The 115,343-nt window shown below is 63.6% G+C and carries 94 protein-coding genes, 10 pseudogenes and 1 riboswitch (2 of these 105 cut by a window edge); of the genes and pseudogenes, 68 read left to right on the top strand and 36 right to left on the bottom strand.

Annotation, left to right across the window (positions count from 1 at the left end; translation table 11 throughout):
* The 5 genes from X742_RS154720 to X742_RS154735 all read left to right on the top strand — a co-directional run.
* On the top strand, positions 1-519 hold the 3' portion of the coding sequence (locus X742_RS154720) for an ABC transporter permease (RefSeq protein ID WP_032924130.1). 147 nt of this gene lie to the left of the window's left edge; 519 of the gene's 666 nt are visible here — the last part of the coding sequence; its start codon lies off the left edge, out of view; it ends in the stop codon at positions 517-519.
* Positions 519-1,475 carry an ABC transporter permease subunit gene (locus X742_RS1000000171515; protein WP_023772426.1) on the top strand — a complete coding sequence of 319 codons (957 nt, stop codon included), beginning with the start codon at positions 519-521 and terminating at the stop codon, positions 1,473-1,475. The genes X742_RS154720 and X742_RS1000000171515 overlap by 1 nt, the downstream gene beginning before the upstream one ends.
* A gap of 106 nt (positions 1,476-1,581) precedes the next feature.
* Positions 1,582-2,583 (top strand): Ldh family oxidoreductase, encoded by a 1,002-nt coding sequence (locus X742_RS154725; RefSeq protein ID WP_023772425.1) that lies wholly within the window; start codon positions 1,582-1,584, stop codon positions 2,581-2,583.
* 244 nt (positions 2,584-2,827) lie between these two features.
* Entirely contained in the window at positions 2,828-3,109 is a 282-nt protein-coding gene (locus tag X742_RS154730; RefSeq protein WP_023772424.1) for a hypothetical protein, read from the top strand.
* Between the two features lie 267 nt (positions 3,110-3,376).
* Entirely contained in the window at positions 3,377-4,354 is a 978-nt protein-coding gene (locus X742_RS154735) for a complex I NDUFA9 subunit family protein (RefSeq protein WP_023772423.1), read from the top strand.
* A 19-nt stretch (positions 4,355-4,373) separates the two neighbouring features.
* On the opposite strand, the gene X742_RS154740 is transcribed toward X742_RS154735, so the two are convergent.
* Positions 4,374-5,747 (bottom strand): cytochrome P450, encoded by a 1,374-nt coding sequence (locus tag X742_RS154740; protein WP_023772422.1) that lies wholly within the window; start codon positions 5,745-5,747, stop codon positions 4,374-4,376.
* A 212-nt stretch (positions 5,748-5,959) separates the two neighbouring features.
* On the opposite strand from X742_RS154740, the gene X742_RS154745 reads away from it, so the two are divergent.
* The 3 genes from X742_RS154745 (at position 5,960) to X742_RS154760 (ending at position 10,868) form a co-directional block, all read left to right on the top strand.
* Positions 5,960-6,529 carry an NADPH-dependent FMN reductase gene (locus X742_RS154745; RefSeq protein WP_023772421.1) on the top strand — a complete coding sequence of 190 codons (570 nt, stop codon included), beginning with the start codon at positions 5,960-5,962 and terminating at the stop codon, positions 6,527-6,529.
* 735 nt (positions 6,530-7,264) lie between these two features.
* Positions 7,265-9,736, top strand: coding sequence for a DNA topoisomerase (ATP-hydrolyzing) subunit B (gyrB, locus tag X742_RS154755; RefSeq protein ID WP_023772419.1), 2,472 nt, complete (start codon positions 7,265-7,267; stop codon positions 9,734-9,736).
* A 214-nt stretch (positions 9,737-9,950) separates the two neighbouring features.
* The gene (locus X742_RS154760) at positions 9,951-10,868 is read left to right on the top strand and encodes a membrane protein (RefSeq protein ID WP_023772417.1); all 918 of its coding nucleotides are present in this window, start codon (positions 9,951-9,953) and stop codon (positions 10,866-10,868) included.
* Positions 10,869-10,943: 75 nt separating this feature from the next.
* Here the strand turns inward: X742_RS154760 and X742_RS154765 are convergent, their stop codons facing one another.
* From X742_RS154765 to X742_RS154800, 9 genes are all read right to left on the bottom strand, one after another.
* Positions 10,944-12,341, bottom strand: a complete 1,398-nt coding sequence (locus X742_RS154765; protein WP_023772416.1) for an NAD(P)(+) transhydrogenase (Re/Si-specific) subunit beta — start codon at positions 12,339-12,341, stop codon at positions 10,944-10,946.
* 1 nt (position 12,342) lies between these two features.
* Positions 12,343-12,771 (bottom strand): NAD(P) transhydrogenase subunit alpha, encoded by a 429-nt coding sequence (locus tag X742_RS154770; RefSeq protein WP_023772415.1) that lies wholly within the window; start codon positions 12,769-12,771, stop codon positions 12,343-12,345.
* Positions 12,768-14,042 (bottom strand): Re/Si-specific NAD(P)(+) transhydrogenase subunit alpha, encoded by a 1,275-nt coding sequence (locus X742_RS154775; RefSeq protein ID WP_023772414.1) that lies wholly within the window; start codon positions 14,040-14,042, stop codon positions 12,768-12,770. Before X742_RS154775 ends, X742_RS154770 begins: the two co-directional genes overlap by 4 nt.
* Positions 14,043-14,129: 87 nt before the next feature.
* A complete protein-coding gene (locus tag X742_RS154780) occupies positions 14,130-14,354 on the bottom strand; it encodes an aa3-type cytochrome c oxidase subunit IV (protein ID WP_015314279.1) in 225 nt (74 codons plus the stop codon).
* Between the two features lie 163 nt (positions 14,355-14,517).
* Complete coding sequence (locus X742_RS1000000172430; protein WP_023772413.1) at positions 14,518-14,667, bottom strand: DUF3096 domain-containing protein; 150 nt, start codon at positions 14,665-14,667, stop codon at positions 14,518-14,520.
* Between the two features lie 1,378 nt (positions 14,668-16,045).
* A complete protein-coding gene (locus X742_RS154785) occupies positions 16,046-18,361 on the bottom strand; it encodes an EAL domain-containing protein (RefSeq protein WP_015314282.1) in 2,316 nt (771 codons plus the stop codon).
* Between the two features lie 137 nt (positions 18,362-18,498).
* Positions 18,499-21,993: an indolepyruvate ferredoxin oxidoreductase family protein gene (locus tag X742_RS154790; RefSeq protein ID WP_023772412.1), complete on the bottom strand. Its 3,495-nt coding sequence runs from the start codon at positions 21,991-21,993 to the stop codon at positions 18,499-18,501.
* 217 nt (positions 21,994-22,210) lie between these two features.
* Entirely contained in the window at positions 22,211-22,744 is a 534-nt protein-coding gene (locus X742_RS154795) for a hypothetical protein (RefSeq protein ID WP_023772411.1), read from the bottom strand.
* Entirely contained in the window at positions 22,737-23,345 is a 609-nt protein-coding gene (locus tag X742_RS154800; RefSeq protein WP_023772410.1) for a CGNR zinc finger domain-containing protein, read from the bottom strand. The genes X742_RS154795 and X742_RS154800 overlap by 8 nt, the downstream gene beginning before the upstream one ends.
* A gap of 143 nt (positions 23,346-23,488) precedes the next feature.
* Between X742_RS154800 and X742_RS154805 the strand changes: the two genes are divergently transcribed.
* The 4 genes and pseudogenes from X742_RS154805 (at position 23,489) to X742_RS154815 (ending at position 27,886) form a co-directional block, all read left to right on the top strand.
* Positions 23,489-24,394, top strand: a complete 906-nt coding sequence (locus tag X742_RS154805) for a branched-chain amino acid ABC transporter permease (protein ID WP_023772409.1) — start codon at positions 23,489-23,491, stop codon at positions 24,392-24,394.
* 182 nt (positions 24,395-24,576) lie between these two features.
* Positions 24,577-25,161: a TRAP transporter small permease subunit gene (locus tag X742_RS154810; RefSeq protein ID WP_023772408.1), complete on the top strand. Its 585-nt coding sequence runs from the start codon at positions 24,577-24,579 to the stop codon at positions 25,159-25,161.
* Positions 25,161-26,844: pseudogene (locus tag X742_RS01000000170135) on the top strand (TRAP transporter large permease subunit). Before X742_RS154810 ends, X742_RS01000000170135 begins: the two are co-directional and overlap by 1 nt.
* A 13-nt stretch (positions 26,845-26,857) precedes the next feature.
* Positions 26,858-27,886 (top strand): zinc-dependent alcohol dehydrogenase family protein, encoded by a 1,029-nt coding sequence (locus X742_RS154815; protein WP_023772407.1) that lies wholly within the window; start codon positions 26,858-26,860, stop codon positions 27,884-27,886.
* Positions 27,887-27,985: 99 nt separating this feature from the next.
* On the opposite strand, the gene X742_RS154820 is transcribed toward X742_RS154815, so the two are convergent.
* On the bottom strand, positions 27,986-29,095 hold the full coding sequence (locus X742_RS154820; protein WP_023772406.1) for a TRAP transporter substrate-binding protein: 1,110 nt from the start codon (positions 29,093-29,095) through the stop codon (positions 27,986-27,988).
* A gap of 245 nt (positions 29,096-29,340) precedes the next feature.
* On the opposite strand from X742_RS154820, the gene X742_RS154825 reads away from it, so the two are divergent.
* Entirely contained in the window at positions 29,341-30,132 is a 792-nt protein-coding gene (locus X742_RS154825; RefSeq protein WP_245275541.1) for a gamma-glutamyl-gamma-aminobutyrate hydrolase family protein, read from the top strand.
* Here X742_RS154825 and X742_RS154830 read toward each other — a convergent pair whose 3' ends face one another.
* The 5 genes from X742_RS154830 to X742_RS154850 form a co-directional block, all read right to left on the bottom strand.
* Positions 30,133-30,537 carry a hypothetical protein gene (locus X742_RS154830; protein WP_032922027.1) on the bottom strand — a complete coding sequence of 135 codons (405 nt, stop codon included), beginning with the start codon at positions 30,535-30,537 and terminating at the stop codon, positions 30,133-30,135. It lies immediately after the preceding gene.
* Between the two features lie 79 nt (positions 30,538-30,616).
* A complete protein-coding gene (locus X742_RS154835; protein ID WP_023772403.1) occupies positions 30,617-31,600 on the bottom strand; it encodes a 2-hydroxyacid dehydrogenase in 984 nt (327 codons plus the stop codon).
* Positions 31,601-31,742: 142 nt separating this feature from the next.
* The gene (locus tag X742_RS154840) at positions 31,743-32,765 is read right to left on the bottom strand and encodes a LacI family DNA-binding transcriptional regulator (protein WP_023772401.1); all 1,023 of its coding nucleotides are present in this window, start codon (positions 32,763-32,765) and stop codon (positions 31,743-31,745) included.
* Between the two features lie 67 nt (positions 32,766-32,832).
* Positions 32,833-33,717 (bottom strand): DMT family transporter, encoded by an 885-nt coding sequence (locus X742_RS154845; protein ID WP_032924836.1) that lies wholly within the window; start codon positions 33,715-33,717, stop codon positions 32,833-32,835.
* A 192-nt stretch (positions 33,718-33,909) separates the two neighbouring features.
* Positions 33,910-34,317 carry a DUF2000 family protein gene (locus tag X742_RS154850; protein ID WP_023772399.1) on the bottom strand — a complete coding sequence of 136 codons (408 nt, stop codon included), beginning with the start codon at positions 34,315-34,317 and terminating at the stop codon, positions 33,910-33,912.
* A gap of 52 nt (positions 34,318-34,369) precedes the next feature.
* Here X742_RS154850 and X742_RS154855 point away from each other — a divergent pair, with 52 nt between their 5' ends.
* Positions 34,370-35,239 (top strand): AraC family transcriptional regulator, encoded by an 870-nt coding sequence (locus X742_RS154855; RefSeq protein WP_023772398.1) that lies wholly within the window; start codon positions 34,370-34,372, stop codon positions 35,237-35,239.
* A 12-nt stretch (positions 35,240-35,251) separates the two neighbouring features.
* Here X742_RS154855 and X742_RS154860 read toward each other — a convergent pair whose 3' ends face one another.
* Positions 35,252-35,722, bottom strand: a complete 471-nt coding sequence (locus X742_RS154860; RefSeq protein WP_023772397.1) for a MarR family transcriptional regulator — start codon at positions 35,720-35,722, stop codon at positions 35,252-35,254.
* Between the two features lie 421 nt (positions 35,723-36,143).
* Between X742_RS154860 and X742_RS154865 the strand changes: the two genes are divergently transcribed.
* From X742_RS154865 to X742_RS154880, 4 genes are all read left to right on the top strand, one after another.
* Positions 36,144-37,196, top strand: a complete 1,053-nt coding sequence (locus X742_RS154865) for a GTP-binding protein (RefSeq protein ID WP_023772396.1) — start codon at positions 36,144-36,146, stop codon at positions 37,194-37,196.
* A 78-nt stretch (positions 37,197-37,274) separates the two neighbouring features.
* Positions 37,275-37,553 carry a DUF1778 domain-containing protein gene (locus X742_RS154870; protein WP_023772395.1) on the top strand — a complete coding sequence of 93 codons (279 nt, stop codon included), beginning with the start codon at positions 37,275-37,277 and terminating at the stop codon, positions 37,551-37,553.
* Positions 37,550-38,077, top strand: a complete 528-nt coding sequence (locus tag X742_RS154875) for an acetyltransferase (RefSeq protein WP_023772394.1) — start codon at positions 37,550-37,552, stop codon at positions 38,075-38,077. The genes X742_RS154870 and X742_RS154875 overlap by 4 nt, the downstream gene beginning before the upstream one ends.
* Before the next feature lie 96 nt (positions 38,078-38,173).
* Positions 38,174-39,148, top strand: coding sequence for a WD40 repeat domain-containing protein (locus X742_RS154880; RefSeq protein WP_023772393.1), 975 nt, complete (start codon positions 38,174-38,176; stop codon positions 39,146-39,148).
* A 14-nt stretch (positions 39,149-39,162) separates the two neighbouring features.
* On the opposite strand, the gene X742_RS154885 is transcribed toward X742_RS154880, so the two are convergent.
* Positions 39,163-39,615, bottom strand: a complete 453-nt coding sequence (locus tag X742_RS154885) for a hypothetical protein (RefSeq protein WP_023772392.1) — start codon at positions 39,613-39,615, stop codon at positions 39,163-39,165.
* A 157-nt stretch (positions 39,616-39,772) separates the two neighbouring features.
* Between X742_RS154885 and X742_RS154890 the strand changes: the two genes are divergently transcribed.
* The 4 genes and pseudogenes from X742_RS154890 (at position 39,773) to X742_RS154900 (ending at position 45,286) form a co-directional block, all read left to right on the top strand.
* Entirely contained in the window at positions 39,773-41,152 is a 1,380-nt protein-coding gene (locus X742_RS154890; RefSeq protein ID WP_023772391.1) for an aspartate aminotransferase family protein, read from the top strand.
* 31 nt (positions 41,153-41,183) lie between these two features.
* A pseudogene (locus X742_RS01000000170130) lies at positions 41,184-42,493 on the top strand (glutamine synthetase family protein).
* Positions 42,494-42,578: 85 nt separating this feature from the next.
* Positions 42,579-43,814, top strand: coding sequence for a putative DNA modification/repair radical SAM protein (locus tag X742_RS154895; RefSeq protein WP_023772390.1), 1,236 nt, complete (start codon positions 42,579-42,581; stop codon positions 43,812-43,814).
* A gap of 2 nt (positions 43,815-43,816) precedes the next feature.
* Positions 43,817-45,286, top strand: a complete 1,470-nt coding sequence (locus tag X742_RS154900; protein ID WP_023772389.1) for a UdgX family uracil-DNA binding protein — start codon at positions 43,817-43,819, stop codon at positions 45,284-45,286.
* Positions 45,287-45,295: 9 nt separating this feature from the next.
* On the opposite strand, the gene X742_RS154905 is transcribed toward X742_RS154900, so the two are convergent.
* From X742_RS154905 to X742_RS154920, 4 genes are all read right to left on the bottom strand, one after another.
* Positions 45,296-46,561, bottom strand: coding sequence for a glycerate kinase (locus X742_RS154905; protein ID WP_023772388.1), 1,266 nt, complete (start codon positions 46,559-46,561; stop codon positions 45,296-45,298).
* Positions 46,558-47,061: a heme-degrading domain-containing protein gene (locus X742_RS154910; RefSeq protein WP_023772387.1), complete on the bottom strand. Its 504-nt coding sequence runs from the start codon at positions 47,059-47,061 to the stop codon at positions 46,558-46,560. The genes X742_RS154905 and X742_RS154910 overlap by 4 nt, the downstream gene beginning before the upstream one ends.
* A 76-nt stretch (positions 47,062-47,137) precedes the next feature.
* Positions 47,138-48,451 (bottom strand): guanine deaminase, encoded by a 1,314-nt coding sequence (gene guaD, locus X742_RS154915; protein ID WP_023772386.1) that lies wholly within the window; start codon positions 48,449-48,451, stop codon positions 47,138-47,140.
* Between the two features lie 2 nt (positions 48,452-48,453).
* Positions 48,454-49,671, bottom strand: coding sequence for a urate hydroxylase PuuD (locus X742_RS154920; protein WP_023772385.1), 1,218 nt, complete (start codon positions 49,669-49,671; stop codon positions 48,454-48,456).
* Positions 49,672-49,803: 132 nt separating this feature from the next.
* Here X742_RS154920 and X742_RS154925 point away from each other — a divergent pair, with 132 nt between their 5' ends.
* The 3 genes from X742_RS154925 (at position 49,804) to X742_RS154935 (ending at position 52,781) form a co-directional block, all read left to right on the top strand.
* Positions 49,804-50,724 (top strand): LysR family transcriptional regulator, encoded by a 921-nt coding sequence (locus X742_RS154925; RefSeq protein WP_023772384.1) that lies wholly within the window; start codon positions 49,804-49,806, stop codon positions 50,722-50,724.
* 150 nt (positions 50,725-50,874) lie between these two features.
* Complete coding sequence (locus tag X742_RS154930) at positions 50,875-51,537, top strand: LLM class flavin-dependent oxidoreductase (protein WP_023772383.1); 663 nt, start codon at positions 50,875-50,877, stop codon at positions 51,535-51,537.
* Positions 51,534-52,781: an LLM class flavin-dependent oxidoreductase gene (locus X742_RS154935; RefSeq protein ID WP_023772382.1), complete on the top strand. Its 1,248-nt coding sequence runs from the start codon at positions 51,534-51,536 to the stop codon at positions 52,779-52,781. The genes X742_RS154930 and X742_RS154935 overlap by 4 nt, the downstream gene beginning before the upstream one ends.
* Here the strand turns inward: X742_RS154935 and xdhC are convergent.
* The 5 genes and pseudogenes from xdhC to uraH form a co-directional block, all read right to left on the bottom strand.
* Entirely contained in the window at positions 52,778-53,686 is a 909-nt protein-coding gene (xdhC, locus tag X742_RS154940) for a xanthine dehydrogenase accessory protein XdhC (protein WP_023772381.1), read from the bottom strand. The genes X742_RS154935 and xdhC overlap by 4 nt on opposite strands.
* 63 nt (positions 53,687-53,749) lie before the next feature.
* Positions 53,750-54,859 (bottom strand): annotated as a pseudogene (locus X742_RS0136975) (molybdopterin cofactor-binding domain-containing protein); the annotation flags it as partial.
* Positions 54,860-54,861: 2 nt separating this feature from the next.
* Positions 54,862-56,268: pseudogene (locus tag X742_RS0136970) on the bottom strand (molybdopterin cofactor-binding domain-containing protein); the annotation flags it as partial.
* Positions 56,268-57,749 (bottom strand): xanthine dehydrogenase small subunit, encoded by a 1,482-nt coding sequence (gene xdhA, locus X742_RS154945; protein ID WP_023772380.1) that lies wholly within the window; start codon positions 57,747-57,749, stop codon positions 56,268-56,270. The pseudogene X742_RS0136970 and the gene xdhA, both read right to left, overlap by 1 nt.
* 3 nt (positions 57,750-57,752) lie before the next feature.
* Positions 57,753-58,127, bottom strand: coding sequence for a hydroxyisourate hydrolase (gene uraH / locus X742_RS154950; protein WP_023772379.1), 375 nt, complete (start codon positions 58,125-58,127; stop codon positions 57,753-57,755).
* Between the two features lie 202 nt (positions 58,128-58,329).
* Between uraH and puuE the strand changes: the two genes are divergently transcribed.
* From puuE to X742_RS0136950, 16 genes and pseudogenes are all read left to right on the top strand, one after another.
* On the top strand, positions 58,330-59,748 hold the full coding sequence (puuE, locus tag X742_RS154955) for an allantoinase PuuE (protein ID WP_023772378.1): 1,419 nt from the start codon (positions 58,330-58,332) through the stop codon (positions 59,746-59,748).
* A 9-nt stretch (positions 59,749-59,757) separates the two neighbouring features.
* Positions 59,758-60,621: a bifunctional allantoicase/(S)-ureidoglycine aminohydrolase gene (locus X742_RS154960; protein WP_023772377.1), complete on the top strand. Its 864-nt coding sequence runs from the start codon at positions 59,758-59,760 to the stop codon at positions 60,619-60,621.
* Positions 60,618-61,121 (top strand): ureidoglycolate lyase, encoded by a 504-nt coding sequence (locus X742_RS154965; protein WP_023772376.1) that lies wholly within the window; start codon positions 60,618-60,620, stop codon positions 61,119-61,121. Before X742_RS154960 ends, X742_RS154965 begins: the two co-directional genes overlap by 4 nt.
* Positions 61,121-61,714 (top strand): nucleoside deaminase, encoded by a 594-nt coding sequence (locus X742_RS154970; RefSeq protein WP_023772375.1) that lies wholly within the window; start codon positions 61,121-61,123, stop codon positions 61,712-61,714. The genes X742_RS154965 and X742_RS154970 overlap by 1 nt, the downstream gene beginning before the upstream one ends.
* A 39-nt stretch (positions 61,715-61,753) precedes the next feature.
* A pseudogene (locus X742_RS0136965) lies at positions 61,754-61,942 on the top strand (type II toxin-antitoxin system MqsR family toxin); the annotation flags it as partial.
* Positions 61,943-62,071: 129 nt separating this feature from the next.
* Positions 62,072-62,383 carry a type II toxin-antitoxin system MqsA family antitoxin gene (locus X742_RS01000000170125; RefSeq protein WP_245275554.1) on the top strand — a complete coding sequence of 104 codons (312 nt, stop codon included), beginning with the start codon at positions 62,072-62,074 and terminating at the stop codon, positions 62,381-62,383.
* 79 nt (positions 62,384-62,462) lie between these two features.
* A complete protein-coding gene (locus tag X742_RS154975) occupies positions 62,463-64,448 on the top strand; it encodes a CocE/NonD family hydrolase (protein ID WP_023772374.1) in 1,986 nt (661 codons plus the stop codon).
* A gap of 154 nt (positions 64,449-64,602) precedes the next feature.
* Positions 64,603-66,189 carry an ABC transporter substrate-binding protein gene (locus tag X742_RS154980; RefSeq protein WP_023772373.1) on the top strand — a complete coding sequence of 529 codons (1,587 nt, stop codon included), beginning with the start codon at positions 64,603-64,605 and terminating at the stop codon, positions 66,187-66,189.
* A 16-nt stretch (positions 66,190-66,205) separates the two neighbouring features.
* Positions 66,206-67,165 carry an ABC transporter permease gene (locus X742_RS154985; RefSeq protein WP_023772372.1) on the top strand — a complete coding sequence of 320 codons (960 nt, stop codon included), beginning with the start codon at positions 66,206-66,208 and terminating at the stop codon, positions 67,163-67,165.
* Between the two features lie 10 nt (positions 67,166-67,175).
* Entirely contained in the window at positions 67,176-68,000 is an 825-nt protein-coding gene (locus X742_RS154990) for an ABC transporter permease (RefSeq protein ID WP_023772371.1), read from the top strand.
* The gene (locus X742_RS154995) at positions 68,000-69,655 is read left to right on the top strand and encodes an ABC transporter ATP-binding protein (protein WP_023772370.1); all 1,656 of its coding nucleotides are present in this window, start codon (positions 68,000-68,002) and stop codon (positions 69,653-69,655) included. Before X742_RS154990 ends, X742_RS154995 begins: the two co-directional genes overlap by 1 nt.
* Positions 69,656-69,663: 8 nt before the next feature.
* Positions 69,664-69,914 (top strand): annotated as a pseudogene (locus X742_RS1000000172425) (peptide ABC transporter substrate-binding protein); the annotation flags it as partial.
* A gap of 81 nt (positions 69,915-69,995) precedes the next feature.
* Positions 69,996-70,835, top strand: coding sequence for an alkaline phosphatase family protein (locus X742_RS155000; protein WP_031247942.1), 840 nt, complete (start codon positions 69,996-69,998; stop codon positions 70,833-70,835).
* A 181-nt stretch (positions 70,836-71,016) separates the two neighbouring features.
* Positions 71,017-71,583: a sigma-70 family RNA polymerase sigma factor gene (locus X742_RS155005; RefSeq protein ID WP_023772366.1), complete on the top strand. Its 567-nt coding sequence runs from the start codon at positions 71,017-71,019 to the stop codon at positions 71,581-71,583.
* Positions 71,580-72,321, top strand: a pseudogene (locus X742_RS01000000170120) (anti-sigma factor). The gene X742_RS155005 and the pseudogene X742_RS01000000170120 overlap by 4 nt, the downstream one beginning before the upstream one ends.
* Positions 72,322-72,767: 446 nt before the next feature.
* Positions 72,768-73,823 (top strand): S8 family serine peptidase, encoded by a 1,056-nt coding sequence (locus tag X742_RS0136950; RefSeq protein WP_245275540.1) that lies wholly within the window; start codon positions 72,768-72,770, stop codon positions 73,821-73,823.
* Here the strand turns inward: X742_RS0136950 and X742_RS01000000170115 are convergent.
* A pseudogene (locus X742_RS01000000170115) lies at positions 73,795-74,329 on the bottom strand (hypothetical protein). The gene X742_RS0136950 and the pseudogene X742_RS01000000170115 overlap by 29 nt on opposite strands.
* Before the next feature lie 247 nt (positions 74,330-74,576).
* Between X742_RS01000000170115 and X742_RS155010 the strand changes: the two are divergent.
* Entirely contained in the window at positions 74,577-75,497 is a 921-nt protein-coding gene (locus tag X742_RS155010) for a LysR family transcriptional regulator (RefSeq protein ID WP_023772364.1), read from the top strand.
* A 45-nt stretch (positions 75,498-75,542) separates the two neighbouring features.
* Here X742_RS155010 and X742_RS01000000170110 read toward each other — a convergent pair.
* Positions 75,543-76,639, bottom strand: a pseudogene (locus tag X742_RS01000000170110) (substrate-binding domain-containing protein).
* 363 nt (positions 76,640-77,002) lie between these two features.
* Here X742_RS01000000170110 and X742_RS155015 point away from each other — a divergent pair.
* The 5 genes from X742_RS155015 (at position 77,003) to ugpC (ending at position 83,699) form a co-directional block, all read left to right on the top strand.
* Positions 77,003-78,358: an ABC transporter substrate-binding protein gene (locus X742_RS155015; protein ID WP_023772363.1), complete on the top strand. Its 1,356-nt coding sequence runs from the start codon at positions 77,003-77,005 to the stop codon at positions 78,356-78,358.
* A gap of 173 nt (positions 78,359-78,531) precedes the next feature.
* Positions 78,532-79,545, top strand: a complete 1,014-nt coding sequence (locus X742_RS155020; protein ID WP_015314337.1) for a sugar ABC transporter permease — start codon at positions 78,532-78,534, stop codon at positions 79,543-79,545.
* 1 nt (position 79,546) lies between these two features.
* On the top strand, positions 79,547-80,701 hold the full coding sequence (locus tag X742_RS155025) for a carbohydrate ABC transporter permease (protein WP_023772362.1): 1,155 nt from the start codon (positions 79,547-79,549) through the stop codon (positions 80,699-80,701).
* Between the two features lie 4 nt (positions 80,702-80,705).
* A complete protein-coding gene (locus X742_RS155030; protein ID WP_031247939.1) occupies positions 80,706-82,370 on the top strand; it encodes an alpha-glucosidase in 1,665 nt (554 codons plus the stop codon).
* A 216-nt stretch (positions 82,371-82,586) separates the two neighbouring features.
* A complete protein-coding gene (ugpC, locus tag X742_RS155035; RefSeq protein WP_023772360.1) occupies positions 82,587-83,699 on the top strand; it encodes a sn-glycerol-3-phosphate ABC transporter ATP-binding protein UgpC in 1,113 nt (370 codons plus the stop codon).
* 78 nt (positions 83,700-83,777) lie between these two features.
* On the opposite strand, the gene X742_RS155040 is transcribed toward ugpC, so the two are convergent.
* The 3 genes from X742_RS155040 to X742_RS155050 all read right to left on the bottom strand — a co-directional run bounded on the left by X742_RS155040 (position 83,778) and on the right by X742_RS155050 (position 84,572).
* Positions 83,778-84,026 carry a DUF680 domain-containing protein gene (locus X742_RS155040; protein WP_023772359.1) on the bottom strand — a complete coding sequence of 83 codons (249 nt, stop codon included), beginning with the start codon at positions 84,024-84,026 and terminating at the stop codon, positions 83,778-83,780.
* A gap of 70 nt (positions 84,027-84,096) precedes the next feature.
* The gene (locus X742_RS155045; protein ID WP_023772358.1) at positions 84,097-84,303 is read right to left on the bottom strand and encodes a DUF680 domain-containing protein; all 207 of its coding nucleotides are present in this window, start codon (positions 84,301-84,303) and stop codon (positions 84,097-84,099) included.
* 68 nt (positions 84,304-84,371) lie between these two features.
* Complete coding sequence (locus X742_RS155050) at positions 84,372-84,572, bottom strand: DUF680 domain-containing protein (protein WP_023772357.1); 201 nt, start codon at positions 84,570-84,572, stop codon at positions 84,372-84,374.
* Positions 84,573-85,065: 493 nt separating this feature from the next.
* A riboswitch (cobalamin riboswitch) is annotated at positions 85,066-85,268 on the top strand.
* Positions 85,269-85,380: 112 nt separating this feature from the next.
* On the opposite strand from X742_RS155050, the gene X742_RS155055 reads away from it, so the two are divergent.
* From X742_RS155055 to X742_RS155085, 7 genes are all read left to right on the top strand, one after another.
* Positions 85,381-86,628 carry an aromatic ring-hydroxylating dioxygenase subunit alpha gene (locus tag X742_RS155055; protein ID WP_023772356.1) on the top strand — a complete coding sequence of 416 codons (1,248 nt, stop codon included), beginning with the start codon at positions 85,381-85,383 and terminating at the stop codon, positions 86,626-86,628.
* Between the two features lie 77 nt (positions 86,629-86,705).
* Positions 86,706-87,806, top strand: coding sequence for a hybrid-cluster NAD(P)-dependent oxidoreductase (locus X742_RS155060; protein WP_023772355.1), 1,101 nt, complete (start codon positions 86,706-86,708; stop codon positions 87,804-87,806).
* 141 nt (positions 87,807-87,947) lie between these two features.
* On the top strand, positions 87,948-88,379 hold the full coding sequence (locus X742_RS155065) for a PqqD family peptide modification chaperone (RefSeq protein WP_023772354.1): 432 nt from the start codon (positions 87,948-87,950) through the stop codon (positions 88,377-88,379).
* Between the two features lie 32 nt (positions 88,380-88,411).
* A complete protein-coding gene (locus X742_RS155070; protein WP_023772353.1) occupies positions 88,412-89,458 on the top strand; it encodes a hypothetical protein in 1,047 nt (348 codons plus the stop codon).
* On the top strand, positions 89,455-90,207 hold the full coding sequence (locus X742_RS155075; protein WP_023772352.1) for a glycosyltransferase family A protein: 753 nt from the start codon (positions 89,455-89,457) through the stop codon (positions 90,205-90,207). Before X742_RS155070 ends, X742_RS155075 begins: the two co-directional genes overlap by 4 nt.
* Position 90,208: 1 nt before the next feature.
* Positions 90,209-90,886 (top strand): glycosyltransferase family A protein, encoded by a 678-nt coding sequence (locus tag X742_RS155080; protein WP_023772351.1) that lies wholly within the window; start codon positions 90,209-90,211, stop codon positions 90,884-90,886.
* Positions 90,886-92,370, top strand: a complete 1,485-nt coding sequence (locus tag X742_RS155085) for a nucleotidyltransferase family protein (RefSeq protein ID WP_023772350.1) — start codon at positions 90,886-90,888, stop codon at positions 92,368-92,370. The genes X742_RS155080 and X742_RS155085 overlap by 1 nt, the downstream gene beginning before the upstream one ends.
* A 59-nt stretch (positions 92,371-92,429) precedes the next feature.
* Here the strand turns inward: X742_RS155085 and X742_RS155090 are convergent, their stop codons facing one another.
* From X742_RS155090 to X742_RS155100, 3 genes are all read right to left on the bottom strand, one after another.
* Positions 92,430-93,059 carry an alpha-ketoglutarate-dependent dioxygenase AlkB gene (locus tag X742_RS155090; RefSeq protein WP_023772349.1) on the bottom strand — a complete coding sequence of 210 codons (630 nt, stop codon included), beginning with the start codon at positions 93,057-93,059 and terminating at the stop codon, positions 92,430-92,432.
* 473 nt (positions 93,060-93,532) lie between these two features.
* Positions 93,533-93,970: an alternative ribosome rescue aminoacyl-tRNA hydrolase ArfB gene (gene arfB, locus X742_RS155095; protein ID WP_023772347.1), complete on the bottom strand. Its 438-nt coding sequence runs from the start codon at positions 93,968-93,970 to the stop codon at positions 93,533-93,535.
* Positions 93,971-94,055: 85 nt separating this feature from the next.
* Positions 94,056-95,666 carry a phosphoenolpyruvate carboxykinase gene (locus X742_RS155100; protein WP_023772346.1) on the bottom strand — a complete coding sequence of 537 codons (1,611 nt, stop codon included), beginning with the start codon at positions 95,664-95,666 and terminating at the stop codon, positions 94,056-94,058.
* 343 nt (positions 95,667-96,009) lie between these two features.
* Here X742_RS155100 and X742_RS155105 point away from each other — a divergent pair, with 343 nt between their 5' ends.
* The 14 genes and pseudogenes from X742_RS155105 to X742_RS0136935 all read left to right on the top strand — a co-directional run.
* Positions 96,010-96,711 carry a response regulator transcription factor gene (locus X742_RS155105; RefSeq protein WP_010912942.1) on the top strand — a complete coding sequence of 234 codons (702 nt, stop codon included), beginning with the start codon at positions 96,010-96,012 and terminating at the stop codon, positions 96,709-96,711.
* Between the two features lie 83 nt (positions 96,712-96,794).
* Positions 96,795-98,579, top strand: a complete 1,785-nt coding sequence (locus tag X742_RS155110) for a sensor histidine kinase (protein ID WP_023772345.1) — start codon at positions 96,795-96,797, stop codon at positions 98,577-98,579.
* A 24-nt stretch (positions 98,580-98,603) separates the two neighbouring features.
* A complete protein-coding gene (locus X742_RS155115) occupies positions 98,604-99,050 on the top strand; it encodes an HPr kinase (protein WP_023772344.1) in 447 nt (148 codons plus the stop codon).
* Between the two features lie 164 nt (positions 99,051-99,214).
* Positions 99,215-99,616, top strand: a complete 402-nt coding sequence (locus X742_RS155120) for a PTS sugar transporter subunit IIA (RefSeq protein ID WP_010912939.1) — start codon at positions 99,215-99,217, stop codon at positions 99,614-99,616.
* Positions 99,613-99,909 (top strand): HPr family phosphocarrier protein, encoded by a 297-nt coding sequence (locus X742_RS155125; RefSeq protein ID WP_015314359.1) that lies wholly within the window; start codon positions 99,613-99,615, stop codon positions 99,907-99,909. The genes X742_RS155120 and X742_RS155125 overlap by 4 nt, the downstream gene beginning before the upstream one ends.
* Positions 99,910-100,100: 191 nt before the next feature.
* The gene (ahcY, locus tag X742_RS155130; protein ID WP_015314360.1) at positions 100,101-101,501 is read left to right on the top strand and encodes an adenosylhomocysteinase; all 1,401 of its coding nucleotides are present in this window, start codon (positions 100,101-100,103) and stop codon (positions 101,499-101,501) included.
* A gap of 187 nt (positions 101,502-101,688) precedes the next feature.
* Complete coding sequence (locus X742_RS155135) at positions 101,689-104,232, top strand: PAS domain-containing sensor histidine kinase (protein ID WP_023772342.1); 2,544 nt, start codon at positions 101,689-101,691, stop codon at positions 104,230-104,232.
* Between the two features lie 8 nt (positions 104,233-104,240).
* Positions 104,241-105,752: a tRNA (adenosine(37)-N6)-threonylcarbamoyltransferase complex ATPase subunit type 1 TsaE gene (gene tsaE / locus X742_RS155140; RefSeq protein ID WP_023772341.1), complete on the top strand. Its 1,512-nt coding sequence runs from the start codon at positions 104,241-104,243 to the stop codon at positions 105,750-105,752.
* A complete protein-coding gene (locus tag X742_RS155145; protein WP_023772340.1) occupies positions 105,749-106,477 on the top strand; it encodes a nucleotidyltransferase family protein in 729 nt (242 codons plus the stop codon). The genes tsaE and X742_RS155145 overlap by 4 nt, the downstream gene beginning before the upstream one ends.
* The gene (gene addB / locus X742_RS155150) at positions 106,474-109,608 is read left to right on the top strand and encodes a double-strand break repair protein AddB (protein WP_023772339.1); all 3,135 of its coding nucleotides are present in this window, start codon (positions 106,474-106,476) and stop codon (positions 109,606-109,608) included. Before X742_RS155145 ends, addB begins: the two co-directional genes overlap by 4 nt.
* Positions 109,605-113,111 carry a double-strand break repair helicase AddA gene (gene addA, locus X742_RS155155; protein ID WP_023772338.1) on the top strand — a complete coding sequence of 1,169 codons (3,507 nt, stop codon included), beginning with the start codon at positions 109,605-109,607 and terminating at the stop codon, positions 113,109-113,111. The genes addB and addA overlap by 4 nt, the downstream gene beginning before the upstream one ends.
* Before the next feature lie 74 nt (positions 113,112-113,185).
* Positions 113,186-113,509 carry a thioredoxin gene (gene trxA, locus X742_RS155160; protein ID WP_015314366.1) on the top strand — a complete coding sequence of 108 codons (324 nt, stop codon included), beginning with the start codon at positions 113,186-113,188 and terminating at the stop codon, positions 113,507-113,509.
* Positions 113,510-113,641: 132 nt separating this feature from the next.
* Complete coding sequence (locus X742_RS155165) at positions 113,642-113,914, top strand: hypothetical protein (RefSeq protein ID WP_023772337.1); 273 nt, start codon at positions 113,642-113,644, stop codon at positions 113,912-113,914.
* Positions 113,881-114,066 (top strand): annotated as a pseudogene (locus X742_RS0136935) (cupin); the annotation flags it as partial. The gene X742_RS155165 and the pseudogene X742_RS0136935, both read left to right, overlap by 34 nt.
* Before the next feature lie 223 nt (positions 114,067-114,289).
* Here the strand turns inward: X742_RS0136935 and X742_RS155170 are convergent.
* Positions 114,290-115,343 carry the 3' portion of a folylpolyglutamate synthase/dihydrofolate synthase family protein gene (locus tag X742_RS155170; RefSeq protein WP_023772335.1) on the bottom strand. The gene runs 272 nt beyond the window's last position, so the window shows 1,054 of its 1,326 coding nt (coding positions 273-1,326); its start codon lies off the right edge, out of view; its stop codon occupies positions 114,290-114,292.

Below are 115,343 nucleotides of genomic sequence, written 5' to 3'. Positions count from 1 at the left end.
GTGCCGGAACTGGTGCTGATCCTGCTGCTCTACTATGCCGGCACAGACCTGATAAACCAGGTGCTGACCGCGATGGGTTACCAGCGTGTCGACATCAGCGGGCTGGTGGCCGGCATCGCCGTGCTCGGCTTCGTCCAGGGCGCCTATTCGACGGAAGTCATCCGCGGCGCGATCCTCGCCATCCCGCAGGGCCAGATCGAAGCCGCCCGCGCCTTCGGCATGTCTCCCGGCCTTCTGTTGCGGCGCATCACGCTGCCGGCGATGCTGCCTTTCGCCATTCCGGGCCTCGCCAATCTGTGGTTGATCGCCACCAAGGACACCGCGCTGCTTGCCGTCGTCGGCTTCTTCGAATTGACGCTGGCGACACGACAGGCGGCGGGCGTCACCAAGGCCTATCTGGTCTTCTTCCTCGCCGCCGGCGTGCTCTATCTCTGCGTGACACTGATTTCGAACCTCCTGCTTGGCCGCGCCGAGAAATGGGCGCGGCGCGGCATGCCTTCCCTCAAGGAGGCACGCTGATGACCAGCGAAACCGTCATCATCGACACGGCGGCGCGCGCTTCGCTCTGGCTGCAGCCGCATCGCATCGTGCTGATCCTGATCGCGCTTGGGCTGGTGGCGTCGGCCGCCTTCTTCATGCGCTGGGACTGGCTGCCGCAATATTGGGAAATGGGCCTGATGGGGATCTGGCGTGCCCTGTGGATCCTGGCCGTCACCTGTACGCTCGGCTTCATGATCGCCGTGCCCGTCGGGCTGGCGCAGGCGGCCGGCTCGATCTGGGTCGCGGCGCCTGCGAAAGTCTTCTGCACCATCATCCGCGGCACGCCGCTGCTTCTGCAGCTATGGCTGCTCTATTACGGGCTGGGCTCGCTGTTCCCGCAATATCCATGGATCCGCGAATCCTGGATGTGGCCTTATCTCAGGCAGGCCTGGCCATATGGCGTGCTGGCGCTGACCTTGTCCTTCGCCGGCTACGAGGGCGAAGTGATGCGCGGCGCCTTTGCCGGCGTGCCCAAGGGGCAGTTGGNATATCCATGGATCCGCGAATCCTGGATGTGGCCTTATCTCAGGCAGGCCTGGCCATATGGCGTGCTGGCGCTTACCTTGTCCTTCGCCGGCTACGAGGGCGAAGTGATGCGCGGCGCCTTTGCCGGCGTGCCCAAGGGGCAGTTGGAAGCCGCCCGCGCCTTCGGCATGAGCCGCTGGAAGATCTTCCGCCGCATCTGGCTGCCGCAAGCCTTCTACCGGGCGCTGCCGACACTGACCGGCGAGACCGTGCTGCAGCTGAAATCGACGCCGCTGGTGGCGACCATCAGCGTGATAGACATCTTCGCCGTCTCGTCCAAGGTGCGGCAGGACACCTATCTCACCTACGAGCCCTTGCTGCTCCTGGCGTTGATCTATATGGCGATCACCGGCATTCTGGTCTTCGCCTTCAGCCGGATCGAGGCACGAATCCCGGTCAAGATCGGTTAGGTTCTAGTGAGTGGTGAGTAGGGATTGGTGAGTAGGAAGTGGCTGCCGCGCACTCCACAACTCACCACTCACTAACCCCTACTCACTCCTACTAAGGGCAATCGCCATGCAACTCAGTCTCGACCAGGCAAAAGGGCTGTGCCGGATGGCGGCACTTGGCGCCGGCGCCAACGAGGAAGCGGCGCAATCGCTCACCGCCTCGATCATCGCGGCCGAGGCAGAGGGACTTGCAGCGGTCGGGCTCACGCATTTCATCGACTATCTCGAAGCGCTCGAGGCCGGGCGCATCGACGGCAATGCCGATCCAGTGATCACCCGGCCGGCGTTGGCCATCTATCTCTCGGATGCGCGCGGCGGGCTGGCGCATACCGGCTTCGACCGCACCATCGACGACCTCGCCAAAGCGGCAAGACTGTTCGGCGTCGCCATCTTCTCGCAGAAGAACGCCTACACCTGCGGGGCGCTCGGCTACTTCACCGGCCGGCTGGCCGCGCAGGGGCTGGTGTCCTTCGCCGCCACCAATGGTCCGGCTGTCCTGGCCGGCTCAGGCTCGGTCAAGCCGGTCTACTGCACCAATCCGATGTCGTTCGCCGCCCCCGCCGCCGACGGCGCGCCGCTGGTGATCGACCAGTCGTCGAGCGCCACCGCCTTCGTCAACATCCGCAAGGCCGCCGAGGACGGCAAGAAGATCCCCGAAGGCTGGGCGCTGGACGCCAGCGGCAACCCGACCACCGATCCGGCGGCGGCCATGAAGGGCGCCATGCTCGCCTTCGGCGGCCAGCGCGGCGCCAACATCGCGCTGATGGTCGAAGTGCTGGCGGCCGGCCTGTCGGGCGCCAACTGGTCACTCGACGCGCCATGGTTCAGCGGCGGCCCGGACAGCCCCGGGACCGGCCTGTTCGTCCTTGCCGTCGAGCCCAAGCTGCTCGACCCGGGTTTCGAGCAGCGCATGAAAGACCAGCTCGACCGGCTGCGGCGCCGCTTCGGCGTTCATGTGCCCGGCCGCGGCCGCGCCGAAGCGGCCGAAAAGGCTCAGGCGCGCGGAATCACCGCGCCCAAGGAAGTGATCCAGCGCATCTCCGAATTCGCCGCACGCTACTCGGCCTGATTATTTTGCTTTCTTTTCAGTTAGTTAATTGGCCGGCCCCCGCCTGTAGCGCGGTTGTGCGCGTTCTTTTCGCGTGCGTTCTGAACCTTTTTGAGCGCCCGGGCGACCAACGTTTGTCCAGGGCAAGATGAGCTTGCCCGATCCAGACCGGGGAACAGCAAAATCAAATCGAAAGTCTGCTCCGCGTGAAAGGCATGACCCTTCGCGTCCCGGAAAACCCAACCTCAAGTCAAAGGAAATTGTCATGACCAACACCAAGACCACCATGCTGACCGCCGTCCTCCTGCTCGGTTCCTTCATGGGCGCCACGCAGGCGGCCAATTTGAAAGCCGCACCGGTCAAGCCCGCCAACCCGGGCGTCATTACCGCGCCGAGCGGCGGCGCCACCGAGGACCACTACTGCAAGAACGGCCATGCGAAATTCGCCAACTGCAGCGCCGATTTCGTCGCCGCCTGCAAGAAGGTTGGTGGCACCATGTCGGATGTTCAGGGCTGGGGTGGGCGTACTTGCTTCACGCCCTCCTGATGCCGTCTCAGGTCAGGCCGCTCGTCGGCCCCTGACACCTCATGATGTCATCCGGGAAACCCCGCTTCGGCGGGGTTTTCTGCGTTTGTCGCTCGCTGGGCCGAGACATGATCGATGCACTTGTCGCAGGAATACCGCGTCATACTTTTTCTTGGATTCGCGCAAAAAACAAGGATGACGCGACGACGCGTCACCCTTTGCCTTTGGCGCAAAACGGACTATGAAACGGCTCAGCCAAGCCATCTGGAACGCGCGCCGGAGCCCGCCATGACCGAAATCCTGCAGACCCCAAAGCTCGTCGTCGTCTTTGGCGGGTCCGGCTTTGTCGGCCGTCATGTCGTGCGGGCTTTGGCCAAGCGCGGTTATCGCATCAGGGTCGCCTGCCGGCGGCCCGATCTTGCTGGCCATTTGCAGCCGCTCGGCAATGTCGGCCAGATCCAGCCGGTGCAGGCCAATGTGCGCGTGCGCTGGTCGGTCGACCGTGCCGTGCAAGGTGCCGACCATGTCGTCAATCTCGTCGCCGTCCTGCATGAGAGCGGCCGGCAGAAATTCTCCGCCGTGCACGAATTCGGTGCTCGCGCCATCGCCGAGGCGGCGCGCTCCGTCGGCGCCGGGCTCACCCATATTTCAGCGCTCGGCGCCGATCCGGATTCCGAATCGGATTATGCGCGCACCAAGGCGCTCGGTGAAAAGGCCGTGCTGGAGACGATCGCCGATGCCGTGATCTTGCGGCCGTCGATCAATTTCGGGCCGGAGGACAGCTTCTTCAACCGGTTCGCCAATATGGCGCGTTATTCGCCGGTGCTGCCGCTGATCGGCGGGGGCCACACCAAGTTCCAGCCGGTCTATGTCGGTGACGTGGCGGAGGCTGTCGCGCGTTCGGTCGACGGCAAGATCGATCGCGGCCAGGTTTACGAGCTCGGCGGCCCCAACGTGCTCACTTTCAAGGAGTGCATGCAGGAACTGCTCACCGTCATCGAGCGCAAGCGCCTGCTGGTGCCGGTGCCGTGGTGGGTGGCAAACATCCAGGCCTCGATCCTCGGCCTGTTGCCCAATCCGCTGCTGACCAAGGACCAGGTGCTGCAGTTGCGCGAGCACAACATTGTTTCAGAGGATGCCACCAAGGCCAACCGGACACTGGCGGGGCTCGGCATCCAGCCGCAGTCGATCGCGACGATCCTGCCGAGCTACCTCTGGCGCTTCCGCGCCGCCGGCCAGTTCCAGCAGCGTAAGCCCGCGGTATAATCTCCAGACGCGTCGGCCCTCAGCGAGGGCGAGGCGTGACCCGCATCGGCAGACCGCCTTGCGGCTGCGTGGTCAATTTCTGCACCGGCCAGGGTTTCGTTTCAGCGGTCGCGTCGAAGCGGAAGCGTGACAAGAGGATGGCGAGCGCGATGATCGCCTCTTGCATGGCGAAGCTGGCGCCGATGCAGACGCGCGGACCGGCGCCGAAGGGCAAATATTGGAAGCGGTCGATCTTTTCACGGTTTCCCGGATGGAAGCGTTCGGGCAGGAAGGCGTCGGGCCGATCCCACAGCTTCCTGTGGCGGTGAACGACCCACGGCATCACCAGCACGGCGGCGTGCTTGGGGATATAAAGATCCTTCCACATTTCCGGTTCGATCGGCTCGCGATTGATCGACGGCGCCGGCGGGTAGAGCCGAAGCGCCTCGTCGAAGGCGGCTCGTGTCAGCGGCATGGCGTCGAGCCAATTCGTTGGATCGGGCTCGCGCGCCAGCACCCGGTCGATCTCCTGTTCGATCCGGTCGCGCTCCCAGGGCGATTCGGCCAGGCAATAGAGCGTCCAGCCAAGCGCGCGCGCCGTGGTCTCGTGGCCGGCGCCGATGAAGGTGATGATATTGTCCTCGACTTCCGGGCGCGTCAGTCCGTCGGGGCCTTCGGCCTTGAGCAGCAGCGTCAGGAAATCCTGCGGCACGGCATCGGGGTCGCGCCTCAACTTCTCTTCGCGCATCTTGACCGTGTCGGTCACGATCTTGCGGAAATAGGCCATGGTCTTGCGGCCGCGGATACGGGTCAGCCGGGGCAGCCAGTCGGGCGCGCGCAGCAGGTCGAGCGGATCCACGCGGCCCATGGTTTCGAACAGGCGGTCGATCTCGTTGGCGAAACTGCCGGGCTCACCCGCGATCTCGCCGGAAAACAGCGTCTCGGCGAGGATGTCATAGGTGAGCAGCGTCATGTCATGGGCGATATCGGACGTACCGCCGGCCTCGTAACGGGTGACGAACTCCAGCGTCCGTTTCAGCATCGGCTGGGCAAAGCCGAAAATGTGGCGCGGCGTGAACACCGGCGCCATCGCCTTGCGCGACCGCTTCCACACCTCGCCCTCGGCCGTCAGCAGGCCGTCGCGCAGAATCGGCCTCAAGATTTTCTGGCGGACCGTCGCCATCTTGTAGTTCTTGGCGTTGTCGACAAGCACATGGCGGATCAGGCCCGGATCATTGGCGATGACCAGCGGCCCACCAGCGCCCTTGGCAGAAATCCAAGGTTCGTTGTAGGTCGGCTCGCCCCAGAGTTCGAGCGGGTTGCGATAGACGATGCGGATCATCTCCAGCGTCGAAGGCGGCGACGTGCGCGGCTTCGGGGCGGGAGGAACGAATGGGGCGGGCTGCGTGTCCATGAAGTGCTCCGCTGTTCCTATCAATGTAGTGGCTGGCACCTCGGGCGTCCATGTGACCGAACGGCAAACCGGACCCATGACGGCGGGAACGCCAGGGCGGACGGTCTGTTCATTCAATCGTGACCATTCCGTCAGGGGTCCAACCTTGCCCGCAGGAACCCTCTGCCGTAGTGACGGTCACCAAACTATACCACCCGGCAAAGGAGCCCGTCTTGAAGCACAAGCTGAGCATCATCATCGGCAGCACGCGGCCCGGCCGCGCCGGCCCGGTTTTTGCCGAATGGCTGGAGACGTTCGCGCGCGAGCATGGAAAATTCGAGCCTGTGCTGACCGACATCGCCGAGTTCAACCTGCCGGTCTTGGACGAACCGCATCATCCAAGGCTCGGCAATTATCAGAACGACCACACCAAAGCTTGGTCGAAGACGATGGATGCCGCCGACGCCTTCGTCTTCGTGGCGCCGGAATACAATTACTTCGCCGCACCCGCGATCATCAACGCGATCGACTATCTCGCCCGCGAATGGAAATACAAGCCCGCTGCGATCTTCAGTTATGGCGGTGTCTCCGGCGGCTTGCGCGCGGCGCAGGCGCTGAAGCCGCTGCTGACCTCGGTCGGGATCATGCCCATCCCGGAAGGTGTCGCGCTGCCGCTGTACCAGAAACTGCTCGACGAGAACGGAGCCTTCGATGCCAGCGAGCAAGTGCGGGGCGGAGCCAAGACCATGCTGGACGAACTGTTGCGCTGGAGCGAGGCGTTGAAACCGATGCGCGCTGCCTGAGAGAGCCGCTCTCAGCGGCTTGCTTGCGCTATAGGCCGAGGCGGTCGATTTCGACGAGGTGTCGCGCTAGGCCCTGAAGGTGAATTTCCTCGACCGAACGCTGTCGCAGGCCGCGACGCTGTTCCTGTCGGCGGGCGCGGCACGCGCCGACCTCAACTATGCGGCGGCCATCAAGGGCTATGAAACCGTGCTGTCGCTGTANGAGCTCGGTCTGCCCTACACGACGGTCGGCAATGTCGAGGCGGCCGGCCGGGCCTTCACGGCCCTGTTGGCCAACCTCGAACAGCGGTCGCGTCAGGAAACCGATGCCAGCGTCAAACGCGATCTCGCCATCAGCCATATCAAGCTCGCCAACATAAAGATGGTGCAAGGCGACCTGCCGACCTCGTTCGACAACTATGAGACGGCCAGGAGCATGCTGCAGGAGCTGACCACAAGCGTATATGGCCAAGGATCCGAAGGCGGTTCTGACCAAGGCGCTGAACCAGACGCTCGAGCTCGACCGTACGGGCCGGCTGGCGCCCAGGGACAAAACTACCGTCAAATATTTGCGCGGCCTTCTGGCTAAATTCAACGCCCGAAAAAAATAGCCGGCTGCCGGCTCGGCATTTACGCCGGAAATGCCTGCAAACCTTGGAAAAACCGCCTTTAGCGCCTATATCTACACCATATCAGAGGCGCGATTCGGGGCCGATTTTTCGCGCTGTAGAAGCGGCATCTAGACAACAGGTTTTCATGAGCGATCAGACCGAGAACACAAACGGCGCTGAAGCCGAATACGGCGCCGATTCCATCAAGGTTTTGAAGGGGTTGGACGCCGTCCGCAAGCGGCCGGGCATGTATATCGGCGATACCGATGACGGCTCGGGCCTGCATCACATGGTCTACGAAGTGGTCGACAACGCCATCGACGAGGCGCTGGCTGGCCATGCCGACCTGGTTTCGGTGACACTCAATCCCGACGGTTCGGTAACCGTTATCGACAATGGCCGCGGCATTCCAACCGACATTCACCCCAGCGAAGGCATTTCGGCGGCCGAAGTGATCATGACGCAGCTGCATGCCGGCGGAAAGTTCGACCAGAACTCCTACAAGGTGTCTGGCGGTCTGCATGGCGTCGGCGTCTCGGTGGTCAACGCGCTGTCGGCTTGGCTGAAGCTCAAGATCCGCCGCAACGGCCAGGTCTTCGAGATGAGCTTTACCCACGGCAATGCCGATGCGCCGCTGAAGGCGATCGGCAGCTACGAGCAGGACAAGCGCCCGGGCACCAATGAGGGCCGCAGCGGCACCGAGGTGACCTTCTTTCCGTCGTCCGAGACCTTTACCATGGTCGAATTCGATTTCGGCACGCTGGAGCACCGGCTGCGCGAACTCGCCTTCCTGAACTCCGGTGTTCGCATCGTTCTGACAGACGCCCGTCATGCCGACGTCGTGAAGCATGAACTGCACTATGACGGCGGCCTGGAAGAGTTCGTCAAATATCTCGACCGGGTCAAGAAACCGCTGATCGGGAAGCCCATCTCCATCAGGGCCGAGCGTGACGGCATCACCGTGGAAGTGGCGATGTGGTGGAACGACAGTTACCACGAGAATGTGCTTGCATTCACCAACAACATCCCGCAGCGCGATGGCGGCACCCATCTGGCCGGTTTTCGCGGCGCACTGACCCGCCAGATCACCGGCTATGGCGAATCTTCGGGCCTGACCAAGAAGGAAAAGGTCTCGCTGATCGGCGACGATTGCCGCGAAGGCCTGACGGCGGTGCTGTCGGTCAAGGTTCCCGACCCGAAATTCTCGTCGCAGACCAAGGACAAGCTGGTCTCGTCGGAAGTTCGTCCCGTGGTCGAGGGGCTAGTCAACGAAGCGCTCGGCACGTGGCTCGAAGAGCATCCGACCGAGGGCAAGGTGGTCGTCGACAAGGTGATCCAGGCCGCGGCGGCGCGGGAAGCCGCGCGCAAGGCTCGCGACATCACCCGCAAGACCTCGCTCGGCGTCACCTCGCTGCCCGGCAAGCTGGCCGATTGCCAGGAACGCGACCCGGCGAAGTCCGAAATCTTCATCGTCGAGGGTGACTCGGCCGGCGGCTCCGCCAAGGGCGGCCGTTCGCGCCAAAACCAGGCAATCCTTCCCCTGCGCGGCAAGATCCTCAACGTCGAGCGGGCCCGCTTCGACCGCATGCTCTCATCCGACATGATCGGCACGCTGATCACCGCGCTCGGCACCTCGATCGGCAAGGACGAATTCAACGCCGACAAACTGCGCTACCACAAGATCATCCTGATGACCGACGCCGACGTCGACGGCGCCCATATCAGGACCTTGCTGCTCACCTTCTTCTTCCGGCAGATGCCGGAGCTGATCGAGCGCGGCCACCTCTACATCGCCCAGCCGCCGCTCTACAAGGTGACGCGCGGCAAGAGCTCGCAATACATCAAGAATGAGAGCGCCTTCGAAGAATTCCTGATCGATTCGGGGTTGGAGGAAGCGTCCCTTACGCTCGGCTCAGAGGAAGTGCGGACCGGACAGGATCTGCACGGCGCCGTCGCCGATGCGCTTGCCGTGCGCCAGCTCATCAACGGCCTGCACACGCGCTATAACCGCGACGTCGTCGAGCAGGCGGCGATCGCCGGCGGGCTCAATCCCGAAATCTTCGCCGATCTTGGCCGCGCCAACGCGATGGCCGAGCGCGTCGCGCAACGCCTCGACATCATTGCCGAGGACACCGAGCGCGGCTGGACCGGCCGCATGTCGACCTCGAATGAGGGCATCGGCGGCTATGTCTTCGAACGCACCGTGCGCAGCGTCAAGGAATACGCCCATCTCGACATGGCGCTGATCAATTCCGCCGACGCACGCCAGCTCGATCGATACGCGCAGCGCCTCAGCGAAGTCTACGGGGCGCCGCCGGTGCTGCGCCGCAAGGAGGTGTCCGAGACAGTCTCGGGACCGCTGGCGCTGCTCAACGCGGTCTTCGCGACCGGCCGCAAGGGGCTGACCATGCAGCGCTACAAAGGTCTCGGCGAGATGAATGCCGAGCAGCTCTGGGAAACCACACTCGACCCGAATGTGCGTTCGCTGTTGCAGGTCAAGGTCAACGATGCGACCGATGCCGACAGCCTGTTCTCGCGGCTGATGGGTGACGAGGTGGAGCCGCGGCGCGAATTCATCCAGGACAACGCACTGTCGGTCGCCAACCTGGATATTTGAGGTTTCGTCCAGCCTTTTAACAGATTGGCATGGCTCGTGCGCGCGCCAATAATGAGGATGCGCCGGAACAGAAGGCCTTTGAAGACATTGTGACAGTGTCCATCACAATTTCTTGCAGGAGGCTTTCATGGGACGCGGCATTCTACTCTGGTTGCTCGGCATTCCGATTCCGATCATCATCCTCATCATGCTGTTCGTACGGTAGGGGGCGTCGATGCAGTCCACCCTATCGGCTGTCGACGTATCCGCTTCCACGGAATCGTCCTCCACCGCCGTCAGTTGGGGACCGATCATCGCCGGCGCTTTCGCGGCCTCGACGTTGACGTTCATCCTCATGTTGCTCGGCTCAGGCCTTGGGCTCAGCATGGTTTCACCATGGTCGGGGTCTGGCGCGTCGATCACCACCTTCGCGGTTTCCACCGCCGTCTGGCTGGTGATCGTGCAGTGGCTGTCCGCCGGTGTAGGCGGCTACCTTGCGGGCCGGTTGAGGACCAAATGGGTCGGCATCCACACCGATGAAGTCTATTTCCGTGACACCGCGCACGGGTTTCTCGCCTGGGCGCTAGCCACCTTGCTGGTCGCCGGCGTGCTTGGCTCGGCGCTTTCCGCCGCGATTGGTTCAGGTGTACAGGCCGCGTCCACCGTGGCCTCGGGAGCCGCCATGGGCGCGTCGGCCGGGGCCTCGGCGAATGCCAGCGGTGCATCGACCGACAATGCGACCTCCTATCTGGTGGATTCCCTGTTCCGCCCGGCCGATCCGGCCAAGCTCGCCGCCGCCAATCCTGCTGACGAAGCCGCGGCGGCCGGGCAGGCCTCGCGGATCCTGATCGCCGGCGCCGTCGCCGGCGACGTCTCGGCGGAAGACAAGACCTATCTTGCGCAATTGGTCGCCGCACGCACCGGCCTTTCCGAGGCTGATGCCAAGACGCGTGTCGACACGGTGCTGGCGAAGGCGCAGGACGCAAAGGTCAAGGCGAAGCAGGCGGCCGACACGGCCAGGAAAGCAAGCGCCACTTTCGCTCTTCTCGGCGCCTTGTCGCTGGTTATCGGCGCCTTCATCGCCAGTGCGGCCGCGGCGCTCGGCGGCAGGCAGCGCGATGACGAGGAAGCGGTGTTCCTGACCAACGGCTGAAGGCAGCATCACGCCAAAATTATAGAGCCCGGCATCGCGCCGGGCTCTTTCTATTCGACGGTCAAGATCGGCCAGTCAGTGATCCATTGCCTTGACGATTTCCTCGGTCATCTTCTTGGCGTCGCCGAGCAGCATCATGGTGCCGTCCTTGTAGAACAGCGTGTTGTCGATGCCGGCATAGCCGGAGCCGAGCGAGCGCTTGACGAACAGACAGGTGCGGGCCTTGTCGACGTCGAGGATCGGCATGCCGTAGATGGGCGACGACTTGTCGTCGCGCGCGGAAGGGTTGGTGACGTCGTTGGCGCCGATGACGTACGCGACGTCGGCCTGGGCAAACTCTGAGTTGATGTCCTCGAGCTCGAACACTTCGTCGTAAGGCACGTTGGCTTCGGCGAGCAGCACATTCATGTGGCCGGGCATGCGGCCGGCGACGGGATGGATGGCGTATTTGACGTCGACGCCATTGGCCTTGAGCTTGTCGGCCATTTCACGCAGCGCGTGCTGCGCCTGGGCGACCGCCATGCCGTAACCCGGTACGATGATGACCTTCTGCGCGTTCATCATCAGGTAGGCGGCATCATCGGCCGAACCTTGCTTGACGGTGCGCTCGATGCCGTCATCAGCCGCAGCGGCGGTCTCGCCGCCGAAGCCGCCGAGGATGACGGAGATGAAGCTCCGGTTCATGCCCTTGCACATGATGTAGGACAGGATCGCGCCCGACGAGCCTACCAGCGCGCCGGTGATGATCAGCGCAAGATTGCCGAGCGTGAAGCCAAGGGCGGCGGCCGCCCAACCGGAATAGGAATTCAGCATCGACACGACGACCGGCATGTCGGCGCCACCGATCGGGATGATCAGGAGCACGCCGAGCACCAGCGAGGCGGCAACGATCAGCCAGAACACCAGTTTCGATTCCGTGGTGACCAGCAGGACGATCAGTACGATCAGCGCCACGCCAAGCGCAGCGTTGATGACGTGACGGCCGCCGATCATGATCGGCTTGCCCGACATGCGACCGTCGAGCTTCAGGAAGGCAATGACCGAGCCGGTGAAGGTGATGGCGCCGATGGCGACGCCGAGGCTCATCTCGACCAGTGCCTGGGCATGGATGTCGCCATCCGTGCCGATGCCGAAGCTTTCAGGCGCATAGATGGCCGCGGCCGCCACCATGACGGCGGCAAGGCCGACTAGGCTATGGAAGGCGGCGACCAGCTGCGGCATCGAGGTCATGGCAATGCGGCGGGCGGTGACGGCGCCGATGCCGCCGCCGATGGCGAGGCCAAGCACGATCAGACCGAAACGGCCGGCGGACGGGGTTGCCAGCGCCAGCGTGGTGGCAATGGCGATGCCCATGCCGATCATGCCGTAGAGATTGCCCTGCCGGCTGGTGGTCGGATGCGAGAGGCCGCGCAACGCCATGATGAACAGGACGCCGGATACCAGATAGAGGAAGGAGGCGAGATTGACGGTCACGTCACTTGTCCTTCTTCTTGTACATGGCCAGCATGCGCTGGGTGACGAGGAAACCGCCGAAGATGTTGACCGAGACCAGCATCAGCGCGACGAAACCGAAGCCGGCGGCGACGCCGGAGGCCGCGATGCCGACGGCGAGCAGCGCACCGACCACGATGACCGAGGAGATGGCGTTGGTGACGGCCATCAGCGGCGTGTGCAATGCCGGGGTAACCGACCAGACGACGTAATAGCCGACGAAGATCGCCAGGATGAAGATGGCGAAACGGAAGACGAAGGGATCGATGGCCCCGCCCGACAGCGCGTGCGCGGCATCACCGGCCGCCTCGGCACCGCCTGGGGCATTGCCCAGGTTCTCCACCGCGAGCCGAACGGCAGCGCTTGCCTGGTCGAGCTGATCCAAGGCTTTCTGCAAGGTCTGGTCCATCACGCGGTCCCTTTCGGCTTCGGCGAGAGTGACTTGGATGCGGCTGTCTTCCCGGGCGCGACCTTCCTGGGCGCGGCCGTGGCGTCGGCGACCATGGTCGTGGCCGGGATCGCGGCCGGCTCGACATAAGGCTGCTGGTCGGCCTTGGCGAAGGCGGGATGGACCACCTTGCCGCCATCAGTCAGCATGGTTGCCTTGACCAGATCGTCCTCGCGATTGATGGCAAGCGTCTTGGTCGTCTTGTCGACGAGCGTCTCGACGAAGGCGAACAGGTTCCTGGCATAAAGCAGCGAGGCGGATGCCGCGATGCGACCTGGCACGTTGAGATGACCGACGATCTTCACGTTGCTGGCCGTGGTGACTATCTTGCCGGCCTCGGCGCCCTCGACATTGCCGCCACGCTCGACGGCGAGGTCGATGATCACCGAACCCGGCTTCATCGAGGCGACCATCGCCGCCGACACCAGCTTCGGCGCCGGCCGGCCGGGGATCAGCGCCGTGGTGATGACGATGTCCTGCTTGGCGATGTGTTCGGCGGTGAGCGCCGCCTGCTTGGCCTGATACTCCTTCGACATTTCCTTGGCGTAGCCGCCGGCCGTCTCGGCGGCCTTGAACTCCTCGTCCTCGACCGCGAGGAACTTCGCGCCGAGCGAGGCGACCTGTTCCTTGGCGGCGGGCCGAACGTCAGTGGCGGTGACGACCGCGCCGAGACGGCGCGCGGTGGCGATCGCCTGCAGGCCAGCGACGCCGACGCCCATGATGAAGACCTTCGCCGCCGGCACCGTGCCAGCAGCCGTCATCATCATCGGCAGCGCCCGGTCGTATTCGGCGGCTCCGTCGATCACCGCCTGGTAGCCGGCAAGATTGGCCTGGCTGGACAGGACGTCCATCGATTGCGCGCGGGTGATGCGCGGCATCAACTCCATCGAGAAGGCGGTGACGCCGGCTTTGGCCAAGGCCGCGAGAGCCGCATCGTTGCCGTAGGGATCCATGATGGCGATCACCGCGGCGCCAGACTTGTAACTCTTCAGCTCGGCATCCGTCGGCCGGCGAACCTTCAGCACGACATCGGCCTTGGCGACGTCCGAGGCCTTGCCGACGACAGCACCTGTCTTGGCAAACTCTTCGTCGAGGATACGCGAGCGTGTGCCGGCACCGGCTTCGACGACCACGTCGAAACCGAGCGCCGTCAGCCGCTTAACCGTATCGGGCGAAGCCGCGACACGCGGCTCGTTCGCGTCAAGCTCACGAGGGATGAAAACCGTCTGTCCCACCGCATGATCCTTTCGGCCGGAACCTGTCTGCGCGAAGTCTCGTCCGGGATATCCGGCGACATCAACCGCAAGAGGGTTTTGGAATGTCTATCGCAGAATGAAGGCGCCTACTGCCAGAATAAGCACGAACAGGATCAGCGCAGAGAAGAAGCCGCCCGCGAAGAAGCCGAAAGCCATCGCCAGGAGAAGCGCGCCGCAGAAGAGCGAGCCATATTTGGCCAGCGCCAGGAAGCCCGCATAGGTGCGGTCATGCTCGGCATAGTCCATCTTCGCGCCCAGTTCTACAGGACCGCTCGGCGTGTGCTCAGCCATAGGAATACCCCTTCGAAGACATCTTTCAGGCACATACCGAAAAGCTGGGCGCAGGGCAATGGCGCTATTGCCGCATCGCAGCCGACAACTCCCTCAAGGGAAAATTGAAACTGGCGGTCGATGCCCGCGGGGATGGCTTTTGCGCGAGGCCCTGCCCAGCGTCTCAGCCAACAAGGTGAGGAAAAAGCCCGAGCAGCCCAACCACAATCAGATAGAGCGCGACGATGTAGTTCAGGAGCCGCGGCATGATCAGGATCAGCACGCCGGCGATCAGCGAAATCAGCGGTGTGAGCGCGAGCGAGTGGATGGTCATGACCGTATTCCTTCCCACGAACAATGCGACAGGAGCCCGGGGCGAAATGCCCGTTGGGCAGGATCGCGGCGATACTCGATGGCGATGCCGCTCCCTATAACGGCGAAGCCGCGGGAAGGTTCAGATACAAGGACGACGCCCGTTCAAGCAGCATCGCGATAGTATTTCGCCGTCGGCACTATGGACAGCGGCGTCAGCCGGTTGATGGCCGGATTGGCGAACATCATCCGCTGTTCCACGGCTGTCGAGTTAAAGAACGGGAACCGTTCGAGTGTCTGGCGCAAGTTTTCGCCGCAGGGGATTTCGAACAGAGCGATCGGCGCAAGGACACCCGGGAACACCTTGCCCTCTGTCCTCTGAATGGCATGGAAGATACGAGCATAGTAAGCGGAATNGCAAGGACACCCGGGAACACCTTGCCCTCTGTCCTCTGAATGGCATGGAAGATACGAGCATAGTAAGCGGAATGCTCGATCTTGATCGGTGTAAGCACTGCAGTGAGACCAAAGTAAGAGGCGGCCACCATGCCAAGCCGGAGCGTCAGAAAAGGGAGAACTCCGGGCGCGGGCGCACTGTCGGCATCGGTTGCGAAGCGAGTCCCGTCGATGAACGTCTCTCCGCGGGCAAGCCGCTCGGCCAATATTTCCGGATAGGCGTCGACGGACGGTGAATAAGGGTGCTCTCGGGAAATGTAGTGGAGCCGTAACGTGCTGACCAGGTGTCCATCGAAATAGACGCCGAACCGATAGGAATTCGGCAGATTATCCCAGCGATCCTCGAACATCCCGCTGGCGATCGGGCCGCACATGCCCGATTGCAGGTAGGATTGATAGCGAAGGCGGTAGATCGCCTCCAGGTCCTCGCCTCCAGTGATGAGACGGTAGTCGACATGCTCCAGCAATTGCATGATCGACTGGTTCAGCGCCGACCCAGCATTGGAGCTAGCGCCAGCCCGCGCATCGTTTCTCGCAGCATCCATTCTCAAGTCCTCGTATCCGCCGGTAGACAGGCTATGCGAGTTGAAATGAGACACAAGCCGAAAATCGGACCCAACTGGTTTACCACTTGTTAACCTTAACAGCCGGAGATCCTTGGCTGCGGGGTGGTTGCTGAAGGAGCAGCCTGGACGTTCTAATCCAAGCCTTCCATTCCTATGAAGGGCGCTGCAAAGTTGGGCGCGAAAAGCACTGGAGCGTTCCGCTTTGACAGATGCACCGAGCCGGTCAAACCTTTTCGCTTCTTCAAAATCGGACCAAAACTACTGCGCGCTTTGCTTGGATTTTTTCGCGGCCGATAGAATATTCCGGCCCGCACCCGCGACACGATCCACGCAACGCGCTTATCAACTTCGGAGTGGCAAGAGATATACGATGAAAAGCTAGCCGACTGTGCGCTTGGCGGCGAGACGCAAATCCGCGGCAAACGGCCAGGTGACGTTCGACATCGTTTCGATGCCCGACGCGCTGAGCGCAGCGCCGAACAGGAAGCCTTGGACAAGATCCGGCTTCACCGAATGCATGAGGACCTTAAGCTGCTCGAATGTTTCCACGCCTTCGATGGTGACGGTGAGCCCCAGGACACGGGTCAGGTCGACGACGCCCTTCAACAGCTCGAGCGAGCGCGGGTTGTGGGTGACGTCCATCACGAACGACCGGTCGATCTTGATCTTGTCGAGCGGAAGCTTGTGGAGATAGCTCAGGCTTGAATAGCCGGTGCCGAAATCGTCGAGGGCGATGCGGACGCCAAGCTGCTTCAGTTCCTCGATATACTGGCGGGTCAGGGATTTGTCGTCGAGCAGCGCGGTTTCCGTGACTTCGATCTCCAGGCGGCTAGCGTCGAGGCCGGAGTTCGCCAACGCATCGCGCACCTTTTGGATGACGTCGCGGCTGCGGAAATCCCTTGCCGAGAGATTGACCGAGACGCTGGTCTGGTCAGGCCATTTGGCGCATTCGGTGCAAGCTGCATGCAGCACAAAGGTGCTGATCTCGGAAATGATGCCCATCTCCTCGGCCAGCGGAATGAAGATCCCGGGCGAAATCGGTCCGAGATCGGGATGGTCCCAACGGCAGAGCGCCTCGCAGCTGGCGATGCGCATGGTATTCATCGCCACGATCGGCTGGTAGACGACCCGCAGTTCCCTGCCTTCCACGGCGCTGCGCAGATCCGCCTTCATCAGCTGGCGATTGCGGAAAGCGGCATCCATCGCCGCCTCGAACAGCCGCCAACCGTTCTTGCCGAGTTCCTTGGCCTTGTAGAGCGCCAGGTCCGCCTTGACGATCATGGCGTCAACATCGGTTCCGCCGACCTTGGACAGCACCGCGCCGGCGCTGGCCTGAATCCGCAACCCGTGGCCCGCCACGTCGACTTCTCCCTGCAACTCGGCGAAAATCTGGTCGAGCAGGCTCTCCAGATGGCTTTCGTCATCGATGCGGTCGAAGAACAGCATGAACTCGTCGCCTCCGAAGCGGCTGACGGTGAGGCCCTGCCCGGCGATGGCCGCCAGCCGGTCCGCCACGGCGTAGATCAGCCCGTCGCCGACGGGATGGCCGAGCGTGTCGTTGACGCTCTTGAAATCGTCGAGGTCGATCACGGCGAGACCGCACAGGCGATCCCGGTCGCCGGAGGCCATCAGTTCGCCGACGAGTTCGTGGAAATAGGCGCGGTTGGGAAGGCCGGTGAGATTATCGTAGCGCGCCATGAAACGGATCTTTTCCTCCGCCTCAACGCGTGCCGTGACATCCTCGAAGGTGATCACGCCGAGTTCCTGGCTGCCTTCGCGCGCGGAGAATTCGTAATGCTGGCCGTTGGCGAGCGAAACAAGCACCTTGCGGTCCCTGCCCTCGCGCAACGCGCGCGTCAGCTGCGCCTCGACGTAGCGGCAGTCCTTCGGCGCCAACATTCCGCCGGCGACGCCGCGCATCAGAAGGCCGTGGATGGAGCGCCCGAGCAGCGCGTCGGCCGATTTCAGCGACATCAGGTGGGCGGCCTCTGCGTTGGCGACCGCGACGCGCCCATCAGGGCCAAGCATGACCAGGCCGTGCGACATGGTGTTGAGCGCGCGGTCGAACTTGCGCGTTATGCTTTTCGCCTGCTTGTGGCCGATGACCGCCGAAAACAGTACATTGCGAACATGGTCGGCGCTGTTGATGGTAATAAACGTCATCGGGAAGATCATTAGACCGAGGACCACGGACGGTGCATCCAGACGCAGCAGCAGCGCTAGCGCCGCCGGACCGATGAAGGTTACCGAAAAAATCCGCACCATGCGCGGAGACCCGTAATTGCGGGCGACAACCGTGACCAGGGTCGCCAGGGTCAGCGACATTGCCGCCAGTTCGGCGAATGGGTCGGGATACACATAGATCGACACGAAGCACAGCGCACCCAATCCGAGGCCCTGCAAGCAGCCCTTGAGGATGTAACTGCGCTCCAATCGGTGTGCGTGTTCGACATCGGCAATCACGCCGCCCGTCTTCAGGAAGCTGCGGATACCGAAATAACGCAGAAGGCTGATCGGCAGCAGAATAAAAGAAAAGGCCAGAAACAACGGATTTTGCGTGCGCAGATAGATCATGAATCCAAGGATCCAGTAGCACGCGCCACCGATCACCAACATGTGCGCGTTGTCGAACAACGACCGCACAAATTGGATATAGACATCCGCGGGGATGCTTTCGGTCTTTGTTTTGCCCATATGATCGGCCCAACGCTAAGCCTTGTCATGCCACAACCGCCTTAAGAAAGGCTTAGACAGAGGGCTTAAGCTATGGCTTCGGCCCGCCCGCCGCGACGAGAGGAAGCTGCGGCAGGCTTCGGGCCCGGGTGGGGAAATCACTCAGCTGCACTGAGAACCGGTACCGGCATGGTTTGGGTCAGTCGCTGGAGCAGTCTGGAGCGCTCGCCCGCCGCCTTTTCGGCGCTTGCCTGCCGGACATGGCCATAGCCGCGGATCAGCCCCGGGACCGAGACCAGGGCTGCCGCGGCCTCGATCTTGCCCGGCGCCAGCAAGCTGGCCACGAGCTGTAGATCGGCCTCGTACTGCGCCAGCAATTGCCGCTCCATGCGCCGCTCGGCGGTATAGCCGAACAGGTCGAAAGCCGTGCCGCGCAGGCCCTTCATCGCGGCCAGCAGGCGAAAGCCTTTCATCATCCAAGGGCCGAAGCTCGATTTCCTCGGTTTGCCGTCATTGCCGCGACGTCCCATGATCGGCGGGGCGAGATGGAATTCAAGTTTCTCGTAGCTCTGGAACTGCTTGCCAAGCTCGGCGGTGAAGGAGCCGTCGGTATAGAGCCGCGCAACCTCGTATTCGTCTTTGATCGCCATCAGCTTGAACAGGCTTTTGGCGGCGGCTTCGGTCACGTCGGTGGAACCCGGCACGGCCTTCGTTTCTGACGCTTGCAGCGTCGATATCCTGTCGGCGTAGCGCTTGGCGTAAGCAGCGTTCTGATAGGCCGTGAGGAACGCAACGCGGCGGGCGATGATATCGTCCAGTGTCTCGGCGACCGGACCGGCCTGTCCGGCCTTGTCGCCGAGGGTTGGGGACGGCTGGGCGATGAGGCCGCGTACGAAATCCGGCTGATGCGCGGCGCGGCGGCCCCAGCGGAAAGCAGCGATGTTCATCGCCACCGCTTCGCCGTTCAATTCGATTGCCTTTTCGACGGCTTCGGCCGAGAGCGGCAGACCGCCGTACTGGAAGGCAAAGCCGAGCATGAACATGTTGGCGCCCAGCGAATTGCCGAACAGGGCTGTGGCGGTGCGGGTGGCGTCGAAGAAATGCGCCTTGTCGTCACCGGCCGCTGAGCGGATAGCCTTCTTCAGGCGCTCGATCGGCAGCGAGAAATCGGACGATCGGGCAAATTCGCCTGGCATGATCTCGGCGGTGTTGGCGAGGAATATCGTATGCCCCTCTCGCACCGCCGTCAGCACCTTCTTGGCGCCCGACACGACGAGATCGCAGCCGAGCACGAGGTCGGCCTTCCCCGCCGAAACGCGGATGGCATTAATGTCTTCGGGTGTGCGGGCGATGCGGACATGGGTGAACACCGAGCCGCCCTTCTGGGCGAGGCCGGCCATGTCGATCATGCCGCAGCCCTTGTTCTCGAGATGCGCCGCCATGCCGAGCACGGCACCGACGGTGACGACGCCGGTGCCGCCTACGCCGTCGATAATCGCCGCCCAGCCCTCGACGCCGAGCGGGAATTCGGCTGGCATCGGCACGCCTTCAAGCGGGTCGGTCCCGCCAGCCAGGCCCTCGGCCTTGCGGATCTTGGCACCGTGCACGGTGACGAAGGACGGGCAGAAGCCGTTGACGCAGGAGAAATCCTTGTTGCAGCTCGACTGGTCGATCTTGCGCTTGCGGCCGAATTCGGTCTCGACCGGCTGGATCGAGACGCAGTTCGACTGGACGCCGCAATCGCCGCAGCCTTCGCAGACCAGCTCGTTGATGAAGACGCGCTTGTCGGGATCGGGAAAGGTGCCGCGCTTGCGACGACGGCGCTTTTCGGCGGCGCAGGTCTGGTCGTAGAGCAGGATCGATACGCCCTTGACGTCGCGCAGCTCGCGCTGGACGAGGTCGAGGTCGTCGCGGTGGTGGATAGTGGCGCCGGCCGGGAATTCAACCTTCCCGGCATATTTGTCGGGTTCGTCGGTGACGATGGCGATGCGGTCGACGCCCTCTGCCCGCACCTGCCTGGCTATCATGTCCACCGTCAGCCCGCCCTCATGCGGCTGGCCGCCAGTCATGGCGACGGCGTCGTTGTAGAGGATCTTGTAGGTGATGTTGGCCTCGCTCGACAGGGCGAAGCGGATCGCCAGCGTGCCGGAATGGTTGTAGGTGCCGTCGCCGAGATTCTGGAAGATGTGGTCGCGCCTGGAGAACGGCGCCTGGCCGACCCATTGCGCTCCCTCGCCGCCCATGGCGGTAAAGCCAACTGTGTTACGATCCATCCACAGCGCCATGAAGTGGCAGCCGATGCCGGCGGCGGCGATCGAGCCGTCCGGCACCTTGGTCGAGGAATTGTGCGGACAGCCCGAACAGAAGAAGGGTGTGCGCGAGCCGATGTCGGAGGCATCGGCCAGCATCGCCTGGAACTGGCGTAGCTTGGCTACCCTGGCCGAAATTTCTTCGGACGGGCCGATGGTCTTCAGGATCCTCTCGCCGAGCGCAATGGCGATCTCGTTGGGGTCGAGCGCCCCCTTGGCTGGAAACAGCCAGTCGCCGCGCTCGTCCTTCTTGCCGACGATGACCGGCTGCGAGGCCGTGCCGTAAAGGCTTTCGCGCAGTTGCACCTCGATCAGCGAGCGTTTCTCCTCGACGACAACGATGGTGTCGAGACCGTGGGCGAAGTCGGCGATGTGCTGCAGGTCGAGCGGCCAGGGGCAGCCGACCTTGAACAGCCGCACGCCGATGCGGTTGGCGGCCGCCTCGTCGACGCCGATATCCTCCAGCGCCTGGCGGACGTCGAGATAGCTCTTGCCCAGCGTGATGATGCCGAGTTTCGGATTGCGGCCGCCCGAATAGACGATCCTGTTCAGCCCATTGGCATGGATGAAGGCGGAGGCCGCGGCACGCTTGTGCTCATACAGCCGTTCTTCCTGGCCGAGCATGTCGATCTCGTGGCGGATGTTGAGGCCGCCCGGCGGCATATCGAAATCCGGGACGACGATGTTCAACCGTTCGAGCGAGGCATCGACCGAAGCCGTCGATTCGATGTTGTCCTTGACGCATTTGATCGCCGCCCAGGTGCCGGCGAAGCGCGACATGGCAAAGCCGTACAGGCCGTAGTCGATGATCTCCTGGACACCGGCCGGATTGAGGATCGGAACCATGGTGTCGACGAAGAGGAATTCGGTGGCGTGCGCATTGGTCGAGGATTCGGCCATGTGGTCGTCGCCCATGAGCGCAAGGACGCCGCCATGTCTGGACGAGCCGGCGAGATTGGCGTGGCGGAACACGTCGCCCGAACGATCGACGCCCGGCCCCTTGCCGTACCAGACCGAAAAAACGCCATCATGGGTGCCCTCGCCCAGCAGTTCCGTCTGCTGCGAGCCCCAGCAGGCGGTGGCGGCCAGCTCTTCGTTGAGGCCGGGCTGGAAAACGATGTCGGCCCCGGCGAGCTGCTTTTTCGCCTTCCACAGCTGCATGTCGAGACCGCCGAGCGGCGACCCGCGATAGCCGGAGACGAAGCCTGCCGTGTTCAGGCCGGCGCGGCGGTCCCGCTCGCGCTGCATCAGGAGCATGCGGATGACCGCCTGCGCGCCGGACAGGAAGATGCGCTCCTTTCCAAGATCGAACTTGTCGTCGAGCGCGACATCATGCAGCGTCATCAGGCATTTCCTCTGCGAAGGCCGCGCGGGGCAGCAGCCAACGTCGGGATCGGATGACGCATCCTTTCTTCCCTTGCAAGGCAGGTCAAACAAAATCGAAAGGACCGGCGAAGGCGCGACAAACAGTTCGGCGGGCGCTGGACCACGCGTGAAACGGTGCGCCGACAGCGCGATGGCGCACGAAATTTCCAGCCGAACTCGATGCCGTCGGAAGGTGTCAGCCGGCTTTCGAGCAGTCCGGCTTCGGCTCGCCCGGGAGCTTGCCGTCGGGATGGCCGACAAGGGCGGGATTGGCCGTGTAGAGCTGGTCGATGACCAGCGGCCGATCGGGCAGGATGGACTGGTCTTCCGTCGACATCAGCGTGGTGTCGAGGGTCTGCATGACCGCGCCGTCGGCGCCCTTGATGCTGATGGCGATGGCATAGGGCTTGTTCTTGACGACGCAGGTCAGCGCCGGGCTTTCCAGGCTGACCTTGTCGAGCTTTGGCCAGATCTTCTGCTCGACCACGATGGGATCACCACCGGCGGGGTTCTGGAAGCTGGCAACCGCCACCTGACCCTCGCCCATCGGCCGCAAGGGCCTCAGCGTCACGACATAGGTCGCCCTGGCGAGGCGGTAGTTGAAGACGAATATCTTGCCGGAAACTTCGAACAGCTTGCCTTCACCGCCGGTATCCCGGCAAGCGCCAAGCGTCATCGCTGCAATCAGTGCCGCGCCAACAACCGTCGAGCGGGAAAGAACTCTAGGCATTCCTGACCTCATTGGCCGCCATGCGGCGGCGATAGTGACGGCTTGCCTTTTGCCTGTTGCCGCACACCGCCATGTCGCACCAAAGGCGGCTGGAATTGCGGCTTCTGTCGACGAACAGCCAGGTGCAATTGGGACAGATCCTGAGCCTCGCTATGGTGTCGTCACGCAGCAGGGAAAGCGCCGAAACCGCCAGTGCCGCCTCGAAGGCGATCGGCGTCGCCGGATCGCCGAACGGCCGTCCCCGCGCCCCGATCTCGGTCTCGCCGGCGGCCAGGCCGTCGGCGCAGGACCGCAGGAATTCCGGCAGATCGGCGGTGGCGACCGCGCCTTTCGACACAGCGCCTCGAAACAGCCTATCAGTCGTCTCGCGGATCGACAGCACGACGGGCGCGATTGCCGCCGGCGAGGGCACCGCCAGCCGCCTGTCGCCAAGCTCGGCGGCGCGAAAGCCGCTGGCCGCGTCGGCGAAGCGGGCGATTTCGGCCGGATCGTCGAAGCGGTCGAACGTGCGCTCCGGATCGCCTCGCAGCACGACGGTGTTCGCCGTGTCGAGCGCGAGCAGACCGCCGGTGAAGCGGTGAGGAGTCCAGGCGACTGTCATTTCCGAAAATCTAACCGATAAATCGCGTTTGACAAGTTAGATTCGACGATGCAAAGCTCGGATGCGCAGGGGTATTGTCGCCTTGTCCGCTCCGCGCCTGTCCTATTTCCCTCTTGGGCGGGATGCTTCTGGTGTAGTCGAGCATGTTTTACTTCTTCCAGCAGGTGCTGAACGGGCTGCATTCGGGTGCGCTCTATGCGCTGCTCGCCTTCGGCTATGTGCTGACCAACGGCATTCTGCACCGCACCAACCTCGCCTTCGGGGCGCTGTTTGCCTTTTGCGGCCAGGCAATGATCCTGAGCGTCGCCTTCGGCTACCAGGTGCTGTGGCTGACGCTGCTGGCTTCGGTGCTGTTCGGCGTCCTCGCGGCGTTCCTCTATGCGGCGCTCATCAGCCATGTCCTGTCGCGCGGCGTCTTCGAGCCGTTGGCCGACCGATCGCCCAACGCCATCGTGGTGACGACACTTGGCATCCTGCTCGTCCTGTCGGAAGCAAGCCGCATCGCCGCCGACACGCATGATCTATGGCTGCCGCCGATGCTGGCCGAGCCCGTCGTTTTCGCCGAAGGTTCCGGATTCAAGGCGACGCTGACGCTGATCCAGGTGCTCGACTGCGCCGTGGTCGTGGCGGCGGTTGCCCTCGCCACCTGGGCATTTGCCCGCTCAAACTTCGGCCGGTGCTGGCGCGCCGTCTCCGACGACCCCAGGGCCGCCGCGCTGTGCGGCGTCGACGTGCGCGGCGTGTTCCGGCGTGCCGTACTGTTTGGCGGCTTCTGCGCCGCGCTGGCCGGGGTCATGGCCAGCCTCTACTACGGCAATGTCAGCTTCGGTTCCGGCCTTGTCTACGGTCTGAAGATCCTGTTCGTGACGGCCGTCGGCGGTTATCTCTCGCCGCCAAAGGCGGCGCTGGGCGCGGCCGTTTTCGGCATGGCCGAATCACTGTGGGCCGGCTATTTCCCAGTCGAATGGCGAGATGCCTGGATGTATCTGTTCCTGGTTGCCATGCTTATCCTGATCGGCGCCGGTCGCGACACCGGCAAGGTCGTCTGATCCCGTCAGACTTTGGTTGCATGACGTTTCGTCAGGCCGCGGTTTTCCAGGGTACCGCGCGCGCCAAATGGCCTGCATCCTTCCTCCCCGTGTTGACCAACCGGACCACGCACTGCATACGGTTGGGCCAGGCGGCGCGACGAAGAAGGGCGATCGCGCGTCACCGCATCAGGGAGGAATGCATGGCAGGGCTTCTCGCTCTATCCAGAACGATCGATCGTATGAACGAGTTCATCGGCAAATCGGTATCCTGGCTGATCCTGCTGGCGATCCTGGTGAGTGCGGCCAACGCTGTCATCCGAAAAGTGTTCGACACCTCGTCCAACGCCTGGCTGGAGCTGCAATGGTACCTTTTCGGCGCCGCCTTCATGCTGGCCGCCGCCTACACGTTGAAACAGAGCGAGCATATCCGCATCGACATCGTCTACGGCCTGTTTTCACGCCGCGCGCAGCACTGGATCGACCTCTTCGGCCACGTCTTTTTCCTGATGCCGTTCGTGACGCTGATGGTGTTCTATTTCGTGCCCTACGTGTCGCTGTCCTTTCACAGCGGCGAGATGTCGACCAACGCCGGCGGCCTGATCGTGTGGCCGGCCAAGGCGATCCTGCTGGTCGGCTTTTTCCTGCTCGCGCTGCAGGGCATTTCCGAGATCATCAAGAAGATCGCCATCATGCGCGGCGTCATTGAGGATCCCAACCCATTCATTTCCGTGCACGAACAGGCTGAACTCGAAGCCAAGGCGCTTGCCAAAGAGGTGCGTTCGTGATGGAATTCATCGCCCAGAACATGGCGCCGATCATGTTCGCCTCGCTGATCCTGTTCATGCTGATCGGCTATCCCGTCGCCTTTTCGCTCGCCGCCAACGGNGTGCTTTTGACGCCCTATTCGGGCGGCGCGATCAATCTCGCCTGGCCGCTGCTCTATGCGCTGCCTGACAATTTCTACGGCAGCCGGGTGATGTCGAACGACACGCTGCTGGCGATTCCGTTCTTCACCTTCATGGGCATCGTGCTCGAACGATCGGGGATGGCCGAAGACCTGCTCGACACGATCGGCCAGTTGTTCGGACCCGTCCGAGGCGGCCTCGCCTACGCGGTGATCTTCGTCGGCGCACTGCTGGCGGCGACCACAGGCGTGGTGGCGGCGTCCGTCATCGCCATGGGGCTGATCTCGCTGCCAATCATGCTGCGCTACGGTTACGACCGCCGGGTGGCATCCGGCGTCATCGCTGCCTCGGGCACGCTCGCCCAGATCATTCCGCCGTCGCTGGTGCTGATCGTTCTCGCCGACCAGCTCGGCCGCTCTGTCGGCGACATGTATGCCGGCGCCCTGATCCCCGGCCTGGTGCTGACCGGCCTATACACACTTTACATCGTGATCATGTCGATCGTCCGACCAAAGTCGATGCCGGCCCTGCCGCTCGAGGCGCGGACGCTCGGCCATGGCGTGGTGTCGTTGCTGATCGCGTTGATAGCGGCCATTGCGATCGCCTATGCCGCCTACCGTTACCTAGTGCCCGCTCATGGCGACAATGCCGATATTCTCGGCGCGACGGTCGGCGTCATCTTCATCTACATCGTAGCGATCCTCGACCGCAGCCTGAACATCAACATGATGTCGCGGTTGGCGCAGCAAGTCGTGATCGTGCTGATCCCGCCGCTGGCGCTGATCTTCCTGGTGCTCGGCACTATCTTCCTCGGCATAGCCACCCCAACCGAGGGCGGCGCGATGGGCGCGGTCGGCGCGCTGGCGATGGCGGCAATGAAGGGCCGGCTGTCGATGGATGTGATCAAGCAGGCGCTGGCCTCGACGACGCGGCTGTCGTCCTTCGTGCTGTTCATCNGGCGGCGAAGTCGGCTTCCTGATCGGCGTCAACATCCTGGTCTTCTTCCTCGCCTTCTTTCTCGATTTCTTCGAACTGGCCTTCATCATCGTGCCGCTACTGGCGCCGGCGGCCGACAAGCTCGGCATCGACCTGATCTGGTTCGGCGTGCTCCTGGGCGTCAACATGCAGACCAGCTTCATGCATCCGCCATTCGGCTTCGCGCTGTTCTACCTGCGCTCGGTCGCCTCCCGCGTGCCCTATCTCGATCGCCTGACCGGCAAGCAGATCGCGCCGGTGACAACGGGCCAGATCTATTGGGGCGCGGTGCCGTTCGTCTGCATCCAGGTGATCATGATCGGCCTGACCATCGCCTTCCCGCAGATGGTGATGCGCTACAAGGGCACGGCCGTCGATTCCGGCACGATCGACTACACGGTTCCCGAGGTGCCCAGCCTGTCGCCGCTCGGCGCGCCGGAAGGTGGCGGCGCGCCTGCCAATAGCGGCGCCGCAACGACGGCACCCGGCACGCCCGATCTGTCGCAGCCGCCGAATTTCGGCGATGCGCCGCCGGCCAAGCCGGCTGCACCCGCGCCGGACCTGTCGCAACCGCCGAGCTTCAATTGATGGAGATGATGCCATGAAAGCCGTGCGGTTGGAGGCAGTAGGCAGCATCTCGTTGCGCGAGATCGCCAAGCCGGTCCCTGGCCCGGACGACCTCCTGGTGCGGATCGAGGCATGCGGTGTCTGCGGCACCGACCGGCATCTTTTCCACGGCGAGTTCCCCTGCAGGCCGCCAGTGACACCCGGGCACGAATTCTCCGGCATCGTCGAGGAAGTCGGCACCGCCGTCTCCGGCTTTGCCGTCGGCGACCGCGTCACCGGCGATCCCAACATCGCCTGCGGGCGCTGCGGCCAATGCCATGCCGGCCGCGTCAATTTATGCAGCAATCTCACCGCCATCGGCATCCACCGCGACGGCGGCTTTGCCGACTATGTGGTGATGCCGCGGAAACAGGCCTTTGTCCTTCCCGCGGATCTGAAGCCAACACATGGTGCTTTCTGCGAGCCGCTCGGCTGCTGCCTGCACGGTGTCGACCTTGCCGAGGTCAGGCCCGGCAGCTCGGTGGTCGTGCTCGGCGGCGGCGTCATTGGCCTGCTTACAGTTCAACTGGCGCGGCTGGCCGGGGCCACCACCATCATCCTGTCGACACGGCAAGCCTCGCGGCGCGCTCTTGCCAGGGAACTCGGTGCGACGGCTTCGGTCGATCCCACCGCCACCGATGTGATCGACGCCATCACCAGTCCGGCCGGACTGATGCCTGGCGGCGCCGACGTGGTGTTCGAATGCGCTGGAGTGCGCGAGACCGTCGAGCAGTCGATGCGGCTGGCAAGGGCGGGCGGCACCGTCGTCATCGTCGGCGTGACGCCGCAAGGCATGAAGGCGGAATTCGAGCCCTTCGACCTGTTGTTCCGCGAACTCAAGGTAGTGGGCTCATTCCTCAATCCCTACACGCATCGCCGCGCCGCCGAGCTTATCGCGGCGGGCGTGATCGAGATCGATCGGCTGATCTCCAGGCAAGTCACGCTTGAGGAGGCGCCAGGGGTGATCGCCAATCCGCCGGCTCCGGGTGAAGTGAAGGTGCTGGTGGTGCCAGCCATGGGCTGAGGTTCAGGCTTCGGGCATTTGGCAATTGCCTTCGCGTCGAGCAAAAAAAGCCCCGGAAAACAAAGTACCCCGGGGCTTCGAAAAGCAAAGCGCGATCGCCTACAGCTTGCCGTTGCGCTGCTGGACCATCATGAAGGTGTCGTAATTGTATTCGGCCACCTGCGCCCAGAGATAGTGCTCCTTGCGGAAGCCCTTGATCGATTCCCAGATCTTCTTGAACGGCGCGTTCGAGGTTTCCATCTCGGCGTAGACCTCGTTGGCCTTCTCGAAGCAGGCGCCCATGATCTCTTGGCTGAATGGGCGCAGTTTGGCGCCGCCGGCCACCAGCCGCTTCACCGCCGGAGGGTTCACATAGTCATATTTCTGCAGCATGTTGGCGTCCGCGGCCTGGGCGCACGTGCGCAGCAGCGACTTGTAGGTCGGCGAAAGCTCGTCGTATTTCGCCTTGTTGAACATCAGGTGGACGGTCGGGCCGCCTTCCCACCAGCCGGGGTAGTAATAATAGGGCGCGACCTTGTAGAAACCGAGCTTCTCGTCGTCATAGGGGCCGACCCATTCGGCGGCGTCGATGGTGCCCTTTTCCAGCGCCGGGTAGATGTCGCCGCCGGCGATCTGCTGCGGCACGACGCCGAGCTTCTGCACCACTTTGCCGGCAAAGCCGCCGATGCGCATCTTGAGGCCGGAGAGGTCGGCGACGGTATTGATCTCCTTGCGGAACCAGCCACCCATCTGCACGCCGGTGTTGCCGCCCGGCAGGCCGAACAGACCTTGCGTGGCAAGGAACTCATTGAACAGGTCGATGCCGCCGCCGTGGTAGTGCCATGCATTCATGCCGCGCGCGTTGAGCGAAAACGGCACCGCCGCACCCAGCGCCCATGTCGGGTCCTTGCCCCAGTAATAATATGCCACCGTGTGGCAGGCCTCGACCGTGCCGGCCGTGGTGGCGTCGGCGGCCTGCAGGCCGGGAACGAGCTCGCCGGCGGCAAAGACCTGGATCTGGAAATTGCCGTCGGTGGCTTCCGACAGCATCTTGGAGAACACTTCGGCCCCGCCATAGATGGTGTCGAGCGACTTCGGGAAGGACGACGCCAATCGCCACGTCACCTTGGGGTTGGACTGGGCGATTGCCGGTGCGGCGAGCGTGGCCGCCGCCGCGGCTGCGCCGACGCCGGTGACGCCGGCCTTGCGGATAAATGAACGACGATCCATGCAGTTCCTCCCTTTTGGACCAACAAACCGACGCTCGGGGAATCCTCGGGCTCCGCATCGGTTCGCCGAAACAATACACGGGCAAGGAGTCGAGTCCAGCACGGCGGCCGGATTTGGTGTCAAAGCCATGCGACCCTGCAACTATAGTCTAAACAGGCGGTTTCGTGGCCCATGCGACACGCTGAGACTTGGCTGGAAAAACACCATGGGATCGCTTATTTTAAAGGCAGGACATCCCTTGCCAGATGGAAGACAGACACAAAATGCAGCAGCCGCTCGTCGCCATATCGACCGACGTCCGTCAATTCGACAACTACACCTGGCATGCCGCCCCCCAACAATATCTGGAAGCAGCAATCGTAGGTGCCGGCGTTTTCCCACTGCTCGTGCCCTCGTTCGGCGACCGGCTGGACTTCGACGAGCTTCTGTCGTCGGTCGACGGCGTCATGCTGACGGGCTCGAAGTCCAACGTCGACCCCTCGCTCTATGGCGGCGATCCCAGCGAAGCGAACGGGCCCTATGACACCGCGCGCGACTCCACGACCCTGCCGCTGATCCGCAAGGCGATCGAGCGCGGCGTGCCGCTGCTTGCCATCTGCCGCGGCATCCAGGAATTGAACGTGGCGCTCGGCGGCACACTGGGCACCGAGATCCAGGAGCGCGAGGGGTCGCTGGACCACCGTGCGGCGGTGAGCGACAAACAGGATGAGCGCTTCGCCATCCACCAGACCATTTCGATCAAGCCAGGCAGTTGCCTGGCCGGCGTGTTCGGCGCCGGCGACATCAAGGTCAATTCCTTGCATCGCCAGGCGATCGACCGGCTGGGATCGAAGCTCGAGATCGAGGCTGTCGCGACCGACGGCACGGTCGAAGCGGTTTCGGTCAAGGGTGCCCGCGCCTTCGCCCTCGGCGTCCAGTGGCATCCCGAATACTGGGTCAAGTCGGACAGCAATTCCGCCAAGATTTTTCGCGCTTTCGGCGACGCGGTGCGCCTGCATGCCGCCGCGAAAGCCGGCGCACGGGCGGCGGCGGAGTAGTCAGTCTCGGTGTTTCAAGCCACCGCCTGATGCCAGCGACAGCAACGGTAGGACCGGCGCGTAGGATTCGTAGCCATCGCCATCAGCCACGGCAAAGGTGACGATCGGATCGGTGCCGTTGGCGCTGAATGCGACGGTTCCGTCGCTTTGCTCGCGCCAGAATTTCGCCCGCTCGAGGCCCGGCAGGAGCCGTCGGCAATTCGGCGCCACCGTCAGCAGCGACAGGCCATCCGAGACCGTGGCGCCGCGCGTGATCGCGCAGGCGCCCTCATCGCCATTGGCGACCAGCCTGTAGGTATTTGAAGGGGTGGCCTCATTCGCAGCGCTTGCCCCGCTGCCGTCATGAAGCAATTGAATGCCGCCCAATAGCGCGGCGGCGGCGATCAAGGCGGAAAGCGTTTTCATCATTCTTCATCCGGCACACAGGATGAATAATGATTTCAGAGGGTTAATCCGACGTTAATAATTATGGCAGCGCCACCGCTCAAGGGCGAGCCTTCACATGCGCCGTCTCCGGCACTGGTGTCAGCGGCCTGCGGTCGCTGAACCACGACACCAGATTGTCGACGCACAGATCGGCCATGGCGCGGCGTGTGTGCTCAGAGGCCGAGCCGACATGCGGCAACAGAGAGGCGTTTGGTAAGTCGAGCAACGCCTTGGGGACATTTGGCTCGTCGGCGAAGACATCGAGGCCTGCGGCGGCGATGGTGCCGTCGGCGAGAGCGGCCGCAAGCGCCGCCTCGTCAACGGTGCTGCCGCGGCCGATGTTGACGAAGACGCCGTTCGCGCCGAGCGCCGACAGGATCTCGGCATTGACCGCTTTCTGTGTCGAAGCACCGCCAGGCGCCACCGAAATCAGCGTGTCGACTGCCTCGGCCAAGCCCTTCAGCGTGTCATGGTACTGGAAGGACAAGCCTTCGACCCGGCGTCGGTTGTGATAAGCGATCGGCAGGCCGAAGGCCTCCAGCCGCCTGGCAATGGCCTGCCCGATGCGGCCCATGCCGAAAATACCGACGCGGCGCGCGCGCAAGGTCAGCCGGCTCAGCGGATAGTTGCCCTTCTTCGCCCAGCTGCCGTCACGCAACCAGGTCTCGGCACGCGGCAGGTCGCGCACCGTGTTGATCAGCAGCCCGATGGCGGTGTCGGCGACCTCTTCGGTCAGGACGTCGGGTGTGTTGGTGACCATGATGTTCTTCGCCCGGGCATGGCCGACATCGACCGAATCATAGCCGACGCCGAAAGAGGCGATGAGTTCTAGGTTCGGTAATGCATCCATCATCGCCGCACCAATCCCGGCAAACGAAGCGATGCCACGCACCGTGCGGCGCATCTCCTCGGTGACCAGCGCCGGATCGGCGCGCTCGATGCCGACGCGCCTGAATGTCCGCTCGATCCGCCCGACGGCGTGATCGTTGAAATCCGCCGGCACCAGAATGGCAACGGCTTCCAATTGTTCGGCCTTGGTCATGCACGCTCCACCGGNGTGACCAGCGCCGGATCGGCGCGCTCGATGCCGACGCGCCTGAATGTCCGCTCGATCCGCCCGACGGCGTGGTCGTTGAAATCCGCCGGCACCAGAATGGCAACGGCTTCCAATTGTTCGGCCTTGGTCATGCACGCTCCACCGGCTTGCCGGTCGACTGGCGCACGTGCAGTTCCGGCTTGATCAATTCTTGCGAGGGCCGCACCGTCTGTCCGTTGAGCTTGTCGAGCAGTGCGCTGGCGGCGCGGCGGCCGACCTCGCGCTGGCCATTCCAGACGGTGGTCAGCGCCGGCGTGGCGATAGCCGCCTCCTCGAGGTCATCATAGCCGGTAACGGAGATGTCGACGCCCGGCACAAGGCCGGCACGCGCAATGCCGTTCATTAGGCCGATGGCGACGAGGTCGTTCCAGCAGCAAGCGGCGGTCGGTCTGTCCTTCAGCGCCAGAAACTGCCCAGCGGCCTCGAAGCCAGCCTGCTTGGTGCGCGGGCCCGATATGCGCCAGGACGGTCTGACCTCCAGCCCGGCCGCCTCCATGGCGTTGACATAGCCCTGGTAGCGATCGCGGCCGGTCGAGGTCTGGTCGGTGCCGCCGATCATGGCGATGCGCTTGTGGCCGAGCGAGATCAGATGATTGGTGGCGAGGCCCGTGCCATAGGCATCGTCGCCGCGAAACACCGGTACGTCGGCCCCCTCGACGGTGCGTGCGATCAGCACCGCCGGCAGCCCATTCTCCTCGGCCATGACGATATCGGACGCCGGCGTGCCGATGGCCGGCGACATGATGACGCCATCGGCGCCGAGCTGCAGCAATGTATCGATGAAGGTGCGCTGCTTTTCGAGCTGATCGTAGTGATTGGACAGGATGAAGGTCTGCCGGCTGCGGTCGAGCTCACTCTCGATCGAGCGCAGAATCTCGGCGAAGAACGGGTTCATGATATCATGGACGACGACACCGACAATGCCCGAGCGCGAAGTGCGCAGGCTGGCGGCGCGGCGGTTGTAGATATAGCCGATGGCGCGCGCATGTTCCTTGATGCGGTCGCGTGTCGAGCCGGCAACCAGCGGGCTGTCGCGCAGTGCCAAGGACACGGTGGCCGTGGACACGCCGAGCGCATCCGCGATCGTCGACAGCTTGATCTTCTGTGCCAGCCTTCCGCTCCCCGTCGCCTTTTTTAAACTGTTTAAGGGCGGCCTTATGCCATCGATCCGGGCCAAATCAAAGTTTTTTTGCCAGCGCCTCGGCCTCCACATCCGAAGCCGCGCGGCTGCGCAGCCTGAGCCGATGTTCGCGATGGACGATGTAGAGGCCGCTGGCGACGATGATGGCGGCGCCGACCAACGTCCAGCGGTCGGGGAACTGCTTGAAGACAAGCCAGCCCGAAATGATCATCCACACCATTTGCGAATAGGGATATGGCGCGAGCGCCGTGGTGGTCGCCAGCCGATAGGCCTGGACCAGCAGCCAATGGCCGACACCGCCGAACACGCCAAGCATGAGCAGCACGAACCAGTGCCAGCCATCATGCGGCAGCGAAAAAGAAAACGGCAGCAGGGGCAACAGCAGGACCGTCGGCGCCAGGGCCGAGAACAGGATCAGGCTCTCGGGAGTCTCGTTCGCCGACATGCGGCGCGTCATGATGACATAGAAGCAGTTCGATAGCATCGAGCCGAGCGCGAAGAGATGTCCGATGCCGAAAACGCCGACACCGGGCCGCGTGATGATCAGGACCCCGGCGAAAGCGGCCAGGATCGCCAGCCAGCGCCGCCAGCCGGCCCATTCGCCGAGCAGCGGTCCGGCAAGGGCGGTGATCACCATCGGCCCGAAGAAATAGATGGACGTCGTCTCGGCCAGTTGCAGGGAGCGCAGCGCCAGGACATTGAACATGGTCGAGCCGAACAGGAATGCGCCGCGCATCACATGCGCCGGCAGGTTGCCCGGTCGAAATCGCATCGGTTCGCGCCAGCCACGCAGCAGCGCTCCAACGAGCACGACATGCACGGCAAAGCGTACCCAGGCGACGATCAGGACGGAGACGCCGGCCAGGACGAGATATTTGCTGCTGGTGTCGAGGAAGGTGAAGAAGACATAGGTGGTCAGCATGCACAGGATCGCCACCGGGGGCGTCGCGCTTTCGACATATCTTTGGGAAGGATTCACGTGCAGGCCGGGGAAAAGCTGGGCTGGACCCCAACTTTGCGGGAATTGCGGCTTGCCCGCAAGCCAATTGTCGCCCGCAGCCGCGCCTAAGCTCGCTGGTACAACAACAGCCGCCGCCAGGCTTAGTTCCGGGCGCTACGTATGCATGCGGGCGCCCTTGGTTATCTTGTCGACCACCTTCTTCTCGGCTCGCAGCGCCATGCCGACCACCTTGGCATCTTCGGGCGCGAATTCGGCAAAGACGGCGCGGTTGGCTGCATCGAAGCCGGTCGAGAACATCTCCTCGACATAGAGCGAGGTAGTGACGCCGCGTTCCAGCGCACGCCGATGGATCGCACTTATCGTTGCCTGGTCGGCCGAGAGCACGATGACCGGCTGGATCGACAAGGGATTGTAGAGGTTGCCTGCGCGATCGCGATAGGGTTCGCCGATGATGTCGGGGGATTGCGCGACGATGCCGCTGGTCAGGAAGGCGGTGACGTTGAGTTTCTGCCAGACGGCCAGGTCTTGCCGCAGCACGATTGCAAATTTCGTATCGAACATGAGAAAGTGAGCCATTCAAAGTTAGGCCCCTGTAGCGGGGCTGAAGGAGACGATGTCGTTCGATCTAGACCGCCAGGCCTTCGAGGGTCTTGGACGTTTGTGCGCCGATGCCGCTGAAAACTGCATCATCTCCGCTCCCGATCCCGCGGGGATGGAACGCATCGAGGCGCGGTTTCACGGCAGCGCCTTCGATCCGCACCGCCACGACACCTACGCGATCGGGGTGACGCTGCGCGGCGTGCAGACCTTCCGCTATCGCGGCGCGGCACGGCTGAGCCTGCCCGGCCAGGTCATCGTGCTGCATCCGGACGAGTTGCACGATGGCGGCGCGGGCACGGAAGAAGGCCTGCGCTACAGGATGCTCTATCTGGAGCCGCCACTGATGCTCGGCTGTCTCGGCGGCACGGCGCTGCCCTTCGTCAGGGAGGGCGTGGTGACAGACGAGGCCTTCTGCGCGACGCTGCTGTCGGCGCTCGGGCCATTGGAGCAGGAACTCGACGAGCTGTTCGTCGACGACTTCCTGGCGCGGCTGATGCAAAGTCTGAACCGGCATGCCGGCAAGCCGGCAAAGCCAATAGCCGAGACGGCGTGGCGAGCGGCGACGCTGGCGGGTGAGTATCTCACGGAAAACCTCGACCGGCCGGTGCGTTCGGGTGAGTTGGAAGCCGTCACGGGTCTCGACCGCTATGCCCTGTCGAGACATTTCCGCGCGGCCTTCTCGACCAGCCCGCATCGCTTCCTGGTAATGCGCCGGCTTCAGCGGGCGCGCAGGATGATCGCCGCCGGCGCGTCCCTGGCACAGATCGCGATCGAGGCCGGCTTCAGCGACCAGAGCCACTTCAACAGGCAATTCAAGAAAGCGTTCGGCATGACGCCGGGCCGTTGGTCGTCCTTGATCCACGGAAATGCCGTGGCAGCCTGACGGCCGGAGAGATCAGTCGTCCGTCTCGGCGTCGTCGTCGATCAGCACCAGCTCCTCGTTGGAGAGGTTGGCCTCGATGCGGGCGAGCAGCTTGAACAGCGCCTTCTGGTCCTTCTTGTCGAGGCCCCTGAGCGCCTGCTTCTCTGTCTTCTTCACTGACTTCTCGATGGCGCGGATGGTTTCACGGCCGGTATCGGTGAGGAAGATATGGGCCTGGCGGGCATCGGAGTCCGACGCGCGTTTCTCCAGAAAACCCTGTGCCTGCAGCCGGTTGATGGTCTTGGTGATGGTCGGCGGACGCACGCCGAGGCGACCGGCGAGATTGCCCGGCGTCTGGCCGTCCTCACGGTCCAGCGCCAGCATGATCTGGTCCTGGCCGGCGTAAAAGCCATGCGCCAGGAGCCGTGCCGCCAGGGCGGTCCTTGCCAGCCTTGCCGCTGAATGCAGCCGGCTCATCGTTGCAGTCTTGTCCGCCTTGGCCATGGTCATCCCTCTTCGGCCGGGCCGGTGCGCACAGCATAGACGCAGCCGGCCGGTTGGCAATCGACGATCGAAAAAGATTCCGGCATCCGAAACAGCTTTGCCGGCAAGCATTCGCGGCGTCCGCCGTGGTGATGCCAGATGTTTATTTCAGTTAGATGACAAACGACTTTCGCGTGAAGGGAATTCGGAGCGCCACTGCGTGAATGCGATTTGACGACCGGGCAGCTCTCGCACCAGGCCCTTGCTCTTCCACGCGGGGGGCGGCGGCGGCTTTCCGCGGCCATGATGTCGGGACGATCCCGGTCGGCAGCTTTGGCCCATGGTTTTGCCCCGTGCAAAAGCCCGGCGCACATCCTATATGGAACCGACAATCCCTTTTTCGCGGCCTGAATTTCAGGGCCTAGTCATTTCGAGGCAAGCCATGAGCGAAGCGCAGACACAGATCCCCGTAACCGTCCTCACCGGCTATCTCGGCGCCGGCAAGACGACGCTGCTCAACCGCATCCTGTCGGAAAACCACGGCAGGCGTTACGCCGTCATAGTCAACGAATTCGGCGAGATCGGCATCGACAACGACCTGATCGTGGAATCCGACGAGGAGATCTACGAGATGAACAATGGCTGCGTCTGTTGCACGGTGCGCGGCGACCTGATCCGCGTCGTCGAGGGCTTGATGCGGCGGCCCGGCCGCTTCGACGCCATCGTCGTCGAGACCACCGGGCTGGCCGATCCGGTGCCGGTGGCGCAGACCTTCTTCATGGACGACGACGTGCGCTCCAAGACCAAGCTCGATGCCGTGGTGGCCCTGGTCGACGCCAAGCACCTGCCGCTCAGGCTCAAGGATTCCAAGGAAGCCGAGGACCAGATCGCCTTCGCCGACGTCGTCGTGCTCAACAAGACCGACCTCGTCACCCCGGAAGAACTCGCCAAGGTCGAGGCGACGATCCGCGCGATCAACCCGGCCGCCAAGATTCACCGCACGACGCGCGCCGGCGTGGCGCTGTCGGAAGTGCTCGACCGTGGCGCCTTCGACCTGTCCAGGGCGCTGGAGAACGATCCGCATTTCCTCGAAGCGCATGATGAACATGATCACCATGATCATGATCATCACGACCATGATCATCACGACCACGATGGGCACGACCACCACCATCACACTCATCCGTCCGACATCCATGACGTGACGGTGCAGTCGGTGTCGCTGCGCGGCGGCGAGATGGACCCGAAGAAATTCTTCCCGTGGATCGAGAAGGTCACCCAGATGGAAGGCCCCAACATCCTGCGGCTGAAAGGCATCATCGCGCTCAAGGGCGATGACGAGCGCTATGTCATCCAGGGCGTGCACATGATCATCGAGGGCGACCACCAGCGCGCCTGGAAGGACGGCGAAAGGCATGAGAGCCGGCTGGTCTTCATCGGCCGCGAGCTCGACGCCGAGCGGCTGAAGAAGAGTTTTGACGCCTGCCAGGTCTAGGTTTAGCCACACGATTCAAAGGGCTTGAATTGTGCGATACGTACACATATCATGTGTACGTATCGATGAGGAACGGCCATGCCCAGACCTGCAGATAACAAGACCGAGCGCTATCAAATCCGCATTCCCCCTGCGGAGAAGGCGATGATCGCGCGCGCCGCTGCCCTCTCGCACAAAGACATGGCAGACTTTATCCTCGATAAGATCGTGCCTGCGGCGCAGGCGGTGATTGATGCAGCTGAAGTGACGAAGGTGTCCGACCGCGACTTTAAGCGCATCCTGGACCTGCTGGAACACCCGCCAAAACCCAACGCCAGGCTCAAGGCGGCGATTGCGGCCTTGCCGGACACTCTGTGACGCTTCCGTCCTGGCACGAGGAGCCAATAGCAAAACGCCACGATCGAGCGTCCTTCGATTGTGGCGACTTGCAGATGAACGAATTTCTGCGGCGGTTCGCGCGACAGAGCCATGATCAGAATGCGGCCAAGACCTTCTGCGCGATCGGCGATACAGCTTCGGGACGTGTACTCGGTTTTTATACGATCGCGCCGTCCGCCGTCGCTCATGAAGCCGTTCCCGCAGCCCTGACGAGAGGCTTGGCACGACACGAAGTTTCCGGCTTCAAGCTTGCCCGTCTTGCCACCGATCGCACGGTCGCCGGGCAAGGCCTTGGAGGTCAGTTGCTTGCCGCGGCAGCATTGCGCTGCCTGCGGCTTGCGGGAGAAGGGGGCGGCATTCTGCTCATCATCGAGGCCAAGAGCGAGCGGGCGGCAAAGTGGTATGCAAGCTTCGGCGCCGAGCGTCTCACAGGATCGGATTTGACTCTGGTGATGCCGTTGGCAGCATTCGCTGCGGATCTACGAGCCAAGGGGCTGCTTTGACGTCTGCCCCTTCATCACTTGCCAATCCCGATGGTTGTCGGAACCGCAAACGTCGAGTAAGCCGCCCTCTGCACTTTCATTGAACAAAGATAGCCCATGCCCACAGTTGCCCCGCTTGATCTCGAAGGCCATTGCGTCGCCGCCGTCTTCCTTGGCCACGTGCCGCATTTTGCGCTGGCTGACGGTGCTGTCCATCGGCTCGACAATGGCCACAAGACGGTGCAGGCCAATGACGGGCTGCTTGCCGCCTTCCATGACGCGGCCAATGACCGGCTGATCACCGGTGGCGAGGACGGCAAGGTTTTTGCCGTGAAAGCCGGCGGCGAGACCCAAGAGGTGGCGAACGCCGGGAAAAAATGGATCACCAGCGTCGCCGCCGGGCCGCAAGGCGCCATCGCGTATGCCACGGGCAAGACCGCCTTCGTGCGCTTCACCGACGGCAAGACCAGGGAATTTGCGCATCCGCGCTCGGTCGAGGGGCTGGCCTTCTCGCCCAAGGGCATGCGCTTCGGCGTCGCCCGTTACAATGGCGCGACGCTGCATTTCCCCGCCGCCGAGGGCAAGCCGGTGGAACTGGAATGGGCGGGCGCGCACACCGGCATCACCTTCTCGCCGGACGGCGCCTTTCTGGTCACCACCATGCAGGAAAACGCCCTGCATGGCTGGAAGCTGTCCGACGGCAAGCACATGCGCATGAGCGGCTATCCCGGCAAGGTCAAAAGCCTGTCATGGAGCGTGAAAGGCAAGTGGCTGGCCAGTTCGGGCGCGCCGGCGGCGATCGTCTGGCCGTTTTCGGGCAAGGACGGCCCGATGGGCAAGGCGCCGCTGGAACTTGGCACGCGCGGCAATGCCATGGTGACGGCGGTCGCCTGCCATCCGAGCCAGGACGTCGTCGCAGTCGGTTACGACGACGGCATGGTGATGGCCGTGCGCTTTTCCGACGCCAAGGAGGTGCTTTTGCGGCGACCAGGCAAGGGCGCCATCACCGCGATGATGTGGGACAGGGAAGAACGCCGCGTCGCCTTCGGCAGCGCCGCCGGCGATTGCGGCGTCATCGACATCATGGCCTAGCGGGGAATGGCCGATCACTCGGCGCCGCAGGAGACCTTGCCGGTCAGATCGATGGGCTTGCCATCGCTGTTCTTGTCGGCCGTGCTGTCATAGACAGCGAGCTTGTAATCCCCGTCATAGACGCCCTCGTCACTGGCCCTGGTCAGGACCGTCAATTCGACCGAACTGTAGGTCTTGGCGACCTCCTGCTCGTGGTAGATGTTCAGCCGCAGTTCCTTGTCGTCGAGCCAGTACTGGGTGAGGTTGGCATCCTCGAACACCGTCTTGTGCAATGGATCGCCGGCGGGCCTCGCCTTGATTTCGAGGTCGCCGCGGAAATTGAACGTCGGGCCGCCCATGCCCGTGGTGACGCCGGCATCGACCTGGAATTTGGCCTGCGGATCATCGACGGTGCACCAGATACCGCCGGTCGCGAACGCCGTGCCGGCGGACAGGAAGAGCATCGTCACGCAGATCATCGTCCGCATTCTTCCCCCCGCTCGTCGTTGCCCACAGCATTGGCGCCGACTTCGCCAGCGGGGTCAAGTGCCGCCGCTGGCGGCTGAGCCAATGCAGAAAGGACGCACGGCCAATTGCCGTTGCCAAGGTGGATTGGCTAAGAGCAACGAGCCAGAGGGATTTTTCATGCACGGCAACGACAGTTCAAAGACCATCGGCGGGATCAGCCCCGACCGCATCGCGCGATTGCGGGAGATGGAAGGGGCAGCCTTCCGCGAGGCGCGGCCGAGATCGCAAGCCAAGATCGGCAACGGCCTGCCCGGCTTCTTCGGCGGCGTGCCGATGCACTGGATGAATGATTGGCCGACACCGTTTCCGATCCTGGTCGACAGCGCCCGAGGCGCCACGATCACCGACATCGACGGCAACAAGCTCGACGATTTCTGCCTCGGCGACACCGGTTCGATGTTCGGCCACTCGCCTCCGCCGGTGGCGCGCGCCATTCGCCGCCAGGCCGGACGCGGCCTGACCTATATGCTGCCTTCCGAGGATGCGCTGGCCATCGGGCCGCTGCTGCAGCAGCGCTTCGGCCTGCCGTTCTGGCAGATCGCGACCACGGCGACCGACGCCAATCGCTTTGCGCTGCGCGTCGCCCGCGCCGTTACCTCCAGGGAAAAGATCCTGGTCTTCAACGGCTGCTATCACGGCTCGGTGGACGAGACGATGGTGCGGCTGATCGACGGCAAGCCCGTCAACCGGCCGGGACTGGCGGGCGAATTCCGCGACCTGACCCGCACGGCCAAGGTCATTGAGTTCAACGATGTCGCCGCTCTCGAGGCCGCATTGAAGGACAGGGACGTCGCCTGCGTCATCGCCGAACCGGTGCTGACCAATTCCTGCATGGTGCTGGCCGACCCCGGCTACCATGAGGCGCTGCGAAAGCTGACACGTGAAGCCGCCACCCTGCTCTTGATCGACGAGACGCATACGATCTCGACCGGCCCCGGCGGTTACACCGGTAAATATGGGCTGGAGCCCGACTTGTTCGTGCTGGGCAAGCCGATTGCCGGCGGCGTGCCGGCGAGCGTCTGGGGCATGAGCGAGGAGGTCGCCTCGCGCTATGCCGACTACAACAGGACGAAAGAGCCGGGATATTCCGGCATGGGGACGACGCTGTCGGCCAACCCGCTGCAGTTCGCCGCCATGCGCGCCACGCTCGAGCAGGTGATGACGCAAGAGAATTACGACCGCATGGATCATCTGGCGCGGCGGCTCGATGCCGGACTGACCGGCGTGATCGATCGTTACAATCTGCCCTGGCATGTCTCCCGCGTCGGGGCACGCGTCGAGTTCATCTGCGCGCCCGGCCCGCTGCGCAATGGTGCCGAGGCGGAAGTTGCGCATGCGCCGGAACTGGAGGCTGCCATCCATGTCGCGCTGGTTAATCGCGGCGTGCTGATCGCACCGTTCCACAACATGATGCTGATCTCGCCGGCAACGTCAGGCACCCAGGTCAACCGCCTGATCACCGCGTTTGGCGCGGTTGCGGCAAAGCTTGCGGCGTGAGACAAGCGCTCAAGCCAATCCGAGTGCGATCATGACCTCACCTTCGGGCTCGACGCCCACCGAGGCGCAAGCCTTCCTCGACGCCCATCCCGAGATCGAGGCCTTCGATATCGTGCTGACCGACGCCAATGGTGTGGGGCGCGGCAAGATCGTGCGCCGGCATGAGCTGAAAAGCATTTTCGAGGGCGGCCGGCATATGCCGATCTCGATTCTGGGCCTCGACATCACCGGCGAGGATGTACACGAAACCGGGCTGATCTGGGACAGCGGCGACGGCGATCTGAGGGCCTGGCCGATTCCGGGCACGCTGGTGCCGCTTTACGGCACGAAGCCACCGCGCGGCCAACTGCTGATGACGATGTACCATCTCGACGGCCAGCCAATGTCTTCGGACCCGCGGCTGGCGCTGGCCCGGCAGGTCGACATATTGGCCGCCAAGGGGCTCTATCCCGCTGGNTCGATGGACGCGTCTCGGGCAAGACCGAAGTTTATTCAGTCGACCATCTGCACGGCATGGAGCCGTTGTTCTCAGACATCTACGCCGCCGCCAAGGCGCAAGGCATTCCGGCCGAGACGGTGATTTCCGAATATGCGCCCGGCCAGTACGAACTGACGCTGAATTACCGCAAGAACGTGATGCGGGCGGCCGACGATCTGGTCATGCTGAAGCGGCTGGTGCGGGCGCAGGCGCGCCGCCATGGTGTTACCGCCTGCTTCATGGCCAAGCCGATCGAGAAATATGCCGGTTCNGGTATGCATTTCCATGTCTCGCTGCAGGACAAGGTCGGCCGAAACGTCTTTGCGGAAGCCGCCGGCGAGAGCTGGTCGCTGCCGCTGCTGCGTGGCCTCGGTGGGCTGATCCAGACAATGGCGGAATCAATGCTGGTGTTTGCGCCGCATGCCAATTCCTGGCGGCGCTTCGTCTCGCAATCCTATGCGCCGGTGGCCCCGAGCTGGGGCGTCAACAACCGCTCGGTGGCGTTGCGCGTGCCAGCGGGCGATGCGAAGAACCGGCGCATCGAGCATCGTCCATCAGGTGTCGACGCCAATCCGTATCTGATTGCCGCGACGGTGCTTGCCGGCATCGTCAAAGGCCTCGACGAAGGGCTCGATCCTGGCCCCGAAACGACCGGCAATGGCTATGAAGCGGCCGTCACCCGCACGACCATGCCGGCCGATTGGCGGGCCGCCATCGAAGCGGCCAGGGCGTCGAGCTTCCTGAAGGGCGCGCTCGGCGATGACCTGCACCGCACCTTTGTGGCGATTAAGCAGTCCGAGTACCTGCGCGTGGCGCGCACAGTGAACGAGCTGGACTATCATCTTTATCTGCACGAGGTCTGATGCCTGAGACCGGCGGCGATCACTTTTTTCGCCGTCACCATCAAAAGATATGGCGCATTGGCCTTCCAGAACATATCATGAACGGATGAGCGCACTCCCTGTTCGTGAGAAACTGGCGATACTGTCCGACGCCGCCAAATACGACGCCTCCTGCGCCTCATCGGGCGCGGCGAAAAAGGATTCTTTGAAATCCGGCGGCATCGGCTCCACCGAAGGCATGGGCATCTGCCATTCCTACGCGCCGGACGGCCGCTGCATTTCGCTGTTGAAAATCCTGCTTACCAATTTCTGCATCTACGACTGCAGCTATTGCATCAACCGCTCGTCCTCGAATGTCCGGCGCGCCCGCTTCGGCATCGACGAGGTGGTGAAGCTGACCATGGATTTCTACCGGCGCAACTATATCGAAGGACTTTTCCTGTCCTCGGGCGTCATCCGTTCGCCTGACGAAACCATGGGCGAGATGGTCGAGGTGGCGCGGCGGCTGCGGCTGGAAGAAAAATTCTCCGGCTATATCCATCTCAAAACCATCCCCGAGAGTTCGGCGGAGCTGATCGAGAAGGCCGGGCTCTATGCCGACCGCTTGTCGATCAATGTCGAGTTGCCCACCGACGAGGGCGTGAAGAAACTGGCGCCGGAGAAGAGGCCGGAGACAATCCGGCTTTCGATGGCCAATTTGCGTCGGAAAATGGAGGAGAAAGCCGAGCCGACATTGCGGACCAAAAAACGCGAACGATTCGCGCCGGGCGGCCAGTCGACGCAGATGATCATCGGCGCGGACAAGACCACCGACGACGGCATCCTGCATGCTAGCGCCCGGCTTTATGGCAGCTACCATTTACGGCGCGTCTATTACTCGGCCTTCAGTCCGATCCCCGATTCCTCGTCATCGCTGCCGTTGCGGAAGCCGCCGTTGATGCGCGAACACCGGCTCTACCAGGCCGATTGGCTGATGCGCTTCTACGGATTTTCGCAGCCTGAAATTTTGGCCGGCAGCAGCGATGGCATGCTTGATCTCGCTATCGATCCGAAACTTGCCTGGGCGCTGCGCAACCGGGGACGCTTCCCCGTCGACGTAAACCGCGCCGACCGCGAAGCGCTGCTGCGCGTGCCTGGCCTGGGAACCAAGGTTGTCGCGAAAATTCTCGAAACCCGCCGCTACCGGCGATTGCGGCTCGAGGATGTCGGCCGGCTCTGCCATTCGATCGCCAAGCTCAGGCCCTTCATCATCGCCGAAGGCTGGTCGCCAGGCGCGCTCACGGACAAGGCCGCACTGCGCGGCAAGATCGTGCAATCCTGCGAACAACTAGCGCTGTTTTGACGATGCGGCCGGCCGAATTCGACCTCACCCGCCACACCGTCTGGCTTGAAAGCCAGACCGACTTCGCCGGCTGGCGCGACGCGGCTCGGCGGCTGGCGTTAAATGAGGTCAGACCCGAGGACGTCAGCTGGCGTGTCGTAGCCGGTCTCGACCGGCCGCCAAGCGACTTGCCTGACGTGCCGCAAGGCGCTGAGCTCATTGTGCCGCGCGATTTCATCGGCCACGCCGAGACCGCCTTCTGCCATTCCGATCCCGGACGTTTCGCCTTTCTCTACAGGCTGCTGTGGCGGTTGCGCATCGAGCCCAAATTGCTGGCGATCGCATCGGATCCCGACACCAAACGGCTTGAAACCATGGAAANGGCGGTGCGGCGCGACAGCCACAAAATGCATGCCTTCGTCCGCTTCCGGAAGATCGGCGTCGGCGAGGATGAGCGCTATGTCGCCTGGTTCGAACCCGACCATTTCATCGTCGAGCGCAATGCGGATTTCTTCGTCAGGCGTTTTACCGGCATGCGCTGGACGATCCTGACGCCTTACGCGTCCGCCGATTGGGATGGCGAGAGGCTGGCAATCGGGCCCGGCGCGGCCAAGGGGGATGCGCCAGACAAGGACGATACCGAGACGCTGTGGAGGACTTATTTCGAGAACATCTTCAATCCGGCACGCCTCAAGGTGAAGGCCATGCAAAAGGAGATGCCGAAAAAATATTGGCGGAACCTTCCCGAGGCCTCGCTCATTCCTGACTTGATCGCGGGAGCGGACAAGGCCGCCAGGGATATGATTGCGAAGATACCGACGACGCCCGCGCCGCACCACGCCAAAGTGCAGGCGAGGCACTGGCCGAAGCATCAACCAGCCGAAACGCCTGATGACGGTGACGCGCACACGGTTTCCGAATTGCGCGAGGCCGCCAAGGGATGCCGCCGCTGTCCGCTTTGGCGCGATGCGACGCAGACCGTATTCGGCGAGGGGCCTGACAACGCCAAGGTGATTTTCGTCGGCGAACAGCCGGGCGACCAGGAAGACCTCGCCGGCCAGCCGTTCGTCGGCCCGGCGGGCAAGGTCTTTGATGCCATATTGGACGATGCCGGGGTCGACCGGCTGAAAGTCTACGTGACCAACGCGGTCAAGCATTTCAAATTCGAACCGCGCGGAAAACGCCGAATCCACTCCAAGCCGAATGTCGGCGAGGTCCAAGCCTGCCGCTGGTGGCTCGACCACGAGTTTGAACTGATCAAGCCGAACCTCGCGGTGGCGCTCGGCGCCACGGCGGCACTATCCCTGCTTGGCAAGGCGATCCCGGTGACCAAGATGCGGGGCCAGGTGATCGAACGCGAGGATGGCTTGCGTGTCTTTCTCACCATCCACCCCTCCTTCATCCTGCGCATTCGGGATCACGCCGACAAAGAAGCCGAACGCGAGCGGTTTTTTCAGGACATGAAGCAGGTAAAGAAGCTCATGGCAGCTTGATTTACCGGTTTAGCGAACGAGAATTGCTCGGAGATCATTCACGTTCGTGCCGGTCGGGCCGGGCACGAAGAGATCGCCGACGGCATTGAAGGCCGTCCATGCGTTGTTGCCGGCCAGCATCGCCTTGGCATCCACACCTGCCGCGCGCATGCGCGAAACGCTCGAACCATCGGCGAAGGCGCCGGCATTGTTTTCCGAACCGTCGATGCCGTCGGTATCTGCGGCAAGGGCGTGAATGCCTTCGACGCCGTTGATGCCGATGGCGAAGGCAAGCAGGAATTCCGAATTGCGGCCACCCTTGCCTTTGGCCCTCAGCGTCACGGTGGTCTCCCCGCCCGAGAGGACCAGAACCGGCTTTTGAAAGGGCCGGTTGCGCGTCGCCATTTCGCGGGCGATTGCCGCGTGGACGCCGCCGACCTCGCGTGCTTCGCCTTCGATGGCATCGGAAAGAATGACGGCTTCGATGCCTTGCCGCCTCGCTTCCACCGCTGCCGCTTCCAGCGACACGCCAGCTGATGCGATCAGATGCACCTCGTTGCGCGCAAAGCGCTGATCGTCAGGATCGGGTGCGTCAGCCGCCGGCGACTGGATATGCGCCATGACCACGTCCGGCAGCTTCATGCCATAGGCTGTTATCGAAGCCAGGGCATTCTCACGGCCGCCAACATCGGGAACGGTTGGGCCGGACGCCACAAGGGCCGGATTGTCGCCGGGTATGTCGGAGACCACCAACGATACCACCTTGGCCGGCCAGGCCGCTGCAGCCAGCCGGCCGCCTTTGATGGTGGAGAGGTGCTTTCGGATGGTATTCATCGCCGCGATCGGCGCGCCGGAGGCGAGCAGCGCCTCGTTGACGGCGATCTCGTCGGCCAGTGTCAGGCCGGCGGCCGGAGACGGCAGCAGCGCCGAACCGCCGCCGGAAATCAGCGCCACGACCAGATCGTCCGCTGTCAGCCCTTGCACTTTTTCCAGCAGGCGCCGCGAGGCCTTGAGCCCGGCGGCGTCCGGCACCGGGTGCGCGGCTTCGATGATCTCGATGCGCTCGCATTTGGCGCCATAGCCGTAGCGGGTGACGACCAGGCCCTCGATCGTGCCCTCCCAGATCTTCTCGAATGCCGCCGCCATCTGCGCCGAGCCCTTGCCGGCACCGATGACGATGGTGCGGCCCTTCGGCTTTGCCGGCAAATGATGCCTGATGGTTCTCTCGGGATCGGCGGCCGCGACCGCCGCGTTGAAGATATCGGTGAGAAAGGACTTGGGGTCGAGCACGGTCATTCGGCCTCTGAAGGCAATGCCAGCCCGAGCCTATCGATGTCCAGGTGATCGCACAGCGCATCGACCACTACGCCATGATCCTGCCGCTCCGGCAGGCCGGACACCGCGATCACACCGATGACACCGGCGCCCTTGACCGTGACCGGGAAGCCGCCGCCGGCCAGCACATAGTCAGCAATATCCAGCCCCTCGCCGATCTTGAAGGTGCGGTCGGGGCGCTGCTGCTCCAGCACCAGCCGGTAAGTGCTTCCGAGATAGCGCTTCACGACATTGATCTTGCGCCGCGCCCAGTCGGGGTTGGAAGCATTCGAACCAGGCATCGCCGCATAGAACAGGGGCCGGTCCCATAGCCTGATATCGACTATGATCGGCAGGTTCTCGGCTGTTGCACGACCACGGATGGCCGAACCGATCTCGAAGGCGACAGCCTCGTCGAAGGCCGTGAAGACAAGCGTCTCTTCCTGTCTCTTGATCAGAGCGATGTCGTCAGCAACGGCCATGTCGTTCCCCTGTCAACTTCGCCGCACGCTTTGACCGATGGCTGCCGCCGGGTCAAGCAGGGAACACGCCGCTGCGCTAAATTGCGATGTCGCTCTTGGCAGGCCGCCCCGCGACATACACCTCGCGCACGGCGCGGTCGTCTCCAAGCGTCTGCAGCAGGAACAGTTCCTGCGCCAGCGTCTCGACCGTTTCCATCCTAAGCCGCATCGCTGGCGTCGCCCTGGCATCGAGCACGACGATGTCTGCATCGGTGCCATCCTCCAGCGTCCCGATCCTGTCCACTACCGACAGCGCCTCGGCGTTGCCGCGCGTGATCTGCCAGAAGGACTGGAATGGGTTGAGCTTCTCGCCATTGAGTGCGATGACCTTGTAACCCTCGTCCATGGTACGCAGCATCGAATAGTTGGTGCCGCCGCCGACATCGGTGGCGGCCGCGATGCGCAATGGTTTGTCGCGGCGGCGAAAGCGCTGATAGTCGAACAGGCCGGAGCCGAGGAACAGGTTGGAGGTCGGGCAGAATACCGCCACCGAACCGCTGTCCGACAGCGCGTCCGCCTCACGCTCCGACAAATGGATGCAATGGCCGAACAGGCTCTTTTTGCCAAGCAGCCCGTAATGTTCGTAAACATCGGTGTAGTCGCGCGACCAGGGGTAGAGCTGTTGCGTGAAGGCGATCTCGGCGTGGTTTTCCGACAGATGCGTCTGCATGTGCAGGTCGGGATGTTCGCGGCACAGCGCGCCGGCCATCTCCATCTGCTCCGGTGAGGAGGTGATGGCGAAGCGTGGCGTGATGGCATAAAGCTGGCGGCCCTTGCCGTGCCACTCGGCGATCAGCGCCTTGGTGTCGTCATAGCCGGATTGCGGCGTGTCGAGCACGCCTTCGGGCGCATTGCGGTCCATCATTACCTTGCCAGCGATGTTGAGCATGTCGCGCGCGTGCGACTCGGCGAAGAACGCTTCCGCCGACGCCTTGTGCACCGAACAGTAGGCGGCGACCGTCGTGGTGCCATGGCGTACCGTCTCATCAAGGAACAGGCGCGCGACCCGGCGGCCATGCTGCGCGTTGGCGAATTTTGTTTCCTCGGGAAAGGTGTAGGTGTTCAGCCAGTCGAGCAGTTCGGCGCCATAGGAAGCGATGATCTGCATCTGCGGGAAATGCACATGGGCATCGATGAAGCCCGGCAGCAGCAGATGCGGCCGGTGATCGATCTTTTTTGTCCACTCGTCCGCCTGTTTCTCGACATCGGGGTAGGCGCCCGATGCAACGATCCCGCCGTGGGTTATCAGCAGGCCGCCATCTTCCTCGTAGCGCCAGGCGGAGTGGTCGTCGATGGTTTGCGGCCAGCGCACGAAGAACAGCGTGCGGCCGCGCAGAAGTGTCGAGGTCATGCTTATTTCCCCGCGCCTTCGAACCAGGCGACCAGCAGCGCCCGCTCCTTGTCGGTGATCTCTGTGACATTGGCGGGCGGCATGGCGTGGCTGCGGCCGGCCTGAAGGTAGATCTCGCGGGCATGATCGGCAATGCCCGCGTCCGTATCCAGCATCACCCCCTTGGGCGCGTGGTAGATACCGTCGTAGACCGGCTCCGCGGCATGGCACATCGAGCAGCGGCCGAGCACGGTGTCGCGCACCGCCGGGAAATGCGCCGAGGCGATATAGACTTGCGCCGAGGCGGAGGCCTTGGGTTCACCGGTCAGCACCTTCGGCACGGTCGACAGCCAGATGATGATGAGGAACAGGACAAAGGCACCCAGCCAGGTCCAGTGCGGGTTGCCGGCACGTTTGTGCACGCTGTTGAAATAGTGGCGGATCAAGACACCGATGATGAACACCAGCGAAGCGATGACCCAGTTGAACTGCGTTCCGAAAGCCAGCGGATAGTGGTTCGACAGCATCAGGAACAGCACGGGCAGCGTCAGATAGTTGTTGTGGAGCGACCGCTGCTTGGCGATCTTGCCGTACTTCGGATCCGGCTTGCGTCCTGCGATGAGGTCGGCGACGACGATCTTCTGGTTCGGAATGATGATCATGAAGACATTGGCCGACATGATCGTCGCGGTGATGGCGCCAAGATGCAGGAAGGCGGCGCGGCCGGTGAACAGATGCGTCAGCCCCCAGGCTATGAACACCAGCACGCAATAGAGCACCAGCATCAGGCCGGTGTCGCTTTTGCCGAGCGGCGAGCGGCACAGGAGATCATAGACCACCCAGCCGACGCCGATCGTCGCCATCGACAGCAGGATGCCTATTGGCACCGACATCGGCAGCACATTGGGATCGATCAGGAACAGGTCGGCTCCGGCGTAATAAACCACGCACAGCATGGCGAAACCTGACAGCCAGGTGGCGTAGGATTCCCACTTGAACCAGGTCAGATGCTCGGGCATCTCGGCCGGCGCCACCAGATATTTCTGGATGTGATAGAAGCCACCGCCATGCACCTGCCATTCCTCGCCGAAGGCGCCGACGGGCATGCCTGGTCGCTGGCGCAGGCCCAGATCGAGCGCGACGAAATAGAAGGACGAGCCGATCCAGGCTATGCCGGTGACGACGTGCAGCCAGCGCACGGCGAAGCTCAGCCAATCCCAGAAAATCGCGAAATCCATCATTGAAGTCGTCCCTGCCGATGACGCGACTTTAAGGTGTGGCGCGTAAACGGAAAGAGGCGAGGTGTGCGATGACTTTCAAAAAAAATTGGAAAATACTAGGCTGATCGCCGCAAACCGGCGAAGGTGCTCCGCATGGCCTATCTCGACAACATCGCCGTCTTCGTCCGCGTCGTCGAGCTCGGCAATCTGTCGGCGGCCGGGCGCGACATGCGCATTTCGCCGGCGGTCGCCTCCAATCGTATCAAGGAACTGGAGAAGCATCTCGGCGTCCGGCTGTTCAACCGCACGACGCGGCAGTTGATGCCGACCGAACACGGCACCGTGTTCTACTCGGGCGCCAAGCAGGTTCTCGAGGCGATCACCGAAGCGGAGGCGGCTGTCTCGGCGCTGTCGGGCCAGCCGCGCGGCACCATCAAGGTGACGGCGCCGCTCGGGCTCGGGCGCCGGCTGGTGGCCTCGGGCATTCCCGATTTTCACGACAAATACCCTGATATCGAGGTGCGGCTCAGGCTCTCGGACCACAATGTCGACATCATGAAAGAAGGCATCGACGTCGCCTTCCGGCTCGGCATCATCGAGGACTCCAGCCTTCGGATGCGCGGCATCATGGAATGCGAACGTGTGCTGGTCGCCGCACCCAAATATCTTGAGGCGCGCGGCGAGCCCATGGATCCGCAGGAATTGATCGCCAGAAAACATGACTGCCTGATGCTGCGCTATTCCGGCGCACGCGAATATGTCTGGACCTTGCAAACGCCGGCCGGCCAGCAAAAATTCGAAGTGCACGGGCCCTACGACACCGATGACGGCGACGTGCTGACCGGTTGGGCTCTGTCGGGACGCGGTATCATCAACAAGCCGCGCTTCGAGGTCGAGCCGTTCATCCGCGACCGGCGGCTGAAGGTCATTCTCGCCAGCACTCCGCCTACGCCGGTGCAATTCGCCGCCGTATATCCGCACAAGAAGCTGCAGGACCCCAAGGTGCGCCTGCTGCTCGACTTCATGGCGGAGCGCTGCCAGCGGCTGATCAAGGACATCCTGGCCGGCAAGTGACGGGCTCCTGGCCCATCGCATCCGGTTGCCTTGCCCGAAAGCCGGCCTAGGTTGGAGCCGGATGGCTGTGCGATGTCGCTGGCAGCCAGATAGGCCGCAAGATGCATNTTTCCCTACACGACGCTCTTCCGATCTGGCTGGAATGCGACCATGACGCAAGCGCCAGACGAAGCGGACAATTTCAGCCGACCGGAAGAGTTCTCCGATGACGATTTTCGCCGCCGCGCCGAGGAATATATCGCCGTCGTCCGGCGCTTGTGGAACGGCTGGGATTCGGACGCGCTCCTGTTCGACAAGAGCGGCGGCCGCTTCCACGACCCCGAAAAGATGCACCTGCTCGACCACAAGGGCGAATTCTTTTCCGTGCGCGGCCCGCTGAACGTCGCGCGCTCGCCGCAGCACACGCCGGTGCTGGTGCTGTCCGGCCTGTCGGAGGCCGACTTCGACATCGCCGCCCGCACCGCGGACGTCATAGTATGCGACGAATGGCCGGCGGCAGAGAGTAAGGCACGCTATGACGACTTCCGGCGCCGCGTTTCCATGTGCGGGAGCGAACCAGATACCTTGAAGGTGCTGACCTGCATATTGCTTCCCAGCGAAGGCATCACCGGGCTGGCCGACAGGCTGGAGAAACAATTTCGGGCGAAAAGCTGTGATGGGTTCAACATCGTGATGTCACCGGAGCCTGCGGTGCTCGATGATTTCGTCCATCGCGTTTTGCCGGAACTGCGGCGACGCGGCCTGTTTCGAGAGAACCATGTCGGAACAACCCTGCGCGCGCATCTCGGCCTTGCCAGCGGAGGTGACCGATGAGCGCGCGCATGAAGCTCGGCGCCTTCCTGTGGGCGACGGGCCATCACATCGCCGCCTGGCGCCATCCCAAGACGCATGTGACCGCTGGCATCGACATCGATCACTACATCGCACTGGCGCGCACGGCGGAAGCCGCCAAGTTCGACATGATCTTCTGCGAGGACGCCGCCGGCCTGCGCGAAGCCGATGTCGGCATCGCCAGCCAGACGTCGCGCTCGATCGGCTTCGAGCCGATCAGCCTGCTTTCGGCGCTGGCCGTCCAGACCAGCCGCATCGGCCTCGTGTCCACGGCATCGACCAGCTACAACGAGCCTTACGGCCTGGCGCGGACCTTCCTGTCGCTCGACCATCTGAGCGGCGGCCGGGCGGGCTGGAATCTGGTCACGTCGGCCAGCTCGATCGAAGCCGCCAATTTCGGTGCGACGGGCCTCAAGCCTCACGCCGACCGCTATGAGCGGGCGCGTGAGTTCGCCGAGGTTGTCACCGGGCTGTGGCACGGCAAGGTATCAGGCCATGTCGGCCAGAGTTTTTCGGTGCGCGACCCGCTCGACCTGCCGCCTTCGCCACAGGGCGCGCCTGTCATGGTCCAGGCCGGCGCCTCGGATGTCGGCCGTGATCTTGCCGCCCGCACCGCCGACGTGGTGTTTACGGCCGCACAGACCTTCGAGGAGGCGAAGGCCTTCTACGACGACCTCAAGGGGCGCATGGCGGCCCATGGGCGCGAGCCCGACGACATCAAGATCATGCCCGGCGTCGCGCCCGTGGTGGCGGAGACCGAGGCCGAAGCGCGCGAGAAATTCGAGGAATTGCAGGAATTGATCCCGGACGACGTCGGCGTAGCGCTGCTGTCCAGCTATCTCAGCATCTCCGACCTCTGGCGCTATCCGATCGACGGACCGCTGCCCGAACTGCCCGAGAGCGAGGGCATGAAAAGCCGCCAGGCCCTGGTCGTCGAGCAATCGCGCCGCGACGGTCTTTCCATTCGTCAGCTTGCGCGGCATTTCGCCGGGGCGCGCGGGCATTGGCGCATCGTCGGGACAGCGACCCAGGTCGCGGACGAGTTGCAGGCGCGGTTCGAAGGCGGTGCCGCCGACGGTTTCAACGTCATGCCGGCTTATTTCCCTGGCGAGCTCGATGCCTTTGCCACGCTGGTGGTGCCGGAACTGCAGCGGCGTGGCCTGTTCCGCATGGAGTATGAAGGCACCACGCTGCGTGCGCATCTGGGCCTGAAGCGACCGAGCTAGCCGGCCATCGCGTTGCCCTGCGGAGCGTGATGCACTGAGTTCGAGGCCGCGTTATGAACAATTAGCGCCGTCATGATCTCGGCGGCCGCCAGTGCGGCAATAACGGGCGGGCGCTTGTCCCTGATGGCGGCGCCGCCGATCGGCGAGACGAGGCGGGCGAATTCAGCGTCCGCGCCGTCCGCCGATTTCAGGAACCAGTTTCTGAATGTCGCCTTCTTGGTCTTCGAGCCGATCATGCCGACATAGGCCGCGTCACCGCGTTTAAGCGCCTCCGCGACGATCAGGAAATCGAGCGCGTGGTCATGGGTGAGGATGGCGAAGGCGGTGCCGGCCGGGGCGGCGCGCACCTCGGCTTCCGGCATCGGCGTCAGCCGCGTCTCGATTGTTTCCGGCATGCCTTCCAGCGCCTCCGCCCGCGTCTCGATGACGACACAGTGTACGGGAAGAAGCGCTACCGTGGACGCGAGCGCCTGGCCGACATGGCCGCCGCCGAAGATATAGACATGCGGCAGCTGCGCCTCCTCGGCTTCCGCCGCCGCAACCAGTTCGGCGGCCAGCGCCGCATTGACCAGCCGGATCAGCACCTCGACCCGTCCGCCACAGCACTGGCCAATTTCGGGGCCGAGCGGGACGTCAAGCGAGGCGCAGACTTCGTCGGCCTTGATGCGGGACGTGGACCGCAGGCGGTTCGATCCACCCGATGGCGCCACCATCCGCCGCGCCTTGTCGATGGCCATGTATTCGAGCTGACCCCCGCCGATCGTGCCAAAGATCTCCGCCGACGAAACAAGCATGAAGGCGCCCTTCTCGCGCGGCGTCGAGCCTTTGGTACCGGCCACTTCGACCAGGGCAAGTCGCGCGGCGCTGCCGAGAAAGGTTTTCAGGCTTTGCACGTTCGAGTTCATGGTTCACGGTTCCCAGATGCAAAATATAGGCTTTTTCGGCTGGGATTGCACGTTTGCCGACCTTCAGGTGACAGCCTTGGCCTCTTTCTTGAGCCGCTCGATCGCCATCAGCACGCGTTCGGGTGTGGCCGGCGCGTCGAGACGCGGGCAGATCTTGTGGTCGGCGACGCTGGCAACGGCATCCGACAACGCGTGCAGCACCGCCATGCCATGCGGCAGCGGCGGCTCGCCGACCGCCTTGGAGCGATGGATGGTCGGCTCATAGGCCTGCGACCAGTCGGTCAGCGCGACGTTGAAGACCTTCGGCCGATCCGAGGCCAGCGGGATCTTGTAGGTCGAGGGCGCATGGGTGCGCAGCCGGCCCTTGTCGTCCCACCACAGTTCCTCGGTGGTCAGCCAGCCCATGCCCTGGATGAAGCCGCCCTCGACCTGGCCGAGGTCGATGGCCCGGTTCAGCGAACGGCCACAGTCGTGCAGGATATCAGCGCGCTCGACGACATACTCGCCGGTCAACGCGTCGACCGACACTTCGGCGCAGGCCGCGCCATAGGCGTAGTAGTAGAAGGCGTGGCCTTGGCCCTTGCCGCGGTCCCAGTGAATCTTCGGCGTCTTGTAGAAGCCGGCGGCCGAGAGCTGCACACGCGCGATATAGGCCTGCTTGACCAAATCGTTGAAGCTGACTTCCTGGTTGCCGACGCGCACCCGGTTGGGCAGGAACACCACTTGGTCGACAGGAATCTGGTATCTCTCGGCGGCGAAGTCGGTCAGCCGCTGGCGGATCTGGCGCGCCGCGTTCTGCGCCGCCATGCCGTTGAGGTCGGCGCCCGAGGACGCCGCCGTCGGCGCGGTGTTGGGCACCTTGGCGGTGGTGGTGGCGGTGATCTTCACGCGGTCGAGGTCGATCTGGAACTCCTCGGCCACGACCTGTGCCACCTTGAGGTGCAGGCCCTGCCCCATTTCGGTGCCGCCATGGTTCATGTGCACCGAACCGTCGGCATAGACATGGACCAGCGCCCCGGCCTGGTTGGACTCGGTCTTGGTGAAGGAGATGCCAAACTTGACGGGCGTCAGCGCCAGGCCGCGCTTGACGAAGCGGCTGTTGGCGTTGAACGCGGAAATCTCGCGACGGCGGCGCGCATAGCTGGCGCTCTCTTCCAGTTCCGCCACGATGCGCNCTGGTTGGACTCGGTCTTGGTGAAGGAGATGCCAAACTTGACGGGCGTCAGCGCCAGGCCGCGCTTGACGAATCGGCTGTGGGCGTTGAACGCGGAAATCTCGCGACGGCGGCGCGCATAGCTGGCGCTCTCTTCCAGTTCCGCCACGATGCGCTGGATGATGCAGTCCTCGACCTTCTGGTGATAGGGCGTGACGCAGCGTGCGCCGATCGCCTCCATCGGGTCGTAGAAATTCAGCTTGCGGATCTCGAGCGAATCCTTGCCGACGGCGAAGGCGACCTCGTCGATGACCCGCTCGGCGCCGATCATGCCTTGCGGGCCACCGAAGCCGCGGAAGGCGGTGTTGGAGACGGTGTTGGTGTAGAGCGGCGCCGACTTGGCCAACACCGCGGGATAGAAATACGCGTTGTCGCAGTGGAACAGCGCGCGGTCGCCGACCGGGCCGGACAGGTCGGCGGAAAAGCCGCAGCGCAAGGCATAGGTGAAGTCGACGCCGAGGATGTTGCCCTCGTCGTCGAAGCCGACTTCATAGTCGATGGCGAAATCGTGCCGCTTGCCGGTGGCGGTCATGTCCTCGTCGCGGTCGAGCCGGACCTTGACCGCCCGCTTCAGCTTCTTGGCGGCGATGGCGGCGATCGCGGCGCACTGGTTGGCCTGCGTTTCCTTGCCGCCGAAGCCGCCGCCCATGCGGCGCACCTCCACCGTCACCGCGTTGCTCGGCACGCCGAGCGTGTGGGCGACCAGATGCTGCGTCTCGCTCGGCCCTTGCGTCGAACAGTAGACGGTCACCTCGTCGTCCTCGCCGGGGATGGCGAGCGACACTTGGCCTTCGAGGTAGAAATGGTCCTGGCCGCCAAGCCACATGCGGTTCTTGATGCGGCGGGGGGCGGCCTCGATTGCGGCGGCCGCATCGCCACGCTTCAGGATCAGCGGCGTGGTGACCTGTTTGTCCTTGGCCGGATCGAGGTCCCAAATGTCGATGACGGCGGGAAGCTCGTCATACTCGATCCCAGCCAGGCGCACGGCGCGCCGCGCCGCCTCGCGCGTCTCGGCAACGACCGCGAAGATCGGCTGGCCGAAGAACTGCACCTTGCCTTCCGCCAGCACCGGATCGTCATGCATGTTGCTGGGCGAAATATCGTTCTCGCCCGGCACGTCGGCATAGGTCAGCACGTCGACGACGCCAGGGGCCGCGCGCACCGTCGAGAGATCGACGCTCTTCAGGACGCCATGCGCCACCTTGGACAGGCCAAGACCGACATGCAGCGTGCCGGCCGGCTCCGGCATGTCGTCGATATAGATGGCACCGCCGCTGACATGCTTGTGGGCGGAATCGTGCCGCTGGTCGGTGGCGACGCCGCCGACGATCTTCTCGGCCTTGAGGTTTGATGGTGCGTGCTTGTTCATCAGGCCGCCTCGCTGCGTGAGACCTGGAACGGCGCCTTGGTGCCGGTGGTTTCCACGTAAAAGCGCAACAGAAGGTTCTTCGCCGCCAATGCTCGGTATTCAGCGGTTGCGCGCATATCGGTCAGCGGGGTGAAATCGCTGGCATAGCAGGCCATAGCCGCTTCTACCGTCACTTCGTTCCAGGCCTTGCCGAGCAGCGCCTTCTCGACAGAGGACGCCCGCTTCGGCGTTGCCGCCATGCCGCCATAGGCGATGCGGATATCGGCTACCGTGCCGTCCTTGGCCAAGGCCAGATAAAAGGCGCCAAGGGTCGCGGTGATGTCCTCGTCGCGGCGTTTGGTGACCTTGTAGACGGCGAACTTTGTCCCCTTTGCCGGCACCGGCACATGCACGGCCTCGACGAACTCGCCTGGCTGGCGGTCCTGCTTGCCATAGGCGATGAAGAAATCCTGCAACGGGATCATGCGCCGTGTCTTGCCCCTGCGCAATGTCAGCCGTGCACCGAGCGCGATGAACGGTGGCGGCGTGTCGCCGATCGGCGAGCCATTGGCGACGTTGCCGCCGATCGTGCCCATGTTGCGGACCTGTTCGCCGCCTATGCGGTCGAACAACGGCCCCAATGCCGGGATGCGTTTCGACAGCGTCGAAAAGGCTTCGGTGTAGGTGACGCCGGCGCCAATCGATATGACCCCATTGTCTTCCGTGACGGTGCAAAGCCCGGGCAGATTGCCGATGAAGATCGCCGGCGAGATATCCCGCATCTGCTTGGTCACCCACAGGCCAACGTCGGTCGCACCCGCGACGACGGTGGCGGTCGGTTGTTTTTCGAAGACAGTCGCGAAATCGTCGGCGTCGGCCGGCACAACCAGCCGCGTCCCGCCGGCGCCGATCTCGACCCTGGCGCCGTCGCGCAATGCCTGTAGCCGTGTGGTGACTTCCCGGCGCTCCGCCGCCAAGGGGTCCTTCGCCACCTTGCCGTAGCTCGATATGGCGTGCGCGGCGCGCATGATCGCCTCATAGCCGGTGCAGCGGCAAAGATTGCCTTGCAAGGCTTTTTCGATGGCCGCGTCCGAAGGGTCCGGTGACTTCATCCACAAGCCGTAGAGCGACATGACGAAACCCGGCGTGCAGAAGCCGCATTGCGAGCCATGGAAATCGACCATAGCCTGCTGGACAGGATGCAACTGGGCTGCTTCGCCGCGCAGGTGCTCGACCGTCACGACATGGGTGCCGTCGAGCGAGCCGAGAAAGCGAATGCAGGCATTGACGCTTTCATAGACCAGTCCGGTGGCCGAAAGTCTGCCGATGAGCACCGTGCAGGCGCCGCAATCGCCCTCGGCGCAGCCTTCCTTGGTGCCGCGCAGCGAACGGTCGAGCCGCAGCCAGTCGAGCAGGGTCGCGTCAGGCGCCACGGATGACAGCGCGACATCCCTGCCATTCAGAATGAAGCGGATTTCGTTACGGATATTGACCTTGGCCATGCCTCAGCTCCCCCTGTAGGTGGAATAGCCGTAAGGCGAGATCAGCAATGGTACATGATAGTGCAGCGCCTGCGCCATGCCGAAGCGGATCGGCACGCTATCGAGGAAGGCCGGCTCGGGCAGCTTCGTTCCTTGGCCGCGCAGATAGTCGCCGGCCGCGAACACCAGTTCGTATTCGCCGGTGCGGAAGTCGGCACCGGCCAGCAGCGGCGCATCGCAGCGGCCGTCGGCATTGGTGACGACCGTCTTCAAAAGCGTGCGGGCCAAACCCTCGAGGCGGTAGAGCGCGATGGAGAGCCCCGCCGCCGGCCTGCCGGTCGCGGTATCCAGGACATGGGTCGTCAGACGCCCGCCATCGGTTTTCGATGTCTCTGCCATTGGCCGCCTCCCATTTTCCAATACGAACAAATTGGCCGGTACAATCGAACACTACTGATGAATTGTGCGCCAATTAAAGGCGATGCATAAGTCCCGGTCGAGCGGAGTGCGACAAAAACACTTTCAAAAATTTTGAGGGGAATGCGAGAAGCACCCTTTCGATATCCTGATCATACTTCCGGTGATGCCGGGCGGAGGGACGATGCGTTACACCAGGGACATGCGGGGCTACGGAGCCAATCCGCCGGATCCGAAATGGCCTGGCGGCGCGCATGTCGCCGTGCAGTTCGTCGTCAACTACGAAGAGGGCGGCGAGAACTGCGTGCTCCACGGCGACAAGGCTTCTGAAGCCTTCCTGTCCGAGATCGTCGGCGCGGCGCCCTGGGTGGGCCAGCGCCACTGGAACATGGAATCGATCTACGAGTATGGGGCGCGGGCCGGCTTCTGGCGGCTGCTGCGCCTGTTCAGCGACGAGCAAGTGCCCGTCACCTGCTATGGCGTCGCCACGGCGCTCGCGCGCTCACCCGACCAGGTCACGGCGATGCAGGAAGCCGGCTGGGAAATCGCCTCGCACGGGTTGAGATGGATCGACTACCGCGACCACGATGCCGAGGACGAGCGCCGCGACCTCGAAGCGGCGATCAAGCTGCACTACGAGGTGACCGGCCAGCGCCCGACAGGCTGGTATACGGGCCGAACGTCGATCAACACGGTGCGGCTGGTGGCAGAGGAAGGCGGCTTCGACTACGTCTCGGACACCTATGACGACGAACTGCCCTACTGGTTCGAGCATGAGGACGGCACGCAGCTCATCATCCCCTACACGCTCGACGCCAACGACATGCGCTTTGCCACACCGCAAGGCTTCAACTCGGGCGACCAGTTCTTTGCTTATTTGAAGGACAGTTTCGATACGCTCTATGCCGAGGGCAAGGCCGGCCGGCCGCGCATGATGAACATCGGCCTGCATTGCCGCCTGGTCGGGCGGCCGGGCCGGGTGGCGGCGCTTAAACGCTTCGTCGATTATGTCAAATCACACGACAAGGTCTGGCTGGCACGGCGCATCGACATCGCCAGGCACTGGCAGGAAAACCACCCCTATCAGCCGGCCGCCCTGCGCCCCTCGAAGATGGAATTCGAGACGTTCGTTCACGCCTTCGGCGGCGTTTTCGAACATTCGCCCTGGATCGCCGAGCGGGCCTACGAGCTGGAGCTCGGCCCAGCGCACGACACGGCGGGCGGCCTCCACAATGCGCTTTGCCGCATCTTCCGTTCCGCCAGCGAGACCGAACGGCTCGGCGTGCTCAACGCCCATCCCGACCTCGCCGGCAAGCTGGCCAAGGCCAAGCGACTGACGGCGGAATCGACCAGGGAACAGGCTTCCGCCGGTCTCGACGCGCTGACCGACAAGGAACGCGAACTGTTTTCCAAGCTCAACGCGGCCTACGTCACCACCTTCGGCTTTCCGTTCATCATCGCGGTGAAAGGCAAGACAAAAGAGGAAATCCTCGCCGAATTCGAAGCCCGCATCGGCAACAGCCGCGGCGTCGAATTCGAAACCGCATGCAAACAGGTCGAGCGCATCGCACTGCTGCGCCTCAAGGACATGCTTCCACAATAGGTTTGAAAAATGGATACGATCAGGATGCCCGAGCGCACCTATTATGCCCCAAAGGGCGGCCATTCCGGCCAGAGCGAACTTCTGACCGGCCGCGCCGTCTTCACCGAGGCCTATGCGGTCATCCCCAAGGGCGTGATGCAGGATATCGTCACCAGCGCCCTGCCGTTCTGGGACGAGACGCGTGTCTGGATCCTGTCGCGGCCGCTGTCCGGCTTCGCCGAGACGTTTTCGCAATACATCGTAGAGGTCGCGCCCGGCGGCGGTAGCGAGCGGCCGGAGCCCGATGCCGGCGCCGAAGGCGCCCTGTTCGTGGTCGAGGGCGAACTCACGGTTCTGCTCGACGGCATGAAACATGTGTTGCGCCCCGGCGGTTTTGCCTTCCTGCCGCCGGCCAGCGGCTGGACAGTCCGCAACCAAGGCAAGGCGGCTGTCCGCTTCCACTGGATACGCAAGGCTTATGAGGTCGTCGATGGCCTCGAGATTCCCAAGGCCTTCTTCACCAACGAACAGGAGATCGCGCCGACGCCGATGCCCGGCACAGAGGGCCGCTGGGCAACGACGCGGTTCGTCGATCCCGCCGATCTGCGCCACGACATGCACATGACCATCGTCACGCTTGAGCCTGGCGCAGTCATTCCTTTCGCCGAAACGCATGTCATGGAGCATGGGCTCTATGTGCTCGAAGGCAAGGCTGTCTATCGGCTCAACCAGGACTGGGTCGAGGTCGAGGCCGGCGACTATATGTGGCTGCGTGCCTTCTGCCCGCAGGCCTGCTATGCCGGCGGCCCCGGCAAATTCCGCTATCTGCTCTACAAGGACGTCAACCGGCACGCCAAGCTCGGCGGGGCCGGCATCGCGAAGCGGACGTCATGAGCCGCATTGTCGCGCGGACGTTGACCCGTGAGGCCTTCGCCGAATTCGGCGATGTCATCGACATGGGCGGAGACAACCACTATCCGATCAATGGCGGCAAGGCCGAGCGCTACCATGACCTCGCCACCGCGCAAGCCACGGGGCCGAATGCGCGCGTGCTGATCTCGATGGTGCGCGGCACGCCCTATGACATGCCGCTGAAGCTGACCATGGTGGAGCGCCACCCCTTGGGCAGCCAGGCTTTCATACCGCTGTCGCCGCGTCCGTTCCTGGTCGTCGTCTGCCCTGACGGCAGGGACGGACCTGGCGAGCCGCATGCCTTCGTCACCGCACCGGGGCAAGGCATCAACTATTTCCGCAATCTCTGGCACGGCGTGCTGACGCCGCTCGGAGAGCCTCAAGACTTTTTGATCGTCGACCGTGGCGGCGACGGCTCCAACCTCGAGGAATTCCACTTCTCGCACGCCTACGAAATCCATCTCCCCAACGAGAACTCGTGATGACCGACATTTCGCTGATCGATCGCCTGCTCGAGGTCATCGAGCACGACATCGTGCCGAAGACGGCAGAAGGCGTCGCCCACGGCAACAAGCTGTTCGGCGCGGCGATCCTGCGCAAGGATACCCATTCGCTGGTACTGGCCGAGACCAACAACGAGATGGAAAACCCGCTTTGGCATGGCGAGGTGCACTGCCTGAAGCGCTTTTACGAGATGCCCAGGGCCGAGCGCATCGACACCAAGGACGCCATCTTTCTCGCCACACACGAGCCATGCTCGCTCTGCCTGTCGGCGATCACCTGGGCCGGCTTCGACAATTTCTACTATTTGTTCAGCCACGAGGATTCGCGCGACAGTTTTGCCATCCCGCATGATCTCAAAATTCTGAAAGAGGTCTTCACCCTCGATCCCGGCGGCTACAATGCCGAGAATGCCTATTGGAAAAGTTTTTCGATCCGCGGGTTGGTGAGGGCGCTGCCCGGGGCCGAACGCCAGCGGCTGGAGGAGCGGATCGGGAAAATCTCGGCGCGCTACGATGAGCTGTCGGGTGACTACCAGGCGGGCAAGGCTGAGAACGACATTCCGCTGAACTGAGCTTCCGTCTCGACAATCGCCGCTTGGGTTACCCCTTTTATGGGGGCAAAACGCAGACCCACATACGATCTTGATGCAATCAAGACGACGTTTGGGTCTGTCGACACGCTGGCGATCACAACGTCCGCACTGCGGGATGCTGTTGGGCTGGGCTTCGATCGTGCCGGTGTGATCGAGGTGATCGAGGTGATCGACAGCATGACGCGGAAGATGTTTGTGAAGTCGATGACGACTTTCGCGGATCATCGAGTGTGGCAGGATGTCTATCACGTGCCAGCGCGTGATGGTCTCCCCCGAAACCGGAGAAACGTTGATGCGCGAAGTCCGTCCATTCACCGCACTTATAAGGGCGAGAGCATGATCGTCGACCTGCCCGGCTACTATCCGCCATCGGATGGCGAGGGTGTCCATGTCGGCGACGACATGGCCGCCGTTCATGCCGCGCTGCGCGCGCTCAAGGAGAAGATCGACGGCGGGCCGGCCCCGTCAACCATCCGCCGCATACGCACGAAGCTCAAGCTGTCGCAGCGCGAGGCCGGATCCTTGTTCAAGGTCGGCGAGAACGCCTTCGACAAGTATGAAAGAGGCTTGATCGAACCGAGTGGCCCGACCATTCAATTGATGACATTGCTGGAGAAACATCCCGAACTGCTCGACGAATTGCGGTAGCGGCACAGGTCGCATATTTCACTGCTCCAGTCGCGAATGGCGATTGAAAGTTCTTGTGGCGCGGAGCGTTATGCCTGCCATGAAAATCATCACCGAATTTCCCCGCAAGGTCGTCGAATTTCCCGATATGGGCATCGTCATGCCCGATGGCTGCCGGCTGTCGGCTCGGGTGTGGATGCCGGAGGATGCGGGCGACGATCCGGTGCCTGCCATCCTCGAGCACCTGCCCTACCGCAAGCGCGACGGCACGATCTTTCGCGATCAGCTTACCCATCCCTATTTCGCCGGCCACGGCTATGCTTCGATCCGCGTCGACATGCGCGGCAATGGCGATTCCGAAGGGCTGATGGACGACGAATATTCCGAGCAGGAACTGCAGGACGCCTGTGATGTCATCGCCTGGGCGGCGGCCCAGCCCTGGTGCAACGGCAATGTCGGCATGATGGGTATTTCCTGGGGCGGCTTCAACTGCCTGCAGGTGGCGGCCAAACAGCCGCCGGCGCTCAAGGCGGTGATCAGCCTATGCTCGACCGTCGACCGCTATGCCGACGACATCCACTACAAGGGCGGCTGCCTTTTGAACGAGAATTTCGGCTGGGCCTCGACCATGCTGTCCTATTCGTCGCGGCCGCCGGATCCGCTGATCGCCGGCGACAACAGATGGCGCGACCTCTGGATGACCCGGCTGGAGAACCAGTCGTTCCTCTTGCCGCTGTGGCTCAGCCATCAGCATCGCGACGGCTATTGGAAACGCGGTTCGATTTGCGAGGATTTCTCTGCCGTCAAGGCGGCTGTGCTGTCGATCGGCGGCTGGCACGACGGCTACCGCAACACGATCTCGCACCTCGTCACCAACATCGAGGCACCGGTCAAGGGCATCGTCGGGCCATGGATCCACAAATACCCACACTATGCCGGCCCCAAACCAGCCATCGGCTTCCTGCAGGAAGCGCTGCGCTGGTGGGATCGCTGGCTGAAGGGGTCCGAGACCGGCGTCGAGGCCGATCCCGACTACCGCGCCTATGTCATGGACAGCGTGCGTCCCGCGCGCTGGCATCCGGAGCGGCCCGGCCGCTGGATAGCCGAGCAGGAGTGGCCATCCTCCAACATAACGATTGAAGCGCTCGAGCTCATGGCCCCGCGTGCAGGATCTTCAACCGTCGCTTCGCCGCAAACCTGTGGGCTTGCCGGCGGCGAATACTTTCCTTTCACCTTCGGACCGGAACTGCCGGGCGATCAGCGCCCTGACGATGGGCTATCAGCCTGTTTCGACCAGCCTGAGCTCACCAAGCCGATCGAGATCGTCGGCGCGCCGGAGCTTGAGGTCCAGCTTGCCTCGGATCGGCCCCAGGCCAACATCGCTGTCCGGCTTTGCGACGTCCATCCCGACGGCGCCTCGGAACTGATCTCCTATGGCGTGCTCAATCTGACGCACCGCAACTCGCATGAATTCCCCGAGGCGCTGGTCCCCGGGGAGACGATTTCGGTACGTGTCGTGCTCGATCAATGCGCCTACCGCGTGCCGGCCGGCCATCGTCTGCGCGTCGCCGTTTCGACCGCCTACTGGCCCGCTATCTGGCCCTCGCCCGAGCCGGTACGACTGACCGTGTCGGCAGCCACGCTATCGGTGCCATTGCGCCTGCTGGCAACAGGCGACGAAGCCGTTTTCGCCGAGCCGGAAGGGGCTACGCCGTGGGCGACCGAGACGGTTCGGCCCGCCAATTCCGAACGCCATGTCGACCACGACGAAAAGACCGGGATTGTCACGCTGTCGATTACGGACGACTTCGGCGAAGTGCGCGATCTCGACCACGGACTGGTCAACGGCAGCATCGCCCGCGAAACCTGGACCATCCAACCTGACGATCCCCTGTCAGCCTCGGGAAAAACACACTGGACGCAGACCCTGTCGCGAAATGGATGGTCGGTCCGCACCGAGACATGGGCGCGGATGCGGTCGGACACGCAAAACTTCATCGTCAGCGCCCGAATCGAAGCCTATGAGGGCGAAAAACTCGTCTTCGAGCGCGATTTTGACGAAAAGGTCCCGCGTGCGCTTGTTTGAGCGTTGAAATCATTGATCCAAATGCGACGTGCGATTTACGCCACGGCATGTCGCATTCGGTCTTGCTTACCGCTTTCCCTTGCGGTCATTATTGCCTTTAACAAGAAGCAAGAAAATCGACCGTAGAGTCGAACCAACAGAGTGAGGAACTCAAATGTCAAACGAACTGGAATTCCTTAGCCGGCGGGTTGCGTCCGGCAAACTGAGCCGTCGTGATTTTCTCGGCCGGGCGGCAGCGCTCGGCATCACCGCACCCTTCGCCAACGCGCTGCTTTCGAGCGCGGCGCGGGCGGCGGGTCCGGTCAAGGGCGGTACGCTGAAGGCCGGCCTGGTCGGCGGTGAATCCACCAACAGCCTCGACCCGGCGCTGATGATGACGCAGGTGCCGTTCGCCTTCGGCAAGTGCTGGGGCGAAATGATCGTCGAGCTGTCGCCGGAAGGCAAGCTCGAGAATCGCATCGCTGAAGACATCGGCTCGTCCAAGGACGCCAAGACCTGGACGCTGAAGATTCGCGACGGCGTCGAATTCCACAACGGCAAGACGGTGACGGCGGAGGACGTGGCCGCCACGCTGGAGCGCCATTCGGACGAGAAGTCGAAATCCGGTGCGCTCGGCTACATGAAAGGCATCGACACCATCAAGGCCAGCGGCAAGGAAGTGGTGCTGACGCTGAAGGAGGCCAATGCCGACCTTCCCTATCTGCTCAGCGACTATCACCTGATCGTCCAGCCCAATGGCGGCAAGGACAAGCCCGATGCCGGCATCTCGGCAGGGCCGTACGTGGTCAAGACCAATGAGCCTGGCGTGCGCCATGGCGCAGAGCGCTTCGCCAATTACTGGCAGGGCGACAAGATGGGCCATGCCGACCAGATCGAGGTCATCGTCATCAATGACGCGACCGCCCGCACGGCAGCGTTGCAGGGCGGCCAGGTCAACATGATCAACCGCGTCGAGCCGAAGATCGTCGACCTGATCAAGCGCGTGCCGGGCGTGACCATCCGCAACCACGCCGGTCCCGGCCACTACGTGTTCATCATGCATTGCAACACGGCGCCGTTCGACAACAATGACCTCAGGATGGCGCTGAAGCTGGCGATCGACCGCGAGGAGATGCTGACCAAGGTGCTGCGCGGCTACGGCTCGCTCGGCAACGACTTCCCGATAAACGCGTCCTATCCGCTGTTCAGCGAGATCGAGCAGCGCAAGTACGATCCCGACAAGGCCAAGTTTCACTACAAGAAATCAGGCCATGACGGCACCGTGCTGCTCAGGACCTCGGACGTGGCCTTCCCCGGCGCCGTCGATGCGTCCCAGCTGTTCCAGCAGAGCGCGGCCAAGGCCGGCATCAAGATCGAGCTCAAGCGAGAGCCCGGCGACGGCTACTGGAACGAGGTCTGGAACAAGCAGCCCTTCTGCGCCTCCTATTGGGGCGGCCGCTCGACGCAGGACCAGATGTACTCGACCGCTTATCTGTCTACGGCAGACTGGAACGACACGCGTTTCAAGCGCCCGGACTTCGACAAGATGGTGCTGGCGGCGCGCGCCGAACTCGACGAGGCCAAGCGCAAGCAGATGTACCATGACATGGCTGTCATGGTCCGCGACGACGGCGGCCTGATCCTGCCGATGTTCAACCAGTTCATCGACGCCACCGGCGCCAAGGTCGATGGCTGGGTGGATGATCCGCACCAGGAACTGATGAACGGCTACGCCCTGGCGAAGTGCTGGCTGCAGGCCTGAGTCCGGCTTTGCAGAGATGTCTTCACCCATCCTGAAACTCATTGCCCAGCGCATTGCGCTGGGCATCCTCCTTCTGTTGGCCATTTCGGTCCTGATCTTCGCCGGCACGCAGATTCTGCCAGGCGATGTCGCGCAAGCCATTCTGGGACAATCCGCGACGCCGGAATCGCTCGCCAATCTGCGCGAGCAACTCGGGCTGAACGACCCGGCCTATGTCAGGTATTTCCACTGGCTCGGCGGCGTTTTGACAGGCGACCTCGGCACGGCGATGTCGAGCGGGCAGGATATCGCGACCTCGATCAAGTCGCGCTTGTGGAACACGCTGTTCCTCGCCTTCTGGGCGGCGATCGTGGCCGTACCGCTGGCCATCGTCCTGGGCCTGATCGCGGTGCGCTACCGCAATGGCTGGGTCGACAAGCTGATCTCCGGGCTGGCTCTGGCCTCGACCTCCTTCCCCGAATTCTTCATCGGCTATGTGCTGGTCTATTTCTTCGCCGTGAAGTGGCAGATTTTTCCCGGCATCTCGACTGTCTACGAAGGCATGCCCTTCGGTGAGCGGATGCAGGCGATCGCGCTGCCGGCGACGGCGCTGACGCTGGTGGTGCTCGCCCACATGATGCGCATGACGCGAGCGGCGATCCTCAATGTCATGCAGTCGGCCTATGTCGAGACGGCGGAACTGAAGGGCCTGTCGGCGTTCAACGTCATCCGCAAGCACGCCTTCCCCAATGCCATCGCGCCGATCATCAACGTCGTCATGCTCAACCTCGCCTATCTCATCGTCGGCGTCGTCGTGGTCGAGGTGATTTTCGTCTATCCCGGCATGGGACAATATCTCGTCGATCACGTCACCAAGCGTGACGTGCCGGTGGTACAGGCCGTCGGCCTGATCTTCGCCGCCGTCTACATCAGTCTCAACATCATCGCGGACATAGCGGCGATCGTCGCCAATCCGCGTCTCCGCCATCCGAAATAGGGGGGCTGATATGCTCGATATCAAACGCATCCCCATCCCTGCGCTGATCGGCATTGTCCTGACGGCACTGTTCGTGCTGGCGGCGATCTTCGCGCCTTGGATCTCACCGCATGACAACGCCGAAATTGTCGGCGATGTCTGGGAGCCGATGTCGGGGGCGCATTGGCTGGGCACCGACAATCTCGGCCGCGATTTGTTGTCCCGGATGATTTATGGCGCCCGCATCACCCTTTTTATCGCGGTGCTGGCCACCGCGCTGTCGTTCTCGCTCGGCGCCATACTTGGCTTTTCGGCGGCCGTGTTCGGCGGCTGGTTCGATACGATCCTGTCGCGCCTCGTCGATCTCCTGATGTCGATCCCGACACTGATCATGGGCCTGGTGGTGCTCTCAGTGCTGCCAACCAATCTGGTGACGCTGATCCTGGTGATGGGCATTCTCGACTCGACGCGCGTCTATCGCCTGTCGCGCGCGGTCGCCGTCGACATCAACGTCATGGACTATGTCGAGGCCGCCAAGCTGCGCGGCGAAGGCAGCGCCTGGATCATCTTCCGCGAAATCCTCCCCAACGCGCTGTCGCCGCTGATCTCCGAGCTCGGCCTGCGTTTCATCTATGCGGTGCTGTTCCTGTCGACGTTGTCCTTTCTCGGCCTCGGCGTGCAGCCGCCGGACGCCGACTGGGGCGGCATGGTGAAGGAGAACAAGGACGGCATCGTGTTCGGTATCGGCGCCGCGCTCATTCCCGCAGCCGCGATCGCAGCGCTGGCGATCTCGGTCAATCTTGTGGCCGACTGGGTCCTGAACCGCACGACAAGCCTGAAGGGAGGACGCGGATAATGGCCGACGGCAAGGCAAAGTCCACCCCTCTGCTCGACATCCGCAATTTGCGCATCGAGGCGACGGTCTATCCGCCAGGTGAGGCGCCGAAGAACATCGTGCTTGTGCACGATGTCTCGCTGACGCTGGAGAAGGGCAAGGTGCTCGGCCTGATCGGCGAATCCGGAGCCGGCAAGTCGACCATCGGCCTGTCGTCCATGGGCTATGGCCGTGGCGGCGTGCGCATCACCGGTGGCGAGGTGCTGCTCAACGGCCGCGACATCCTGAAGGGCGGCAAGGAAGGTTTCCGCAAGCTGCGTGGCCGCGAGGTCTGCTATGTCGCGCAGTCGGCGGCGGCCGCTTTCAACCCGGCGCACAGGCTGATGGACCAGGTGGTGGAAGCCACGCTGCTGCACGGGACGGCGACACGGGCGGAGGCCGAGAAACGCGCGGTCGCGCTGTTCAAGAAGCTCAGCCTGCCGAACCCGGAAGCCATCGGCGAACGCTTTCCGCACCAGGTGTCAGGCGGCCAGCTGCAGCGTGTCATGACAGCGATGGCGCTATGCTCGGAGCCTGACCTGATCGTCTTCGACGAGCCGACCACGGCGCTCGACGTGACGACTCAGATCGACGTGCTGGCGGCGATCAAGGACGCCATCCGCGACACCCATGTGGCGGCGCTCTACATCACGCATGATTTGGCCGTCGTCGCCCAGGTCTCGGACGAGATCATGGTGCTGCGTCACGGCCGGCTGGTCGAATGGGGCGGCACCCGCCAGATCATCAAGGAACCGCGCCAGGAATACACCAATGCGCTGGTTTCGGTGCACGAGATCGAACATGCCGAGCAGAACCCCGGCACCACACCATTCCTGTCGGTCAAGAACGTCACCGCCGCCTATGGCGGCGGCCAAGTCAAGGTGCTGAAGAACGTTTCGGTCGATATCTATCCCGGCCAGACACTGGCGGTGGTTGGCGAATCCGGCTCCGGAAAATCGACGCTGGCGCGCGCGATAACCGGACTTTTGCCACCCGAGCAAGGCACCGTCACGTTCGACGGACGCCCCTTGGCCAACCGGCTTGCCGACCGGCCGAAGGAGGATTTGCGCCAGCTGCAGATGATCTATCAGATGGCCGATGTGGCGATGAACCCGCGCCAGACCGTCGGCACCATCATCGGCCGGCCGCTCGAATTCTATTTCGGCATGCGCGGCAAACAGCGCGATGCCCGCGTCGCCGAACTGCTCGACAAGATCGAAATGGGCAAGGGCTTTGTCGACCGTTACCCGGCCGAGCTTTCCGGCGGCCAGAAACAGCGTGTCTGCATCGCCCGCTCGCTTGCGGCAAAACCCAAGCTGATCATTTGTGACGAGGTGACCTCGGCGCTTGACCCCTTGGTGGCGCACGGCATCCTAAAGCTTCTGCTTGAACTGCAGAAGGAGGAGAACGTCGCCTATCTGTTCATCACCCACGATCTGGCGACGGTGAAGTCGATCGCGGATTCGATCGCTGTGATGTATCGCGGCGAGGTGGTGCGCTATGGTTCGAAAAGCAAGGTGCTGACGCCCCCCTTCGATGACTACACCGACCTTCTCTTGTCATCGGTCCCGGAGATGGAGATCGGCTGGCTGGAAAAGGCGATCAAGGGGCGGCGCATGGCCAGCGCGGGGAACTAGCGCAGTTCGACACGCGCTTTAAGCGGCCGGGATTCGACAAGATGCTGTTCACCGCGCGCGGCGAGCTCGACCAGGACAAGCGTAAGGCGATCCACCACGACATGGCGGTCATGATGCGCGACGAAGGGGCCGGATCGTGCCCTTCTTCAACCAGTTCATCGACGCGGCCGCTACCAACAAGATCAGCGGCTGGGTCAAGAACCCGATCGGCGAAATGATGGATGGGTATGCGCTGGGAGAATGGTGGCTGAACGCCTGACATCTGTCTCATATTGAAAAGCGCCGCGTGTCGAACGACACGCGGCGCATCGTTTCAACAGACAATCGCATGGAGCACCCCGTGGCGATCCAATCCAAGCTTCTGCTGATCATCCTCGATGGCGTTCCCTACCGCAACTGGCGCCGGCTGATGGGCAATCTCGAGGGCTGGGTGCAATCGGGCGAGGCGCGGGTGTGGAAGATGCGCTCGGTGCTGCCGTCGACCTCTGCCTGTTGCTATGCCTCGATCCACACCGGCGTCTCGCCGCAGGTGCACGGGATCCTGTCCAACGAGAACCGGTTCCGCGTCGGACAGCCCGATATCTTCTCGGAAGTCAGCAAGGCCGGCGGCAGGACCGGCGCGGTCACCCACTCCTACTGGTCGGAATTCTTCCGCTCCTACCCGTTCGATCTCATCGAGGACATGGAATATGACGAGCCCGGCGGACCGATCACGCATGGCCGCTTCCACACCATGACCGGCTACAATCTCAAGAACCAGATGACGCCGAGCGATGTCGACCTGTTCGCGACGCTGACCATGCTCACCCGGCGCCACCGCATCGACTACGGCATCCTGCACACCTGCACGCTGGACTCGATGGGCCACCGCTTCGGTCATGACTGCCACGAGATGGACCAAGCCTGCTACGCCATGGACGGCATGCTGGCGGCCTTCCTGCCGGGCTGGATCGAAGCCGGCTACGAGGTCATGGTCACCGCCGACCATGGCCAGACCGACCGCGGCCACCATGGCGGCCATGACGACGAGATGCAGGATTTCGCGCTGTATTATTTCGGACAGGGCAAAGGGCCGGAAGCCGATACGCTGCTCGACCAGTTGCAACTGGCGCCGACGGTGTTGAGCCGGCTGGGAGTGCCGGTGCCGGCGACCATGAAGGCGAAGGCTTTTCTCACCTGATCGAGCGGCTGGCGCCTACCCTCATCCGCCTGCCGGCACCTTCTTCGCGTAAACGGGACGAAGGGATGCTCTGGCAACCGCCCAGATCTTCGGTTAGCCTCGCAAAATTCCTTGGCGGAGGATGAACCTTTTTGGACCGATCGGCGACAGAGCAGACAGGAGCCAGGCGGCTCGACCGGCCATGACAGCGGCGACGGAGACCGATCGCGCGCTTGTCGACCGGGTCGCGAAGGGCGACCGGGCCGCCGTGCGGCTCCTGTTCATGCGTCACCACGCGCGGGTCTACCGCTTCGTGGCGCGCCAGACAGGATCGGAAATGATGGCTGACGATATCGCGAACGAGGTGTTTCTCGAACTGTGGCGCCAGGCGCCAGGTTTCGAAGGGCGGTCCGAAGTCTCGACATGGCTGCTCGGCATCGCCCGCTTCAAGGCGCTGTCGCTGCTGCGCAAGAAGAAAGAAGACTGGATCGACGACGAGGCCGCCGCCGCGGTGCCCGACAGCGCCGACACGCCCGAGGTCGTCACGATGAAGGAGGATAAGGCCGCCGCCTTGCGCCGCCTGATTGACGCCCTGCCCGAGGAGCACCGCACGGTGATCGACCTCGCTTATTATCAGGGCCAATCGGTGACCGAGATCGCCGAGGTGCTCGACATTCCGGTCGCGACCGTCAAGACCCGCATGTTCTACGCCCGCAAGAAACTCGGCGAAGCCCTGAAGGCCGCCGGTTACGACAGGGGGTGGCCATGAGCGCCGCTGAAAAGATGTCGCGCCGCGACGAAATGGAAACGCTGCTGCCGTTCTACCTGAACGGCTCGCTGGAAGGTTCGGATCTGGAAGCCGTCGAAGAATGGCTGGCCAACGATCCCTCGGCACTTGCCGCGCTTGGCGAGGCGGAAGCCGAGTTCTCCGGCACGTCGGCGGCCAATGAAGCGATCCGCCCACCGGCCGATGCGCTCAGCCGCTTCGCCAAGGCGCTGGACGCGGAGGCCGGGCCTGCACGCGGGCCGGCAGGATCGTCCTGGCTGGCGCAGGCCTGGGGCCGTTTCATGGCGGTGCCGGTCGGCGTCGCCTGGGCGGCGGCCGCGGTTCTGCTGGCGTTGATCGCGGTGCAGTCGCTGGTGCAGCCCGGCGGCAAGGGCGGCAATTTCGAGATNCGCGGTTCTGCTGGCGTTGATCGCGGTGCAGTCGCTGGTGCAGCCCGGCGGCAAGGGCGGCAATTTCGAGATTGCCGGCGCACAAGACGATCTGGCCAAATTGCCGTTTGCGCTGGTCAAGTTCAAGCCGGAAGCCAGGATGGCCGACATTGCCGTCTTCCTCGACGCCAACAAGCTCAAGATCATCGGCGGACCGACCGCCGACGGCGTCTTCAGGCTCGCCATTCCGGCGACGACAGCCGCCGACTACGAGAGGGCGCGCAGCCTTATTGCCGCCCAGCCTTTCGCCGAGACTGTGATCGAGGGAAGGAAACCTGTTGATGGCGGCTGAGGCGGTCATTCGATTTGCGGCTATCCTTGCGGCGGCGATGACAATCGCCGCCGTGCCTGCGTCGGCGCAGACCAACGACGGTAATCCCGAGCGGGCCATAATCGATTGCAGCAACGAGGCCAATGCAACGGCGGCCGACTGCCTCAAGGACGGCGGCGCCACCGAAAACGGGGCGGGCACGGCCCAGGCCAGCGCCGTTTTTCTGCCCGCCTTGATCGTCGACCTTTTCCCCAATCCGGCCGCCCCTCCCGCGCCGGTGCCGACACCGCGGCCGAAGCCCGCGACTTCCCCCGGGGGCAACCAGGCCGGCCCGCCAGCAAGTGGACCGATCGTCTCGCCGACCGATCTCNCCCGCGACTTCCCCCGGGGGCAACCAGGCCGGCCCGCCAGCAAGTGGACCGATCGTCTCGCCGACCGATCTCATCGCCGTCCAGTCTCGGCGCGCCGTGACCGGGGACTTCGTGCCGGACGAGGTGCTGGTGACGGTCGATGGCGATGCCGGCGCCGTGCAGCAGATCGCCGCTTCCTTCGGCCTAGAAGTGCGCTCGCAGCGCCAGTCCCGGCTGCTTGGCGCCACTTTGGTGCGTTTCGGCATTCCCGATGGCCGCCCTGTCGGCGTGGTGCTGGCGCAGCTAGCCGGCGACGGCCGCACGCGGCGCCGCGAGCCCAACCACATCTACTCGCTGCAGCAGGCGGCCGGCATCGTCAACTATGCCTTCGACCGCATCGCGCTCGACGCCAAACAGGCCAGCGGCGAGAACGTGCGCGTCGCCGTCATCGATACCGGCATCGACGATAGCAATCCGGCGCTTGCCGGGGTCATTGCCGCGCAGTTCGATGCCATGCCGGACGTGCCGATCGAAAAGCGCGACCACGGCACTTCGATCGACGGTCTGATTGCCGGCGTCGGCCAGCTGGAAGGCATGGCGCCGGGCGCCAGGATTTACCATGCGCGCGCCTTCGAGGGCGGCAAGTCGACCATGGACGTCATCTTGTCGGCGCTCGACTGGGCGGCGGACCAGAATGTCAGCATCATCAATATGAGCTTCGTCGGGCCGAAGAACGACCTGCTCGGTACTGCCTGCCGCAATGCACGGGCGCTTGGCATGGTGTTGGTGGCGGCGGCCGGCAATAACGGGCCGAAAGCGCCCTATGGCTATCCGGCCGCCTTTGACGGCGTCATCGCCGTGACGGCCACGGATGCCAAGGACGGACTGATGCCGCAGGCCAATCGCGGCGCCTATGTGTTCATCTCGGCGCCGGGCGTCGAGATGGTGGCGCCGAGCGGCGGCGGCTCGGACGTCGTCACCGGCACCTCGTTTGCCGCGGCAATCGTCAGCGGCGCCATCGCCAACCTCATCCATGCCACGCCCGACCGCTCGGCCGACGACATCGAGAAGGCGCTTGCGGCGACCGCGAAGGATCTCGGGCTTAAGGGGCGCGACAATGATTTCGGCTACGGCCTGCTGGACCTCAAGGCTGCGGGGACGGCGAAGGAATAGCCCGCGACGGCTCAGGCCGCGCTTTGCTGGGACGAAGCAGGAACCAGAACGCGGCGATGTGCGTAATCATCAGCAGCGGCACGTAGATGATCGGGATCGCATAGGTGGCTCCCAACTGCTCCGCGTGCTCGGGAAGTCCGGCCTGGATGGCGTGGTAATAGTCGACAACGAGGTCGGCCATTCCGACGAGATTGAAGGCGACGATGAATGCCCAGAAGAGCGGGCGAACTCTGACTGTCAGCAATGCCAGTATGGGCCAGCACTCCGGTGGCGAAGTCTCCATAGGCGGCGAACATGGCGAAGCCGGCAGGCAGATTGGGGCCGACGACTCCCGGAAGCAGGAAGACGAGCCCGAAGAAGCGGAAACTGTGCAGCGTGGCAATGGCGCGTTGCGCCGCCATCCGATCCAGCGAGTCCAGCCATGGCAGGCCATAAGCACCGAAGCAAAGCAGCCATGCGACATAGCCCAGGACGAGCTGGATCTGGAACAGCATCTGCGTTGACATCGGTTTCCTCTCAACAGGTGGCCGTGCGGNGTTGCGCCGCCATCCGATCCAGCGAGTCCAGCCATGGCAGGCCATAAGCACCGAAGCAAAGCAGCCATGCGACGTAGCCCAGGACGAGCTGGATCTGGAACAGCATCTGCGTTGACATCGGTTTCCTCTCAACAGGTGGCCGTGCGGTCCTGCGCACTTCGATCGTTAGCTAAGACTGCTTTCATGGTTCGGCCATCCGCTGTAATCAGAACAGCCTATGAAGCAGAGCTACACAATCCGGCACGGTGCGTTAGACGGGGTCGAGGTGTTCCTGGCCGTCGCGCGGCATCGTAGCTTCCGCCGTGCCGCGGCCGAGCTGGCGGTGACGCCGTCCGCGGTGAGCCAGGCGGTCCGCGCGCTGGAAGCACGCATTGGTGCGGCCCTGTTTGCCCGCACGACCCGAAGCGTCGGCCTGACCGAGGCTGGCCAGCGGTTCCTCGACCGAGCCGGACCTGCCTTCGAAGAGATCATGGCCGCGGGCGAGGTCGCCCGCGATGTCGGCCAGCGGCCGACCGGGCTTTTGCGGCTGTCCGTGCCCCGCGCGGTCGTGCCGCTGATCCTGGAACCGATGATCGCGTCGTTCTGCCGGACCTATCCCGAGATCGAACTGGAGATCGCCGCCAGCGACGAGATGGTCGATCTCGCCGCCGGCGGATTCGATGCCGGCATCCGGCTAGGCCAGTTCATCGCACCCGACATGATCGCGGTGCGGCTGACGCCGCCATTCTCCTTCGTGGTCGTCGGCAGCCCGGACTATCTCGAGCGCCACGGCCAGCCCGAACAGATCACCGATCTGCGCCACCACGCCTGCCTGCGCCTGCGCCGCGCGAACGGCGCCGTCGCGCCCTGGTCCTTCGTCGACGGCAACGGGGCTATCGAGGCGGTCGTCTCGGGCCCGCTGATCGCGCATGACTATCCAACCTTGCTAGGGGCCGCGATCCAAGGCGTCGGCCTGGCGCAGACGCCTCGGCCCGTCGCCGACGGCGCAATAGAACAGGGAAAACTCAAACCGGTGCTGGAGGACTTTGCCGGCGCGACACCGGGCGTCTTCCTTTATCATCCTGGCAAGCGCCAGGTCCTGCCGAAGCTGCGCGCCTTCATCGATCATTTTAAGCCCGCGGGCCGAGACAATGGGTAGAGGCAGCGAAGAAGTCGTTCCAGCAATTGACCCTGCTGGCGGTGGTCAGGCCGGCGCGCCGGCGACCGACCCCCTGACCACCAGGTCGACCGGCCAGACCTCGCCGTGCGCGCCCTCCTCAAGTCCCGATATCCGTGCCGCGAGCCGCTCGGCGATGCGTGCGCCGGCCAACCGGATCGACGACCGCGTCGTCGACAGCGGCACGGAAAAATTCTCCGGCTTCAGCCAGGGAAAAACGTCGTCATGGGCAATCAGCGAGACGTCGCCGGGAATGCTGAGGCCAAGGTCGCGCACCGCGCGCACGACGCCGAGCGCCATGATCAGGCTGGAGCAGGCGATTGCCGTCGGCGCGCCGTCCTGTTCGAGCAGGCGCCGGGCGGCGCGATAGCCGTTCTCCTCGGTCATGACGAGTGAGCAGACATTGCGATCGTCCAATGCCAGGCCACTCGCGGCCAGCGCCCGGCGCAGGCCGCGCTCGCGGTGGATGGCAAAGGTCTCGCGGTCGTCGCCATTGATCAGCGCCAGCCGCCGGTGGCCAAGCTGGACGAGCAGCCGCGCGGCCTCGTGGAAGGCGCCTTCATTGTCGATGTCGAGATAGGGATAGTCGAAATCGAAACCTTCGCTTCGGCCATGGACGATGAAAGGAATGCCGAGCGTATTGACCAGCGCCACGCGGCTGTCCTGCGGCCTTGGCGAAGAGATGTAGACGGCATCGACCTGCCGGTTGGCGACGATGCGGCGGTAGGTCGTTTCCTGGTCATCGGCATCGGTCGGTGACAGGACAAGATCGAGCTCATGTGATCGGGCATAGTCGCCAAGACCCGACAGGAATTCGACGAAATGGGGATCGATGTCNCAAGATCGAGCTCATGTGATCGGGCATAGTCGCCAAGACCCGACAGGAATTCGACGAAATGGGGATCGATGTCGACGGCTGCACCCGTCGGCAGGACGTAGCCGATCATTCCGGACTTGCCGGTGGCCAGCCGGCGCGCACTCGGATTGGGTCGATAGCCGTGGCGCTTGGCGGCGTCCATGACACGCCCGCGGGTTTCCTCGTTGACTTCGGGATAGCCGTTCAGCGCCCGGCTTACCGTGGTCTGGGAAAGCGCCAGCATATGCGCGAGTTGCTTGAGGTTCACGAGAGGCCTCCCTGCCTCAAAGCGCTTTTAAATTGAATCGACCCAACGCCACAAGTGCATGGCGAATGCCGCCAGGACCATAAGCGTGCCGGGGCCGGGTTTGAAACGAAAATTGCTGCTGCAGTGCCGAAAAAGCATGTTGCGGTGCAAATTTCGAGCCAGGGCGGGCGGCGACTAAATCGATTAGTTCCTGCTCCCCCTTGACTCTCGCCCGATTCAGTGGCGAGATCAACAAAGCCAAAGCGCTTTGGAAGACTGTACTAAAGGTTGCGGTTCCCTTGCGACTGAGTCACAGTCCCGCGGCGTCGGCGGGGCGGAATGGAGGTTCCGTCCGGTGTGTATGACCCACTGGGAGGAATACCGATGAAGAGAATGCTTTTGCTGGGTGTTGCGTCTGCCGCATTCGCCCTGAGCGCGCCCGCGCATGCCGAACTGAAGTTCAAGCCGGGCGAGGACAAGCGCTTCAACTGGGCGAATTACGAGGACCTCAAGAAAGTCGATCTCAAGGGCGAGACGCTGACCATCTTCGGACCGTGGCGTGGCGAGGACGAGACGCTTGTCCGGTCGGTACTCGATTATTTCTCCGAAGCCACCGGCGCGGAGGTCAAATATTCCTCGTCCGAGAATTACGAGCAGCAGATTGTCATCGACACGCAGGCCGGCAGCCCGCCCAACATCGCGGTCCTGCCGCAGCCTGGCCTCATCCAGGACCTTGCTTCCAAGGGCGTGCTGACCCCGCTCGGCGACGACGTCGCAGCCTGGGTCAAGGAGAATTACGCCGCCGGCGACTCCTGGGCCAAGCTCGGCACTTACAACGGCAAGGACGGCAAGCCAGGCTTCTATGCCTTTCCCTACAAGATCGACGTGAAGGGGCTGGTCTGGTACTCGCCCGACAATTTCGAGGAAGCCGGCTACAAGGTGCCGAAGACGCAGGAAGAACTTGCCGAGCTCGAGAAGAAGATCATCGCCGATGGCGGCAAGCCGTGGTGCATCGGGCTTGGTTCAGGCGGCGCGACGGGCTGGCCGGCGACCGACTGGGTCGAGGACATCATGCTGCGCACGCAGACTCCCGAAGTCTACGACAAGTGGGTGAAGAACGAGATTCCGTTCAACGACCCGGCCGTGGTCAACGCGATCGACATCTTCGGCAAGATCGCCACGGACGACAAGATGGTCGACGGCGGCGCCAAGGCCGTCGCGGCGACCGACTTCCGCGACAGCCCGAAGGGCCTCTTTACCGTACCGCCGAAATGCTACATGCACCATCAGGCGTCGTTCATCCCCTCCTTCTTCCCGGAGGGCGTGAAGCTTGGCCAGGATGCCGACTTCTTCCCCTACCCGCCCTACGCCGCCAAGCCGGAGCTCGGAACGCCGCTGGAAGTCGCCGGAACGCTGGTAATGATCACCAAGGATTCCAAGGCATCGCGCGAATTCATCAAGTTCCTGCAGATGCCGCTCGCGCATGAATTGTGGATGGCACAGAAGAGCTTCGTCACGCCCTTCAAGGGGGCCAACAAGGACGCCTATGGCAGCGATGCGCTGAAGAAGCAGGGCGAGATCCTGGTCGGCGCCACGACGGTGCGCTTCGACGGCTCCGACCTGATGCCCGGCAAAGTCGGCGCCGGCTCGTTCTGGACCGGCATGATCGACCTGGTCGGCGGCAAGTCCGCGCAGGAGGTCGCCACCGACATCCAGAAGAGCTGGGACGCCATCAAATAGGCCGCTCCGGCGCGACCTAATCCTTCCTCATCTTGCTACTGGATCCGGGCTACGGCCCGGATCCGACCGGCGGGGCACGCCGGAAGCTTCGCGTTTCGATTGTTCCGAATAACTGAAAGTCGGTGCATCGGTCGCCAGCATCGCTGGCCGGTCATGCGCAGGGAGAGGGACCCATGGCGGCTCAGATTTTCTCGGCAATATTCGTCATCATCATCGGCGTCGGCGGCTGCGTCGCCTATTTCTGGGGCGCCAACAAACTGCTTGACCTGATCTTCCCCGCGCGCGGGGTGTCCGGAACGGCCGCCGTCAACAATCTGCGCCGGCAGGGATTGGTGCGGCCCTGGTTGTTCGTGGGTCCGGCGCTGATCATCCTGACCATCTACCTGGTCTATCCGGTAATCGCGACGCTATGGCTGTCCTTCTTCGATCGCGGCGGCACGAGTTTCGTGGGATTCGCCAACTATGAATGGGCGTTGCGCGATCCGGATCTGCGAAACGCCATCCGCAACAACATATTGTGGCTGGCGGTGGTGCCGGCGGCCTGCACCTTCCTCGGCTTGATCATCGCCGTGCTCACGGACAAGATATGGTGGGGAACGATCGCCAAGAGCCTGATCTTCCTGCCGTTGGCCATCTCCTTCGTCGGCGCCAGCGTGATCTGGAAGTTCATCTACGAATATCGTGGCCAAGGCCAGATCCAGATCGGCCTTCTCAACGCCATCATCCAGTATTTCGGCGGCCAACCGCAGGTCTGGATATCACTGCCGTTCTGGAACAACTTCTTCCTGATGGTCATCCTGATCTGGATCCAGACCGGCTTCGCCATGGTCATCCTGTCCTCGGCGTTGCGCGGCATCCCCGAAGAAACACTGGAAGCCGCGGTCATAGACGGCGCCAACCCGTTCCAGATCTTCTGGAAGATCATGGTGCCACAGATCTGGGGCACCATCGCGGTGGTATGGACCACCATCACCATCCTGGTGCTGAAAGTGTTCGACATCGTCCTGACCATGACCAACGGTCAATGGAACAGTCAGGTGCTGGCCAATCTGATGTTCGACTGGATGTTCCGCGGCGGCGGCGATTTCGGCCGCGGCGCGACCATCGCCATCATCATCATGATTGCCGTCATTCCGATCATGGTCTGGAACATCCGCCAGGCCAACAAAGAGACGGGAGGGCACTGAGATGGCCGTCGCGACCGGAAATTCCTTCGCCAGCCGTTTCGGCGTCCATATCGCGGTGCTCGTCTTCGTGGTGATCTGGACCATCCCCACGCTCGGCATCCTCGTCTCGTCGCTGCGCGACAAGGACCAGATCATCGCCTCGGGTTGGTGGAATTCCTTCGCCAGTTCCAGCCAGACAGAAGCCGGGCGACTGCCGGCCGCCTCCACACAAGTAGAAAAGGACGGCAAGTTCGTTCTCCAGGGCAACATCTTCGGCGACGGGGCCAAGCGCGCGATAAGCGCCTTCGGCGTCAAGGCGGCGGCACCGACGCAATATCCTGCCGGCACATCAGCCGATCTCGGTGACGGGGTGACCCTGCGGCTCAACGCGGACGGCAGCTTCGTCATGGCCTCGCCAAAGGCGTTCGAGGGCGACCGGGGCCAGCGCGTCTACTACGCTTCGTCGGCGCCGCCGAAATTCACCACCGACAATTATCAGACCGTGCTGTTTTCCGAAGGCATCGGCCGCTCCTTCATGAATTCGCTAACGGTCACCATCCCGGCGACCGTCATCCCGATCCTGATCGCGGCCTTTGCGGCCTACGCACTGGCCTGGATGCGCTTTCCAGGCCGCGCGCTCCTGATCGCCGTCGTCATCGGCCTGCTGGTGGTGCCGCTGCAGATGTCGCTCATTCCGCTCCTGAAGCTCTACAACGGCGTCGGCACGTTCTTCGGCGTGCCGTCCAAGACCTATCTCGGCATCTGGCTGGCGCATACCGGCTTCGGCCTGCCCTTCGCCATCTATCTCTTGCGAAGCTATATTGCCGGGCTACCGCGCGAGATCATGGAATCGGCGCGCATCGACGGCGCCAGCGATTTCGAGATCTTCGTCAAGATCGTGCTCCCGCTGTCCTTCCCGGTGCTTGCCTCCTTCGCCATCTTCCAATTCCTGTGGGTATGGAACGATCTCCTGGTGGCAATGGTTTTCCTCGGAACGGCGCCCGATCAGATCGTGCTGACGGCCAAGCTCAATGCGCTGCTTGGCTCGCGTGGCGGCAACTGGGAGATCCTGACGACATCGGCCTTCATCACGATCATCGTGCCGCTGATCGTCTTCTTCTCGCTGCAGCGTTATTTCGTCCGCGGGCTGCTGGCCGGCTCGGTGAAAGGAGGTTGAGACCATGCAATCGGCTTTGAAGGCGACTTCGAAACCAGACCCCGCCATCGACCGCGACTGGTGGCGAGGCGCGGTGATCTACCAGATCTATCCACGCAGCTATCAGGATTCCAATGGCGATGGCATCGGCGACCTCAAGGGCATCATCGGCAGGCTGCCCTACATTGCCGCGCTTGGCGCGGATGCCATCTGGATCTCGCCTTTCTTCAAATCGCCAATGAAGGATTTCGGCTATGACGTCTCGGATTATTGTGACGTCGACCCGATGTTCGGCACGCTGGCGGATTTCGATGCACTGACGGCGGAGGCGCACCGACTGGGCCTCAAGGTGATGATCGACGAGGTGCTGTCGCATACCGCCGATATCCACCCCTGGTTCAAGGAAAGCCGCTCGAGCCGCACCAATTCTAAGGCCGACTGGTATGTCTGGGCGGATGCAAGACCCGATGGCACGCCGCCCAACAACTGGCTGTCGATCTTTGGCGGCTCGGCCTGGCAATGGGACACCAGCCGCCAGCAGTACTACCTGCACAATTTCCTGGCCGAGCAGCCGGACCTCAACTTCCATAACCGCCAGGTCCAGGACGCGCTGCTCGACGTCACCCGCTTCTGGCTGGAGCGCGACGTCGACGGCTTTCGCCTCGACACCATCAATTTTTACTTCCACAGCCAGGGGCTGGAAAACAACCCGCCGCTGCCGCCGGAACAGCGCAACGACCAGACCGCACCGGCGGTCAATCCCTACAACTACCAGGACCATATCTACGACAAGAGCCGACCGGAAAACCTCGCCTTCCTCGAGCGCTTCCGGGCGCTGCTCGACGAGTACCCGGCTACCGCGGCGGTCGGCGAAGTCGGCGATTCGCAACGCGGGCTGGACGTGGTCGCCGCCTATACCGCCGGCGGCAAGCGCGTGCATATGTGCTATTCTTTCGACTTCCTGGCCCCGGAAAAGATCAGTGCCGCCAAGGTCCGCTCGGTGCTGGAAGCTTTTGGCCGGGTGGCCAGCGACGGCTGGTCGTGCTGGGCGTTTTCCAACCATGACGTGATGCGACCGGCCTCGCGCTGGGCCGCCAACGAGGCCGACCCGTCGGCCTATCTCAAGGTCATCTCGGCATTGCTGATGTCGCTGCGCGGTTCGGTCTGCATCTACCAGGGCGAAGAACTCGGCCTCGGCGAGGCCGATCTGCGCTTCGAGGATCTGCAGGATCCCTACGGGATCCGTTTCTGGCCTGAATTCAAGGGCCGCGACGGCTGCCGCACGCCCATGGTGTGGGATGGCAGTGCCAGGAATGGCGGCTTCTCCCAGGCAAAACCCTGGCTGCCGGTGCCGGCCGCGCATCTGCGGCAGGCGGTCAACGTGCAGCAAGGCGACGAAACCTCCCTGCTTGAACATTACCGGCGCTTTCTTGCCTTCCGCCGCGCCAATCCGGCGCTAGCCAAGGGGGACATCGCCTTCATCGAAAGCCAGGGCGACACGGTCGCCTTCACCCGCCGGTCGGGTAATGAGGAGATCGTCTGCGTCTTCAATCTGGGCGCAAGGCCCGCGAAGGTTGACCTCGGCAACCGAACCCTGCAACCTTTGCCGGGACACGGGTTCTCCGGGCAGGCGAGCACCGGGTCGGTCGAACTCGGCGGCTATGGCGCCTGGTTCGGACGAATAGGCTGAAACATCCGAGGAATCACTGGAGGAAACCAATGGCCGATGTCAATTTGAGACAAGTGAAGAAGNCTCAAGAGAGATATCGGGCATCCGAACCCTGCAACCTTTGCCGGGACACGGGTTCTCCGGGCAGGCGAGCACCGGGTCGGTCGAACTCGGCGGCTATGGCGCCTGGTTCGGACGCATAGGCTGAAACATCCGAGGAATCACTGGAGGAAACCAATGGCCGATGTCAATTTGAGACAAGTGAAGAAGTCCTATGGCAATCTCAACATTCTCCACGGCATCGACCTCGACATCAAATCGGGCGAGTTCATCGTCTTCGTCGGCCCGTCGGGCTGCGGCAAGTCGACCTTGCTGCGCTCGATCGCGGGGCTCGAGGAAATCACGTCGGGTGAACTCAAGATCGACGGCCAGGTGGTCAACGACGTGCCACCCTCGAAGCGCGGCATCGCCATGGTGTTCCAGTCCTATGCGCTCTACCCGCACATGACCGTCTACGACAACATGGCCTTCTCGATGAAGATCGGTAAGGAAAGCAAGGCCGAGATCGACAAAAGGGTTCGGCAAGCCGCCGAGATCCTGCAGCTGACCAAATATCTGGACCGTCTGCCCAAGGCGATGTCGGGCGGCCAGCGGCAGCGCGTCGCCATCGGCCGCGCCATCGTGCGCAATCCGAAGGTGTTCCTGTTCGACGAACCGCTGTCGAACCTTGACGCCGCATTGCGCGTCGCCACCCGCATCGAGATCGCCAAGCTCAAGGAATCGATGCCCAACACGACCATGATCTACGTCACGCACGACCAAGTCGAGGCGATGACGCTGGCCGACCGGATCGTCGTGCTGAAGGACGGGCACATCGAGCAGGTCGGCACGCCCATGGAACTTTACAAGAACCCGGGCAACCTCTTCGTCGCCCAGTTCATCGGCTCGCCGGCCATGAACATCCTGCCGGCGACGGTCGACAAGACGGGCAACCCGACCATCGTCAGCCATGTCGGCGGCCGAAAGGCGACGGTGCCGATCGCGACACCTGCTTCGGCAAAGGGAGCGGCGGTCAGCTTCGGCGTACGGCCGGAAGATCTCGCGATCGCCAGCGGTGCGGATTATCTGTTCGAGGGGAGCGTCGATTATCTCGAACAGCTTGGCGAGGTCCAGCTGGTCTATGTCGATATCGGCCGGGCCGACCTGCCGCTGGTGACCAAGCTGCCGGGCAATGTCGAGGTCAAGCGCGGCTCGACGCTGCGGCTGACCGCCAATGCCGGCGACCTCCATATCTTCGATGCGGAGGGTCGCTCCTTTGCCCTCCACGAAGCGGAAGCAAAGGCGGCCTGAAGACGGCCGTTCCGGTAACGCAAAAAACAAAAGCAGCGGCGGGCATGGCCCGCCGCTCTTTTTGTCTGCACAGGCTGGTTAGTTGTTGCCGAAGAGATTGCGATCGGCACCCTGATGGGCCGGCTTCTGCACGTCGCCAGACGAATTGAGCAGCTTGTAGACCGGCGAATCGCTGTTGCGGATCGCACCCGTATGCGACGTATCGACATTGACAGTCGACGAAGCAGTGGGCTGGTTGGCGCCGTTGGAGCCATAGTTGTCGCTGCCGGCGAAAGCGCTGCCGGAGACGGCCAGAACGGCGGCGGCGGCAATGAGGATCTTGTTCATTTTAGGTAACTCCTGAATTTTGGAAGTCCCGCGGACCGGCGGGCAAAAGCCCACCGGCCGTGGGAGGCCATTAATGGCCGAAGAGGTTGCGGTCGCTGCCCTGCTGGACAGGCGCCGAGGTGGCCGGAGCCGACTTGCCGATCGACGCGGTGTTTGGATTGTCGGTGGAGGCAGCAGCAGCCTGGTTGGCGCCGTTGGAGCCATAGTTGTCGCTGCCGGCGAAAGCGCTGCCTGAGAGAGCCAGAACGGCGGCGGCAGCAAAGAGGATCTTGTTCATTTTAATACTCCTGAATTGTAGGGTCCACCGGCGCGGCAGGTTCACCCGCCGCGTGCCGGGGATGGTTATTAATTGTTGCCGAAGAGGTTGTGGTCGGCGCCCGTCACAGGCGTCTGGGCAGCCGGCTCCGACTTCTTGGTCGAAGCGGTGTAGGAACTGTCGACAGTGGCCGCGGGGGTCGCGGCGTTCGAACCATAATGGTCGCTACTAGCGAAGGCGCTGCCGGAAATCGCCAGAAGGGCGGCGGCAGTGAGAATGATCTTTTTCATTTTTGTACTCCAGTATTTTTCCCGTCCGTCTAGCGGCGTGTCTTGGATTAAATCGCGTCGTTCGGACCGCCCCGATGTGGGAGAGCCCCCTTGCCGTTTCCAATCACGAAGTTGTTCAGCGTGGACCATGACTCTGCTACTTGAAATTGTACCAACGCCTTCTACATGTCTTATTTTTCTGTTCGATATCAAGTAGTTGACTAAGATGACGACCCGATCACCAACTGTGTCGGAGGGCTGGGCGTTCACACCGTCCTGCACGCACCGTCAACAGAAACGAACCGTTCGGTTCGATTTTAGACTGTGCTAATAGTCACTTTTCGAAACCGTTAACCCTTTTCCGGCCGGCTGAGGGTCGAAAACGGTGCCCGCGCGCGCCTGGCGAGAAGAGGCGATTCCCCCCGCGGCAACCATGCCGGGACGATCCCGCATGCGTGTCGCGCCGCATGGATGCGATGTCGCTTTCGTGCCGATGTCGCAAACCCTGTCGTGATTAGATCAAGCCATCTCAGGTGCCGCTGCGTGACGACGGAGCGGAGAATTGGGAAGCCGGTCAGATTCCGGCGCTGCCCCCGCAACGGTGGTGGAGTTCAAGTCGCAACGGGAGACCACTGGGCGAAAGCCTGGGAAGGTGTCGCGATGGTCCGCCAGGACAACTCCAGAGCCCGGAAACCAGCCCGAGATCGCTAGAACTCGACTGATCGCGGTGGGCGGTCAAGGGGCGGATGGTGTTGTCCGGCTTTCGCCGGCTTGCGCCCAGTCCTTCCTCCATCACCACCAGTTCAGTCCTTGAAAATGAGGACAGGACATGGACGCGCGCAACGACATGCTGAGGCTTTTGAACGGCCGCAGACAGGGCCTTTCGCTGGAACAGCCCTTCTATACCGACCCGGACTACTTCAAGCTGGACATGGAGCTGATCTGGTATCGCGACTGGCTGTTCATCGGCCATGATTGCGAGTTGCCCAAGCCGGGCAGCTTCATCACCGTGCAGATCGGCGATTATCCGGTCGTGCTGGTGCGCGATCAGCAGGGCAAGATCAACGCCTTCCACAATTCCTGCCGCCATCGCGGCAGCCGCGTCTGCAACACCGACAAGGGCATGGCCGCCAAGCTGGTGTGTCCCTATCACCAGTGGACCTACGAACTCGACGGCCGGCTGCTGTTCGCCCGCCAGATGGCCGATGGGTTCGACAAGAGCCTGTTCGGGCTCAAGCCGGTCGCCTGCGAAAGCGTCGCCGGCTATGTCTTCATCTGCCTGGCCAAGGAGCCCGCCGACTTCGCGCCGATGCGGGCGATGATCGAGCCCTATCTCCAGCCGCACCGGCTGAGCGAGGCCAAGATCGCCTTCGAGAGCACGATCATCGAGAAGGGCAACTGGAAGCTGGTCTGGGAAAACAACCGCGAATGCTACCATTGCGCGGGCAACCATCCTGAGCTGTGCAAGACCTTCCCGGAAGCGCCGACCGTGACTGGCGTGCAAGGCGCCGACAACGACCCGGAGATGCTGGCCCACTGGGCGAAGTGCGAAGCTGTTGGCCTGCCCAGCAAGTTTCGGATCGACCCGACCGGACAATACCGCGCCACCCGCGCGCCGCTGCTGCGCGATGCCCAGAGCTACACGATGACCGGCAAGCGGGCGGTGAAGAGGAACCTGTCCGACAGCGTCTCGGCCGACCGGATCGGCACGCTAATGCACTACCACTACCCGACAACCTGGAACCATATCCTCGTGGATCATGCGGTGACGTTCCGCGTGCTGCCGGTCAGCGCCACGGAAACAGCGGTGACGACCAAATGGCTGGTCCACAAGGATGCGGTGGAAGGCGTCGACTATGATCTGCCCGAACTCACCCATGTCTGGACCGAGACCAACGACCAGGACCGCCGCATCGTCGAGGAAAACGCCTTCGGCATCCTGTCGCCGGCCTACGAGCCCGGTCCCTATTCGGAGCTGCACGAGGGCGGCGTCATCCAGTTCGTCGACTGGTACGCGCGCTTTATCGGCCCACGGCTTTCCGAAGACGGCCGGCCCGCTCTGCGCAGTGTCGCCTAGCGCATTTCGCCCAAACCGTGCAGCGGTTTTGGGATCACGACATGCGCAAAATGAAAAGGTATGCAGGGATGAACGCCATGACTGATCTTGGCCTCTATCGCCATCTCGACCAGATGGCGCCGTGGAACGACAGGCTGCAGGTGCTGGAAGTGATCGGCGTCAGCGACGAGGCGCCCGACGTCAAGACCTTCACCTTCCGCTCGGACAACCAGACCTGGTTCCGCTACAAGCCGGGCCAGTTCGTGACGCTGGAATTGCCGACACCGGACGGCCCGCTGATGCGCACCTACACGCTGTCATCATCGCCGTCGCGACCATTCTCGATCGCGGTGACGGTGAAGGCGCAGGCGGGCAGCGTCGGCACACGCTGGATGTTCGATCACCTGACGCCCGGCTCGCACGTCAAGGCCTATGGACCGGGCGGCGACTTTTCGCTGCACAGCCACCCGGCGGCGAAATACCTGTTCATCTCGGCCGGTTCGGGCGTGACGCCGATGATGTCGATGCTGCGCTGGCTGAATGACTGCGCGCCATGGACCGATGTCGGATTCGTCAATTGCGCGCGGCGCCCTGAAGAGATCATCTTTCGCAAGGAACTCGAACTGCTCGGCGGCCATATGCCGGGCCTGTCGCTCGGCTTCATGATCGAGGAGCGGTCGAGCCGCGAGGGCTGGTACGGCCATATGGGCCGCATCGACGCCATCCGGCTGCCGCTCCTGGCGCCCGATTTCCGCGAACGCGAAATCTTCTGCTGCGGCCCCGATCCCTTCATGCGCGCCGTGCGCGGCATGCTGGAGGCCGCCGGGTTCGACATGGCAAAGTACCATCAGGAGAGCTTTGCCGCGCCGGCGGTGGAGGAAATCCCGGCGCCGTTTGCCTCGCCGGCTGAAGACGGCGGGGCGATTTGCGTCGAAGCCGCGACGCCGATCCGCTTCGCGCTTTCGGATGTCGACGCCGATTGTGTCGCCGGCCAGACCGTGCTGCAGACGGCGCGCGCCTCGGGCGTGCGAATACCGGCTGCCTGCGAATTCGGCCTGTGCGGAACTTGCAAGGTGAAGAAAGTCTCCGGCAGCGTCGAGATGAGCCACAATGGCGGCATCCTCGATCATGAGATCGATGATGGCTTCATCCTGGCCTGTTGTTCCAAGCCATTGTCGCCGCTTGAAATCGAGGCTTGATCCGCCCCGCTTTCGACTGATCCCGGAAATGGTCCCGCGTTGCCGGCAAAGGTTACCTTGCCAAGGAAGACCTGAAAGTTTACAGGCGTTGTCGGTGGAAGCGGTCCTGCTGGCGGGCAGGAAATGCAGGACGGGGCAACAATGACGCATGATTCCCACGCCTATGCGGTAGCGAGCCGGGATATCGTTTTCGAATCTTTCGATGGCGAGGCCGTGGTGCTCAATCTTGCCAATGGCAAATATTTCGGCTTTTCCGATTCCGGCAGCAAGGTGTGGCAGGCGCTTTCATCCGGCGCGGACGCCCAGGCCCTGGTCGGACTGAGCGCCGGCGGCTCGACAATAGGCCNGGCCGAACTCGAACACTTCATATCGCAATTGCTCGAATTGGGTTTGCTGGTGCGCTTGGACGCGGCGGCGCGGCCTTTGCCGGGCGATTTGCCTGCCGAGCTTGCCGCCACGAACGAGCCGCTCAATGTGAGCATTCACGACGACCTCGCCGACCTGATCGTCGTTGATCCCATCCACGAGGTCGAGGAGCCTCTCGGCTGGCCGGCGGTCAAGCAGGCTTCCTGACGGGGAGGCCGCAGCGTGATGGAAGGCGATTGATGCCGCGCGTCACGCTCGAAACCTTGCCGGATTACGCCCGGTATCTCATCGCCGCCGCTGAAGGCGCGGCCGCGTGCTATCCGACCATGCGAAAGGTTCGCCTGCCGTGGCTTGAACTGTCCGCGCATCTCGGTCACGGCGTGCTTGCCGATGCATTGGACCATGCTTTTGTCGAGGCCGGGCATGATCAGCCGGCACCGTCCACGGGTCGCATCTTCATCGCGCATCCCGGCATTGACGGCATCCCGGAGCCGGCGCACTGGGGCGATGCCCATTTCACCGAGCACGGTTTTGCCAAACAGCTCGCCGAAGCCGGTTTGCGCGGGCACCATTTCCACGACCTGGATTTCTGGCAAGTCTACGATCCGCACCGCCGCGTCGGCGTGCAGCTGATGGCCTCGGCCGATGCCTTTCCGCCCTGGGAGCCTGGAGCACCGCTGCGCGCCTTCCTGCACTGGGAATATGCCGCGCGCGGCATGCGGCTGACCCATGCCGGCACGCTCGGCATCGACGGCAAGGGTATTCTGCTTGCCGGCTCGGGCGGGGCCGGGAAATCCGGCACCGTCGTCGCCGGCCTGCTTAACGGGCTCGACAGTGTCGGCGACGACTATGTGCTGATCGATCTCACCGACGGCGTGACCGCGCGCCCCCTTTTTTCGACGTTGAAGCAGGACACGGAAGGTTTCGCTCGGCTGGGCCTGCGGCAGCGGCTGACGCAAGGCCCGCTGAACTGGCAAGGCAAGCACACGTTCCATATTCATGATGTCGCGCCTCGGCCGGTGCCCGCCATGCTGGACATCGTCGCGCTGGTGGTGCCACATATCAGCGGAGGCGGAGCAAGTTCGATTATGCCGATGTCGCGCAAGGATGCCATGATTGCCTTGGCGCCGTCCGGCATCGCCCAGATGCCGGGCGAGCGCGAAAGCGGCTTTCGCTTCTTCAGCGAATTGGCGCGCCACCTGCCGTGCTTCCGATTGTCCCTCGGCACCGACCCGGCAGAAATCGCTGGCACAATCGAGGATTTCCTGACACGAGGCGCCCGGTGAAGCTCAGCGTGATCATGCCTGTGTACAATCGCGAGCGCTATGTCGTCTCGGCGCTGCGCTCGCTCGTGCGGCAGCACGATGCCGCCGATCTCGACATCATCGTGATCGACGACGGCTCGACCGACGGGTCGGCGGAGGCCGTGCGTTCAATGAGGGCCGAGAACGCCTGCATTCGCCTTTTCCGGCAAGAGAACATGGGCGTGACGCGGGCCCGCAACGCTGGTCTCAGACTGCTCACGCCGGAAACCGAGCTCGTGTCGTTCCTCGATTCGGACGATGTCTCGCCCGCGGGACGATTCAAGGCCGATATTGCATGCTTTGACGCCGACCCCGCTCTGGAGCTTACCTATTCCCTGATGATGATGGTCGAACACATCGACGACGATCTGCTGGAACCCTGCCCCGGCAGCCATTGCATGACCGTGCGGGGAATTCATCTGTCGTCGGGCATTTTCTCGCGTAAGCTCATTGAACGGATCGGCGGCTTCGACGAGGCCTTCGGCCAGGCCGAAGACACCGACTACTTGCTGCGCACCTTTGAAAGCGGCCCCAGATTCGTCCTGCCGGATACCGTATCGCTTTACTACCGACGTCATCCCGGCAACATGACGAAGCAAGTCGACACATCCCTTCGGGAATTCTTGCGGGCCATCCACAAATCGATGAAACGGCGCAAGGCCGACCCTTCACTGCGCGGGATCGAAGGCATATTCGATGTAAAAGAACTCGCCAACTGGCGCTTCATGTAGCATGCGGAACTATGGCGTCGTCATACCGGCCTTCAACGCCAGCGGCACCATCGCCGAGACGCTGCGATCGGTCGCGGCGCAGACAGTGCGGCCCGAGCTGGTGGTGATCGTCGACGATGGATCCAACGACGATCTCGCGGCGGCGATCGGCGGAACGGACCTGCCGCTGCAATTGCTGCGCCAGGCAAATGCCGGACCTGGCAGCGCCACGACCAGGGGCATCGCCGCCTTGTCGACGCCGCTCATTGCGACGCTCGATGCCGACGATCTGTGGCTGCCGAGCAAGGTCGAAACACAGCTCGCGCATCTCGAAAGACATCCCGGAACGTCGGGCGTCTTCTGTCATTTGCGAAACTTCCGCAATGACCGGCCCGACGCTCCCGAGGACGCGATCGTACCCGGTTGGTCCCGGACCACGATGCTGATCCGGCGCGAGGTCGCCGAGACCGTCGGACCAGTCGTCGATCCGCCGGGCGGCCGCGGCGAAATGATCGACTGGATCGCGCGGGCACGCGAGGCGGGCCTTGCCCTCGACATGGTGGAAGAGGTGCTGGCGCTGCGTCGCATCAGGCCCGGCAGCCTGTCCTACGGGCGCGATGCCGCGCGCGACCGCGGCTATCTCGAAGTGGCGCGGCTCGCCATGCTGCGACGGGCCCGGAACAAGGCCGGCGCGGGCTGATGGCGGGCATCCGCCGCATCAGCCGACGTTTCCCGGACTATGGCTGGTCCTGGCCGACGGGCGGGCTCGACCAACTGCTCAAGGCCGCGCTTCTTGCCGATGAGGACGCGGCCGCCGGTTGCGCCTTGCAGTGGCTAAGCGCGAACGACATAGACCTCGTCTCCTTCAGGGAACATCGGCTGCTGGCCGCGATCTGCGACCGGTTCGGGCGGAAATTGGCCGGCCATTCCGCCTATCCGCGCCTTATCGGCCTGCAAAAGATGCTGTGGACCAAGTCGCGCATGGCGATGCGCGAGGCCGAACCGGCGCTGCAGGCGATGACGGATTCCGGCTGCCTGGTGATGCTGATCAAGGGTGCCAGCCGCATTGCCTTGAACGCCTCGGCGCAGCGTGGCCGGGTGGCGCACGACATCGACATATTGGTGCGGCCGCAGGATATATCGGCGGCGTTCGGCGTGCTGCGCGACCGCGACTGGCAGATCGCCACCGGGGTAAGCCCACAGTATCTGAGGACAAGACTGGCGTCGCTACGCTCGATGAATTTTTTCAAGGGCAGTTATGGCGATATCGACCTGCACCAGCTTGCCTATGACGGTTCGCAGCAAAGCGACGAGGATGACCAGGCGATCTGGCAGCGCGCGGCGGCGGCCGAATTCAGCGGTGTCGGCGTGCTGGTGCCGTCGCCTGCGGATCGCATCGCGCTCGCCATCGCGCATGGCGGGCTCGATGCCCACACCCACAGCGATTGGCTGGTCGATTGCGCGGTGGCCATTCGCGCCGGCGGCGTCGACTGGGACGTGTTCCTCGATGTCGTCGCCAGGCGTGGCCTTGCCGTTGCCGCGGCGGTGGCGCTTTCCTACCTTGCGCTCGATGTTGGCGTGACGGTGCCTGACAGGGTGCTGGCGCGCGTGCTGGTCATGGCCGACCGCACCGGCCTTGCACGCTGGTCGGCATTGCTGCAGGCCAAGCCGCGAACCGACTTCGGCAGGCTGACCTGGCTGTCGCGCGGCTTCGCCAAGCAGTTGCGGCTGAGACGCAAGAGCGGGCGGCTGCGGCAGGAGCCGCCCGCCAGGGCATGGCGCGGCAGAGCATGGCGCGGCAGGCAGGCACCTCGCGAACCGCTGGAAGGACAGTCGCCCCCGGCCTTCTCGCAGACCATACCGTGCCCCGCGACGGCAGGGGAGATGATGCTGGACATCACGATCAGGATCAGCGTCCCGCCGGTCCGGCGCCGCATCGAAATGGAGATCAATGTGGGCGACGACCACGTCGCGCGTCTGCGTGCGATGGCCATCAGCCGGTCTGGTGGAGAGCGGGTGCTGCGCTTTCGCGGCAAGGTTACGTTCGACGGCCGACAGCATGCCCTGACGCTGGAGGCGCGGCCGTCCCGGCAGTTCCGCCAATGGGACGATCAGGCGACGGTCGCCGCCTACGGCGCATTGCCCTTCCATCTGGTCTCGGCGATTTTTTCACCGCTGCGCTGAACTGAACTATCGCTGGTCGCCCAAAGGTCGGCGGCGCCGTGCGGGGCGCGAACCCTCGCCTATACGGCGCCCTTGTCGGGCTTCGTCACCCGCCGCAACGTCAGATTGATCCTGCCGCCGTTCTTGAGCAGCGCCGAGGTCGAAGGGTAGATGCGGTCGACGCCATGGAAGGCAAGACGGCCCTCGCCGCCAAGCACGACGACATCGCCGCTTTTGAGCCTGAACGATTTGGTGGCGCCATCGCGGGTTGTCTGGCCGACCCTGAACAGGCAATCGTCACCCAGCGAGACGGAGACGACCGGTGCTGAGAAATCGGCCTCGTCGCGATCCTGATGCAGGCCCATCTTGGCTTCCGGCGTGTAGAAATTGACCAGGCAGGCCTGCGGGGGATTGGGATAGCCCGACACCTGCCGCCACAGGTCGAGCAGACTGTCGGGGATAGGCGGCCACGGCTCTCCGGTCAGCGGATGCGTCGGCTGGTAGCGATAGCCGCGTTCCTTGTCGGTGACCCAGCCGAGCGGACCGCAATTGGTCATGCGCACGCTCATCTCCTTGCCGGTCCGAGGCATGGCCGGCACGAACAGCGGCGCCTGCTGGACAATGCTTCTCACCTCCTCGACCAGCGTCTCCTGGACGGCGCGCGACAGATGGGCCGGAATGTGACGGATGCCTTTGGGCAGAACGAGCATGGGTTGGCTCATGAGAATGGTTCGGAGCCTCAGCATGCCACCGCCAGACGAAAACGGCGACCCGAAAGCGGTGGTGGTTTTTACCAGGGAGGGCAGCGATGAATTCGTCTTGGCCAGATGGGCGGTTGACGAATAAAGATGACTAACATACCGACACGTCAAACACCGCCAAGAACGATGCCGCCGTCTATCTCGATGCCTCGGCCTCCTACGATCTCGGCGCCACCGACAAGAGGTAGGAAGGTGTCTCGGCCGCTTTCGCCGTCCGCGACATTGCCGACGACCGCGCGACGGTGTGCAACTCGGGTTATAGCTACAGGACCAGGGCCGCAACATCACGGCTTCGCTGAAGCGTCTCTGGTAAAGGCAACGCCAGCACCTTTCGGACGCGCGGCGTGTTGCCGACGGAAGGGAAACCTCACATCCGCAATGCAAAATTGAAAGTGGTTTTGCGGGCACGATTTGCGTGTTGCTTAGTCGTTCTCCACGCGACCGCGCAGCTTCTTGATCGTACCGCGCCCGGCCTTGCTCTTCAGCCGACGCTCGACCGCGCCTTTCGAGGGCCGTGTCTTCTTGCGCGGCGGCGGCGGCGGTTCGGCGGCCTTGGCGACCAGTGCCGTCAGCCTCGCCCGCGCATCGGCGCGGTTCTGCTCCTGCGTGCGAAAGCGTCCGGCCTCGATGATGATGACACCATCCTTGGTGGCGCGCTGGCCGGCAAATTTTATGGTCCGCTCGCGTACGCGGTCCGACAGGCCCTCGGCGTTCCGCGCGTCGAAGCGAAGCTGCACCGCCGTCGCCACCTTGTTGACGTTCTGGCCGCCGGGACCGGACGAGCGGATGAAATCCTCGTGCAGGTCGCCCGGGTGGATCACGGCTTCGCCAGATATGATGAGGTCGTCGTCGATCGGCATGCCGCAGTCATGGCGCGGCGAGCCGAAAAAGAAAAGGCCCGATCGAAACCCGGCCTCCTGCCTGGCCACAACGATGCCTTGACGATTACTCCGCAGCTTCCTGCATGCGGGGCGCTGCGCCCAGCACGACGGCGTCGACATGGCTTTCGAACTTCTCGAAGTTGACGGCGAACATGCCCACCAGCCTTGCCGCCTGCCGGTCATAGGCAGCCTTGTCCATCCAGGTGGAGCGCGGATCGAGGATGGCGCTATCGACACCAGGCGCCGCCACCGGCACCTCGAAGCCGAAATTGGCGTCGGTGCGGAAAGCGCCTGCCTGCAGCGAGCCGTCGAGGGCGGCGGCGAGCAAGGCGCGCGTCGCCTTGATCGGCATGCGCTTGCCGGTGCCATGGGCGCCGCCGGTCCAGCCGGTGTTGACCAGCCAGCAATCGGCGCCGTGGCGAGCAATGAGCTCGCGCAGAAGATTGCCGTATTCCGACGGATGGCGCGGCATGAACGGCGCGCCGAAACAGGTCGAGAAAGTCGCTTCCGGCTCGGTCACGCCCCTTTCCGTTCCGGCTACCTTGGCCGTGTAGCCGGAAAGGAAATGATACATCGCCTGCGCCGGCGTCAGCCGGGCGATCGGCGGCATCACGCCGAAAGCGTCGGCGGTCAGCATGATGATGTTCTTCGGGTGACTGGCGCGCCCGGTCTTCGAGGCATTGGGTATGAAGTCGAGCGGATAGGCGCAGCGTGTGTTTTCGGTGAGCCGGCCGTCATTGAAATCCGGCACGCCATCGGCGTCGAGTACGACGTTTTCCAGCACGGTGCCGAAGCGCTGCGTGGTGGCGAAGATCTCCGGCTCGGCTTCCGCCGACAGCTTGATCGTCTTGGCGTAGCAGCCGCCTTCGAAATTGAAGATGCCGTGCGGACCCCAGCCGTGCTCGTCATCGCCGATCAAGGTGCGGGACGGATCGGCCGACAGCGTGGTCTTGCCGGTTCCCGACAGGCCGAAGAAGATGGCGGCATCGCCGGCCGGTCCCTCATTGGCCGAGCAGTGCATCGGCATCACGCCTTTCTCCGGCAGGAGGTAGTTGAGCATGGTGAACACCGACTTCTTCATCTCGCCGGCATAGGAGGTGCCCCCGATCAGCACGATCTTGCGCGTCAGGTCGACGGCGATCACCGTCTCGGTGCGGCTCCCGTGACGGGCGGGATCGGCGCGGAAGGACGGCAGGTCGATGATCGTCATCCCAGGCACGAAGTGTTCGAGTTCGGCCGCCTCGGGACGGATGAGCAGGTTGCGGATGAACAAGGAGTGCCAGGCAAGTTCGGTGATCACCCTGGTGGGCAGCTTGAGCTCCGCGTCGGCACCGCCGACCAGATCCTGCACATAGAGGTCCTTGTCCGCGGCGTGAGCCTGGAAATCGGCGAGCAAGGCGTCGAACTGTGCGGGCGAGATCGCCTTGTTGTTGTCCCACCAGACTTGCGGCTCGGTGGCGGCGTCGCGGACGATGAACTTGTCCTTGGGCGAGCGACCAGTGTGCTGGCCGGTCTCGGCGAGCAGCGCGCCATTCGCGGTCAGCCGGGCTTCACCGCGCCGGATCGCTTCCTCGTAGAGCGCGGCCGCGCCGAAATTGTAGCGCACCGTCCCGGAGGTTTTCAGATCGATACGATCGATCGCGCAGGCAGGATTGCGTTTGCCGACTTCCGACATTGGTGACCCTTCTCAAGATTTGCCGCATCTTTGCCGGCGTATTTCCGGCACACCCACTAAGCAGGCTATGATGGTCAGAACCAGAAAAGCCAAATGATATCAAATCATTAATCGATTTAAATATTTTGAAAGTTGTTTAAATCGTTTATATATGCGAAAACTTTCACGGTTGCCCAAAGGGTTGCGAGGTTCGTTCGTCCAATCCGTGTCAAGGTCGGATTGTGGCCGGCGGCACCCCGCGCGTGACAGCGGTTACGGCCTATGCCACATTTTGTACCTAATTTGTCCTGCAAAAGCCCCTTCTCTACGACAGAAGGGACAGCCCATGAGGGAGCCGCTTGAAATGGCTACAATCGCGCTTGTCGATGACGACCGCAACATTCTGACGTCGGTGTCGATCGCCCTTGAATCCGAGGGGTATCGTGTCGAAACCTACACGGATGGTGCGTCCGCGCTGGAAGGCCTGGCCGCCAGGCCGCCGAATCTCGCCATCCTCGATATCAAGATGCCGCGCATGGACGGCATGGAGCTCCTGCGCCGGATGCGTCAGAAATCCGACTTGCCGGTGATCTTCCTGACCTCCAAGGACGACGAGATCGATGAATTGTTCGGTCTCAAGATGGGCGCCGACGATTTTATCCGCAAGCCGTTCTCGCAGCGCCTGCTGGTGGAGCGGGTGCGCGCCGTGCTGCGCCGTGCCAGTGCCCGCGAGGCCGCGGCAAAAGCGCCGAGCCAGCAGGCCCGCTCGCTCGAACGTGGCCAACTCGTCATGGACCAGGAACGCCATACCTGCACCTGGAAGGGCGAGCCGGTGACGCTTACCGTCACGGAGTTCTTGATCCTGCATTCGCTGGCGCAGCGTCCCGGCGTGGTAAAAAGCCGTGATGCTTTGATGGATTCGGCCTATGATGAGCAGGTCTATGTCGATGACCGCACGATCGACAGCCACATCAAGCGGCTGCGCAAGAAGTTCAAGGCTGTCGACGACGACTTCGAGATGATCGAAACCCTTTACGGAGTCGGATATCGGTTCCGCGAAGCGTAATTTGATGTATGTCGAGCGAAAGCGGTCCCTAGTCTGGGGCTGCGACATACTTCAAACCTGGGACTAGCGGGAGCTGCTATTCGATGGCAGTGGAAGCACAGCGAACAAGACCGGCGGGCGCCGCCAGGCGGCCGTCGCGCATCATGCCTTCCTTCGTGTCGAAAATCACCGTGCCGATGCGCCGCTTCCTCGGCCACCATATCTTTTCCAGCCTGACGCGGCGTATCCTTTTCCTCAATCTCGCCGGGCTGGCGGTGCTCGTCACCGGCATCCTCTATCTCAACACCTTCCGCGACGGGCTGATCGACGCGCGGGTCGAAAGCCTGATGACGCAAGGCGAAATCATCGCTGGCGCGATTGCGGCCTCGGCGACGGTCGAGACGGATTCGATCAGCATCGACCCGGAAAAACTGCTTGAGCTGCAGGCCGGCGAAAGCCTGGGGCCTGGCTCGGACCAACTCGACAATCTGGATTTTCCGATCAATCCAGAGCGCGTGGCGCCGGTGCTACGGCGGCTGATCTCGCCGACTCGCACCCGAGCCCGCATCTATGACCGCGACGCCAATTTGCTGCTCGATTCGCGCCATCTCTATTCGCGCGGTCAGATCCTGCGCTACGATCTGCCGCCGGTCGAGGAAGAGGAGCCCGACCTTGTCGAGCGCGTCCAGAAGTTCATCTTCGACTTCTTCCGCAACACCGACCTGCCGGTCTATCACGAACAGCCCGGCGGCAACGGCGCCGCCTTCCCGGAAGTGGTCAAGGCGTTGACGGGCAGTCCGTCGACCATTGTGCGCGTCTCGGAACAGGGCGAGCAGATCGTCTCGGTGGCGGTGCCAATCCAGCGTTTTCGCGCCGTGCTCGGTGTGCTGATGCTGTCGACCGAAGGCGGCGATATCGACAAGATCGTCGCCGCCGAACGCAAGGCGATCCTGCGCGTCTTCGGCATCGCGGCGCTCGTCACAGCCATCCTGTCGATGCTTTTGGCATCCACCATAGCCAACCCGCTGCGCCGGCTGTCGGCGGCGGCCGTACGGGTTCGTCGCGGCGTCAAGAGCCGCGAGGAAATCCCCGACTTTTCCGACCGCCAGGACGAGATCGGCAATCTGTCGATTGCCGTGCGCGACATGACCAACGCGCTCTATGCGCGCATCGAGGCGATAGAAAGCTTCGCGGCCGATGTCTCGCATGAATTGAAGAACCCGCTGACGTCGTTGCGCAGTGCTGTCGAAACATTGCCGCTGGCGAAGAATGACACCTCCCGTGCGCGCCTGATGGAGATCATCCAGCATGACGTGAAACGGCTGGACCGCCTCATCACCGACATTTCCGACGCCTCGCGCCTCGACGCGGAATTGGCGCGCGAAGATGCCGGCACCGTCGACCTGAAGAAGTTCGTCACCGACCTTGTCGCTGTTTCGCGTGAAACCACGCGCAACAAGAAGGCGGTCGAGATCGAGCTCAAGGTCGCCAAGCTGCCGCAGGGCGCCAAGGGCTATGTCGTCGTCGGTCACGATCTGCGCATCGGCCAGGTCATCACTAATCTGATCGAAAACGCTCGTTCCTTCGTTCCCGAGGACCATGGCCAAATCAGTCTGTCGCTGGCGCGCGCCGGCAAGTTCAACATCCTGACCGTCGACGACAACGGTCCTGGCATCCGCGCCGACGCCATCGACCGCATCTTCGAACGTTTTTACACCGACCGGCCCGCCGGCGAGGCGTTCGGCCAGAATTCCGGCCTTGGCCTGTCCATCTCCAGGCAGATCGTCGAGGCCCATGGCGGTACGTTGACCGCCGAAAACATACCAGGCATCAAGCCCGGCGAGATCAAGGGCGCACGCTTCGTGGTGACGCTCCCGGCCGAGGGATGACCGCCAATCGCCAAGGATCGCGACGTGCAGCCTGACAACATACACGCCACGGCGCTGCTGATCGGCGAGAGCGGCATTCTCATCAGCGGCTCATCCGGGTCGGGCAAGACAACGCTGGCCCTGACGCTGATCAGCCATTGCCTGCAGCGCGGATTGTTCTCGCGGCTCGTCGGCGACGATCAGCTTTTCGTCGAAGCCCACGCCGGGCGGCTGGTGTGCCGTGCGCCCGCCACCATCGAGGGCCTTGCCGAGGTGCCGGGACATGGGCCACGGTCCCTGCCGTTCGAACCGGCCTGCGTCGTCGATCTGCATGTGCGCCTGTTGCCGGCCGGCGAAATCGCACGCTTCCAGGAGGATGCAAGCGACGACATCGCCGGCTGCGCGGTGGCGCGCATCGATTTGGCAGAGCGCAATGTCGCGGCCGCCTCGCTCGCAGTGATGGCGCGGCTGTCGATCCCGCCTTTTCTATGATCCGCGCTGGGTTTTTTGCTGCAATGCGTCAAAATGGCGTGGGCCGGCGCAATTTTGGGCTTGTCAACGGGCCGCGCGTCGACAAGATAGCGCTCCCGCCGCCTGGATTGGCTGGCGAGCATAAAATGCGCCTGTGAAGCGGCGATGACGGGAGCCACCAAAGAATGATCGGACTCGTGCTTGTAACGCACGGTCAACTGGCCACCGAGTTCAGACATGCCGTCGAACATGTCGTCGGGCCACAAGACAATTTCGAAACCGTGGCGATCGGTGCCGACGACGATATGGAGCAGCGTCGCCGCGACATCGTCGACGCCGTCGCCCGTGTCGATACGGGGGCGGGTGTGATCGTGTTGACCGACATGTTCGGCGGCACGCCCTCCAACCTTGCCATATCGGTAATGGAGTCCGGCCGCACCGAGGTGATCGCCGGCATGAACCTGCCGATGCTGATCAAACTGTCGTCGATCCGCAAGGGCGACAACATGGCGGCCGCGCTCGATGAAGCGCAAGCCGCGGGCCGCAAATATATCAACGTCGCCAGCCAGCTTTTGAGCAGCAAATGAGTACGCTGTCGCCTGACAAGGACCAGATCGTCAGGGAGTTTCCGATCGTCAACCAGCGCGGCCTGCATGCGCGCGCCTCGGCGAAATTCGTCCAGCTTGCCAGCGGTTTCAACGCTTCGGTCCATGTCGAGAAGGACGGCGTCAAGGTCGGCGGCACTTCGATCATGGGCCTGATGATGCTGGCGGCCAGCCCTGGATACTCGATCCGCGTCACCGCCAGCGGTCCGGAGGCGCTCGAGGTCATGGACGCGCTGGAGCAGCTCGTCGCCTCCCGTTTCGGCGAGGAGTGCTGACCAGGAAGTCAGCCTCCGAGACATGCACGAATAAAGATTTCTTTATATCCCATTGTCGTGCGAAGCCCGATCTGCTAGTCAGGCCGGCAATTCGCGCCCTTCGACGCGCCGACCGGCGCGGGTGCATCCGCAACCAATTCGCAAGCCAAACGATCAATTCACAGCAAGACAATTCGCATCGGAGCACTGCCATGACGGGTAGCAAGGATTATGTGGTCGCCGACATCTCTCTTGCCGGCTGGGGCCGCAAGGAACTCGATATCGCCGAAACCGAAATGCCGGGCCTGATGGCCTGCCGCGAGGAATTCGGCGCCAAGAAGCCGCTCAAGGGCGCGCGCATCACCGGCTCGCTGCACATGACAATCCAGACGGCGGTGCTGATCGAGACGCTGAAGGCGCTCGGCGCCGATATCCGCTGGGCTTCCTGCAACATCTTCTCGACCCAGGACCACGCCGCCGCGGCCATCGCCGAGACCGGTATTCCGGTCTTCGCCGTCAAGGGCGAGAGCCTCGAACAGTACTGGGACTACACCGACAGGATCTTCCAGTGGGCCGATGGCGGCCTCTCCAACATGATCCTCGATGACGGCGGCGACGCCACCATGTACATCCTGATCGGCGCCCGTGCCGAAGCCGGCGAGGACGTGCTGTCCAATCCGCAGAGCGAGGAAGAGGAATATTTCTACGCCCAGGTCAAGAAGCGCCTGAAGGCTTCGCCGGGCTTCTTCACCAAACAGAAGGAAGCGATCCGCGGCGTCACCGAAGAGACGACGACCGGCGTCAACCGGCTCTACCAGTTGCAGAAGAAGGGCCTGCTGCCCTTCCCGGCCATCAACGTCAACGATTCGGTCACCAAGTCGAAATTCGACAACAAATATGGCTGCAAGGAATCGCTGGTCGACGGTATCCGCCGCGGCACCGACACGATGATGGCCGGCAAGGTCGCGGTCGTCTGCGGTTATGGCGACGTCGGCAAGGGTTCGTCCGCCTCGCTCAAGGGCGCGGGCGCCCGCGTCAAGGTGACCGAAGTCGATCCGATCTGCGCGCTGCAGGCGGCGATGGACGGCTTTGAAGTGGTCACGCTGGAAGATGCGGCACCAACCGCCGACATCGTCATCACCACCACCGGCAACAAGGATGTGGTTACCCTCGACCACATGCGCTCGATGAAGGACATGGTGATCGTCGGCAACATCGGCCATTTCGACAACGAGATCCAGGTTGCATCGCTGCGCAATCTGAAGTGGACCAACGTCAAGCCGCAGGTCGACATGATCACCTTCCCGGACGGCAAGCGCATGATACTCCTTTCGGAAGGCCGTCTGCTCAATCTCGGCAACGCCACCGGCCACCCGAGCTTCGTCATGTCGGCCTCCTTCACCAACCAGGTGCTGGCACAGATCGAGTTGTTCACAAAGGGCGAGCAGTACCAGAACCAGGTCTATGTGCTGCCCAAGCATCTCGACGAGAAGGTCGCACGCCTGCATCTCGACAAGCTCGGCGCCCGCCTGACCGAGCTGTCGGGCGAGCAGGCCGCCTATATCGGCGTCACGCCGCAGGGGCCGTTCAAGCCGGAACACTACCGCTATTAACCAAAGCCGAATTCGCTACAAGATATTGATGCCGGGCGATTGACTTTTGCCCGGCATTATTTTTGCGCCGAATGATTCTTCACGCCGATTCCAGCAGGCGCTATTGTTGTGATTCGCGGGTCCGGGGGCGAGGACCGGCGGACGCGTCAGGGCGGTCTTGCATTCAGGCGGCGAAGAGGACCAAGACATGCCGGGGGAAAACCCGCTTCACGCGGGACAGGCCGTTTCCGGCGGCCATCAGGATTCGGGGACCACTGGCTCCGCCACCCGGGCACGGTGGCGTGGCCGCGCGGGGCTGTTGCTTGCCGGCTCCATACTTGCCGGTCCGCTGCTTGGCGGGGTTGCATGCGCCCAGGGCGCCGAAGTGGCTGCCGGCCTTTCGGTCAGCACGATCGAGGTCATGCAGCTTGCCGTCTTTGCCGGTGTGATGGGAGCGGCATTCCTATCGGCCATCGTTCTCATTCGCGAACGCGCGCGCATCTCGGCGGAAAATGTCGAGCTGAGAGGCCGCGTCACCGATATCAGCGCGGCGTTGCGACGTTCGGAAGCACTGCTCAATCTGCGCGACCAGCGCGTGGTCGTCTGGGCCTCGGAAAACAAGAAACCCGAACTCATCGGCACATTGCCGACCGAAAGCGGCGCGCCAGAGGAACGGGCGGCATTCCTCGCCTTTGGGCGCTGGCTGATGCCGCGCTCGGCGGCGGCACTTGAACATGCCGTGACGGGTTTGCGAGAAAAAGGCAGGCCTTTCGACCTGGTGGTGGAATCGCAGGCCGGCGCTCCGTTGGAAGTGCATGGTCGCAAGAGCGCGGCCCATGTGCTGGTGCGCCTTGTCTCGCTGTCCGAGACACAGCGCAGCCAGGCCCGGCTCAAAATCGACAACCAGCGGCTAGCCGCCGACCATGACACGATGATCGGCCTGCTCGAGGCGCTGAAGATGCCGGCATGGCTGCGCGACGAGCACGGCCGGCTGAAATGGGTGAACCGGGCCTATGCCGACGCGGTCGAAGCCGAGAACGCTGAAGCCGCCGTGCGTGACGCCCAGGAGTTCCTCGGCGGCCAGGCGCGCGAGGCCATCGCCACCCAGCACAAGTCGCATCCGGTGTTCGAGCAATCGCTTTCGACGGTGATCGAAGGCGACCGCCGCGTGTTTGCCGTGACCGACTTTGCCGGCGCCGACGGTTCGGCCGGCCTTGCCTGCGACACCAGCGCCATCGAGGCCATCCGCGCCGAATATGAGCGGACCGTGCGCAGCCATGCCGATACGCTCGACCAGCTCAACACGGCAGTCGCCATCTTCGACACGAACGAGAAGCTGCGCTTCTTCAACCAGGCTTTCCAGAAACTGTGGGGGCTCGACAGCGGCTTCCTGCACAGCGCGCCCGACAACGCCCTTTTACTCGACCGGCTGCGCAGCGAGGGCAAGATCGCCGAACAGCCGGAATGGCGCCGCTGGAAGGAGGGCCTGCTCGGCGCCTATCGTGCGGTCGAATCGCAGGAACACTGGTGGCACCTGCCGGACGGCAAGACCATTCGCGTCGTTGCCAACCCGCAACCCAAGGGGGGCGTCACCTGGGTGTTCGAGAACCTGACCGAGAAGATGGATCTCGAAAGCCGCTACCGCACCGCGGTCCGGGTCCAGGGCGAAACGCTCGACAATCTGGCCGAAGGCGTGGCGGTGTTCGGCCCCGACGGCCGGCTGCGGCTGTCGAACCCAGCCTTTGCCACGCTGTGGGGGTTGGGCACGGAAGCCGCCAAGCCCAATGTACACGTATCCATCATACGCGAGCTCAGCGATCGGCAGGCGATCGAGAGCCCCTGGCCCGGCTTCGTCGCCGCCATCACCGGCTTCGACGACGAGCGCAGCGAGCGCCACGGCCAGACCGAGCTCAACAACGGCACCGTGCTGCGTTATGCCGTGATTCCCCTGCCCAACGGGCAAGTGATGATGACCTTCGTCGACGTCACGGACAGCGTCCATGTCGAACGCGCGCTCAAGGACAGGAACGAGGCGCTGGAAAAATCAGACCAGCTCAAGAACGACTTCGTGCAGCATGTGTCCTACGAACTGCGTTCGCCGCTGACCAACATCATCGGCTTCACCGAGTTGCTGTCGCTGCCGGCGACCGGCCCGCTGACGCAGAAGCAGCGCGAATATGTCGAACATGTCGGCTCGTCCTCCTCGGTGCTGCTGACCATCGTCAACGACATACTCGACCTGGCGACCGTCGATGCCGGCATCATGCAGCTCGACATTTCCGAGGTGCATGTCGACCGCACCATCGCGGCTGCCGCCGAGCTTGTCGCCGACCGGCTGGAGGAGCATTCGATACGGCTCGCGGTCGATGCCGCCGCCGCGCCGAAGACATTCCATGGCGACGAAACGCGCATCCGCCAGATCCTTTACAATCTGCTCAGCAACGCCGCCAACTACGCGCCGGAGGCCAGCACCATCCGGCTGGCCTGTCGCCAGCTGGCGGACGGGGTCGAGTTCTCGGTTCACGACGACGGGCCCGGCATGCCGCCGGATGTGCTCGATTCGGTGTTCCGCCGCTTCGAGCCGCGCGCCAATGGCGGCCGCCGGCGCGGCGCCGGCCTCGGCCTGTCGATCGTCAAGAGCTTTGTCGAACTGCATGGCGGCGCCGTTCGCATCGAAACCGGCAAGGACAAGGGCACGACCGTCATCTGCACCTTTCCCGACGTGCCGGGTATCCGCGCAGCGGCCGAGTAGCGCGCTCGATGACGGAACCGGTGCTGGAGCGTTTGCTCGCCGACGAGACCCAGACAGCGCGGCTGGGCGAGGATCTGGCTTTGGCGCTGCGCGCGGGCGACGTGCTGGCGCTCAAGGGCGATCTCGGCGCCGGCAAGTCGACGCTGGCAAGGGCACTGATCCGGGCGCTGGCCGACGATGCCGGTCTCGAAGTGCCGAGCCCGACCTTCACGCTGGTACAGAGCTACGATACCCGCGTGCCGGTTCACCATTTCGATCTCTACCGCCTGACCTCAGCGGCCGAGCTCGACGAACTCGGCTTCGAGGAGGCGCTGGCGCAAGGTGCCGCCCTGATCGAATGGCCCGAACGGGCTGACGGCTATCTGCCCAAGGCGACGGTGCTGATCGAACTCGTCCAACATGGCGAGGGCCGGCTGGCCCGACTGTCGGGGCAAGGCGTTACCTTCGACCGTATCGCGCGCTCGCTGGCCATGCGCGGCTTTCTGGAGAGCGCCGGCTGGGGGCAAGCGCAGCGCCGACATTTCATCGGCGATGCCTCGGCCCGCTCCTACGAGATCGTAACGCTTGCCGGCGAGGCGCCACGCGTGCTGATGAACTCGCCGCGGCTGGTGCTCGGCCCGCCCGTGCGCGACGGCAAACCCTACGCCGTGATCGCCCATACGGCGCAGTCGGTGTCCGCCTTCGTCGCGATCGACCGTGCGCTGCTGGCCGCCGGGGTCGCGGTGCCCAGGATCGACGCGCAAGATCTCGACCAGGGTTTCCTGCTGCTCGAGCATCTGGGCTCGGAAGGTTTCCTCGACGGCAATGGCGAGCCGGTCGCCGAACGGTACGAGGCGGCGGCGCAACTGCTTGCCATGATGCACGGCAAGGCCTGGCCTCACCGCATGGAGGCGGCTCCCGGCATCGTCCATGACGTGCCGCCCTTCGATCGCGACGCCATGCTGATCGAGGCGGACCTGCTGATCGACTGGTACGTGCCGGCGATATCGGGCGAGCCGGCAAGCGAGGCGCTGCGTTCCGGCTATCACAAGATATGGAACGCGCTTCTCGAGCGGCTGCAAGGCAGCGAATACACGCTGATGCTGCGCGACTTCCACTCGCCCAACATCATCTGGCGCGGCGAGCGGTCCGGCCTCGACCGGCTCGGCATCGTCGACGTCCAGGACGCGCTGATCGGGCCTTGCGCCTATGACGTCGCCTCGCTCGCCATGGACGCCCGCGTCACCATGGCACCTGAGATCGAGAAGCGGACGCTCGACGCCTATGTCGCCGCGCGTCATGCTGCGGGCGGCTTCGACGAAGAAGGCTTCCTCGAAGCCTATGCAATCATGGCCGCGCAGCGCAATTCCAAAATTCTGGGCATTTTCGTGCGCCTCGAAAAACGTGACGGCAAGCCCTATTATCTCAGGCACCTGCCGCGCATCCGCGACTATCTCAAGCGGGCGCTGGCACATCCCGCGCTCGCCGATTTGCGGAATTTCCATAGCGCGCACGGGCTGCTGGAGGAACGAGCGCTGTGACAACGAAGCCGGACACCGCCATCGTCCTTGCCGCCGGGCTCGGCAAGCGCATGCGGCCGATCACCGACGCCATCCCCAAGCCGCTGGTCCGCATCGCCGGCAAGACGCTGCTCGACTGGGGCCTCGACAGCCTGGCCGCGGCCGGGGTCGGCAAGGCGGTGGTCAATGTCCATTATCTTCCCGAACAGATCGTCGCTCATGTCGCCGCGCGCCGCGCGCCGCGCATCGTTATTTCCGATGAGAGCGACCGGCTGCTCGATTCCGCCGGCGGCATCGTCAAGGCGCTGCCGGAGCTCGGCCAGGGGCCGTTCTACATCCTCAACGCCGACACATTCTGGATCGACCACGGCCCGCTCAATCTCGGGCGGCTTGCCCTTGCATGGGACGCCGCGAAAATGGATATTCTGCTGATGCTGGCGGATCTCCATCAGGCGACAGGGCACTGTGGCAGCACCGATTTCCTGGTTGCGCCGGATGGCGCCCTGCGGCGTTCAAAAGGCGACTCCGCTGGCCTGATCTATGCTGGCGCCGCGATCATCCATCCGCGCCTGTTCAAAAACGCACCCGCCGAACCGCATTCGCTCAATGCTTATTTCGACAAGGCGATTGCCGCCGGCCGCCTGTTCGGCATGCCGATGCATGGCCACTGGATAACCGTCGGCACGCCCGATGCCATTCCGCTCGCCGAAGACGCAGTGGCCGCCGCACACATCGGATCGCAATGAGCGGCTCGAGCCGCGTTTTCTCCATTCCCTCCGGAGCGCCGTTTCTGCCGACGCTGGCCGAGGCGCTGCTTGACGGCCGCCTTGTCCCCGGGTTTCGGTTCGACGGTGACCCCCTCGCTTTGGCCGACGTTACCATCTATGTGCCGACGCGCCGGGCCGCACGTGCCTTGCGCGGCGTGTTTGTCGACAGCCTGAAGGCGCGTGGGGGCGGCGGTTCCGCGATCCTGCCGGTGATCCGGCCGCTCGGCGAATTCGACGAGGATGAGGCCGCATTCGAGGCCGATCCAACGGCGGCAATCGATCTCGCGCCCGCGATCGCCGCCACCGAGCGCCTGTTGCTGCTGACGCCACTGGTGCGGGCGTGGAAACGCCGGTTGCCCGCCCATGTCGCGGCCCTCTTCGCCGAGGAGATCGTCGTCCCAGCCTCCACCGCCGACGCGATCTGGCTGGCGCGCGATCTGGCCGGGCTGATGGACGAGATCGAGACGGAAGGCACCGATTGGGCTAAACTTGCCGGCCTCGTCAGCGGCAACCTTGCCGGATGGTGGCAGGTCACGCTCGAATTCCTCGGCATCGTCACCGATGCCTGGCCGAAATTCCTCGCAGAGAGCGACCGCTCCAACCCAGCCGCGCACCGCAGCGCCCTGATCCGTGCCGAGGCCGCGCGGCTGCGGCGCAATCCACCCGCCGGGCCGGTCATAGCCGCGGGGTCCACCGGCTCCATACCCGCCACGGCGGAACTGCTTGCGACCATCGCCGGCCTGTACGGCGGTGCCATCGTGCTGCCCGGGCTGGACCAGATGCTCGACGAAGCCTCCTTCCAGGCTCTCGTCGCTCCCGGCGCGCGTCCAGCGGTGCTGGGCCATCCGCAATACGGCCTGGCAAAGCTGATCGGCAAGATCGGCGTGCTGCGCGGCGATGTCGAGGAGATCGGTGCGTCCGCGCCGAAGCTCGCGCTCCGCGCCGCCCTTGTCGGCGAGGCGCTGCGGCCGGCCGAGACCACGGAATTGTGGGCGGAAACACGAAACGGGTTTTCAGCGTCCGATATCGCTGGCGCCTTCGCCGACGTGACGCTGCTGGAGACGGCAAGCGAGCGCGACGAAGCCGTCGCGATCGCCGTCGCGCTCAAGCGCGCGGTCGAAGAGCCAGGCCAGAGAGCGGCGCTTGTCACTGGTGACCGCGCGCTGGCACGCCGCGTCTCGGTCGAGCTCAAGCGCTTCGGTGTCATTGCCGACGATTCCGGCGGCACGCCGCTGTCCAACACGCCGGCGGCCAGCCTGCTCAGACTGGCGCTCGAAGCGGTGTTCCGGCCAGGCGATCCGGTCGCCCTGTTGTCGCTGCTCAAGCATCCCCTGCTTGGCCTGGGTCTGGAACGGGTCAACGTGCGCCACGCGGCGGAATTGGTCGAACTGGTGGCGCTGCGCGGCGGCACCGGCCGCCCCGACATCGCTTCGCTGCCGAATCTTTTCGAGGCCCGCCTCACCGGGCTAGGCGACGGCAGCCGGCCGCCGTTCTGGTTTGCCCGCCTGACCGTGCGCTCCATTGAGGTCGCGCGGACCCTTCTCGCACGCCTGGCGGACGCGCTGGCGCCGCTTTCGACCTTTCGCGGCCAGGCGGAGGCCGGCCTTGCCGCGCTGGTCGAGGCCAGCGTCGCTGCCCTGGAAAATCTCGGCCGTTCGGCCGACGGTGGTCTTGGCGAACTCTACGCCGGCGATGCCGGCGAAAAGCTCGCCGAACTGCTGCGCGGGCTGGTCGCGGCTTCGGCGCCGCTGTCGTTCGCGGCAATCGAATGGCCCGATGTGATGGAGGCGCTGATCGCGCCCGAGACCGTCAAGCCGGCGCAAGGCACCGACAGGAACATTGCCATCTGGGGCGCGTTGGAGGCGCGGCTGCAGGATGTCGATACGCTGATCATCGGCGGGCTCAACGAAGGGGTCTGGCCGCGCAAGCCGGAGAGCGACCGCTTCATGTCGCGGCTGATGAAGACCGGCATCGACCTCGAACCGCCGGAGCGGCGCATCGGGCTTGCCGCGCATGATTTCCAGATGGCCATGGGCGCGAGACGTGTGGTGCTGGCCCGCTCGGCGCGTGCCGGCGACGCGCCGGCCGTGCCGTCGCGCTGGTTGCAGCGGCTGCTCACCTTCATCGGCAACGATCAGGCGGCGGCACTGCGCCGGCGCGGCGATGAGCTGCTCGCCTGGGCGCGTGCGCTCGACACAGGGCCGAAGCGGGATTTCGCGCCACGGCCGCAGCCGAAGCCGCCGCTCTCGGTCCGCCCGACACATTTCTCCGTCACCGAGATCGAGACGCTGCGCCGCGACCCCTACGCCGTGTATGCCCGGAGGATCCTTGGCCTGACGCCGCTCGATCCGCTCGTCCGCGATCCGGGTGCGGCGGAGCGCGGCACGCTGTTTCACGCCATCCTGCATCTCTTTTCGTCCGAGGTGGCCGACCCGCGCGCGCCGGACGCATTGGCCGGGCTCATCGCCGCCGGCCGCGCCTGTTTTGCCGAGGCGGTGCTTCCGGCGGATGTCGAGGCGGTGTGGTGGCCGCGGTTCGAAAAGCTCGCCGCCAACATCATCGAATGGGAGCGAACGCGCGCCGACGCGGTGATCCAGCGGCATGCCGAGGAGCGCGCCGGCAAGACTGTGGTCGGACAGTCCGGCGTAACGCTGTCCGGCTATGCCGACCGTGTCGACCTGCTGGCCGGCGGCATGGCGGACATTCTGGACTACAAGACGGGTTCCTCGCCTTCCAAGGCACAGGCCCACACGCTACTGGCGCCGCAACTGGCGTTGGAAGGGGCGCTGCTCAGGCGTGGCGCATTCAAGGATTTGGGCGCGCGCGAACCGTCGCAACTGGCCTTCATCAGGTTGAAGCCGAATGGCGAGGTGTTCGAAGAGTCCATACTGGAACACAACCGCCAACCACGCACCGCCGCCGATCTTGCCGAAGAGGCCTGGGCGCGGCTGGAAAAACTGCTGATCCATTATGCCGACCCGGCGACCGGATATCTGTCGCGCGCGCTGCCGTTTCGCGAAGGTGAAACCGATGGCGATTACGACCACCTCGCCCGCGTGCTCGAATGGTCCGCCGGCGGCGACGCCGGGGATGAGGGAGGGGAGGCATGAAAAAAACCTATCCGATCCCGAGCGATACGGCTTCGAGCCAGGCCCGGGCCGCCGATCCCGGCAATTCGGCCTGGGTGTCGGCCAATGCGGGATCGGGCAAGACGCACGTGCTGGCCCAGCGCGTCATCCGGCTGCTGCTCAACGGCACCGATCCCTCGAAGATATTGTGCCTGACCTATACGCGCGCCGCGGCCGCCAACATGTCGAACCGGGTTTTCTCCACGCTGTCGGAATGGACATCGCTGGCTGATCTGGAGTTGGCCGCCAGAATAGAGGCGCTGGAAGGGCGCCGGGCCGATCGCGACACCATGCGCCGCGCCCGCCGCCTGTTCGCCGAGGCGCTGGAGACGCCTGGCGGGTTGAAAATCCAAACCATCCACGCCTTCTGCGAATCCGTTCTGCATCAGTTCCCCCTGGAAGCCAACATCCCCGCCCATTTCGAAATGCTCGACAGCCAGATGGAGGCCTCGCTTTTTGCCGCCGCGCGCCGCGAGATGATCTCCGCCGCCGGCGACAGGACTTTGGCGGAGGCCTTCGCCGCTATCTTGGAACGCGGCGGTGAAGCCGGTCTCGATGCCTTGCTCGGCGAGATCGTACGCAAGCGTGAGGGATTGCGCGATTTCCTCGATGCTGTCGGGCGTGACAGCTTCCAGCCCTTGTTCGATGAATTCCATTTCCAGCCCGGCCAGACCGCCGAAGGCATAGCGGCATCTGTATGGCCGCTGCCTGGCTTCCTGCCGGACTATTTTGCCGGCTTTGCCCAGGCAGCCGAAGCCACCGACGCCAGGTCGGTGTTGAACAACATCCTGCCCTATGCGCGCCAGGCCTTCGCGGAGAGCGACCCTGTCCGCCGGCTGCAGTTGCTTGCAAGAGCCTTCCTCAAGACCGATGGCGATCCTTATGATCCGGCAAAGGCGTTCAAAAAGGCGCTCACCGACCGGCTGCCTGACCTAGCCGAGCGCTATGTGTCGGCCGCCACCGCCATCATGGAGACTGTCGACCGGCTGGCGCTATTCCGGATGCTGGAGGGCACATGTGCGGCCCTGACCATCGCCGGCTGGCTGATCGCACGCTACGAAGTGCTGAAGCGCGGCCGCGGCTTTCTCGATTTCAACGACCTGATCACCCGCACGGTGAACCTTTTGGCGCGGCCCGATGCCGGCCCATGGGTGCAATACAAGCTCGACCAGGGCATAGATCACATCCTGCTCGACGAGGCGCAGGACACCAGCCCGGATCAATGGGAGGTGGTGAAGCGGCTGGCGGAAGAATTCTTTGCCGGCTTCGGTGGCCGCGACCGGGTCCACCGCACGGTCTTTGCCGTCGGCGACGAGAAGCAGTCGATCTACTCCTTCCAGGGTGCGGCACCCGACTCCTTCGCCGACAGCCGGTTGTTGTTCGCCGGGCGTGTGCGCGATGCCGAAGCGTCCTTCGCCGACCTCAAGCTGACCTGGTCGTTCCGCTCCACGGACGATGTGCTGGCCGCCGTCGACCGGGTCTTTGCCGATCCCATCGTGCGGCGCGGCATCAGCCACGATCCCGATCCGCTGAACCACAAGGCGATCCGCACCGATGCGCCGGGCTATGTCGAGGTCTGGCCGTCGATCGGTGCCGAGGCCGTCGACGAGCCCGACGACTGGGCGCAAGCGATCGACCATGCCCATGCGCCGGCGGTACGCGTCGCCGAGAATGTCGCGGCCACCATTGCCGGCTGGATCGGCAAGGGCGAAATCATCGAGGGCCGCGGCAAGCGGCTGCGGCCGGGCGACGTGCTGGTGCTGGTGCGCAAGCGCGACAGCTTCGTCCACGCGCTGACCCGCGCGCTCAAGCGCCGCGACATCCCGGTTGCCGGCGCCGACCGGCTGAGCCTGTCGGGCCATATTGCGGTCAAGGACCTGATCGCGCTCGGCCATCTTTTGATGCAGCCGCAGGACGACTTGTCGCTCGCCGCTCTGCTGCGCAGCCCGGTCTTCGACCTGCCGGAAGAGACACTGTTCACGCTCGCCGCGCAACGGCCGCCCGGCGTGTCGCTGGCGGCATCGCTACGCCAGCACGCCGGCGAAAGCGAAACGCTCGCGGCCGTCGTCGCGCGACTCGACGCCTGGGCTGACGAGGCCGCCTTCAAGCCGGTGTTCGAATTCTATGCTGCCCTGCTGGCGCGCGAAGGCGTACGCGGCAAGATGATTGCGCGGCTCGGGCCGGAAGCCGGCGATATTCTCGATGAGTTCCTGAGCTTCTGTCTTGCCGAAGAGCGGACCGGCCTGCCCGGGTTGGAAGCCTTCCTGTCGACACTGGAAAACGCCGGCCCAGAGATCAAGCGCGAGATGGACCAGACCCGTGACGAGGTCCGGGTCATGACCGTGCACGCGGCCAAGGGCCTCGAGGCGCCCGTGGTGTTCCTGGTCGACGGCGGTTCCGCCCCGTTCAGCGACCAGCATTTGCCGCGCCTGATGCCTTTCGACGGCTCAGGCCGACATTGGGACGGCAGGGGTTATCTTTGGCGTTCGGCCAGCGACGTCGCCAACGGCTTCTCGAAGACGGCCGCCGCTCGCGCCCGCGAACTCGCCGACGACGAGTACCGCCGGCTGCTCTATGTCGGCATGACGCGTGCCGAGGACCGGCTTATCGTCTGCGGCTATCACGGCAAGCGGGCGCCGAACGCCGGCACCTGGCATTCTATCGTCAGCCGCGCGCTGAGCGCCGCGCCCGAAAGCGAACAGCGTCCGCATCCTGCCGACGGGGAGCCTGTCTACCGTTTCCACGTCACCAAACTGCCGCCGGTCGCGCCAAGTCCGGGCGAACAGGCGCGGCAGACCGATGCTTTCGGCCCCTTGCCGGCGACCCTGTTCAGGCCCTTGCCGCCTTTCGAGAACCTGCCGCGCCCCCTGTCACCGTCGGGCGCCTCGGCGCTGATCGACGAAGGCAAGGAAGGGGTTGTCGACAAGGCGTCGCCGGTGTTGGACGCCGCTGCCGAGCCAGGTTTTGCCGTGCTGCGCGGGCTCGCCCTGCACAAACTGCTGCAGATGCTGCCCGGCATCGCCGAGGACGCACGGGAGGACGCTGCGAAGCGTTATCTCTCCCGAACGGGTGCGGCGTGGCCTGAGGGCGAGCGTGAAAAGGCCCTGGCATCGGTCATCGCCATCCTTTCCGACTCCGGCCTCGGCCAACTGTTCGCGCCCTCCTCGCGCGCCGAGGTCGCGATCATGGGCAGCCTGGAGGTCAAGGGCAAAATCCGCTCCATTTCCGGCAAGATCGATCGGCTGGCGGTGGCCCCGAATGCGGTCTCGATCGTCGACTACAAGACCAACCGGCCCGCACCCGCCTCCCTGGCGGAAGTCCCGCCGGCCTATCTGCTTCAGCTCGCGCTCTATCGCGCCCTGCTGCAGCCGCTTTATCCCGGGCGGGAGGTCAAGGCAGCCCTGCTGTTCACCGAAGCGCCAAGACTGATCGAACTGCCGTCCCGGGCCATGGACGACGCCCTTGCCCGACTCACGGGAGCGTGACACAAGAACTGCTTGAAGAAGGGCGCGACAACCACCACATTTGGTGGGACGAAAAATTTCGAAAGGATTTCCGCATGACCACCGTCAAGGTCGACAAGAACAATTTCCAGGCTGACGTGCTTAATGCCCAGGTGCCGGTTGTGGTTGATTTCTGGGCGGAATGGTGTGGTCCTTGCAAGATGATCGCACCGGCGCTTGAGGACATTGCCACCGAGCTCGGCGCCAAGGTCAAGATCGCCAAGCTGAACATCGACGAGAATCCCGAGCTTGCCGCCCAGTTTGGCGTGCGTTCGATCCCGACGCTGATGATCTTCAAGGGCGGCGAAGTGGCCGACATCAAGGTGGGCGCCGCGCCCAAGACCGCACTGTCGCACTGGGTCAATGGCAATCTTGCCTGATCCCATCTGAATTCGAAGCATTGAGCCCGGCCATCGCGCCGGGCTTTTTGTTGGCGTCATCGGTGCGCCGCTCTGGCCCTCACATCGGAGCACTCCATGTCCTCTGTTGGCAGCAGAAGCAGGGAGAGAAAAATGACCGGATCCGCCAAGGCCACCGTCTTCATCGACAATGAGCGCGTCATCGTCACCGAATACCGCTTCCAACCGGGCGACAATACCGGCTGGCATCGCCACGGCCACGACTACGTCGTCGTGCCACTGATGGACGGCAAGCTGAAGCTGGTCACCAAGGACGGCGAAACCTTCGCCGAGATGAAGAAAGGCGCGCCGTATTTCCGCAAGGAGGGAGTGGAACACGACGTCGTCAGCNTCGCCACGGCCACGACTACGTCGTCGTGCCACTGATGGACGGCAAGCTGAAGCTGGTGACCAAGGAGGGCGAAACCTTCGCCGAGATGAAGAAAGGCGCGCCGTATTTCCGCAAGGAGGGAGTGGAACACGACGTCGTCAGCGCCAATGAGGGTGAGTACGCTTTTATCGAGATCGAGCTGAAGTAAGCGGCACCTCTGACGTTGACCGAAACCTCCCCAACTTCGTCCATACCAGGGCGAAGCAGGTGCGAAGCTCCGTCGGGAAGACCCAAGTATCCATGCCGTGACGGCCATCGACGAATACAGCGGAAGGAAATTCTGTACCGCTGCGGCGCTTTGAAGTCGCGGCATGGATCCTGGCGTCAGCGCTGCGTCTCTACGCCCTGAGATAACGAGGCAATGGACGGCCTCAGGTCGGGGGCGTGCCGTTCTCGGCGAGAACCGTGCCGGCCAGGTACAGCGACCCGCCGATCAGGATGCGCGGCGTTGGGCCGTCCCAGGTGTCGCGCAGCAGCATCAGGGCGCTGGCGACGGAGCTTACCGGCTCGGCCGTCAGCCCGGCTTCCGTGGCACGGATCGCCAGTTCGTCATTCGGCACACCGGCATCGCTCATGCTCACGGGCACGGTGTAGACATGCCGGACGAGGCCCTTGAAGGCGCGGAAATAGCCGGCCTGGTCCTTGGTGTTGATCATGCCCGAAATGAGGAAGAGCGGACGCGGGTTTTTTTCTTCCTGCTCGGCCAGCGCTTCGGCGACGACGACGCCGGCACCGGGATTATGGCCGCCGTCGAGCCAGATGTCGGCGCCCTTCGGCGCCAGTTCCGCCAGCCGGCCCTGCGCCAGCTTCTGCATGCGGCCGGGCCAGGCGACGTTGGTCATTGCCTTCTCGGCGGCGCGGTGGGCGATCTCGAAGCCGGCCGCCTTGACGGCGGCGATCGCGGCGGCCGCATTGGCGAACTGGTGGCGACCGGGCAGGCGCGGCGCCGGCAGATCCATCAACCCATCATCGTCCTGGTAGACCATGCGGCCGTTCTCCTCGAAAGCGAGAAAATCCTGCCCGTAGACGAGGGTCGGGCATTCCAGCCGCTCGGCCGCGTCGATCAGCACCTGTAGCGCCGTCTCGCTTTCCTGCGCGCCGACGACCACCGGGCAGCCACGCTTCATGATCCCGGCCTTTTCGGCCGCGATCAGTTCGACGCGATCGCCGAGATAGGCCTCATGGTCCATCGACACCGGCATGATCACCGACACGGCCGGCCGCGCGATGACATTGGTGGCGTCGAAACGGCCGCCAAGACCGACCTCGATGATCGCGACATCGGCCGGATGTTCCGAAAACAGAATGAAGGTGACGGCGGTGAGAATTTCGAAGACGGTGATCTTCTGGCCTGCATTGGCCTTCGCAACGCGGGCAATGGCCTCCGCGAATATGTCGTCGTCGACCAGCCTGCCGCCGCCTTCG

The sequence above is a fragment of the Mesorhizobium sp. LNHC229A00 genome (assembly GCF_000502415.1).
GTDB lineage: Bacteria > Pseudomonadota > Alphaproteobacteria > Rhizobiales > Rhizobiaceae > Mesorhizobium.
The sequence above is the reverse complement of the archived record's forward strand: the minus strand, read 5'-3'. Positions and strand labels throughout refer to the sequence as shown.

Bases quoted from the DNA above. Each gene is read 5' to 3' on its own strand.
- X742_RS154725 (WP_023772425.1), top strand. From the start codon at position 1,582: ATGCAACTCAGTCTCGACCAGGCAAAAGGGCTGTGCCGGATGGCGGCA.
- X742_RS154730 (WP_023772424.1), top strand. From the start codon at position 2,828: ATGACCAACACCAAGACCACCATGCTGACCGCCGTCCTCCTGCTCGGT.
- X742_RS154735 (WP_023772423.1), top strand. From the start codon at position 3,377: ATGACCGAAATCCTGCAGACCCCAAAGCTCGTCGTCGTCTTTGGCGGG.
- X742_RS154740 (WP_023772422.1), bottom strand. From the start codon at position 5,747: ATGGACACGCAGCCCGCCCCATTCGTTCCTCCCGCCCCGAAGCCGCGC.
- gyrB (WP_023772419.1), top strand. From the start codon at position 7,265: ATGAGCGATCAGACCGAGAACACAAACGGCGCTGAAGCCGAATACGGC.
- X742_RS154760 (WP_023772417.1), top strand. From the start codon at position 9,951: ATGCAGTCCACCCTATCGGCTGTCGACGTATCCGCTTCCACGGAATCG.
- X742_RS154780 (WP_015314279.1), bottom strand. From the start codon at position 14,354: ATGGCTGAGCACACGCCGAGCGGTCCTGTAGAACTGGGCGCGAAGATG.
- X742_RS1000000172430 (WP_023772413.1), bottom strand. From the start codon at position 14,667: ATGACCATCCACTCGCTCGCGCTCACACCGCTGATTTCGCTGATCGCC.
- X742_RS154785 (WP_015314282.1), bottom strand. From the start codon at position 18,361: ATGGGCAAAACAAAGACCGAAAGCATCCCCGCGGATGTCTATATCCAA.
- X742_RS154790 (WP_023772412.1), bottom strand. From the start codon at position 21,993: ATGACGCTGCATGATGTCGCGCTCGACGACAAGTTCGATCTTGGAAAG.
- X742_RS154795 (WP_023772411.1), bottom strand. From the start codon at position 22,744: ATGCCTAGAGTTCTTTCCCGCTCGACGGTTGTTGGCGCGGCACTGATT.
- X742_RS154800 (WP_023772410.1), bottom strand. From the start codon at position 23,345: ATGACAGTCGCCTGGACTCCTCACCGCTTCACCGGCGGTCTGCTCGCG.
- X742_RS154805 (WP_023772409.1), top strand. From the start codon at position 23,489: ATGTTTTACTTCTTCCAGCAGGTGCTGAACGGGCTGCATTCGGGTGCG.
- X742_RS154810 (WP_023772408.1), top strand. From the start codon at position 24,577: ATGGCAGGGCTTCTCGCTCTATCCAGAACGATCGATCGTATGAACGAG.
- X742_RS154815 (WP_023772407.1), top strand. From the start codon at position 26,858: ATGAAAGCCGTGCGGTTGGAGGCAGTAGGCAGCATCTCGTTGCGCGAG.
- X742_RS154820 (WP_023772406.1), bottom strand. From the start codon at position 29,095: ATGGATCGTCGTTCATTTATCCGCAAGGCCGGCGTCACCGGCGTCGGC.
- X742_RS154825 (WP_245275541.1), top strand. From the start codon at position 29,341: ATGGAAGACAGACACAAAATGCAGCAGCCGCTCGTCGCCATATCGACC.
- X742_RS154830 (WP_032922027.1), bottom strand. From the start codon at position 30,537: ATGAAAACGCTTTCCGCCTTGATCGCCGCCGCCGCGCTATTGGGCGGC.
- X742_RS154835 (WP_023772403.1), bottom strand. From the start codon at position 31,600: ATGACCAAGGCCGAACAATTGGAAGCCGTTGCCATTCTGGTGCCGGCG.
- X742_RS154845 (WP_032924836.1), bottom strand. From the start codon at position 33,717: ATGCTGACCACCTATGTCTTCTTCACCTTCCTCGACACCAGCAGCAAA.
- X742_RS154850 (WP_023772399.1), bottom strand. From the start codon at position 34,317: ATGTTCGATACGAAATTTGCAATCGTGCTGCGGCAAGACCTGGCCGTC.
- X742_RS154855 (WP_023772398.1), top strand. From the start codon at position 34,370: ATGTCGTTCGATCTAGACCGCCAGGCCTTCGAGGGTCTTGGACGTTTG.
- X742_RS154860 (WP_023772397.1), bottom strand. From the start codon at position 35,722: ATGGCCAAGGCGGACAAGACTGCAACGATGAGCCGGCTGCATTCAGCG.
- X742_RS154865 (WP_023772396.1), top strand. From the start codon at position 36,144: ATGAGCGAAGCGCAGACACAGATCCCCGTAACCGTCCTCACCGGCTAT.
- X742_RS154870 (WP_023772395.1), top strand. From the start codon at position 37,275: ATGCCCAGACCTGCAGATAACAAGACCGAGCGCTATCAAATCCGCATT.
- X742_RS154880 (WP_023772393.1), top strand. From the start codon at position 38,174: ATGCCCACAGTTGCCCCGCTTGATCTCGAAGGCCATTGCGTCGCCGCC.
- X742_RS154885 (WP_023772392.1), bottom strand. From the start codon at position 39,615: ATGCGGACGATGATCTGCGTGACGATGCTCTTCCTGTCCGCCGGCACG.
- X742_RS154890 (WP_023772391.1), top strand. From the start codon at position 39,773: ATGCACGGCAACGACAGTTCAAAGACCATCGGCGGGATCAGCCCCGAC.
- X742_RS154895 (WP_023772390.1), top strand. From the start codon at position 42,579: ATGAGCGCACTCCCTGTTCGTGAGAAACTGGCGATACTGTCCGACGCC.
- X742_RS154905 (WP_023772388.1), bottom strand. From the start codon at position 46,561: ATGACCGTGCTCGACCCCAAGTCCTTTCTCACCGATATCTTCAACGCG.
- X742_RS154910 (WP_023772387.1), bottom strand. From the start codon at position 47,061: ATGGCCGTTGCTGACGACATCGCTCTGATCAAGAGACAGGAAGAGACG.
- guaD (WP_023772386.1), bottom strand. From the start codon at position 48,451: ATGACCTCGACACTTCTGCGCGGCCGCACGCTGTTCTTCGTGCGCTGG.
- X742_RS154920 (WP_023772385.1), bottom strand. From the start codon at position 49,671: ATGATGGATTTCGCGATTTTCTGGGATTGGCTGAGCTTCGCCGTGCGC.
- X742_RS154925 (WP_023772384.1), top strand. From the start codon at position 49,804: ATGGCCTATCTCGACAACATCGCCGTCTTCGTCCGCGTCGTCGAGCTC.
- X742_RS154930 (WP_023772383.1), top strand. From the start codon at position 50,875: ATGACGCAAGCGCCAGACGAAGCGGACAATTTCAGCCGACCGGAAGAG.
- X742_RS154935 (WP_023772382.1), top strand. From the start codon at position 51,534: ATGAGCGCGCGCATGAAGCTCGGCGCCTTCCTGTGGGCGACGGGCCAT.
- xdhC (WP_023772381.1), bottom strand. From the start codon at position 53,686: ATGAACTCGAACGTGCAAAGCCTGAAAACCTTTCTCGGCAGCGCCGCG.
- xdhA (WP_023772380.1), bottom strand. From the start codon at position 57,749: ATGGCCAAGGTCAATATCCGTAACGAAATCCGCTTCATTCTGAATGGC.
- uraH (WP_023772379.1), bottom strand. From the start codon at position 58,127: ATGGCAGAGACATCGAAAACCGATGGCGGGCGTCTGACGACCCATGTC.
- puuE (WP_023772378.1), top strand. From the start codon at position 58,330: ATGCGTTACACCAGGGACATGCGGGGCTACGGAGCCAATCCGCCGGAT.
- X742_RS154960 (WP_023772377.1), top strand. From the start codon at position 59,758: ATGGATACGATCAGGATGCCCGAGCGCACCTATTATGCCCCAAAGGGC.
- X742_RS154965 (WP_023772376.1), top strand. From the start codon at position 60,618: ATGAGCCGCATTGTCGCGCGGACGTTGACCCGTGAGGCCTTCGCCGAA.
- X742_RS154970 (WP_023772375.1), top strand. From the start codon at position 61,121: ATGACCGACATTTCGCTGATCGATCGCCTGCTCGAGGTCATCGAGCAC.
- X742_RS01000000170125 (WP_245275554.1), top strand. From the start codon at position 62,072: ATGATCGTCGACCTGCCCGGCTACTATCCGCCATCGGATGGCGAGGGT.
- X742_RS154975 (WP_023772374.1), top strand. From the start codon at position 62,463: ATGAAAATCATCACCGAATTTCCCCGCAAGGTCGTCGAATTTCCCGAT.
- X742_RS154980 (WP_023772373.1), top strand. From the start codon at position 64,603: ATGTCAAACGAACTGGAATTCCTTAGCCGGCGGGTTGCGTCCGGCAAA.
- X742_RS154985 (WP_023772372.1), top strand. From the start codon at position 66,206: ATGTCTTCACCCATCCTGAAACTCATTGCCCAGCGCATTGCGCTGGGC.
- X742_RS154990 (WP_023772371.1), top strand. From the start codon at position 67,176: ATGCTCGATATCAAACGCATCCCCATCCCTGCGCTGATCGGCATTGTC.
- X742_RS154995 (WP_023772370.1), top strand. From the start codon at position 68,000: ATGGCCGACGGCAAGGCAAAGTCCACCCCTCTGCTCGACATCCGCAAT.
- X742_RS155005 (WP_023772366.1), top strand. From the start codon at position 71,017: ATGACAGCGGCGACGGAGACCGATCGCGCGCTTGTCGACCGGGTCGCG.
- X742_RS155010 (WP_023772364.1), top strand. From the start codon at position 74,577: ATGAAGCAGAGCTACACAATCCGGCACGGTGCGTTAGACGGGGTCGAG.
- X742_RS155015 (WP_023772363.1), top strand. From the start codon at position 77,003: ATGAAGAGAATGCTTTTGCTGGGTGTTGCGTCTGCCGCATTCGCCCTG.
- X742_RS155020 (WP_015314337.1), top strand. From the start codon at position 78,532: ATGGCGGCTCAGATTTTCTCGGCAATATTCGTCATCATCATCGGCGTC.
- X742_RS155025 (WP_023772362.1), top strand. From the start codon at position 79,547: ATGGCCGTCGCGACCGGAAATTCCTTCGCCAGCCGTTTCGGCGTCCAT.
- X742_RS155030 (WP_031247939.1), top strand. From the start codon at position 80,706: ATGCAATCGGCTTTGAAGGCGACTTCGAAACCAGACCCCGCCATCGAC.
- ugpC (WP_023772360.1), top strand. From the start codon at position 82,587: ATGGCCGATGTCAATTTGAGACAAGTGAAGAAGTCCTATGGCAATCTC.
- X742_RS155040 (WP_023772359.1), bottom strand. From the start codon at position 84,026: ATGAACAAGATCCTCATTGCCGCCGCCGCCGTTCTGGCCGTCTCCGGC.
- X742_RS155045 (WP_023772358.1), bottom strand. From the start codon at position 84,303: ATGAACAAGATCCTCTTTGCTGCCGCCGCCGTTCTGGCTCTCTCAGGC.
- X742_RS155050 (WP_023772357.1), bottom strand. From the start codon at position 84,572: ATGAAAAAGATCATTCTCACTGCCGCCGCCCTTCTGGCGATTTCCGGC.
- X742_RS155055 (WP_023772356.1), top strand. From the start codon at position 85,381: ATGGACGCGCGCAACGACATGCTGAGGCTTTTGAACGGCCGCAGACAG.
- X742_RS155060 (WP_023772355.1), top strand. From the start codon at position 86,706: ATGACTGATCTTGGCCTCTATCGCCATCTCGACCAGATGGCGCCGTGG.
- X742_RS155070 (WP_023772353.1), top strand. From the start codon at position 88,412: ATGCCGCGCGTCACGCTCGAAACCTTGCCGGATTACGCCCGGTATCTC.
- X742_RS155080 (WP_023772351.1), top strand. From the start codon at position 90,209: ATGCGGAACTATGGCGTCGTCATACCGGCCTTCAACGCCAGCGGCACC.
- X742_RS155085 (WP_023772350.1), top strand. From the start codon at position 90,886: ATGGCGGGCATCCGCCGCATCAGCCGACGTTTCCCGGACTATGGCTGG.
- X742_RS155090 (WP_023772349.1), bottom strand. From the start codon at position 93,059: ATGCTCGTTCTGCCCAAAGGCATCCGTCACATTCCGGCCCATCTGTCG.
- arfB (WP_023772347.1), bottom strand. From the start codon at position 93,970: ATGCCGATCGACGACGACCTCATCATATCTGGCGAAGCCGTGATCCAC.
- X742_RS155100 (WP_023772346.1), bottom strand. From the start codon at position 95,666: ATGTCGGAAGTCGGCAAACGCAATCCTGCCTGCGCGATCGATCGTATC.
- X742_RS155105 (WP_010912942.1), top strand. From the start codon at position 96,010: ATGGCTACAATCGCGCTTGTCGATGACGACCGCAACATTCTGACGTCG.
- X742_RS155110 (WP_023772345.1), top strand. From the start codon at position 96,795: ATGGCAGTGGAAGCACAGCGAACAAGACCGGCGGGCGCCGCCAGGCGG.
- X742_RS155120 (WP_010912939.1), top strand. From the start codon at position 99,215: ATGATCGGACTCGTGCTTGTAACGCACGGTCAACTGGCCACCGAGTTC.
- X742_RS155125 (WP_015314359.1), top strand. From the start codon at position 99,613: ATGAGTACGCTGTCGCCTGACAAGGACCAGATCGTCAGGGAGTTTCCG.
- ahcY (WP_015314360.1), top strand. From the start codon at position 100,101: ATGACGGGTAGCAAGGATTATGTGGTCGCCGACATCTCTCTTGCCGGC.
- X742_RS155135 (WP_023772342.1), top strand. From the start codon at position 101,689: ATGCCGGGGGAAAACCCGCTTCACGCGGGACAGGCCGTTTCCGGCGGC.
- tsaE (WP_023772341.1), top strand. From the start codon at position 104,241: ATGACGGAACCGGTGCTGGAGCGTTTGCTCGCCGACGAGACCCAGACA.
- addB (WP_023772339.1), top strand. From the start codon at position 106,474: ATGAGCGGCTCGAGCCGCGTTTTCTCCATTCCCTCCGGAGCGCCGTTT.
- addA (WP_023772338.1), top strand. From the start codon at position 109,605: ATGAAAAAAACCTATCCGATCCCGAGCGATACGGCTTCGAGCCAGGCC.
- trxA (WP_015314366.1), top strand. From the start codon at position 113,186: ATGACCACCGTCAAGGTCGACAAGAACAATTTCCAGGCTGACGTGCTT.